The organism is Bacillus inaquosorum (assembly GCF_023238325.1).
Lineage (GTDB): Bacteria > Bacillota > Bacilli > Bacillales > Bacillaceae > Bacillus > Bacillus inaquosorum.
On sequence record NZ_CP096592.1, the window covers coordinates 1,554,767 to 1,670,109 of the forward strand.

Sequence of the window (115,343 nt, forward strand, 5' to 3'; positions counted from 1 at the left end):
GGCTAAACAAATTTCTAATGCAATAGAAGAACTGGATCTAGACGGAGTCAATATCGATATAGAAAACCTTACAGAGATAGATCGGCAGGCATTTACGGAGTTTGTTAGACTGGTGAGAAAAGGTATTCCTAAGCGTAAAGAGGTATCGGTTGCAGTGGCGGCAAATCCTTTTGGCTGGACGAAGGGCTGGCACGGATCATATGATTATGAGAATTTAGCTAAACATGCGGACTATCTAATGGTTATGGCCTATGATGAAAGCCGCCTTGCTGGGCCTACTGCAAGTGTAGGATGGGTGGAAAAGTCCATTCAATATGCTCTAACCCAAAACATCTCTCCCCAAAAACTAGTTTTAGGATTGCCATTCTACGGCCGTTGCTGGATGCAAGGCCAATCAAACTCCCAAGCCATTTCCCTTTATCTTGTTAACTCACTAGTAAAAAGACATAACGGGACAATTATTTTTGACACAAAGAGTCAATCTCCAAAAGCTGTTTTTACGATCAAACACGATAAGAAGGATCCATTACCGCCAGGAGCATATACATTATGGTTTGAAAATGAACAGTCACTCAGAGCAAAAATAAAACTCGTTCAAAAATATAATCTGAAAGGTCTTGGCAGCTGGAGTCTTGGACAAGAGGATTCGTCATTCTGGAATAAAGTGTTTAAAAATATATAGGCAGAGACGATTGATAATCGTTAATATAGTTTCTCCTGCGAAAATGCAGGGGATTATATACATAAAAAAGACGAGTGAATCCGGGGGGAATGCCACTCGCCACCTTCTAATGAAAAGACGGGATGCTGGATGGCAGCTCGTCTGTTTCATTATAAAACATCGAACGTATGTTTGTAAAGGCGTCTTTTTTAAAGAAATGGTTAAAATAACTGCTCCGAACAGATTCATTGTAAACGTTAGCTAAGTTATGTTAAGATGCATGAACTGATAAGGAGTGGTACAGAGTGAAAACATTGCGTTTAAACGATGTAACGTTAGAAATGGCTGCATATCAAGAAGAGAGTGAGCCGAAGAGGAAAATTGCCTTCACCTTACACGTCACAAGTGAGACTTATCATGATATCGCTGTCCTGTTATATGAAAAAACGTTTAAAGTCGAGGTTCCTGACGAGAATCTTGCCTTCCGCGGGGAAATCACAAATTATTCAACGTCATTGACCAACCTGTACGAAGCGGGAGCCGTCAGTGAGTTCCATATCGAAATAACGGAAACAGACGGGAGCGCCGATTCATAATCGGTGTTTTTTTATGTGAAAAAGCTGCCGGGCGGCAGCTTTTGAGAAAGCTAAATTTGATATGTAAGGTGTTTAATTTCTCGTCTTGCAGTTTTTGCGAAAGTGTGTGGATGAAAGGAGGTTTTAATAGGAGTCTCTGATGATCTTGTAATTTTTATGATTGACAACCGTCAGTGAATCTAGCTCAAGATCCCGATAGTTATCCATAATGGTAACATCTACGATAACAGAATTCTCATTTACTTTTTCTACAACACCGGTTAACCCGTTTTTAAATTCAATTACGTTTCCGACCTTAGCGATTTTCACAAGCTTCCTCTCCTTTAAACATAATTATTCCTTTTGAAAGTATTTTGCAGTATTTTCATTGAGAAGTAAAGCGATAAGGAGTTTTATCTCCCTAAGGATTTGTCCTGGCGCTATAAAGATGATATATTGTTTTTCGTCCAAAGAATAAAAAGGGGGAGTTTTGATTGCGTCCCGAAGAAATAACAGAACAGATTGAGCAACTGCGCATTGGCGAAATAAAGGAACTGAGAGTCCAAAAAGAAGACTTTCTTGATTTCAGGGCCGTTTTATCTAAACAAGACGATTTTAAGTATTTCCGCGGCATAGCCCAGCAAGGCGGGGATGTGGTGTTTCAATATTTAGAACAGCCAAGAAGTTAACAAGGTTTCTCATGAGTGAGAAGCCTTGTTATCATATATGACAGAAAAACAGCCTTTTATTACATTGGCTGTAACATTCGTAAATGAAATGTAAATCGGAAAAAATGGATAAATATGCTTTTTGTTGACAAGATTTATAGAAAAACAGCCTGTTTTTTTGCCAGTAACCAGCGCATCACCCGGTATATTCCATCCTGGTACCTGTTTGGGAGAGTTGGAAAATCTTTTTCCGTGAAAATGATTTGTTCTCTTGTTAAGGTTATGAAGTGTTTTTTGAGCACTTTAAGGAGGAAACTGTATGACGACAAAATTTACTGCTCTGGCTGTTTTTCTTCTTTGTTTCATGCCTGCTTCGAAAATTGAACATACACAAGCTTCACTACTGAGCACAAAGAAGACTAAACATGAAGAAGCTAAGCTGCTTACACATATAAATCAAGATACAGACACATCTTTCTCTTCACTGTCTGCTGATAAGGACAAGAAAAAAATAAAACCGATCAAGCTATCAGCGAACACTGAAAAGAAAGAAGAAGAAAAACCAAAGAAAACGAATGATAAGGAAGAAACATATTCACAGTCTGAAAAAGAATTGCTTTCCCGTCTTGTTCACGCAGAGGCTAAGGGAGAATCCTATGAAGGAAAGGTCGCTGTTGCAAGCGTTGTGCTGAACAGGACGGAGAAAAAAGGTTTTCCTGATACAATAAGAGGGGTTATTTATCAGAAAAACGCTTTTGAACCGGTCGCGAACGGAAGCATTAATCAAAAGCCTGATAAAGAATCAATTGCTGCTGCCGAAGAAGCGCTGTCTTCAAAAAATAGAGAAACAGATGCTATATTCTTTTATAATCCGAAAACAGCGTCGGATGATTGGATTCGCTCAAGAAAAATCGTAGAAAGAATCGGCGGGCACGTTTTTGCCATCTAAGCATAGAAGAGACAATTTGTCTCAGCTGTGCTTTTTTTCATATAAAGAGTAAAAATAAAATAATTTTTGAACTTGTCTCATATGATGTTGGTAGTACAAGAGACAAGGGGAGACATCATGAATCGATTTGTGAAAGGGATCATTCTTTTATCCATTGCCGCCTTTTTCGCTGAATGCCTTGAATTTGTGGTGAATATGATTTTGGCACGGGAACTTGGCGAGCATGGGATGGGGCTTTACATGAGTATTTTGCCCACGATTTTTTTAATTATTGTCATCGCAAGCCTGGAACTGCCGATCTCGATTTCTAAATTCATTGCTGAATCAAATCCTAAGCTTCATGAAAGCATGCTGAGGCACGCTTTCAGAATGACAGCCATATTTACAGCGTTTTCTACTGCCGCCGCCAGCATCGCGCTTCCGTTTATTCCGGTATTTGATACATACCACCCGTTTATTAAAGGGATTGTCATCGGCTTAATTCCTGTTGTGGCCTTTACTTCAATCGCCAGGGGTTACTTTATGGGTGTGCAAAAAATGGGGAAGATCGCAATCGCCAATGTGCTGAAAAAAATCATCCAGCTCTTGTGCTTATTCCTCTTTTTTCAATGGTACTCATTTGAATTGGACATGGCTGTGCTGATTTCCTTGTTTGTCCTAGTCGTGAGTGATGTGGTCGTGCTTGTTTATTTATATTCACAATTTATCATGGCGAGGCGGGCTATGTCCGGCCAACAGCACATTCATTTGCGCGGAAAGGATGTAAGAAAAAGACTGCTTGCCGTTTCAATTCCTACAACAGGACTGCGCATTTTTCATGCCGTTGTCAACGCTATAGAACCCTTTTTAGTAAAAGGAGCGCTTTTGGCAGCGGGCGTTGCCGGAACAGCAGCGATCGATCAATACGGAATGCTGGCCGGAGTGGCTGTGACGATAGGATCGTTTCCTGCTTTCATTGCCCACTCGCTAATGGTTGTCATGATTCCGAGTATTTCTGAAGCCTATGCGCTCTCACAATATGACATCGTATTAAAAAGGCTGAAGCAGTCGATTTTCATTACATTTGGTTACGGTATACCGGCTGTTTGGATCATGTTCCAGTTTGCGGAGCCTCTGACCCACCTGTTTTTTCACTCTCCTGAAGCGCAGTATTACTTGCAGCTGTTATGGCCTTACTTTCTCTTTCATCTGTTTGTCATGCCGCTGCAGGCGTGTTTAATCGGGATGGGGTTTGTGAAAGAAGCGTTTTATCACAACGTGTGGAGCCATATCGTTGCCCTAAGTATGATGTATGTGCTGGGATCAATGGAGAATCTGCAAATGCTCGGGATCATCCTGGGGATGAACACCGGCATGATTTTGCTGACGAGCCTTCACTATACACAGATTTGCAAAGCGCTGGGGGTATCAGTTTTCCTTACGGGAGGAAACAGAACGCCGCGAATTGAAGGATGATAAAGAAAAAGCAGGGGCAAGCTAATTGAAAAGCATGAAAGGAAGATTCCATGTTGACGAAGCGCTTGCTTGCTGTATGCCTTATGTTATTGGGGATGATTGCATGGTCTCCTGATGTGGCAGCTGCTGACGATAAACAGCCTGCCGTTCCCGCTGTTTTTCTTATGAAAACGATAGAAGGGGAGGATATCTCGATCCCGAATAAAGGGCAAAAAACCATCCTGCATTTTTGGACATCATGGTGTCCGCCCTGCAAAAAAGAGCTTCCGCAATTTCAATCATTTTATGATGCCCATCAATCTGAGAACGTAAAGCTGGTAACGGTGAATTTAGTGAACTCGGAACAAAATCAGCAAGCCGTTGAAGACTTTATTAAAGCAAACAAGCTGACGTTTCCGATTGTTCTTGACTCAAAAGGGGAATTAATGAAGGAGTATCGCATCATCACGATCCCAACCTCGTTTTTATTGAATGAAAAGGGAGAAATTGAAAAAACAAAAATAGGTCCGATGACGGCGGAACAACTGAAAGAATGGACGGAAGAATAAGCTGAGAGCGTAGCCTTTCAGCTTTTTTGTCATACAATGAAAGGTGAATAGAGATGTTAATGATAATTATTATCAAAAAGAAATTAAAATAATTATAATTGAAATTTTCTTCCCGCATGCTATAATTAAGGAAGACATCATGAAATAACAACGATGAAGCTGCCTTTTGGGCGGCGATTTTGTTTTTTATAAGGGAATTGAAGATGATTTACGTTCTCAATTAGAGGGGAGAATTAAATATGAATGAACAAGTTATCGTTCAACACGATCCGCATAAGCCATTAAAAACAGAACAGAAAGATAAAAACTGGGCACAGCATGCTGAGCTTATCGCAGCACTGGTGTCAGGCGCTCTTATTTTGGCAGGCTGGTTCTTATCCGGACATCAAGTAATATCAGTAACGCTTTACTTGCTGGCTTTTGTGATCGGCGGATTCGCTAAAGCAAAGGAAGGAATCGAAGAAACGCTTGAATCCAAAACGCTGAATGTAGAACTTTTAATGATTTTCGCTGCTATCGGCTCCGCCTTGATCGGATACTGGGCGGAGGGTGCTATTTTAATATTTATTTTTTCTTTAAGCGGCGCTTTAGAAACATACACGATGAATAAAAGCAGCAGAGATTTAACATCTTTAATGCAGCTTGAGCCTGAAGAGGCAACACTGTTGGTCAATGGCGAAACCAAAAGAGTTCCGGTTTCGGACTTGCAGGCCGGTGATATGATTGTGATCAAACCTGGAGAACGCGTAGCGGCTGACGGTGTTATTGAATCGGGCTCAACAAGCCTTGACGAGTCAGCATTAACAGGTGAATCAATGCCTGTAGAAAAAAACACCGGCGACGCTGTATTTACAGGAACTGTAAATCGTAACGGCTCCTTGACCGTTCGTGTCACGAAAGCAAATGAAGATTCGTTATTCAGAAAAATTATCAAACTGGTTGAATCTGCGCAAAGCAGTGTTTCACCCGCACAGGCTTTCATTGAACGATTTGAAAATGCTTATGTAAAAGGTGTGCTGATTGCGGTGGGGCTCTTGTTATTCGTGCCGCACTTTGCGCTAGGCTGGAGCTGGAGTGAAACCTTCTACCGCGCAATGGTGTTTATGGTTGTCGCTTCACCTTGTGCGCTTGTCGCTTCTATTATGCCCGCGGCGCTTTCCTTGATTTCGAATGGCGCCCGCAACGGTATGCTTGTAAAAGGTAGCGTCTTTCTTGAACAGCTCGGTTCTGTGCAAATGATTGCCTTTGATAAAACGGGCACTGTAACAAAAGGCCAGCCTGCCGTCGAGACTGTCAGAATCGCAGAAGGATTCAGTGAAACGGAGGTTCTTGAGGCTGTCTACGCCATCGAAACGCAATCAAGCCATCCGCTCGCTCAAGCTATAACGTCGTACGCTGTAAGCCGCGGCGTGAATCAGTCAGGCTACATATCTATAGAAGAAACATCAGGATTTGGCGTTATGGCAGAAGTCTCTGGCGCGAAATGGAAGATTGGTAAAGCAGGTTTTATCGGCGAGGAAATGGCAGCACAATTTATAAAACAAACAGCATCAGATGTCATTCAAAGCGGCCATACGATTGTATTTGTGAAAAAGGATGATCAAATAGCAGGCTGTATCGCACTGAAAGATCAGATCAGGCCCGAAGCAAAAAAGGTCATGGAAGAATTGAACCGGCTTGGGATTAAAACGGCCATGCTGACAGGAGATCATAAGGACACGGCTCAAGCGATAGCAAAGGAAGCCGGAATGACAACTGTTGCGGCAGAATGCCTGCCTGACCAAAAAGTGAATGAAATCAAACGGTTAAAAGAAGAATTCGGAACGATTGCAATGGTCGGTGACGGAATCAATGATGCACCGGCACTTAAAGCGGCGGATGTCGGCATTGCAATGGGCGGCGGAACAGATGTCGCTCTTGAGACCGCTGATATGGTACTCATGCAAAACGATTTGAAAAAACTCGTAAACATGTGCCGCTTGTCTCGGAAAATGAACAGGATTGTCAAACAAAATATCGTGTTCTCTCTAGCTGTGATCTGCCTGCTGATTTGTGCAAACTTTTTGCAGGTGATGGAATTGCCATTTGGCGTGATCGGTCATGAAGGAAGTACGATCTTGGTAATATTAAACGGGTTAAGGCTTTTAAAATAAAACCAGCAGTCCAATCGGGCTGCTGGTTTTTTATGTATCAAGCTCTCTCTTCTTTTTTGTCTTTATCGGATCTTTTTGTAACCATGATGAGAGCGAGGATGCAGCAAAGGAAGCCCGCTGCACAGCCGATGATAGAGCTGTAATAATAAAAGCCGACCATCTTCATACCGATAAAAGGAGCGGAAATTCCCAAAATCGTTAAGAGCATAACTGCTTTTCGCCTGAAAAAATTCATCAGCAAACGGAACAACTCCCTGCAATTGAACTCTACTGTCAGTATACAGGATGGGGGGCAGGAAATAAAATGAATCTGAAAATGAAGGCGCCGCGAAAGGCAAACACCTGTAAAACCTGTTACAATGGAAGACAGAACAATGCATTGCAAATGGCAGGGAGGAACAAGAAGTGAATAGAATACAACGCGTCTCTTCATGGCTGAAGGAAGCGGGGCATACTGCCGCATTTATTCATACGAAAGAAAATGTTTTTTACTTAACCGGTTTTTACACAGAGCCGCATGAAAGATTAATGGGTTTATTTATTTTTCAAGAAGAGGAGCCTTTCTTTATTTGTCCCGGAATGGAAGCAGGTCAGGCACGGAGCGCAGGCTGGAATCATGAAATCATTGGCTATGCGGATCACGAAAATCCGTGGGAGCTGATAGAGAAAGCCTTGAAGAAGCGAAATGTCAGCATACATACACTCGCGGTAGAAAAGGATTCGATCTCACTATCACGCGCAGAACAGCTGAAGCATTCAGTGGGCGGGGCTCAATTTGTTTCAGCAGAAGAAACACTCAATCAATTTCGCCTAATTAAAGACGACAATGAAATTCGTTTGCTGAAAGAGGCGGCAAAGCTTGCTGATTACGGTGTTGAAGTCGGCACAGCCGCTTTGCGTGAAGGCATCAGTGAAGTGGAAGTGCTCGCTCAAATCGAGTATGAGCTGAAGAAAAAAGGAATTCAGGGCATGTCTTTCTCCACAATGGTTCTATTCGGAGAAAAATCAGGCCAGCCTCATGGAAATCCAGGGCCAGCCACATTGAAGAAAGGTGATTTCGTTTTATTTGATCTCGGTGTTATTCTTGACGGCTACTGCTCTGATATTACAAGAACGTTTGCATACAAGACCATCAATCCGAAGCAAGAGGAGATTTATGAGACCGTGCTTCAAGCGGAAAAAGCTGCAATTGAGGCAAGCAAACCCGGTGTCAGAATCGGAGATCTGGATTTAACTGCCCGCGGGATCATTGAAAAAGCGGGATACGGAGATTATTTTCCTCACCGGCTGGGACACGGACTCGGGATTTCCGTCCATGAGTACCCATCTATGAGCCAAGCCAACGATACACTGCTGCAGGAAGGCATGGTCTACACGATCGAACCGGGTATTTATGTGCCTGGGATCGGCGGCGTGCGCATTGAGGATGACGTTCATGTAACAAAGGACGGAGCGGTTGCTCTAACCCAATATCCGAAGGAATTAATCATACTGCCGTAACAGGAAATAAAAAAGGACTTTGTTCTCGACATCGTCCTTTTTTATCTGCATTAAATAAAAAAATCATCAAATGTTCGAAAGGGTTTAATTTCATGTTTTTGGTTGAGAGGTTTTACAGCAAGACAGCTGCCGCCGAGAACAGTCAGACATAATCCAATTAAAATGAAGAAACCCATGTGATCTTCTCCTTTCAGCTAAAAACACAAAATATGTCTGGTACGCTCATATCATATTGTATGAAACGCATTCCAGATCAAGGGAATTTAGAAAGAAGGGAATCTATGGCTAATATTAAAGACATTGCAGAAAAAGCCGGTGTCTCCGTTACAACGGTTTCCCGAGTCATAAACAATCATCCTTACGTCAGCGAAGACAAAAGAAATAGAGTGCTCGAGGCAATGGAAGCATTAGAGTACACGAGAAATATCCACGCTGTTCATTTGTCGAAAGGGTTTTCAAACATGATTGGTGTTGTCTTGCCGACGATTAATCTGCCTTATTTTGCAGAGCTGATCGCAGGTATAGCTGACGCAGCCGCGGAATCCGGGATTCACCTCTCTTTATTCCAAACAAACTATGATGTGCAGAAAGAAATCTTTGCGCTGTCCCAATTAAAGCAGCGTCAGGTTGACGGGTTGATTTTTTGCTCAAAGGCGCTTGCTGATGAAAAACTCATGGAATGGGAGGGCCCGATATTGCTTTGCCAGAATTCAGATATCAGACGTTTTCCAACCATCAGCATTCCTCACCAACAAGCATTCCGGAAAGGCTTGGACTATTTAATTGCCAAAGGGCACACAAAAATAGCCATCTGTTTGGCAAGAAAAAAGGGCATGAACAGCCATTTCCGAATCAAGGCCTATAAAGAAGCATTGGAAGAGATCGGAGAAGCATTTCGTGAAGACTGGGTGATCGAGAAAGCGATTACAATCAATGATGGCAAGGCGCTTTTTCATAAGTGGCAAAAGTGGAAGGAAAAGCCGACAGCTATTTTTGTTGCCAATGATCAAGTGTCAGCAGGGCTTTTTCTTGAAGCGAAGAACCAGCGGGTATCGGTACCGGGTGAACTTGCAATCTTAAGCGTTGATAACCACGAAATCAGCCAATCGCTTGGTATCACAACGATCGATATTCAGACAAGGGAAATGGGAAAGCAGGCGTTTGCCATGCTGGAAAAAAGAATTCAAGGGCAGCCGATTGAAAGGAAGGTTCTGGATTACCGTCTCATTGAAAGATCGACTGTTTAGTGAAAGCATCGAAAAAAGGTTTGACGTGCATTCCGTTCGTTATGTACGATATGAGGTATTGAATGACAAAAGGAGCTGAGGATCGTGAATGGGTCCTTCACAGTGAAAAAGGTACTGAATAATAACGTATTAATTGCTTCTCATCATAAATACAGCGAAGTCGTTTTAATCGGAAAAGGTATTGGTTTCGGAAAAAAACAAGATGATGTCATTGAAGATAAAGGCTACGATAAAATGTTCATTTTAAAGGACGAGAAGGAACAAAAGCAGTTTAAAAAGCTCCTTGACTATGTTGATGAAAAGCTCGTTGATATTTCAAACGATGTGATCTACCACATCAGCAATAGGACAAACCACTCATTAAATGAGCATATTCACATTGCGCTGACAGACCATATCGCATTTGCGATCAAAAGGCAGCAGCAGGGCTTTGATATGAAAAATCCATTTTTAATGGAGACTCAGTCGCTATATCCGGAGGAATACCAAATTGCCAAAGAAGTTATCGATATGATTAATGAAAAAGCGGGAATTTGCCTTCCGGAAGGAGAAATCGGTTTTATCGCCCTGCATATCCATTCAGCCCTGACAAACCGCCCGCTGTCTGAAGTCAATCAGCACTCGCAGCTGATGGCGCAGCTTGTTGAGGTGATTGAAGACTCATTTCAAATGAAAGTAAATAAGGAAAGTGTCCACTATTTGCGGCTGATCCGGCATATCAGATTTACAATAGAGAGAATCAAAAAAGAAGAACCGACTAAAGAACCAGAAAAATTAATGTTGTTATTGAAAAATGAATATCCGCTATGCTACAATACAGCTTGGAAATTGATTAAAATCTTGCAGCAAACATTGAAGAAACCAGTTCATGAGGCGGAAGCGGTTTACCTAACGCTTCATCTGTACCGATTAACCAATAAAATTTCATAAATTCAGTTTATCCTTATAACGTGTTACTGATCCGATCAGGCATGAGTGATTGAGGGGAAAAAACGGGAAGTCTATTCTCGTTCTTTTGTGCACCCAATTTGCTCATGCCTTTTTTGTTGTGTAAAAGGGCAAATGTAAACGGTTAAACTGGAAGACTTACGCCTAGTGAATTCGTTGTCATGATTTTTAGCTGTAAGGTCAGACTAGTAAAAAGAGGAGGTCAATTCTTATGTTTAAAGCATTATTCGGCGTTCTTCAAAAAATCGGGCGCGCGCTTATGCTTCCAGTTGCGATCCTACCGGCTGCGGGTATTTTGCTTGCGATCGGAAATGCAATGCAAAATAAGGACATGATTCAAGTCCTGCATTTCTTGAGCAATGACAATGTTCAGCTCGTAGCAGGTGTTATGGAAAGCGCTGGGCAGATTGTTTTCGATAACCTTCCGCTTCTTTTCGCAGTAGGTGTAGCCATTGGGCTTGCCAACGGTGATGGAGTTGCAGGGATTGCAGCGATTATCGGTTATCTGGTGATGAACGTGTCTATGAGTGCGGTTCTTCTTGCAAACGGAACAATTCCTTCCGATTCAATCGAAAGAGCCAAGTTCTTCACGGAAAACCATCCCGCATATGTAAACATGCTTGGTATACCTACCTTGGCGACAGGCGTGTTCGGCGGTATTATTGTCGGTGTGTTAGCTGCATTATTGTTCAACAAATTTTACACAATTGAACTGCCGCAATATCTTGGTTTCTTTGCGGGTAAACGTTTTGTTCCAATTGTTACGTCAATTTCTGCACTGATTCTGGGTCTTATTATGTTAGTGATCTGGCCTCCGATCCAGCATGGATTGAATGCCTTTTCAACAGGATTAGTGGAAGCGAATCCAACCCTTGCTGCATTTATCTTCGGGGTGATTGAACGTTCGCTTATCCCATTCGGTTTGCACCACATTTTCTATTCGCCGTTCTGGTATGAATTCTTCAGCTATAAGAGTGCAGCAGGGGAAATCATCCGCGGGGATCAGCGTATCTTTATGGCGCAGATTAAAGACGGCGTACAATTAACAGCAGGTACGTTTATGACAGGTAAATATCCATTTATGATGTTTGGTCTGCCTGCCGCGGCGCTTGCGATTTATCATGAAGCAAAACCGCAAAACAAAAAACTCGTTGCAGGTATTATGGGTTCAGCAGCCTTGACATCCTTCTTAACAGGGATCACAGAGCCATTGGAATTCTCATTCTTATTCGTTGCCCCTATCCTGTTTGCGATTCACTGTGTGTTTGCGGGACTTTCATTCATGGTCATGCAGCTGTTGAATGTTAAGATTGGTATGACATTCTCCGGCGGTTTAATTGACTACTTCCTATTCGGTATTTTGCCGAACCGGACGGCATGGTGGCTTGTGATTCCTGTCGGCTTAGGGCTGGCGGTCATTTACTACTTCGGATTCCGATTTGCCATCCGCAAATTTAATTTGAAAACACCTGGACGCGAGGATGCTACGGAAGAAACAGCAGCATCTGGGAAAACTGGTGAAGCAGGAGATCTTCCTTATGAGATCCTTCAGGCAATGGGTGACCAGGAAAACATCAAACACCTTGATGCTTGTATCACTCGTCTGCGTGTGACTGTAAACGATCAGAAAAAGGTTGATAAAGACCGTCTGAAACAGCTTGGGGCATCCGGGGTACTGGAAGTCGGCAACAACATTCAGGCTATTTTCGGACCGCGTTCTGACGGTTTAAAAACACAAATGCAAGACATCATTGCGGGACGCAAACCAAGACCTGAACCGAAAACATCTGCTCAAGAGGAAGTAGGTCAGCAGGTTGAGGAGGTCATTGCAGAACCGCTGCAAAATGAAATCGGCGAGGAAGTTTTCGTTTCTCCGATTACCGGCGAAATTCACCCGATTACTGATGTTCCTGACCAAGTTTTCTCAGGAAAAATGATGGGTGACGGTTTTGCGATTCTCCCTTCTGAAGGTATTGTCGTATCACCGGTTCGAGGAAAAATTCTAAATGTGTTCCCGACGAAACATGCAATCGGCCTGCAATCAGACGGCGGAAGAGAAATTTTGATCCACTTTGGTATTGATACGGTCAGCCTGAAGGGCGAAGGATTTACGTCTTTCGTATCAGAAGGAGACCGTGTTGAACCTGGACAAAAACTTCTTGAAGTTGATCTGGACGCAGTCAAACCGAATGTACCGTCTCTCATGACACCGATTGTGTTTACGAACCTTGCTGAGGGAGAAACAGTCAGCATTAAAGCAAGCGGCTCAGTTAACAGAGAGCAAGAAGACATTGTGAAGATTGAAAAATAAGGGTGTTAGTACGCTGTGCTTGTCAGATGACAAGTACGGCTGTATGATATAATATTGTGAAGTAATATAGCTTTAAGTTAAAAGGAGAATGATAAAAATGGCACAAAAAACATTTAAAGTAACTGCAGATTCTGGAATCCACGCTCGTCCTGCGACAGTTCTTGTACAAACTGCAAGCAAATACGACGCTGACGTTAATTTAGAATATAACGGCAAAACAGTTAACCTTAAATCTATCATGGGTGTTATGTCTCTAGGTATCGCTAAAGGCGCTGAGATCACAATCTCTGCTACTGGCGCTGACGAAAACGATGCTCTTAACGCTCTAGAAGAAACAATGAAAAGCGAAGGACTCGGCGAGTAATGCAAGAATTAAAAGGGATTGGCGCTTCAGCCGGCATCGCGATTGCCAAAGCGTACCGGCTTGAAGAGCCAGATTTAACGGTTGAAAAGAAAAACATCTCTGATTCTGAAGCGGAAGTAAGCCGTTTTGATGAAGCGATTGCACGTTCAAAAGAAGAGCTCGAAAAAATCAAAGAGCACGCTTTAAAAGAACTTGGTCAGGATAAAGCTGATATTTTTTCTGCTCACCTTTTAGTTCTCAGTGATCCTGAGCTTCTAAACCCTGTGAAAGAAAAAATCAGCACTGATTCAGTGAACGCTGAATTCGCTTTAAAAGAAACGTCTTCTATGTTCGTTTCCATGTTTGAATCAATGGACAACGAATATATGAAAGAGCGTGCGGCAGATATCCGCGATGTAACAAAACGCGTAACCGGCCACCTGCTTGGCGTCGAAATTCCAAACCCAAGCATGATCTCAGAAGAGGTTATTATTATAGCTGAAGACTTAACACCGTCTGATACAGCTCAATTAAACCGTGAGTTCGTAAAAGGATTCACAACTGATATCGGCGGACGCACATCTCACTCTGCCATCATGGCGCGTTCTCTTGAGATTCCTGCAGTTGTTGGTACGAAAGCGGCTACAGGCACGATCCAAAACGGCGTGACTGTTATCGTTGACGGTATTAATGGCGATGTCATTATCGATCCTTCTGCAGAAACTGTAAAAGAGTATGAAGAAAAACATAACGCTTATTTGGCTCAAAAAGCTGAGTGGGCGAAGCTGGTCAATGAACCGACTGTCTCAAAAGACGGTCATCATGTAGAGCTTGCAGCGAATATCGGTACTCCTGATGATGTGAAAGGTGTTCTTGAAAACGGCGGAGAAGCAGTTGGCCTTTACCGTACAGAATTCCTTTACATGGGAAGAGATCAGCTGCCTACAGAAGATGAGCAGTTTGATGCTTACAAAACGGTTCTTGAGCGTATGGAAGGAAAATCAGTTGTCGTGCGGACACTTGATATCGGCGGAGACAAAGAGCTTCCTTACCTGCAGCTTCCTAAAGAAATGAACCCGTTCTTGGGATACAGAGCGATTCGTCTTTGCCTTGAAGAGCAAGAAATCTTCAGAACACAGCTTCGCGCACTGCTTCGTGCAAGTACATACGGAAACCTGAAAATCATGTTCCCTATGATTGCGACAGTTAACGAATTCAAAGAAGCAAAAGCGATCCTTCTTGAAGAGAAAGAAAAGCTTGTAAAAGCGGGACAGGCTGTATCTGACGATATTGAAGTCGGTATGATGGTTGAAATTCCGTCAACTGCAGTCATCGCTGATCAGTTTGCTAAAGAAGTTGATTTCTTCAGTATTGGAACAAATGATTTGATCCAATACACGATGGCAGCTGACCGTATGAATGAACGTGTATCTTACCTGTATCAGCCATACAACCCGGCAATCCTTCGCTTAATTACACTCGTAATTGAAGCAGCGCACAAAGAAGGAAAATGGGTTGGCATGTGCGGAGAAATGGCAGGAGACGAGATTGCGATTCCGATCCTTCTCGGCTTAGGCTTAGATGAGTTCTCAATGAGTGCAACGTCTATCCTTCCGGCAAGAACACAAATCAGCAAATTGTCTAAACAAGAAGCTGAGTCATTCAAAGAGAAAATTTTATCTATGAGCACGACAGAAGAAGTTGTCGCGTTCGTAAAAGAAACATTCAAGTAATGTACAAAAACCAGACGGCCTCCGGCCTGTCTGGTTTTTTTCATAAGTAAGGGTATAGGAGGGCACAATAACATGGCTAGGAGGGATAGTATGTCAAACCAATTTAACGCAGGAGATACAGTTTACGTGATCTACAGAAATCCGCACGCCGCCAATGTTGCCCACATAAAGGAAGCTGAAATTGTGCACCACCCATACCATGAAGGTGAGCTTTCCCTGTTTATTTATGAAACCTATCATCCGTTTGCAGAGGACGATGCTGTGTTTGCAAGCTATGAAGAGGCTAAATCACTTTACAAAGAACTATTTGATATCGATCCGTATGAGTAACAAGGAAATCATTACAACTCATATCCTTTCCGCCTTATGAGAAAAGTAACGTTAGTAAAGGAAAAGGATGTGGCATCATGCAGAACCCATTTGTTCCGCAGCTTGTGTATATAGAACCGAGAGCGCTGGAATATCCGCTGGCTCAAGAATTACAAGATAAATTTGAAAAAATGGGCATTGAAATCAGAGAAACGACATCCCACAATCAGGTGCGTAATATTCCTGGAAAAAATCATCTTCAGCAGTATCGTAATGCGAAGTCAACTTTAGTTATCGGTGTCAGGAAAACATTAAAGTTTGATTCTTCTAAACCCTCGGCTGAATATGCCATTCCGTTTGCAACAGGCTGCATGGGTCACTGCCATTACTGCTACCTGCAAACAACCATGGGATCAAAGCCGTATATCAGAACCTATGTAAACGTCGAAGAGATATTGGACCAGGCAGATAAGTATATGAAGGAGCGCGCACCAGAGTTCACAAGGTTCGAAGCTTCATGTACGTCAGACATTGTAGGAATCGATCATCTGACACACACGCTGAAGCGCGCCATAGAACATTTTGGACAAAGTGAGCTCGGAAAGCTCAGATTTGTAACGAAATTTCACCATGTCGATCACCTACTAGATGCAAAGCATAACGGGAAAACGAGATTCAGATTCAGCATTAATGCCGACTACGTGATTAAAAATTTTGAGCCGGGAACCTCACCTCTTGATAAGCGGATAGAAGCGGCGGTAAAAGTTGCAAAAGCAGGGTATCCGCTAGGCTTTATTGTTGCGCCGATTTATATTCATGAAGGCTGGGAAGAAGGATACAAACATCTGTTTGAAAAACTTGATGCCGCTTTGCCGCAGGATGTCAGACATGATATTACTTTTGAATTAATTCAGCACCGTTTTACAAAACCGGCGAAACGAGTCATTGAGAAGAATTATCCAAAGACAAAGCTCGAATTAGATGAAGAAAAGCGGCGTTATAAATGGGGCCGTTACGGGATCGGAAAATATATTTATCAGAAAGATGAAGAGCATGCACTTCGGGAAGCGCTTGAATCCTATATTGATACTTATTTCCCAAATGCGAAAATCGAATATTTCACTTAAAGGGCTGTTGTGACGAACAGCTCGCTTTTTTATAAAAAGGATTTTTCCATTCCATCAAAACGCCGAAATTCAATGATTCTTCATCCTCTAAATAATTGCTGACTACACGAATCGGTGAACGGCCGCAATGGAGGAGAAAGGACAGCACAGGGTCTTTTTTTCTGCCCTCCATCACATCTTCAACGTATTGTACAGCGCTGATCTCGTGCGAGTATTTATGATAAAAAGGAATGCGCCCGCCGCCGAGCAGGCGCTCCAGTCGCTTGTCAACAGTCAGCTCATACATCGTGTTCATCAGCCATTTTCCGATTCCAAGCTTTCGATAATGAGGAGAAACTGAAATATCCACTACATATAAAGTATTTCCATGAGGATCATGATTTTTAATAGATCCGTTGTCTGTTGCCTGCGCCCATGTATGGTCAGGAGACTCTGGCTTAAAATGTACGATAAGGGCAGTCATAGAACCAACTATTCTGCCATTGACCAGCGCGCATAAAGCCCCTTCCGGAAAGGTTTTGATATGGCTTTCAAGCTGTTCCTCTGACCACAGCAATTCCTGAGAAAACGGAGGGGGGAAACATTCTCTTTGAAGTGAAATCAGCCCCTTTATGTCAGTCTCTGAATAGTTTCGGATGGTCAGAGCCTCAAATTTTCTGCCGTTGTGCATGTACATTTGTTTTAGTATGATCATCGCCCTCCTTATGTGTTTTATTATAAATAAGATTGAATTTTCAGTAAATATATTCCGGTTTTCATATAATTTATTTTTTTATTATTCATTTTTCAAATGAAAGGGCCGATATAGAAATTAGGAGGGGATTGGTTTGTTTAAAAAACTTCACATGAAGATTGCTGTTTTTGTTTCGATCATGTTAATCGTCACAGTTGTTCTTTTAATGCTGTCTTCTTATCTGACGCTAAAACCAATGATTACAGAGGATGGGAAAAATACAACTCAAAACGTGACACAGTCACTTGAACAAAATATTGAATTGCAATTAAAGAGTTATGCCATTTCGTTAACAAGATTGGCTAATGGAGAATTAACTCATACATTTGTAACGAAACCAAGTAAAGAAGCTTCTCGGCTGTTTAATGATGACATTAAACAAATCAAAGATAACGATAATTATGTTGCGATGGCTTACATAGGCACCGCAAAAAAAGAGATGTTTACATATCCGAAAGCCGATTTTGCTGATGATTATGATCCGACATTAAGACCATGGTATAAGCTTGCAGCTGAAACTCCGGATCAAGTCGTTTGGACGGAACCCTATAAAGATGTCGTGACAGGAGACATGATTGTCACTGCATCGAAAGCGGTACTTGACGGGCAGAAAGTGATAGGGGTTGCAAGCTACGATTTGAAACTTTCTGCTATCCAGAGCATGGTCAATAAGCAAAAGGTGCCTTACAATGGATTTGCCTTTTTAGCTGATGCAAGCGGCAATCTTTTAGCCCACCCGTCAAACCAAGGAAAAAATATATCAAAGGATCAATCATTGAAAACCATTGCATCTGAGAAAAAAGGGATACAGGATGAAAATGGGAAAATGGTTGTGTACCAAACGATTGGTGAAACGGGCTGGAAAGTCGGAACACAATTTGATACTGATAAATTAATGTGGATTTCAGATAAAATGAATCGGGCGAACCTTTGGATATCACTGATCGCGCTTGTCGCAACGATAATTCTCAGCTATTTCCTGGCCAAAACGATAACCGGCCCGATACAGCAGCTGATCGCAAAAACGAAGGCAGTCTCCGAAGGCGATTTAACCGTTCATGCTGAATCAAAATCCAAGGATGAAGTCGGTATTTTAACAAGAGACTTTAACCAAATGGTTGAAAATATGAAGGAAATGGTTGAACAAGTAAGACTCTCTTCAGGGAAAGTATCTGATACCTCTGAGCAATTAACGGCTGTCTCTGCGGAAACAAATGAAACAAGCGGACAAATTGCAAAAGCAATTGAAGAAGTAGCCGCAGGAGCATCAGAACAGGCTTCTGAAGTTGAGACCATTAATGAAAAATCAGAAAGCCTGTCAACTAAAATCAGACAAATCGCTGAGGAGGCGGGCGGAATTAAAGAGCGCTCAAAATCATCTGAGGATGCAAGCTATAAAGGACTTGACGCGCTCGGCCAGCTATTGATGAAGTCAAACGAAGCCAACATGGAAACAAAAAAGGTTGAAACGATGCTGCTTGATCTGGAAAATCAAACAAAGAATATTGAAGAAGTGGTTACAGCTATTTCGAATATTTCTGATCAGACCAACTTGCTTGCTCTAAATGCCAGCATTGAGGCAGCCAGAGCCGGAGAAAGCGGACGCGGCTTTGCCGTTGTAGCCGATGAAGTGCGGAAGCTTGCTGAGCAATCAGCACTTTCTACAAAGCATATCAGCGAGACTGTGAAGCTTATCCAGCTTGAGACAAAAGAGGCCTCTCACGCAATGGTTGAGGCAAGCAGAATGAATGATGAACAAAACAGTGCCATTCATGAGACTGGAGAGGTATTAAACACGATAACGGCAGAAATGCAATCACTGGTACAAGGCATTGATCACATTTACGAAGAAATTCAAAGAATGAGTGATGAACAGCTCGCAATTTCTGAAGCGATTCAAAGCATATCAGCCATATCACAGGAATCGGCCGCTGCAGCAGAGGAAGTAAACGCATCAACCGATGAACAGCTGATCACCCTTGATAAAGTCAAACACTCAACGGAAACGTTAAAACATGCAAGCCAAGAGCTTATGAGCACAATTCAGAAATTCAAATTGTAATCCAATCAAATCCCCAAAACATGATTTGTTTTGGGGATTTTTCATTTTAAGAGTCTACTATATGATGAATAGATATGGTAGTCTAGAAAATGAAGGAAAAATGATAAATTTTAACTAAAATCAAACAAAGCATCTGGGAGGAATGACCTTGAAAAAAACAATTGGTTTTATCGGTCTTGGAGTGATGGGAAAAAGCATGGCATCACATATTCTGAAAGACGGCCATCCTGTATTGGTGTACACCCGGACAAAAGAAAAAGCAGACAGCATACTGCAAAAAGGCGCAGTATGGAAAGAAACGGTCAAAGAGCTTTCTAAAGAAGCGGATGTTATCATTACAATGGTCGGCTATCCCAGTGATGTGGAAGAAGTGTATTTCGGAAGCGGCGGAATTATTGAAAATGCAAAAGAAGGCGCATATCTCATTGATATGACGACATCTAAACCTTCGCTTGCGAAGAAGATTGCGGAAGCGGCCAAAGAAAAAGCATTGTTCGCTTTAGACGCCCCTGTTTCCGGCGGAGATATCGGTGCACAAAACGGAACTCTCGCGATTATGGTCGGCGGAGAAAAAGAAGCATTTGAAGCCTGCCAGCCGATTTTCTCTTTAATGGGAGAAAACATTCAGTATCAAGGACCGGCTGGAAGCGGCCAGCATACCAAGATGTGTAATCAGATTGCAATCGCAGCTGGTATGATCGGTGTTGCTGAAGCGATGGCCTATGCTCAAAAATCAGGCCTGCAGCCGGAAAATGTCCTGAAAAGCATCACAACGGGCGCAGCCGGAAGCTGGTCATTGTCAAATCTAGCTCCCCGTATGCTTCAAGGCAACTTTGAACCAGGTTTTTATGTGAAACATTTTATTAAAGATATGGGAATTGCGCTTGAGGAAGCGGAATTAATGGGGGAAGAAATGCCAGGCTTGTCGCTTGCGAAATCCTTGTATGACAAGCTCGCTGCACAAGGCGAAGAAAACAGCGGAACACAAAGTATATATAAGCTATGGGTGAAATAAAAAAGATTGCATGCCTTCAGCCCTGTGAGCCTTATTTGATATTCGTTCTGAGAAGGATTTATCCTTCTCTTTTTTAATTCAATCGTGTTTTTACTCTTTTTAAAACTTAAGGCATACGATTTACAATGCTGCTGTCACTGATCCGCATTATTTTATTTTTGTTCAAAAAGCACCCTTCTTTCGATCATGCGCCTTTTTTGGAGGGAGAAAAATATCATCATCTCCTGCATACATTGTTTTTTTATTTTTAGCAGTTGACAAAACTGAGACAGTATTTTACTGTTGCCTTAACATAAAACGGAAGGGTGAAAATAAGAACATGATTCTATAACCCTAGCTTTAAGAAAGAATCAATAGCTTAATCTATACATTTAACTTCAGTACTATTTTTCCGATGATCTGAATGCTTATTTGTTTTGTTTATTGATTCATTTTCTGAGATAGGATTATGGGGTAATGTTCTTTATTTATACTGACTAAAGCGGCTTTGAAGTGAAGCCTATTTAGGTATGAATGTAAGCATTGCCTCCTATCTCAGAAAAGTGAGTATAGGAGGCTTTTTTTGTAGATTATTATTGATGGGGGAATTGATATGAAGTTTGAACAGCAAGAAATAAATATTCTTCATTCTGATTCAGGTCCCTATGGGATAGCCATTTCACACGAAGGAATGGTATGGTTTACTCAACATAAGGCAAACAAGATAAGTTGTATTGATAAGAAGGGACAAGTTCAAGAGTATACTGTTCCGACACCTGATGCTGGAGTCATGTGTTTAACGGCGTCTTCAAAAGGAGATATTTGGTTTACAGAAAATAGAGCTAATAAGATAGGAAAACTGACAACAAAAGGGCAATTCATAGAATATCCTTTGCCACATCCAAATTCAGCCCCATATGGGATTACGGAAGGTCCAAACGGCGATATCTGGTTTACTGAGATGAATGGAAATCGTATAGGTAAATTGACATCAGAGGGCAAGTTTCATGAATACGAACTGCCTAATGAAGGATCATATCCTTCTTTTATTACGTTGGGTTCGGATCAGTCACTTTGGTTCACTGAAAACCAGAACAATGCTATCGGCAAAATAACCGAATCAGGAGAGTTAACGGAATATCCAATTCCTACACCAGCATCAGGACCAGTAGGGATTACAAAGGGGCATGACGATGCGCTTTGGTTTGTAGAAATCATGGGTAATAAGGTAGGGAAGATTACGGTTTCTGGTGAAATAACTGAATATGACATCCCTACACCAAATGCACGTCCCCACGCTATCGCTGCAGGAGTGAAATCTGATTTATGGTTTACCGAATGGGGGGCAAATAAAATAGGAAGGCTGACAAGTGATCAAACAATTGAAGAATATACAATCAACACACCTAATGCTGAACCTCATGGCATTGGATGCGATAATGATGGAATAGTGTGGTTTGCCTTAGAATGTAACAAATTAGGAAAACTAAAGTTAACAAAATAATGAAAAAGGAGCTATCCTTTGCTCCTTAGGCTGTCGCCGTCGCTTTCGAATCTGATTACGTAATGACTCCCATCTGTAATGGATTATCTGACTGTGATATCTTTGGTGAAAACACTTATAGGCGCTATCATCCTGCCCTGAAGTTTGTTTCCACAATGGAAATTTCATTACGACAGTAAAAAAGACAGGTGCATTTGTCTGAACCAGCACATTTACGCATTCAACAACTGACCGCAAAGGCCATCATGTAAATCACCCCGCATGTATGGAGACAAAATCGTTTGTCTGTTTCAGGGAAAACGGAATGTGAGCGAACAAGTTCTCCTCGCAGCCGCGCACCCGAATATGAAGAAGATTGCCATACACCTAGCCAAGCAGGGTCAGATATGTAGGTGCTTTTTTTCTGTTTCTAGAAACAGATCAATTGGTGTATGAAAATGTATAAATCAAAAAAAGCTTGCAGAAAAAACATGGTTTTTTCTACAAGCTGAAGATTACCTGTATCGTACAGGATATTTTTTATTATTTTCCGATGAATTGCTGTGTCCAGATGCTTCCAGACTCAACGTAGCCTACACCGATGTGAGTAAAGTTAGGGTTTAGAATGTTTTTTCTGTGTCCTTCACTGTTCATCCAAGCTTTTACTACTTCTTCTGGTGTCTTTTGGCCCTTAGCAATGTTTTCACCTGCTGTTTTGTAGCTGATTCCGAAAGATTTCATCATATCAAACGGTGAGCCGTAAGTTGGGCTTTGGTGATCAAAGTAGTTTTTGTCCTTCATGTCCTGAGATTTTGCGCGTGCAGATTTGCTTAACGTTTCATCAATTTGAAGCGGTTTTAAGCCTTGTTTTTGTCTTTCTGCATTAGTAAGCTCAACAACTTTTTTCTCATATGCACTTACAGATGAAGGCGCAGATGTTGTTGTGTTTGTTTTTTCAGCAGCTGCAGGTGCTTTAGAAGCAGCGTTTTGTTCAGTAGCAGCTGGTGCTTTAGAAGCAGTGTTTTTTTCAGCAGCTGTTTTTTCAGCAGTCTTTTGCGCAGGTTTTGCAGTTTCAGTCTTTTGAACATCCTGAATGTTCATGTTAGATTGCTTCGCATATTTTTGAAGAAGCTGCTTGATCTCTTTTTCGTTTGCAGCGTCTAATGTTTTGATATTTGTTTTAATATGCAGTTTTTTCACTGCATCGTTAAGGGGCATGTTTTGCACAGTGTTCCCCGTTTTTACTGTTACCACATGCTGGCAGGAGAGTTCTTTCGCTGATGCTTGCTGTACGCCCCCGAATGTGAATAATCCAACCGCAGCGGCAGCAGATAAAATAAATGCTTTCTTCATTAGTTCATAACCTCCTAGAGTTGTTTGTTTCTACAAAAAAAATCATAACATAGCTTTTTTGTCATAAAGTATCCATCACTTTCCTTTGACAATGAGAGATTGTCATTTTCGTAACCAATATGCGCTGAACCGCTGAGAAGAAGGGAATCAGCTGCATTTCATATTATTATCGTACAGTTACATAGCTTCCTTTTATTTGAATCGTTAGTTATATTTTAATGTGTTTTTATATTGACAGCTTTTTTTATCCCTTTTTGCTGTAACAACTGTTACAAAGGTGTTACAATTAATCTCAGTATATGTAAATATATTGAATGATTTGAGAGGGGTAACCAGAAGTGACTGAAATAGGGCGTGAAACAAAGAAAAAGCGCAAAGGAAACCGGGCAATTAGAATGAACCTTTTTTTCCTTGCTGTCTTTGTTCTATTCACTGCATTAATCTTTAAGCTTGGCGTTGTTCAAATTGTTGAAGGCGAACAGCATGAAGAAGACGCTGAGAAAGCAAATGCAAAAACAGCGTACTATCCCGCGCCGCGAGGAAAGATGTACGACAGAAACCAGAAAGTGGCTGTCGATAACCAAAGTGTGCCTGAAATTGTGTATGTTTCTACATCGAGCACAAAAACAGAAGATAAAATCAAAACAGCGAAGCGTCTGGCTGCTTTAATCCATATTGATACCGAATTTTTAAAGGAAAGAGATTTGCGTGATTACTGGATTGCATCTCATCCGAAAAAAGCCGCCGCTCTGCTTAAGGAATCTGAAAGCAATCTGAAAGGGGCCGAGGCTTACAAGCTTCAAATTGAGCGTGTGCCGAATCAAGAGCTGAAAGCTATTCAGCGAGATGATGAAGAAATGGAAATCGCTGCGATATATACAAGGTTTTCAAGCGGTAATGCTTACGAACCTCAAATCGTAAAGGCGATGAACCCAAATGAAAGCAACAGCAATGGAAAGAACGGAACGCTGCTTGATGAGAAGAAAAGCTCCACGCAACGACCAAAAAATGACTTAACATATGATGAAATTTCAATTGTTTCTGAGCATTTAGAAGAGCTTCCGGGAATCGACATCGTAAACGATTGGACGCGAAAATATCCTTATGACAAAACCCTCTATTCCGTTTTTGGAGGTGTCACGACACCTGATCAGGGCCTGCTGAGCGACCGGAAAGATTTCTACTTAACAAGAGGCTATGCGAATAATGACAGGGTTGGGAAAAGTTATATAGAGTATCAATATGAAGACTACTTAAATTCCCAAAAGGAAAAAGTGCAATATGTAGAAGATAATAAAGGAAATGTCGTCAGCCAAAAAACCATTGATAAAGGCAGCAGGGGATACGATCTTCAGCTTTCTTTTGACATGGAGCTCCAAGCAAAAGTGGAAAAGATCATTGAAGAAGAAGTGAGAAACAGCCGTGCACGTGGGAACTATATGCTTGACAGAGCCTTTGTCGTGATGATGGACCCGAATAACGGCGATATTTTATCGATGGCGGGAAAAAAGATAGATTTAGAAACAAACAAAATTCAAGATTATGCGATAGGGGCATTTACAACCCAATATGAAATGGGTTCAGCAGTAAAGGGTGCCACCGTACTTGCCGGTTATCAGGACGGGATTCCGCATTATAAATATTTTCTCGATGCTCCAATGCTTCTAGGAACAAATCTGATAAAAAAATCTTATACCAATATGGGAACCATTAATGAATTAACCGCTTTGCAAAAAAGTTCTAACGTATATATGTTTAATGTCGCCTTGCATATTGCGGGTGTAACATACAGGCCACATGGGTCTCTCCCGGCTGATCAGCAGGATTTACTGAAAATGAGAAACTATTACAGCCAGTTTGGCCTGGGAGTAAAGACAGGTATTGATCTGCCTCAGGAATCAGCCGGTATGCAAACCACACCTGAAACTGTAGGGGGATTAATTTTAGACTTGTCAATCGGTCAATATGATACATACACACCGCTTCAAATGGCGCAGTACATTTCAGTAATCGCCAATGGAGGCTATCGTGTGCAGCCTAGAATCGTCACTAGTATTCATGAGCCAGGCAGTAAAGACCAGCTTGGTAAGGCAATTGAACATAGAAAACCTAAAGTACTGAATAAGATCAACAATTCAGAGAGTGATTTGAAGCAAGTCCAAACAGGTATGAAATTAGTCACTTCTTCAGGGACAGCTAAAAATACGTTTACAGAAGATGTATCAGGGAAAACGGGAACAGCGGAAACATTTTACTACGGCACGAATCGCAACTGGTGGGGGAAAAAAACATACAATCTGACTTTTGTCGGCTATTACCCGTCGAAAAATCCAAAAGTGGCTTTTAGTGTTGTTGTTCCATCAGTAGATGATGATGATAAGATCAATAAAATTATTGCCAAAAGAGCTATACACGCCTACGCAGAGCTCGAAAAGAAACATAGCAAAAAATAAAAAAGAGGGTGCACATCTGAAAGATTGTGTGCCCTTTCTTTTATTCAAAAATTGACGATCAACATAAGAATAGAAGGAGAATACTCATTTTCTAGCGAATCATACTAGGTAAAAGTCAATCTGTATATATCGAAACACGATGATCATGCAAAGGAGGGATTCTGTGGAACAGGATACGCAGCATGTTAAACCATTTCAAACAAAAACCGATATTCATGCAGTCTTGGCCTCTAATGGACGCATCATTTATATATCTGCCAACTCTAAACTGCATTTGGGCTATCTTCAAGGAGAGATGATTGGATCATTCCTCAAAACGTTTCTGCATGAGGAAGACCAATTTTTAGTTGAAAGCTATTTTTATAATGAACATCATCTGATGCCGTGCACCTTTCGTTTTATTAAAAAAGACCACACGATTGTGTGGGTGGAGGCTGCGGTAGAAATCGTTACGACAAGAGCTGAGCGGACAGAACGGGAAATCATTTTGAAAATGAAGGTTCTTGAAGAAGAAACAGGCCATCAATCCCTAAACTGCGAAAAACATGAAATCGAGCCTGCAAGCCCGGAATCGACTACATATATAACGGATGATTATGAACGGTTAGTTGAAAATCTCCCGAGTCCGCTATGCATCAGTGTCAAAGGCAAGATCGTCTATGTAAACAGCGCGATGCTTTCAATGCTGGGAGCGAAAAGCAAGGATGCTATTATTGGAAAATGGTCCTATGAATTTATTGAAGAAGAATATCATGATATCGTCAGAAACAGGATTATACGAATGCAAAAAGGAATGGAAGTCGGAATGATCGAACAGACGTGGAAAAGGCTTGATGGCACACCTGTTCATTTAGAAGTGAAAGCGTCCCCGACCGTCTACAAAAACCAGCAGGCTGAACTGCTGCTGCTGATCGACATCTCTTCAAGGAAAAAATTCCAAACCATCCTGCAAAAAAGCCGTGAACGATATCAGCTGCTGATTCAAAATTCAATCGATACCATTGCGGTGATTCATAATGGCAAATGGGTATTTATGAATGAGTCGGGAATTTCACTGTTTGAAGCGGCTACCTATGAGGATTTAATTGGCAAAAACATATACGATCAGCTGCATCCTTGCGATCACGAGGATGTAAAAGAGAGAATCCGAAACATCGCCGAGCAAAAAACAGAGTCAGAAATTGTCAAGCAATCCTGGTTCACCTTCCAGAACAGGGTCATCTATACGGAGATGGTCTGCATTCCGACGACCTTTTTTGGTGAAGCGGCTGTCCAAGTCATTCTTCGGGACATTTCAGAGAGAAAACAAACAGAAGAATTGATGCTAAAATCGGAAAAACTATCAATCGCAGGTCAGCTTGCGGCGGGAATCGCCCATGAAATCCGCAACCCGCTGACAGCGATCAAAGGATTTTTGCAGCTGATGAAACCGACGATGGAAGGGAATGACCACTACTTTGAAATTGTATTTTCTGAACTCAGCCGCATCGAATTAATACTCAGTGAACTGCTAATGCTGGCAAAACCCCAGCAAAATGCCGTTAAAGAATATTTGAACTTGAAAAAATTAATTGGTGAGGTATCGGCCCTGTTAGAAACGCAGGCAAATTTGAATGGCATTTTTATCAGAACCAGTTATGAAAAAGACAGCATTTATATAAACGGAGATCAAAACCAATTAAAACAGGTATTCATTAATTTAATTAAAAATGCAGTTGAATCGATGCCTGACGGGGGAACAGTAGACATTATCATAACGGAGGATGAGCATTCTGTTCATGTCACTGTCAAAGATGAAGGGGAAGGCATACCTGAAAAGGTGCTGAACCGGATTGGAGAACCATTTTTAACGACAAAAGAAAAAGGCACGGGGCTTGGACTGATGGTGACATTTAATATTATTGAAAATCATCAGGGAGTCATCCATGTAGACAGCCATCCCGAAAAAGGCACAGCGTTTAAAATTTCATTTCCAAAAAATAAAACAAAGGCTTAAACGCCGTTGTTTATCGTCTGCATTGATTCCCGTTTTTTTAATACAAATAATTCTAAACGGTCCAGGCCTTCTCTTAGCGTGTCCAGCGAGTATGCGAAAGACAGCCTCACATATCCTTCACCATACTTTGAGAACGAGCTGCCCGGCACGAGTGCCACACCAGCATCCTCCAAAAGAGCCATACTAAAATCAAATGAAGACATTCCAAATGATTTAATAGAAGGGAAGATATAAAACGCGCCAGACGGTTTTACAACGTCAAGTCCCATGGAAACAAGACGGTCATACACATAGTCCAGACGTTTTTTGTATTGCTCCCTCATAATCAGGGCGTCATCAAAGCCGTTTGTCACAGCTTCAAGCGCGGCTTTTTGGGAAATCGAAGACGCACATGACACATTGTATTGATGAACCTTTAAAATGTGCTTTGCAATGTCTTTCGGTGCAAATAAAAATCCAATTCTCCATCCGGTCATGCTGTGTGATTTTGACAAGCCGTTAATGACAATCGTTTGATCCCGCAAATGGGTTGCGATAGAGTAATGCGGTCTGTCATATGTTAATTCACTGTATATTTCATCAGACAATACGAATACATTTCTGCCTTTTAAAAGGGCGGCGATGCTTTTCAGCTCTTCTTCAGATAAAGTCACGCCGGTAGGATTTGACGGATAAGGAAGCACCACACACTTGGTGTTAGGAGTCAGAGCATCTTCAATCAGCCGGGCAGTAAGCTTAAAGCCGTGTGACGTAGTATCAACAATGACAGGCTTGGCGCCGCACAAATTGATAATAGGTTCATAGCCTGGATAAATCGGGCCTGGCATAATCACTTCATCACCGGGAGATAAAATTGTCCGGAATGCAGCATCAATGGCTTGGCTTGCGCCTGTTGTGATGATGATTTCAGATTCAGCATCATAGTTGAAATCCGCCTTTTTCTTCATATAAAGCTGCACAGCTTGTCTCAGCTCGAGGTAGCCGGCGTTCGGCGTATATGACGTCACGTTTTCATCAATGGCTTTTTTTGCGGCAGCTTTCACGTGATGCGGCGTGAAAAAATCAGGCTGGCCGATTGTAAGTGAAATGACATCTTCGTGTTGAGCTACAAGATTTGAGAATTTGCGTATTCCTGAAATTTCAATCTCTCTTGCTTTCGGATTCAGCAAATGTTCCATAATTCATCACCTTAACAAATATAATGAGTTTATCCTATTTTACCACTAGCTGATCATTTGTCACCTGTTTAGCCGATATATTTCGATTGTATGCGCCTATTTTCTAAACATACCTTTCTTTTCAGAAAAAAAGAAGACAACCAGCGATTTGATTGTCTTTATTGTATCATGTTCTATTATTGTTTATATGTGCCAATTTCATTAATAACCATAATCAAAATGAAGGTCTTCGTGCCAAATCATATACGGGGGATGCTCTTCTTGAAGGTCAGCTGATTCTTTCTTCATATGCAGATAAGTCTCTTCACTGATATCTTCTAAAACAGTCATTTCATTTTCTTTAAATATTACTAAGGTACCCATTATTTACACCCTTCTTTGGAAAAATCCTTGACTATTTTATCACTGTTAGTTGGAAAGTCAATGGTTATTAGGAAAAAAGTTTCTTTTTTTGAGAATCGCGGCGTAACGCTCCCAGAATCCGATTTTGAAGTGCCATGCCATTCACTTTTTACAATTTACGCCGATATATACAGTACAATACTGAATGCGAATAGCGAGGGATTGAATTGTCGTTACAACAATACGAAATTTTATTGGATTCTGGTACAAATGAATTAGAAATTGTGAAGTTTGGCGTGGGCGATAATGCTTTCGGAATTAACGTCATGAAGGTAAGGGAAATTATTCAGCCAGTCGAGGTGACATCAGTGCCTCACTCCCATCAGCATGTAGAAGGAATGATTAAGCTCAGAGGAGAAATTCTTCCTGTGATCAGCCTCTTCTCATTTTTTGGAGTTGAGCCTGACGGATCAAAAGACGAGAAATATATCGTGACTGAATTTAATAAACGGAAAATTGTTTTTCATGTCGGATCTGTTTCTCAAATTCACCGAGTGTCTTGGGAATCAATTGAAAAGCCGACATCGTTAAATCAAGGAATGGAGCGGCACCTTACCGGAATTATTAAGCTCGAAGACCTGATGATCTTTTTGCCTGACTATGAAAAAATTATTTATGACATCGAATCAGACTCAGGTGTGGAAACGTACAATATGCATACCGAGGGCTTCGATGAAAGAAGAACTGATAAAAAGCTTATCATTGTAGAGGACTCACCGCTCTTGATGCGCCTCTTGCAGGATGAATTAAAAGAAGCAGGGTACAACAATATCTCTTCGTTTGAAAACGGAAAAGAGGCATATGACTACATTATGAACCTTGCTGAAAACGAAACTGATTTATCAAAACAGATTGATATGATCATCACTGATATTGAAATGCCAAAAATGGACGGGCACAGGCTCACAAAGCTCCTGAAGGAAAATCCGAAAAGCTCAGACGTGCCGGTTATGATTTTCTCATCATTAATTACGGATGATTTGCGTCACCGCGGAGAAGTCGTTGGCGCAGATGAGCAAATCAGCAAGCCTGAGATCAGTGATTTGATTAAAAAAGTGGATACGTATGTGATTGAATAAATAAAAACAGCCGGTGCCTGAAGGGGCACGGCTGTTTTTATTTTAAAAGTAACTCTCGCCAAGTTTTTTAAAGACAGGTTTATGATAAGCTGGCTGCTGGCGATTTGGCACAAGCGGCTTTTCTTTCATGCCGACATATTCTTGCAATAGGTGTTTCGCTTTTGTTAAAGACATATGAGCTTTAGGATTTCGGTACGATTGATTAAGTGTACCTAAATGCGGAAGATGTTCGAAGTCTTCTTTAGTTGGAGGCATGTGAAAATAGTAGTCTCCGATTGAGATAAGCACGTCCGATTGCTGTTGGCTGAACCTTGGATTTTTTGAAAAATGAAGCCCTATTTTCTTTCCTTTACCTTCTTTGACAAGCTTTTGCAAAGCCCGTTTTTTCAGCAGATATAGGTATTTAGGGTTGGGGGCGGTTTTTGCATGGCGGTTCACAGTGTAAACTGCTTTTGAAAGATTTTCTACGGTTGGCTGCAGATCTTTCGTATATGCATGGTCGTCCATTATTTCTCTCCTTTGCTCTTATCAAATTCTATATGATTAGATTATACTTTTTTAAAGTTGAAATGCAAATATTGAATGTAAAAATGCGCTTTTTTCTGAGAAAAAAAGCGCATTTTTAACGTATATTATACAGATCTTACTTTCTTCTTCGGCTGCTCTTGAAATGCTTCCTGAACATTCACTTCCGCAGCCTGTGCACTGTATTTTGGCAGTGCAACAAAATAAAAAATAAAAACAAGCAGGATGATAACGCCCATGCCGTAATAAAGATAATCAATGTTTGAAACGAACTTAGGGAATAACAGCGCAACTAAGCCGAGTGTCAAAGACTGTGCAAACATCATAAAAGGGTCCTGCAAGCCGCTTACACGTCCCATCAGCTTTGGATGAACAATCTTTGGCATCCATCCTCCGATTGCAATGTTGATCGGTCCGATGCACATTCCCAGGGCAAAAGCTGCCGCGTAATACACCCATAAAACATTCGTGTAGCCGAGGACGAAAATCAGCAAGCCTGCAATGAAAATCGGTATCGACATTAAAAAGTGCGGCTTCACTTTTTTAGAGATGATCGTGCCGATTACACTTCCAGCCAGCAGCCCAAACCCGAGTGCGATCGTAAATACAGATGTATGCCACTCATAACGGTCAGGCGCCAATCCGTATTTCATTGTAAACATCGGCAATACTGCGAATCCTCCGTTGACAAATCCAAATATGAAGAAACCGAAAATAAGAGATGCCAGCAGTTTGTTTTTTAAAATATAGAGAATGCCTTCCCTAAAATCATTTATTGAATCTTTAACAGAAGCTTTTCTCCAGCTGAATGCACCGTTTGGCTGTCGGGCTTCTTTCGGAATCCGGCAGCTGCGGATCAGCAGCCCGGAAATGATAAAGCTGACAAAATCAAGAATAATGGCGCCTTCAATTCCGATTGTGTTGTACATAACAGCGCCTATTCCGACTCCGAACACCATAAAAATACTAAAAAGCATCTGGTTAAGCCCTGCTGCTTTCGCATAATGCTCCTTCGGCAAGATGGCTTGTACCAAACTGTTCTCTGCCGGAAAGAAAAACTTCGTTACAGCGCTTCTGACAAATAAAATACAGAAAACAAGAGGAATATTGCCGGTAAATAAAGTGAAAAAAAGAACGACAGTCAGGCCGGCTCTGATCCAATCACAGTTTTCCGCGACCTTTTTTCTGTCAAAACGGTCCGCGACGACTCCCACGATCAGAAATACAAATACGGTAGGAAGAGAATACATCAGCTCCGCCAAGGTCGTATATGAAGGCTGGCTGCTGAAGCGGTCCAGCAAGAAAAAAGCAAATGCCATGTTGCCTACTGTCGTGCCCATTTGAGAAGCGAGTGCTGCGAAAAATAGACGAACAAAATTACGATTTTTAAATATATCCATAAAAACGCTCCTTACCCTAAAGGTCCCACTTTATCATATTATAAACCGCCTGTTTTTGAAACAAATAAGAAAACATTACCGGTTAATGGTGACTCTTGTTCCGTTTGGCACAATTGAAGCGAGTTCGATCACGTCTTTGTTATGCATGCGAATGCAGCCTTTAGAAACAGCCTTGCCAATCGAAGCGGGATTATTCGTCCCGTGTATTCCGTAGTGCTGCTTTGAAAGGCTTAGCCAATAAGCGCCAAATGGGCCCCCGGGATTGGGCTGGCGGTTAATAATGTAAAACTCGCCAGTGGGCGTTTGCGTCAGTATTTTACCTACGGCGATGGGATAGGTTTTCATTACCCGATTATTTTGGAACAGCGTAAGGGTCTTCGCTCCGATTGAGACTGAGATATGATACGGAATCGTATTGGGGTCTGGCAGACCGGGTATGACAATGCGTTGTCCCGCAGTGATCCCTGCCTGCAGTGACGGATTAGCCTGTATTAATGCAGCGGTGCTGATTCTGAAATCAGCTGCGATGCTGTTCAGTGTATCACCTTGCTTCACCTGGTACGTAAGCAGTTTCCTCACCCTCTCTTTTTACTTATAAGTATTGATGAGGAGCCCATCCTGCTACATTAATTTGTGCTTTTTAAGGTAAAGACAGTGATTTCAGGTTTGGCCAGAAACCGTAAAGGCAGTCTGGTCATCCCGAGGCCGCGGTTTACGTAAATATGAGTGCTGCCTGTTTGATACATTCCCTCTGTGTAGACATTTCCATATGGAGGCGTAATAATCGGTCCGTAAAAAGGCAGCTGAATCTGGCCGCCGTGTGTATGGCCGGAAAGCTGAAGATTCACCGGATAGCCAGTTGTGTTCAAGGCTGCATCAGGTTCATGGACGAGCAGAATGGAAAAAAGTCTGTCGCTTAGCCTTGATAGGATGCCTTCATAATCTGGGTTTCCGAGCATTAAGTCATCAAGAAATGCAATCTCGATTTCACTGCCATCTGTGAGCGACAATGTTTGATAGCCATTGCGGTGTACCGTAAAACCGCCGGCTGTCATCAGGCTTTTGTATACGGCAGTTCCATAGCCTCCGTGATCATGATTGCCGTAAATACAAAGCTTGCCGAAGGGCGCATTCAGTTTTTTCAATAATGGAATCACTGCCTGGTGTTGCAGATACGTATCAGGATTATCGATGATATCACCGGTAAAAACAATGAGATCAGGTTTACATTCATTAATTGTCAGAATGACAGTTTTTAAGTCTTCAAGAGTAAAATAATCACTCAAGTGCGTATCACTGAACTGCACGATTTTAAAACCGTCAAATCCATGCGGGATGAGAGAGCTTTTTATTGTGTGTTCGGTTGTCTCAATCATATGCGGCTCCAGGTATCTGGCATAGCCGTATCCTCCGCCGGCCGTTAAAGCCCCGGCGGCAAGAGCGCCGAACATTCCTTTTAAAAATTGCCTTCTGGACATCTTTTTCATTTCAAACCAACCTTTAATAGAGTTTTTCTATTATATCATCTGTATCTTAAAAAAATCTCATGTCAGCATGTACTGACAGAAGCAGGCATATAATGATAGAATAATATTGAATGAATACTCATTCATAACAGGAGGGAGAATCATGGAAAAAAAGGCGGTTATCATTACTGGCGGGTCAAGCGGCATGGGAAAAGCAATGGCAAAAAAACAGGCTGAATTAGGCTGGTACGTCATGGTGACAGGGCGGAACCAGGAAGCACTTGAGGAAACGAAAAGAGAAATTGAGACCTTTGAGGGGCAGGTCGCATGTTTTCAAATGGATGTCCGTTCTGATTCGGCCGCTTCAGAAATGATTACAGAAGCGATAAAAGCCTTTGGCCGGCTTGACGCGCTGATTAACAATGCGGCCGGAAACTTTATTTGTCCGGCAGAAAAGCTGACGCCCAATGGATGGAAAGCCGTCATTGAGATTGTTTTAAACGGCACATTCTTTTGCAGCCAAGCCGCGGCAAAGCATTGGATCGAGCAGCAGAAGAAGGGTGTCATTTTAAATATGGCCGCCACATACGCTTGGGGAGCAGGAGCGGGGGTCGTTCATTCCGCTGCGGCTAAAGCAGGGGTATTGTCACTGACAAGAACGCTGGCCGTTGAGTGGGGAAGCCAATACGGAATCCGAACAAACGCCATCGCACCCGGCCCAATTGAACGAACAGGAGGTGCGGAAAAGCTTTTTGAATCGGAAAAAGCGATGGCCCGCACAATGAACAGTGTACCGCTGGGCCGGCTGGGCACGCCGGAGGAAATCGCTTCTTTGGCCGCGTTTTTGCTTTCTGACGAAGCATCCTATATAAACGGGGATTGTATCACAATGGATGGGGGGCAATGGCTGAATCCTTATCCGTTTTAAAGCATATTAATCTATGGATTCAATGTGGTATAATCAGACAAAGATAGAGAAGCAGGTGATAACATGTTGGATCCACTTGATATTTTAACGAACATTGATGATGTCCTTCCATATTACCAGGCGATTTTCAGTGCCGAGGAACAGAAGATCGTCGGATATGAGGTGCTCGGACGAATTTTGGCAGATTCAGAAATCCAAAGTCTCGGGCCTTTCTTTTTAGATGCAGGGATACCCGAAGAATATAAACTAGAGGTTGATAACAGAATTATCCGCCAGGCTCTGGACCGCTTTTTAGAAGCGGATTCTGATCTGCTGATTTTTATGAATCAGGATGCCAATCTCCTAATGCTTGATCATGGTGAAAGCTTTCTGGAGCTTCTGAAAGAATATGAAGCAAAGGGAATCGAACTCCATCGGTTTGTGCTTGAAATTACAGAGCACAATTTTGAAGGGGATATTGAGCAGCTCTACCATATGCTTGCCTACTATCGTACATACGGAATTAAAATCGCAGTTGATAACATCGGAAAAGAAAGCAGCAACTTGGACAGAATCGCACTGCTCTCACCAGATCTGTTGAAAATCGATTTACAGGCGCTGAAAGTATCACAGCCATCACCGTCATATGAGCATGTGCTGTACAGCATATCTTTATTAGCGAGAAAAATCGGTGCGGCGCTGCTGTATGAAGACATTGAGGCGAACTTCCAGCTTCAATACGCTTGGAGAAACGGCGGCCGCTATTTTCAGGGCTATTACTTGGTGTCTCCGTCTGAAACGTTTCTAGAGAGAGATGTATTGAAACAAAGACTTAAAACTGAATTTCATCAATTTATCACACATGAGAAAAAGAAGCTTGAAACCGTCTATGAGCACTCTGAACAGTTTTACAAACGAGTGCATCAGGCTGTGACGTCTTTGCGAAAAAACAATCTATCTTCTGATGATGACTTTATTAAAAAGCTGGCGGAAGAGCTGACAGATTGCAGCTTTAGAATTTACATGTGTGATGAAGAAGGCGATCAGCTGACGGGAAATGTGTTTAAACAAGATGGAGAATGGGTGTACCAGCCGGAATATGCGGAAAAGAACTGGAGCTGGCGACCTTATTTTCTGGAGAACATTATGAGGATGAGAAATCTCAGAAAAGGATTTTTCAGTGATTTGTACAGTGATTTGGAAACAGGTGAAATGATTAGAACGTTTTCGTATCCGATGGATGATCAGATGTATTTATTTATAGACTTGCCTTATTCTTATTTATATGAACAGGATGGACTGATTTAAGCGGCTGAATGGCCGTTTTTTTTATATGAATTGAAAAAAATATCAAAAAACGATTGACATTGATACTGAGAATCATTATCATTTAATTATAGAGAGAAGCTACTCTCTGTTCCCCAACCCCTCTATCAGATCAAGATCCGGAAAAGCTTGGCGCTACCCCCGCCAAGTTTTTTTATTTGCCAAAGCATAAGACAATCTAACGAAACAATAAACCTTACTAGTGGAAAATGTTCTGGGAGGAACAAAAATGTTCTTTCAGCGTGCGAACACCCCGACTCAATGCAGCAGCGGCCGTGCAAGAGCTATTAGGCGGCAAATTCGGCAAGAAGTCCACTCTGATCATTACATATTCCAATCGTTTAATTTACGAAGCAAGAACAACATGAAAACCGCTTTGCGATCTCGTATCCAATATGACTGCTGAGAAGTTTAGCCACGTGGAACTTCACCAGGAATTTCAAAAAAAATTTGCTGAAATTGCAAAAAAGCTTCTTGATTCTGCGGGCATATGAAAAAAAACATAATTGTGTGCATGACATTCCAAAAAAAGCCTCAAACTAATTAAAAATAGTTTTTTCACATTTTTTCTTTTCTTAAATTTCAGCAGTGAAAATGCCATCCTGTACGACTTTATGGTATGATGCTCAATAGAACTTGTATTATAATAAATACTTGTTGATTTGAAGTTGCTTTTTGAAAGGAGTCTTTTTTTAGAATGTCACAATTAATGGGTATCATCACACGGCTGCAAAGTCTGCAAGAAACAGCGGAAGCGGCTAACGAGCCAATGCAGCGTTATTTCGAAGTAAATGGTGAGAAAATATGCAGTGTTAAATATTTCGAAAAAAATCAAACGTTTGAGCTGACGGTTTTCCAAAAAGGTGAAAAACCTAACACATATCCGTTTGATAATATCGACATGGTTTCCATCGAAATCTTTGAACTTCTTCAGTAAGATTCCTGATATAGGGTGAACAAGCTTCCGCTTTTGCAAAAAGTAATCGCAATAAACGATAAGGAACATACTTGTTTCATGGTTGTAAATCCTTGAAAAGGAGTGTCGTCATGGCTGATTCTTTTCTGTTTTATAATCTTTCAGAAGCACAGATGACCTTTCAAGATGTGATGGAACGGCTTAAAGCCTTTGTTCGAAAGGACCCCCGTTCTTCCTATGTGTTATCGATCGGAACCGATTCACAGGTCTACCGCGATTACACAAAGTTTATTACCGCATTGCATTTGCATCGTACAGGCAAGGGAGCTTGGGGCTGCTTGAAAAATCATACAGTCGACAGACCCATACATAGCCTTCGGGAGAAGATTTCGTTAGAAACGGCGTACAGCCAAGAAACGGCCGCTCATATTCTTGATGGGCACTTAATGGATATTACCGATCTGCTCCTGCCCTTTACCGGTGAGGGGGCGGATCTTACCTTTGAGGTTCATTTGGATATTGGGAAAAAAGGACTTACAAAAGAACTGATCCAAGAAATGACAGGACGTATCACTTCCATGGGGATTGAGGCGAAAATAAAGCCGGATTCATACACTGCCTTCAGCTATGCAAATCGTTTCACAAAATAATTCCGGCTGAAAAGCCAAGGGAAATGTCGAATTATGCGGTTGACGTTTGTTTTCTGATTACTTATTCTAGCGGTAGAGCTGAAAGTAAGTTGTCTTGCTTTCAGAGGTATTCAGTATAAAACAGGGGGCCTGATTGCGAATGAGTCTTATCGGTGAACGATTTACAGAAGAAGAACAAAAACTTCTGCTGAATATCCTGATCAACCATGAATATGCCATCGAGCTTTTAAGCAGTGAGATCAACGATATAGAGACAGGAACCAAAAACGTTGACGGAACCACCTACAAAAAACTTGTAACGCTATACGACCGATTTCGATTTGAAAATTAATGGAGCACCCTATAATTGATACTCGCCCAAAGAGTATCTTTTTTATTGAAAGGAAACTTTTCGACAAATACTGATAAAGTTTATATTATTGTAATATAGGGAATGTATTGTTGATGAAAATGAAAAGGGGTCGAAAACATGATAAGCTTACAATCAGACCAGCTTCTTGAGGCAACAGTCGGACAATTTATGATTGAGGCGGACAAAGTAGCGCACGTTCAAGTCGGCAATAACCTTGAGCACGCATTATTAGTGCTGACAAAAACCGGATACACAGCCATTCCAGTTCTTGATGCTTCCTATCGTTTACATGGTTTAATCGGTACAAATATGATCATGAACAGCATTTTCGGGCTTGAGCGAATTGAATTTGAAAAGCTTGACCAGATTACTGTCGAGGAAGTCATGGTCACCGATATTCCGCGTCTTCATATAAATGATCCAATTATGAAGGGGTTCGGCATGGTCATTAATAACGGATTTGTCTGTGTTGAAAATGATGAGCAGGTGTTTGAAGGAATTTTTACGAGAAGAGTGGTTTTAAAGGAATTGAATAAGCACATACGCTCATTAAACAAGTAGGCTTTACGGCCTATTTTTATTATATTGGCAGAGCAACTAAGAAAGCGCATACATAATTTAAACCAGAATAGGGCTTGAATCAGAAACAAAGATTTTATTAGAATGGGAGATAAGAAAAACTTATTGATCATAAAAAGGAGGACGACATGCAGCTTCAAGAGCTTCATATGCTCGTAGTTTTAGCTGAGGAGTTAAATATGAGAAAGGCGGCGGAACGGCTTTTTGTATCTCAGCCGGCTTTATCTCAGCGCTTACAAACAATTGAAAAGGCGTGGGGCACAAAAATCTTTTTAAGATCCCAAAAAGGATTAACGGTAACGCCGGCCGGTGAGAAAATCATCCAGTTTGCGAATGATGTGACGTTAGAGCAGGAAAGAATAAGAGAAAATATTGATGAGCTTGAAGGTGAAATTCACGGCACATTGAAGCTTGCCGTCGCCTCCATAATCGGCCAGCATTGGCTCCCTAAAGTCCTGAAGACGTATGTGGAAAAGTATCCGAATGCAAAGGTCTCGCTTATTACCGGCTGGAGCAGCGAAATGCTGAAAAGCTTATATGAGGATCAGGTTCATATCGGCATTATAAGAGGCAACCCTGAGTGGAAGGGCCGTAAAGATTACTTAATGACAGATCACCTTTATTTAGTGGACACTGAAATTTCCTGCATCGAAGACATTGCCCATACAGAACGGCCGTTTATCCAATTTAAAAGCGACAGCACTTATTTTCAGGAAATTCAGCACTGGTGGCATCAAAAATTTAAAACGTCTCCAAAACAGACAATATTGGTTGATCAGATTGAAACGTGCAAACAGATGGCGTTGCACGGAATTGGTTATGCCATTTTGCCGTCTGTTACCCTGCAAAACGAAGATAAAGTCAACAAAATGCCTCTGTTAGACACGAAGGAGCAACCAATCGGACGGGATACATGGCTATTAGGCTATGAACCTGCCTTTGAGCTGAAGCAAGTTCAAGCTTTTGTACAAGTGATAAAGGATATGCTGGATCAGGAAAATCCATTTTAAAGACAGCGATATGCTGTCTTTTTTTATTTATATATTGACAATGAAAATCATTATCATTTAAAGTGATACATATGATATTGAAAATCATTATCAATTGATGAGGTGATAACATGGCTAAAGCCTTGATTACATATGCCAGCATGTCAGGAAATACAGAAGACATTGCTGCAATTATAAAAGAAACGCTTCAGGAATATGAGTTGGATATCGATTGTGTCGAGATAGATGATGCGGATGTGTCTGTTCTGACATCCTATGATTATGTGCTGATTGGCACGTATACATGGGGCGACGGCGATTTGCCTTACGAAGCGGAGGATTTTTTTGATGAGGTCAAACAGCTTCAGCTTAATGGCTTAAAAACAGCCTGCTTCGGATCTGGTGATTATTCTTATCCAAAGTTTTGTGAAGCGGTCAATTTGTTCAGTGACATGCTGCAAGAGGCGGGAGCTGCTGTTTACCAGGAAACATTAAAAATCGAACTGGCGCCTGAGACAGATGAAGATGTAGATAGCTGCCGAGCGTTTGCGAGAGGTTTTCTTGCATGGGCAGATTATATGAACAAGGAAAAAAGCCATGTTTCATAAAGGAGCGACTGCTGTCACGGCGTCGGCATTTTCTGGTTATTTTGTGGCGGTACAAAGAGAAGGCATTTTTCATTATTCCTTGGAGCAGGGCTGGAGAAAGCTTTTTCGTTTGAAAAGCAAAATTCATTGCATCAGTTACATAGGGCCGTACTTATTTGGCGTAGGTGAAAAGGGAACGGTCATTCGATCGTCTGACGAAGGGAAAACCTGGACGATGTCTAGCTTTCCGACAAATGCAACAGTGTGGGCGATTACCGGGCGAAACGACGGGTTTGTCTGCGCCCACGGCAAGCATTGCATTTATGTATCGGATGATTTTGGGGTTTCGTGGCGTGTAGCCAAGCCTTTTGCGGATTTTGATAACCCGCCTGTTATCCGTTCGTTATGCCTGCACGGCGGCAGCCTTTTCATCGGCACACAAATACACGAATATTTTGGAGGCATTTGGGCTTACGACTTTAAACGTGACACTGTCCAAATCGTTAAGAAAGAGGAAAGCCGGATGACGGCATCCATGCTCGTGTTCAATGAAAATTGGCTGGTGGCGGCGATGGGTTCTGTGAAAGGAAAGCACGGTGCTGTCACTGTTAGGAATATTTTGACTGACGAAGAATTCACCATACAATCCAGCATGATCAGAAAAGAAGAATCATTTCTTGATATTTCAGAGGATGATGGAATCATATATGTTACCACCACGCAAGATGAAAATGGTTATTCGAGAATTTACCAGGCTGATCTCGAAGCCAGGGCGTTAAAATGGTTCGATACCATTAAAGGGCATGGGTGGAGAGTGGCCAATCAGAAAGAGAATTTCTTTTGTGCAGGCTTGTATGAATGTAAATTTGTCCAACCGTACGAAGTTTCAGCAATGATTCATTAGAGGAGGAAAATAGAATTGGGGAAGATATTGCTCGTTTATGCAACAATGTCAGGCAACACTGAAGCAATGGCTGATTTGATTGAAAAGGGGCTTCAGGAGGCGGAAGCGGAAGCAGACCGTTTCGAAGCGATGGATATTGATGATGCACAGCTGTTTAACGACTATGATCATATCATTATGGGAACCTATACGTGGGGTGACGGAGATCTGCCTGATGAATTTTTAGACCTTGCTGAAGACATGGATGAGATTGATTTCTCCGGCAAAACATGCGCTGTATTCGGTTCCGGTGATACAGCATATGAATTTTTCTGCGGAGCGGTTGATACGCTTGAAGCAAAAATAAAAGAACGCGGAGGCGAAATTGTTCTGCCTTCGGTAAAAATCGAAAATAATCCAGAAGGTGAAGAAGAGGAAGAATTAATGGAGTTCGGGAGACAATTCGCAAAGAAAAGCGGATGCGCTGTCTGATCACCCAATGGGAACTGCTAAAGCGGCTGTTCCTTTTTTTCTTGTCTTTGTATCTTTCCTTTGATACAGTAATGAGGTAGAAAATCAGGAGGAGGACTTTACATATGAAAATGATGGACGCAAATGAAATTATTTCATTTATTCAAAATAGTACAAAATCTACACCTGTAAAGGTTTACGTGAAAGGTGAGCTGGAAGGAATCAATTTCGGCGAATCTGCGAAAGCTTTTATCAACGGAAACACTGGTGTCGTTTTCGGTGAATGGAGCGAAATCCAAACAGCAATTGAAGAAAATCAAAGCAAAATCGAAGACTATGTGGTTGAAAATGACCGCCGCAATTCTGCGATTCCAACGCTTGATCTTAAAAATATCAAAGCGCGTATCGAGCCGGGCGCGATCATCCGCGACCAAGTTGAAATCGGTGATAACGCAGTCATCATGATGGGTGCTTCTATCAATATCGGCTCAGTCATCGGCGAAGGTACAATGATTGATATGAACGTTGTACTGGGCGGACGAGCTACTGTTGGTAAAAACTGCCATATCGGCGCGGGTTCTGTACTTGCGGGCGTTATTGAGCCGCCATCCGCTAAACCGGTTGTCATTGAAGACGACGTTGTGATCGGCGCAAATGCCGTTGTACTTGAAGGCGTAACAGTAGGTAAAGGAGCCGTTGTTGCTGCGGGAGCGATCGTAGTAAACGATGTTGAGCCATACACTGTTGTTGCAGGAACACCTGCTAAAAAAATCAAAGAAATTGATGAGAAAACAAAAGGCAAAACTGAAATCAAGCAGGAATTACGCCAGCTGTAAGGAATGATTTGATAAAAAGGGCGTGGATAATATATCCACGCCTTATTCGTATAGGCAGGAGGAATGAAAATGAAGAAAGAGGAGCTCATCGCAATCCGCAGAGATCTGCACCGTATACCGGAGCTTGGATTTCAGGAGTTCAAAACCCAACAGTATTTATTAAATGTCTTGGAACAGTACCCGCAAGACAGAATTGAAATTGAGAAATGGCGAACAGGGCTTTTTGTAAAGGTGAACGGGACGGCGCCGAAAAAAATGCTGGCGTACAGAGCGGATATCGACGCACTTTCCATTGAAGAGCAGACCGGTCTTCCATTCGCATCAGAGCATCACGGCAACATGCACGCCTGCGGACACGATTTGCATATGACGATTGCACTCGGCATTATTGACCATTTTGTTCACCACCCGGTCAAACATGATTTGCTTTTTCTGTTCCAGCCGGCAGAGGAAGGGCCTGGCGGTGCAGAACCAATGCTCGAGAGCGATGTATTAAAAAAGTGGCAGCCTGATTTCATCACTGCGCTGCATATTGCTCCAGAGTTGCCTGTAGGCACCATCTCGACAAAAAGCGGCCTCCTTTTTGCGAATACATCAGAGCTTGTCATCGATCTGGAAGGCAAAGGGGGACATGCAGCCTATCCGCATTTGGCTGAGGACATGGTTGTAGCAGCAAGCACACTTGTCACCCAGCTGCAAACGATCATCTCTAGAAACACAGATCCGCTGGACAGTGCCGTCATTACAGTTGGTACCATTACCGGCGGTTCAGCGCAAAATATCATCGCGCAAACAGCTCACCTGGAAGGCACGATCCGTACGCTTTCTGAAGAATCGATGAAGCAGGTAAAGGAACGGATTGAAGATTTGGTAAAAGGAATCGAAATTGGGTTCCGCTGCAAAGGAAAAGTGACATATCCGTCTGTGTATCACCAAGTTTACAATACGAGCGGACTGACAGAAGAATTTATGTCTTTCGTTGCTGAACATCAACTGGCAACAGTAATTGAAGCAAAAGAAGCAATGACTGGAGAGGATTTTGGCTACATGCTGAAAAAATATCCCGGCTTCATGTTTTGGCTCGGCGCTGATTCTGAACACGGGCTTCATCACGCAAAGCTGAATCCTGATGAAAATGCGATAGAAACAGCGGTTAACGTCATGACAGGTTATTTTTCTGTTTATGCCAATTAAGTACAAATGAAAGAATAAAATTCCATAAAATGAGCACTCTAGTAAACGGAGGTGTTCAATATGGCTAAAAAAATAGGAATTGAACAATCGTTATCAGATGTAGAAGCTGCATTAAAAGAAAAAGGATATGACGTTGTAATGATGAAAAGCCCTGCCGATGCAAAAGGCTGTGACTGCTGTGTCGTAACAGGTCTTGATAATAATGTGCAAGGGATAGCCGATACGGTAACACAAGCACCTGTCATTACAGCTTCCGGGATGACTGCTGAAGAAATTTGCAGCGAAGTTGAAAGCAGAATTCAGTAAAATAAAAACCGAAGCAAAGAGCTTCGGTTCTTTTATTTATTCTGTTTCTTTAGGAAAAGCGCGGTCAAGCGCGTTTTTTATTTCTTTTCTCAGCACTCGCTCGACCTGCCACTGTTCCATATTTTCTGTTTTGGCGATGATTCTGATCACAATTTCAGAGGTTCCCAGTTCTTGAATTCCGATGACATTGGGGCCTTCTTTTATTTGCGGGAGAGCGGCTGCCGTTTCATCACATACTTGCTGTAAAATGTGGATCATTTCATCAATGTTTCTTTCAGTCGGCACTTTAATATCAACCAGAGCCTGCATTGTTCCCCGAGAATGATTGCTCACGTTTGTAATGTTTCTGTTTGGGATGTAATGCAGTGTTCCGTCAAAGCTGCGGACTTGAGTTGTTCTTAAGCCAACCTGCTCGACAATTCCGTTAAAGGTGGAAACGGTAATATAATCTCCGACATCCAATTGTTTTTCAAGCAGAATAAAAAAACCTGTCACGATGTCGCTGACAAGCCCTTGGGCGCCAAATCCGACAGCCAGTCCGACGATTCCTGCTCCCGCTAAAAGGGCGCTTGGATCGTAATGAAACAGATCCAGAACCATGACGAAGAATATAAAAATCAGTATGTAAGCAAATATGTTAAGAGTCAGGCTTCGGAGCGTATGTGCACGTCCGATAGACAAGCTGTTCTGCTCCTCGAATTTTGCAAACAGATGTTTAATGATTTTCATGCCTAATGATCGAACGATAAAATAGAGCAATATCATAATGACGAGTTTAATGAGCAGAACACCTGCATTTGTAATCAGTCCCGCCCAATCGTATTGTTTAATAAAATCCATGTTGGTGCTCCTTTTCTGAATTGATTGCTGCACGTTGAGATTTGTTACCCTATACATGAACATGTTAAACGTTTTATTTGAAAATGTCGAAGCCAAAGACATGCAAGATTTGTTAAAAATTGACTCGGGAAATCTCCTCCTATATAATGGGCATTGTGATGTTATTAACGTAATATGGATAAAAATCCTTTATTTTCATGCGAATCCGGCTTTTAAGCCAAACTATAAATTGGAGGGATACATATGGCGGAACGTATGGTAGGTAAACAAGCTCCTCGTTTTGAAATGGAAGCAGTCCTTGCAAGTAAAGAATTTGGCAAAGTAAGTCTTGAGGAAAACATGAAAAAAGATAAATGGACAGTGCTGTTCTTCTATCCAATGGATTTCACTTTTGTTTGCCCGACAGAAATTACAGCAATGTCTGACCGCTATGACGAATTCGAAGATCTTGATGCAGAAGTAATCGGGGTTTCTACTGATACAATCCATACTCATTTGGCGTGGATTAATACAGACCGAAAAGAAAACGGCCTTGGCCAGCTGAAATATCCGCTTGCTGCTGATACAAACCACGAGGTATCCCGTGAATATGGCGTATTAATCGAAGAAGAAGGTGTGGCCTTGCGGGGATTGTTTATTATCAATCCTGAAGGCGAGCTCCAATATCAAACGGTTTTCCATAATAACATTGGCCGTGATGTTGATGAAACGCTTCGTGTTCTTCAAGCGCTGCAAACTGGCGGACTCTGCCCGGCCAACTGGAAACCAGGCCAAAAAACACTTTAATTCTTTCTAAGAACGAAAAAGGGTCTAACATATTCGTTAGGTCTTTCTGTTTAATAGGAGGGAAAAGCAATGAAATTACGTCAGCCAATGCCTGAATTAACAGGGGAAAAAGCTTGGTTCAATGGTGAAGTAACGAGAGAGCAATTGATCGGGAAAAAGCCGACGCTTATTCATTTCTGGTCCATCAGCTGCCATCTGTGCAAAGAAGTGATGCCGCAAGTGAATGATTTTCGTGATAAATATCAAGATAAACTGAACGTTGTAGCTGTGCATATGCCTCGTTCCGAAGATGACCTTGATCTCGAAAAAATTAAAGATGTAGCTGCTGAACACGACATTACTCAGCCGATTTTTGTCGACAGTGATCATGTTTTAACCGATGCATTTGAAAATGAATATGTGCCTGCATACTATGTGTTTGATCAAACAGGACAGCTCCGTCACTTCCAAGCCGGAGGGAGCGGCATGAAAATGCTTGAAAAACGTGTGAATCGCGTTCTGGCTGAAACAGAACAGGCATCTGAATAGCTCTTCATAAAAAACCTGATCTCTTCAGGTTTTTTTATTTTGTGCAAGAAAGTAATCGGAGAAGAGTAAGAAGCTTATTTTTCCAAATTTGGGCATAGGAAATGGTGATTTGTTTGATTGATACGCTAAAAAAACTGCTAATTTTTTATGTTTTTCCTCAATTTTAGATAAATTTCATATCCCATAACTCGAAAATTGTAGATATTACACTAAATTTCATTAAAGAAGTAAGTAAAATATATATTTTCAACATTATACCAATTGAATTCGAAAGACCCTCAACCCCTTGTGAATAAAGGACTCTTTTGAAAAATAAAACATTTTCAGAAAATAAGGAATTTTTCATAGAGTAAATATAATAGTAAAATGCTAAAATAATAGTTGATAAAATTACTTTTGTAATCTAATATCTTAATTAAAGATGTTAATTTTGATAGGGGGTACATTGAGGAATGTTTAATGAAAGAGAAGCTTTGCGCTTACGATTAGAACAATTAAATGAAGCTGAAGTGAAAGTCATTCGTGAATATCAAATCGAACGTGATAAAATATACGCAAAATTAAGAGAGCTGGACAGAAATGGAAGCCCTTCCGAAGTCAAAAAGGATTTCCGTTCTGAACGAAAAACTGACTCTCTGCCGGTTCTCGCTGAGCTTGCGGCTCAGGAAATCAGAAGCTATCAGCCGCAATCACAACAGCAGTCTGTACAGCCTCAGCTTCAATCTATTTCCTCTCTTCCTGCCGGTATACCTGACGGAACAACACGAAGAAGAAGAGGAACGGCAAGACCGGGATCGAAAGCAGCTAAGCTGCGTGAAGCTGCCATTAAAACATTAAAACGCCACAACGCGGCGATTAAGAGCTCCGAGCTTCAAAAAGAGATTGAAAAAGAAAGTGGTCTTGAAATCCCTAATATGACAACGTTTATGCAAAGCTTAATTAAAATGTACCCGGAAGTGAAAAAACCGTATCGCGGCCAGTACATTTTAGAAGGTGAAATCGAATCAGCTGAATCTGCAGAATCAGCAAATGAATAAACATACAGAAAAACTGCTTGGTGTAGTGCTCAAGCAGTTTTTTATTGAGTTTTTTTCTGTGAAGGTTTGTTTTCTTTTTCAAGATTGAGCTTATATACCCACTTTTGATAAGGTTTTTCCTCAGCGGCTCTGTTTTTCAGCTCTTCGATTGTATGACTCATGGACTGGTCTGATGATTGGGCGCGGACGAGCTGTTTTTGAAGTGCATGTATCTGTTTGGTGACATCTTCAAGTATGGTTTCTACATGATTTGGCTGCGCGTAGACCGCTGGAGCTTCTTCTTCCGTTTTTTCTGTTTGTTTCGTGCCGCCATCAATATCGGCAAAATGAGAAGCAATCCAGGCATCGCTTTCATCAAGCTGCCGTTTATACGATATAATAGTTTCGTGAAATAATTTTTCTTTCGTTTTTTCTATTTCGAGCAGCCTTTCTTTCGTTTCTATGATTCGGTCTTTCATATGATCAACTTCTATTTTGATATGTTTTAGCTGATATTCTTTTTCTACCATTTGCTCTTTTAGACGGCCGTTTTCGGCTTTTATCATTTCGGTTTGCTGTTTTGCTTGAAGCAGTGCGTTCTGTTTCTGCTCAATAGAGGCCTGAAGATGGCTGATTCGTTGATGCAGATGTTTATTTTCTTCTTCAATTTTAATTTTAGCGATATGAAGTTTATGTTTTTCTTGGATTTCGGCTTTGCGTTTGTAGGTTTCAGCAGAAAGTAGCTCCTGCAAAGCAACGATTTTATCAAGCAGTTCAGCTCTTATTTGGTGCAGGGTATGGCTGGTATGGGAGGCGTGTTTTTCTTTCGTTGACATGTTTGTTAATTCGGCAGACAGCTGCTGGAGTTTTTCTTTCATATCGTTATTTTCTTTGAGCAGTTTGTTATTTTTCTGATGGAAGTAGCTTGCTTCAAGTTCGGCAATCAGCTTATGGCACCTTGAAAGCTCTGATTTTAAGTAAAGGTTCTCCTGAGACACGTCGTGGAAAAAAGGACCTGATCTTTTCATTCGAACCATCTCCCTCATGATGTTAACACTACAATATGCAAATACTGAACAGCTATTCCTCTTTAATAAACAGACAAGCAGTGGCGTCGGGGCTTTGCTTTTGCTATGCTTTTAACGAACTAGAGGTGAGATGACATGGAGCATATAAACGTACTGCTGGCAGGGGGAGCCTCACGGCGCTTCGGAGAACCGAAGGCGTTTGTGAAATGGAGGGGCAGGATGTTTTACGAATGGGCCAAAAGGGCGCTTGGAGAACATACGGTTATCATCAGCCGTCCTGAGTTTATTGATAGATTTCAAGAAAACGGTGAAAATGAAGTGTATCAAGATGCTGAGCCTTTTCAAGGCATGGGGCCATTGGCTGGTATATATACCGCTTTTAAAAAGACAAACGGTGATCTTTATACCGTTCTTTCCTGTGACACGCCGCTGATACAAAGAAGGACGATGCTGGAGCTCGAGCGTTTGATGACTGCCGGTACAGACGCGGTTGTCCCGATTTCAGACGGACGGGAGCAGCCATTGATTGCAATGTACCATAAAAGAATCATGCCCATTCTATATGATCAGCTTTCTGAGAAGAGATTAAGAATTTCAGATTTGTTAGATCGAATTTCGGTTTGTTACGTACACGCTGAAGAAATTGGGGCAAATCCGGCTGAGTTTATCAACATTAATACACGCGAGGATTTTAACGGTTTGGAAGAAAAAACGGATTCCTTCAGGTGGGACTGATGGGGCAAAAACATGTTAAGATGACATAAAAGATAAGGAGAACAGGTTTGATGGAGGAGCGTTATTCACGGCAAATCAGATTTAAACAAATAGGGGAAAAGGGCCAGAAAAGACTGGGAGACAGCCATGTCCTGGTTGTCGGAGCGGGGGCGCTTGGCACTGCAGGAGCTGAAGGGCTTGCGAGAGCGGGAGTCGGCACCATTACCATTATTGACCGTGACTATGTGGAGTGGAGCAATCTGCAGAGGCAGCAGCTTTATACAGAAAGCGATGCCAAGCTCCGCATGCCGAAAGCCATGGCTGCCAAAGAGCATCTCTCAGTGATTAACAGCGGAATACATATTGAGGCCCATGTTGCCGAAGGAACGGCCGAAACGCTTGAACCGCTGATTGAAAAAGCAGATGTCGTGATCGACGCGACAGATAATTTTGAAACCCGCATGCTGATAAACGATCTTGCCCAGAAAACAAAGACACCGTGGGTCTATGGCGCTTGTGTAAGCAGCCAAGGGATGTTCATGACGATTATTCCGGGAGAAACCCCTTGTCTATCTTGTTTGTTTGAGCAAATTCCTGTCGGGGGGGCGACGTGTGATACTGCTGGCATCATTCCGCCCGCTGTGCATATCGTTTCTGCCTATCAGCAGGCTGAGGCTTTAAAGCTGCTAACCGGCCAAACAGACGCGATACAGCGCGGTTTTGTGACATTCGATGTCTGGAACAACTCGCATATGAAGATTAACGTTAATCATGTACGCCGTGAGGATTGCCCGTCTTGCGGAACACATGCGGTTTATCCTTATCTCCAAGACTGGAACACACCAAAAGCCGCTGTACTGTGCGGCCGTGATACAGTTCAGATAAGGTCGGAGTCATTAAAAAGAATTCCGAAACAGGAGCTCATCAAGCGGCTGAAAACAATTGGCAAGGTCGAGGCCAATGCGTTTTTGCTGCATATTTTTTACGAGGATTTTAGAATTGTCATATTCAATGACGGACGTGCACTGGTGCATGGAACAAATGATGTGAAAGAAGCCAATTCCGTGTTGGCAAGAGTAATTGGATTGTAACAACAGGAGGGGTCAGAATGCTGGAGAAAAGAACACCGATACCGGTAGACGAGGCAGTTCGGCGTGTCTGCCATTTTCAAAAACAAGGGGAAACAGAATGGGTGACGCTTGAAGACAGCCTTCATCGATTTTTAGCTGAAGACGTAACAGCAGATCACCACGTACCCGCATTTGACCGTTCACCATACGACGGTTTTGCCGTCAGAGCGTGCGATACGGCTGAAGCTTCACGTGAGAACCCGGTTCGGTTTGAAGTCATTGACCATATCGGAGCGGGGGCTGTATCTGAAAAAGAACTTGGCCCGTTTGAGGCCGTGCGGATTATGACTGGCGCGCAAATCCCTGAAGGGGCTGATGCTGTCGTCATGATTGAGCTGACTCAACCCTTTGAGAAGAATGGGAAGGCGTTTATGTCTTTAAAACGCCGTTTTCAGCCAGGGGATAATATTTCAAAAACAGGTGAAGACGCTCAAAAAGGGAGTGTTTTATTGAGAAAGGGCACCCGAGTGACACCAGGAGTGACTGCGCTTTTGGCAACGTTCGGATACGCATCTGTGCCTGTCGTGAGAAAGCCTGTTGTCGGGATTATCGCAACCGGTACCGAATTGCTGAATGTCAGTGATCCGCTGGAGCCGGGGAAAATCCGCAACAGCAATGCCAGTATGGTGTATGCGCAAGTAATAGAAGCAGGCGCATCACCGCTTTATTTAGGGAAAATTTCTGATGATCTGGATAAAAGCTTTGCCGCGGTCAAAGAAGCGATGAAAAAGGTTGATTTTCTGATTACAACTGGCGGTGTGTCGGTTGGTGATTTTGACTTTTTGCCTGCGATCTATGAAAAACTCGGAGCGGACGTGCTCTTTAATAAAGTTGCCATGCGCCCGGGCAGCGTGACGACGGTGGCGCATGCAAACGATATGCTGCTGTTTGGCCTGTCGGGTAATCCGTCGGCATGCTATGTCGGCTTTGAACTGTTTGTCAAACCGATGATCCAGACATGGCTTCTCAATGAAAAACCTCATTCGATTTGTGCGGAAGCTGTTTTGACTAACGATTTTCCAAAGCCGAACCCCTTTACCCGATTTGTTCGTGCTTTCGTATATCATCAGGAAGGAAAGCTGTTGGCGGAACCCGTCGGATTAGATAAGTCCAGCTCCGTCACGTCACTTGCAGAAGCAAATGCGTTTATTATCCTGCCGGGCGGCACGAGAGGATATGAATCAGGCAGAACGGTTCAAGTGCTGCTCATCAGAGAAGAGAATGGAAGTGAATGGCCTTGGTCCGTCCTTTCCCGATCGTCCAAGTTGTAGGATTTCAAAACAGCGGGAAAACAACGTTTATCGAGCGCATCCTTGAAAAAGCCTTTGAACAGGAGCTCAATTTAGGCTGCCTAAAGCACCACGGTCACGGCGGTGAACCGCAAACGTTCACTGAAGGAAAAGACACTGACCGTTATCGAGCGGCAGGTGCTAGTGTGACAGCAGTAGAAGGTGCTGGTGTGTTACAGCTGACAGCCCGCCGCAATTGGGATTTGCCGCGGCTGATTGAGTTATATCGGTTTCTAGAAACAGACTGCCTTCTGATTGAAGGCTTTAAAAAAGCCCCTTATCCTAAAGTGGTTATACTAAGCAAAAAGGAAGATCTAGAAGCGCTGCAGGCAGTAAATACAATCGCCATCATCTATAGAAAAAAAGAGCATATGACAGAGCATCAGGGATTACCCGTTTTTCATGCGGATGATCCGGTTGCTGTGGATTTTGTGCTTTCACAGCTGAAGGGGGAATCTGCATAATGGAACGGTTTGAGATCACGAAAACACCCATTATTACTGAAGACATCATCAAAAAAGTGGAGAAACGGGAAGCAGGGGCAATTACGACATTTATTGGCACGGTTCGGGAATGGACAAACGGAAAAAGAACGGTTCGGCTGGAATATGAGGCATATGAACCGATGGCCGTGCAAATGCTGGCTCAAATCGGCGCTGAAATCGAAGAAAAATGGGAAGGTGCTTCAGCTGCGATCACGCACCGTATAGGTGTGCTGGATATCGGTGAAGCAGCGGTAGTGATCGCTGTATCATCTCCCCATCGGAAAGCTGCTTATGAAGCCAATGAGTATGCGATCGAACGAATTAAACAGATTGTGCCGATTTGGAAAAAAGAAATTTGGGAAGACGGTGAGCAATGGATCGGCGACCAGCTTGAAACAACAGCTTATCCGAACGGAAAACCAGACTTAAGCGGGGGAGAGCAGCATGATTAAAATTCTTTTATTTGCAGGGCTTGCTGAACAGGCCGGCAAACAAGCATTGGAAATAGATATGGAACAAGCAACTACAGACGAAATAAAAGCGAATCTAAAAGAACAATACGGCCTTGCATCCATTGATACAGCTATGATTGCTGTTAACGAAAGCTATGTAAAGGAAAATACTTCTGTATCTTCAGGTGACACGGTAGCCATCATTCCGCCGGTCAGCGGTGGATGAAAACCGGACGGCATTCAGCCATCCGGTTTTTCTGTATTTTTTCGCATATCCCCAAGTATCCTCAGCATACAATGATTTTCTGTAAGCGTTTATTCTACATAAGGGACTCCCTATAAAGTAAGAGACTCACTCCAACATTAGACTGAATTTTTGAAAAACGATAGAAATTTATTTCGGGTATCGATATAGTAAAGAAGATATAAACGAGAAAGGTGCTGGATATGGAGACATTTAAAAGATTAAAAATGTTTTATTGGCCGTACAGAAAGGTGTTTATGTGGTCGCTTCTCGCCATGTTTTTGATGACTGCGATTACTGTCGTTTACCCGATTATCCTGCAAATTACGATTGATGAAATCGTGCTGGGGAGGCAGTATCAGCTTGCAGCATGGGTCAGTTTAGGATTTATTGCGGTAATGGCCCTGAAAGGAACCGCCACTTTTTTTCATCAATATTTAGGTGATATGTTCGGGATCAAATCCGTTTATCGGCTGAGAAATGGCCTCTATGAAAAACTGCAGAGGCTTTCTTTTTCTTATTATGATAACGCGAAAACAGGTGATTTGATGTCCAGGCTGACAGCTGATGTTGAAGGGCTTCGTTTTTTCTTATCATACGGTCTCGCTGAGCTCATTCGATTCGTCCTGCTGGTCGCCATCAGCCTGTCGGTCATGTTTTACTATTCTGTTCCACTTACGCTTGTAACAATAGCTGTTCTGCCATTTCTCGCTGTTGCTGTATATCAGTTTGACAAAAGGGTCCATCCGGCCTTTAGAGGCATCCGCAAATCGTTTGCGACACTCAATACAAAAGTTCAGGAAAATATCAGCGGCATCAATACGGTGAAATCTCTTTCCAGAGAGGATTTTCAGATCAGCACTTTCAATAAAGCCAATGCGGAATACAGGGCACAGTATTTACAAACATCATCCATTTGGTCTGCGTATTTCCCCTTGATGGAATTTATCGGTAATGTTTCTATTGTTGCTCTTCTCTCATACGGCGGCTACTTGGTTATGCAAAATCAGCTCAATCCCGGTGAGCTTGTCGCTTTTTTCAGTCTCGTGAATTATATGATGTGGCCGATTATGAACTTAGGTTTTGTAATCAATATGTTCTCTCAAGCAAAAGCGTCAGGTGAACGCCTGCTGGAAATTCTGGAAAAAGAAGAAGACATCGCAGACCATGCTCATGCTTTGCATAAACAAAAATTAACCGGCAATGTCCATTTCAAAAATGTTTCTCTTGCATACGGAAAAGAACAAACAAACGCGCTGCGCAATGTAAGCTTTGAGGCAAACAGCGGGAAGGTAATCGGCCTATTGGGCCCGACAGGTTCAGGCAAAAGCTCAGTTACACAGCTCCTCACTAGATTTTACAGCCCTGTTGGCGGAATGATTACCATTGATCACAAGCCCCTCACAGATTATTCATTAAAAACCCTTCGCTCCAATATCGGGGTCGTACTTCAAGAATCTTTTCTGTTTTCATCTACGATTCGAGCAAACATTTCGTACGGGAGGCCGGATGCCTCAATGGAAGACATCATCGAAGCCGCAAAAAGGGCGCAGGCTCACGACTTTATTATGGAGCTTCCTGACGGATATGACACCATGCTGGGAGAGAGGGGAATGGGGCTGTCCGGCGGACAGAAACAGCGTATAGCCATTGCGAGAGCCATTTGCTTGAACCCGAGCATTTTAATATTGGATGACGCCACAAGCGCAGTAGATATGCAAACGGAGCACAGCATACAGCTTGCCTTAAAAGAAGTCATGAAAAACCGCACAACCTTTATCATCGCTCACCGCATTTCTTCACTGAAACACGCCGATGAAATTCTCGTTTTTGATAAGGGGCGCATTTGTGAAAGGGGAACACATCAAGAGCTTCTTGAAAAAGGCGGCTATTATAAAAAGATTTACGATTTGCAATACCGTGATGTCAAATTGATCAATGAGCCGCATCAGGTCGGATAGGGAGGGCCATATGAAACAAGCAAAAAAACAGGGGATTTTGGAGCGTTTCTATTATTCTTCAGATGAAATCATTGAAAAGCCGTTTAACTGGGCTCAAATGTGGCGGCTGCTGAGCTATGTCAAACCATATCGAAAAACAATTTTGCCGCTTTCCTTTCTCACCGTATTGATTGGGACTGCTGTAAAGCTTGTGATTCCTATTCTGATCGGCGTTTATGTTCTCGATCAAGCCATTACAGCGAGAAACTCGGGGCTGCTGATCCAGCTCATTTTCATCATTAGCGGTTTATATGTCCTCAATTATGCCGCCAATGTGTTAAGAATCAGGTGGATGAATCAGCTTGGCCAGCATGTGATATACGATTTGCGGCAGCATTTATTTACCCATGTGCAGCGCTTATCCCACCGATTTTTTGATCAGCGGTCGGCCGGGTCGATCTTGGTCAGGGTTATGAATGATATTAACTCTCTTCAGGAGCTCTTTACAAGCGGAGTCATCAACTTATTGACGGACTTGCTGCTTTTGGCCGGCGTTATTATCATTTTGTTTACGCTGAGTCCTGAGCTGACTATCGCCATCATGGTGACACTGCCAATTATGTTTTTTATTTCAACAAGTCTAAGGAAAAAAATACGCCGCTCCTGGCAATCGGTGCGTCTAAAGCAATCGAAGCTAAACTCTCATTTGAATGAAAGCATTCAGGGCATCCGTGTCACACAGGCATTTACGCAGGAAGAAGAAAACATGGCGTATTTTGACGGCGTTAATCAGGAGAACTATCAATCTTGGCAGGAAGCAACAAGAAAAAATGCCATGTTCCGTCCGCTGGTAGAAATGACGAATGCGATTGGAACAGCTGTCTTAATTTGGTATGGCGCCACACTCATCATGAATGAAACCATCACGATTGGCGTCTTCGTTTCTTTTGCCTTCTATTTGGGCATGTTTTGGGAACCTATCTCGAGACTGGGCCAGGTCTATAACCAGCTGTTAATGGGGATGGCATCATCAGAGCGGATTTTTGAGTTTCTGGACGAACAGCCAAATGTCAAGGAGAAGCCGGATGCCATTCATAAGAAAACGATAAATGGAGAGATCAGCTTTGAAGAGGTTGAATTTTCCTATGATGAAAAACGAAAAGCCCTTCACGCTGTTTCCTTCTCTATCCCGGCGGGCTCGACGCTTGCGCTTGTCGGGCATACGGGAAGCGGGAAAACGACGATCGCCAACTTAATCAGCCGTTTTTATGATGCCACGGGAGGCGCGATTAAAATAGACGGTATTCCGATTAAGGATCTTTCTCTTGCCAGTTTGCGCTCTCAAATCAGCATTGTGCTGCAAGATACATTTATTTTCTCCGGGACCATCATGGAAAATATTCGTTTTGGACGGCCGGGTGCTTCAGACGAAGAGGTGATGAAAGCTGCCCAAGCGGTCGGAGCGGATGAGTTTATATCTGGTTTAGCAGAAGGATACAAAACAGAGGTGGAGGAAAGGGGCAGCGTACTGTCTGCCGGACAGCGCCAGCTCATTTCCTTTGCAAGAGCATTGCTTGCCGATCCGGCTATTATCATCCTCGACGAAGCAACGGCAAGTATTGATACAGAGACGGAGGTGAAAATTCAGCAAGCTTTGAAAACGTTGCTGAAAGGGCGTACAGCAGTGATGATCGCCCACAGATTGTCCACGATCCGCGACGCCGACCGTATCATTGTTCTTGATCACGGCAAGAAAATGGAAGAAGGAAACCATGAGCAGCTGCTCGCTAAAGGAGGCATCTATGCCGGGCTTGTGAAAGCGCAATACAGTACAGCGATAGAATAAGAGCAAAAGCCTTCAGTTATATACTGCAGGCTTTTCGAATTTTATTAGAAAAACATGAAACTTTTTGATACTTCTCCCGTATGATCTGTTAGATATTCTCAAGGAGGTTTTGGAATGGAAACAAATGTAGAAAAAAACAGCGGAATGGTGACTGAAAAGCCGTCACTTTTCGGAGTGATCACAAATCCGGCCGTTCAATTTGAAAGAATAAGAGAAAGGCCGGCTGTATGGGGACCGCTTTTTATTGTTGCAGCGATTATCATCGTTGGCGCGGTGTTGCAATCACTCGGTACGGATTATAGTGAGCTTTTGAAAAACGGGGACACTCAAGGGTTATCAGCTGAACAAATTGAAACTGTCGCAACCATAACCAAATTTGGAGGAATGGCAGGGGCTATTTTAGGCGGTATCGCAGCGTTATTTATTGCCCCTCTTATTTATTGGCTCTGTGTGAAAATATCAGGCGGGGTTACGTCATACAAAAAAATGCTTTCTCTCGGTCTATTTGTCTCTTTGATTAGCAGCCTTGGATTATTGATTAATGGAATCGTTGCTTTTACAACTGATGCGAGCTCTCTTTACAGTATGACGTCATTGGCAGGAATTATTCCTTCTGACGGAGCTCTCGCCAGTGTGTTGAACACCTTTGAGATATTCAGCATATGGAGCTATGTATTACTAGCAATCGGACTTCACAAAACAGGCGGCATCTCAAAAAAAGCAGGATGGATTTCAGTGATTGTTCTTTTCGGGATTTTGGTCGCATTTTCGTTCTTTTCAGGTTTAATCAATTCTGTGGCGGGTGCATAAACTCATGAAAAAAGTTTGGATCGGAATTGGAATCGCCGCTTTAGTCGCTCTTTTTATTGGAATAAATATATACCGGTCTGCCGCTCCGACAAGCGGCAGCGCCGGCCAGAATATACAGACGGGAAGACTCGAAGAAAAAGAAATCTCGTCAACGGTTATGGTTCCCGGCACACTTAAATTTTCAAATGAACAGTATGTGTTCTATGAAGCGGATAAAGGGACATTAGAAGACATTAAAGTGAAGGAAGGCGATAAAGTTAAAAAGGACACGCCTTTAGTCACCTATACAAATGAGCAGCTGAGCCTGGAAAAAGAACAGAACCAGTTAACGGCTGAATCGAATCAGCTTCAAATTGACCAAATTCAAGAAAAGATAAAAGCGTTAGACAATAAAGAAAAAGAACTGGCAAAACAGGTTGGAAAGAAAGAAGCAGAAAAACAAATTGAGTCTGAACGGACGGAGCTTCAAATGCAGGAAAAAACAGCTGAGATCGAATTAAAACAAACCGAGCTTCAGCGGCAGTCACTTGCCAGTCGGGTATCAGATCTTGAAGTGAAAAGCGAAATCGAAGGCACTGTTATTTCTGTCAACCAAGAAGCGGCATCCAAAAAATCAGATATTCAAGAGCCTGTCATACATATCGGCAACCCAAAAGACCTTGTCGTCTCAGGGAAATTGTCTGAATACGATACACTGAAAGTCAAAAAAGGCCAGAAGGTCACACTCACTTCAGATGTTATCCAGGATAAAACATGGAAAGGCATAGTTTCCGCTGTCGGACTTGTTCCGGATCAGCAGGAAAGCACTGCGGCACAAGGAACAGAACAAGCAGTCCAATACCCCCTTCAAGTGAAAATAAAAGGGAAGCTTCCAGAAGGAAAGCCAGGCTTTAAATTCATCATGAATATTGAAACAGATAAGCGGAAAGCAAATACGCTTCCTTCAAAGGCAGTTAAAAAAGAAGATGATCAATATTATGTGTATACAGTAAAAGACGGAAAAGCAAAACGAGTTGATGTCAAAATCGGTGAAGTAACAGATGATCTGACAGAAATTAAAGAAGGAATTTCTCAAGATGATCAAGTCATTTTGAATCCTTCTGATCAGGTGACCGATGGAACGGAAGTGAAAGCATAAATGATTCAGCTTTCTAATGTGCGAAAAAGCTATCAGATCGGCAGGGAAACGTTTGATGTTCTCCATTCTATTCATTTGGACATCCATCAAGGGGAATATGTCTCAATTATGGGGCCGTCAGGATCAGGGAAATCGACGATCATGAATATTATCGGCTGCCTTGACCGGCCGACTTCCGGTACGTATAAATTGGACGGCGAAGATATTTCTTCATATAAAGATAAAGAATTGGCGGCAGTCCGTAACCGGTCCATCGGTTTTGTATTTCAGCAATTTCAGCTTCTTCCGCGGCTGAATGCAAAAAAAAACGTCGAGCTGCCGATGATTTATTCCGGGATAGGCAAAAAAGAACGTCAAGAGCGGGCTGAGAGAGCGTTGGAAAAAGTCGGGTTAGCTGATCGAATGCTCCACATGCCCAATGAGCTGTCGGGCGGGCAGAAGCAGCGGGTGGCGATTGCGAGGGCGATCGTGAATGAGCCAAAATTGATTTTAGCTGATGAACCGACCGGCGCGCTTGATACGAAAACAAGCGCGGCGATTATGGATCAATTTACAGCATTAAATGCCGAGGGGACGACAATCGTTCTTGTTACTCACGAGCCGGAGGTTGCAGATTGTACGAATCGGATCATCATGGTGCGTGACGGAAACATTGTTCCTGCCAGCTCCGGGCAAAGGAGCGTGGGAGAATGAGCCTGTTAGAGAACATCAGAATGGCTCTAAGCTCTGTCCTTGCCCATAAAATGCGTTCGATCTTAACGATGCTCGGTATTATCATTGGTGTAGGATCTGTCATTGTCGTCGTTGCGGTAGGGCAGGGCGGCGAGCAAATGCTGAAACAGTCGATCAGCGGTCCGGGAAATACCGTGGAGCTGTACTACATGCCAAGTGATGAGGAGCTTGCAAGCAATCCGAACGCCGCAATTGAATCTACGTTTACAGAAAACGATATTAAAGGTTTAAAAGAGATAGAGGGCATCAAACAAGTCGTTGCTTCCACTTCTGAGAGTATGACAGTGCGTTATCATGAGGAAGAAACGGATGTTACGATTAACGGAATAAACGATGGATACATGAATGTCAATTCTTTAAAAATAGAAAGCGGCAGATCCTTTACCGACAATGATTTTCTCGCGGGGAAAAGAGCCGGAGTCATCTCTCAAAAGATGGCAGAAGAGCTGTTTGATAAAACCTCCCCTCTCGGTGAAGTAGTCTGGGTCAACGGACAGCCTGTTGAAATTATCGGCGTGCTGAAAAAAGAAACAGGCTTGCTTTCTTTCGGTTTAAGTGAAATGTATGTGCCATTTAATATGATGAAATCCTCTTTTGGCACAAGTGATTTCAGTAACGTATCATTGCAAGTCGAATCAGCAGACAACATAAAATCAGCTGGAAAAGAAGCTGCACAGCTGGTAAATGACAATCATGGCACAGAGGATTCTTATCAAGTGATGAACATGGAAGAGATTGCTGCCGGAATTGGCAAAGTAACGGCGATTATGACGACAATTATCGGCTCAATTGCAGGCATCTCTCTTTTGGTCGGCGGAATCGGTGTTATGAATATTATGCTCGTATCAGTCACAGAACGGACGCGAGAAATCGGAATCAGAAAATCACTCGGTGCGACGAGGGGGCAGATTCTGACTCAGTTTTTAATTGAATCAGTCGTATTGACGCTTATCGGCGGACTGATTGGGATTGGAATCGGATACGGAGGGGCCGCGCTTGTTTCTGCCATTGCGGGCTGGCCGTCACTCATATCCTGGCAGGTTGTATGCGGGGGCGTGCTTTTCAGTATGCTCATTGGTGTTATTTTCGGCATGCTTCCTGCAAATAAAGCCGCAAAGCTTGATCCGATTGAAGCTCTGCGTTACGAGTAGCCTCTTGCAACATGCATGAGGCTTTTTTATGTTTAGTGATTTCTACTACGAATATAAAAGACTTTTTTCATTAAAATAAGAAGAAAATGTCGTACAATTGTCCTTATTTTTGTCGAATTTACAGTTTACAAACCCTATAGACATGCGTTAATATGGAGAAACGTGAAAGATTTTGATAGTTATTGAATGAATTTGAATGATTTTAGTTGCCTAAACTGAAAATAGCGTTTACAATGAAATTGTATTCAAAATGAATACGTTTTCATTAGGAGGTGAAGCATGCTAACTCCTGAACGGCATCAATTGATTATTGATCAAATAGAAAAGTATGATGTGGTAAAAATTCAAGAGCTCATAAATCTGACAAATGCTTCTGAATCAACAATCAGAAGAGATTTATCGACACTTGAAGAACGCGGTTTTTTAAAGCGTGTTCATGGGGGAGCTGCCAAGCTTTCCGATATCAGACTTGAACCCGATATGCTTGAAAAATCATCCAAAAACCTTCACGATAAATTGAAGATTGCTGAAAAAGCGGCTTCACTTTTAGAAGAAGGGGATTGCATTTATCTTGATGCAGGCACGACGACTTTGCACATGATTGATTTTATGGATAAAAACAAAGATATTGTCGTTGTCACAAACGGGGTGATGCATATCGAAGCATTAATAAGGAAAGAAATTTCTTTTTATCTGCTTGGAGGATACGTAAAGCACAGAACGGGAGCGGTTATTGGAGGCGCTTCACTGATTGCCATGGATCAGTACAGATTCGATAAGAGTTTTCTGGGGACAAACGGTGTCCATACAGAGGCTGGATTCACAACGCCGGACCCTGATGAGGCCCTTTTAAAACAGAAAGCTGTCAAACAGGCAAAACACGCTTACGTCTTAGCAGACCCTTCGAAATTCGGAGAAATTTCATTTTCGGCATTCGCCGGAATAGGCGACGCAACAATCATTACGACTGACGCTGAAGAGCTTACATTCGATAATTACCAAGAAAAAACTGTCGTAAAGGTAGTGAAACCATGATTTACACTGTAACACTTAATCCATCTGTCGATTATATTGTTCACGTTGAAGATTTTACTGTAGGAGGCCTGAACCGTTCCGTATACGATACAAAGTATCCAGGGGGCAAAGGCATCAACGTATCGAGACTGCTGAAAAGACACCATGTACCGTCTAAAGCGCTCGGATTCGTCGGCGGATTTACCGGAGAATATATCAAAACGTTTTTGCGGGAAGAAAACCTGGAAACAGCTTTTTCTGAAGTAAAAGAAGATACCCGTATCAATGTAAAGCTGAAAACTGGTGATGAAACTGAAATTAACGGGCAGGGACCTACAATTTCGGATGAAGATTTCAAAGCCTTTTTAGAACAGTTCCAATCTTTGCAAGAGGGAGATATCGTCGTTCTTGCAGGAAGCATTCCATCTTCACTGCCTCACGATACTTATGAAAAAATCGCAGAGGCCTGCAAACAGCAGAACGCGCGAGTTGTTCTGGATATCTCAGGCGAGGCGCTTTTAAAAGCGACAGAAATGAAACCGTTTTTGATGAAGCCAAACCATCATGAGCTGGGAGAAATGTTCGGCACGACAATTACATCTGTTGAAGAAGCTGTTCCTTATGGGAAAAAGCTTGTAGAACAAGGTGCTGAACATGTAATCGTATCCATGGCCGGAGACGGAGCGCTTCTGTTTACGAAGGAAGCTGTTTACTTTGCTAACGTGCCAAAGGGGAAATTGGTAAACTCAGTCGGAGCAGGAGATTCAGTCGTTGCAGGTTTTCTTGCCGGTATTTCCAAACAGCTGCCGCTTGAAGAAGCATTCCGCTTAGGAGTGACATCAGGCAGCGCTACCGCGTTCTCTGAAGAACTTGGAACAGAAGAATTTGTCCAGCAGCTTCTTCCTGAAGTTAAGGTCACACGTCTATAGAGGAGGAAACAAAAGTGAAAATAACTGAGCTTTTAACGAAGCATACGATAAAGCTTAATATTGAGAGCAAAGAAAAAGAAAATGTTATTGACGAAATGGTCACTGTTCTTGATAAGGCTGGAAAGTTAAATGACCGACAAGCCTACAAAGAAGCCATTTTAAATCGTGAGAGCCAGAGCTCAACGGGTATTGGTGAAGGAATCGCTATCCCGCATGCGAAAACGGCAAGCGTTATCAACCCAGCGATTGCGTTCGGACGTTCTAAAGACGGTGTCGATTATGAATCATTAGACGGCCAGCCGGCTCACTTGGTGTTCATGATCGCTGCGACTGAAGGCGCAAACAACACTCACCTTGAAGCATTGTCAAGACTTTCAACGCTGCTAATGCGTGAAGAAATCCGAAAGCAGCTCCTTGAAGCTGAGTCAGAAGATGCCATCATCGACATTATTAATCAGCACGATAAAGATGATGACGAAGAGGAAGAGGAAGAAGAAGCGGCACCAGCACCTGCCGGAAAAGGGAAAATCCTAGCGGTTACTGCATGTCCGACAGGTATTGCACACACATTCATGGCTGCTGATGCCCTTAAAGAAAAAGCGAAAGAGCTTGGTGTGGACATTAAGGTCGAAACAAATGGGTCAAGCGGTATTAAGCACAAGCTGACTGCCCAAGAAATTGAAGATGCACCTGCAATCATTGTTGCAGCGGACAAGCAGGTTGAAATGGAGCGCTTTAAAGGCAAGCGCGTGCTTCAAGTACCTGTTACAGCAGGTATCAGACGCCCGCAAGAGCTTATCGAAAAAGCGATGAATCAAGATGCGCCGATTTATCAAGGAAGCGGCGGTGCTTCTTCAGCTTCAAACGATGAAGATGAAGCAAGAGGAAAGTCTGGCAACAGCATCGGAAGCGCGTTTTATAAGCATTTGATGAGCGGTGTCAGCAACATGCTTCCGTTCGTAGTCGGCGGCGGTATCCTCGTTGCCATTTCATTCTTCTGGGGAATTAATTCATCTAAAGTAGAAGATCCTAGCTACAATGTTTTTGCTGCAGCGCTTAAATTTATTGGGGAAAATAATGCTCTTGCATTAATTGTTGCGGTTCTTGCTGGTTTTATTGCAATGAGTATTGCGGACCGTCCGGGGTTTGCCCCTGGTATGGTGGGCGGATTTATGGCCTCACAAGCACATGCAGGGTTTTTAGGAGGTTTAATAGCCGGGTTCCTAGCTGGTTACATTGTCATTCTTTTGAAAAAAGCTTTTGTCTTTGTTCCACAGTCACTTGACGGATTAAAGCCTGTTTTGATTTACCCACTGCTTGGTATTTTCTTAACTGGAATATTGATGCAATTTGTTGTCAATACACCAGTAGCGGCATTTATGGATTTCTTAACAAACTGGCTTCAAAGCCTTGGTACTGGTAATCTTGTATTAATGGGTATTATCTTGGGTGGTATGATGGCGATCGATATGGGCGGCCCGCTTAATAAAGCAGCCTTTACGTTCGGTATCGCGATGATTGATGCAGGCAACTATGCGCCTCATGCAGCGATCATGGCAGGCGGTATGGTTCCTCCGCTTGGTATCGCACTTGCAACAACAATTTTCCGAAACAAGTTCTCTCAGCGTGACCGTGAAGCAGGTATTACATGCTACTTCATGGGTGCTGCTTTCGTAACAGAGGGAGCGATTCCGTTTGCTGCGGCAGATCCGCTTCGCGTCATTCCAGCTGCTGTCGTTGGTGCAGCTGTTGCCGGCGGATTAACAGAATTCTTCCGTGTAACGCTTCCGGCCCCTCACGGAGGAGTATTCGTAGCCTTCATTACAAACCACCCGTGGCTATACCTATTAAGTATCGTGATCGGTGCTGTTGTGATGGCAATCATCCTCGGTATCTTAAAAAAACCTGTTACAGAGAAATAAGAAAAAGCGTCCTTCATTCGAAAGGACGCTTTTTCTTTATCCTGCTGGCGGGAGCGCGGTTAAGTTATGTACTTTATCATCATTTATGATAAAGTAAAAGAAGGGAAACAACTGACATAGCAATCGTCTAGGAGGAAACACTTTGACCGAGGAAAAAAACACGAAAACTGAAAAAACGGCGAAGAAAAAAACCAATACGTACTTGGAATGGGGAAAAGCGATTGTCATCGCTGTTCTGCTGGCTCTCCTGATCCGTCACTTTTTGTTTGAGCCTTATTTAGTTGAAGGTTCATCTATGTATCCCACATTACATGATGGAGAAAGGCTGTTTGTGAATAAAACAGTCAACTATATCGGCGAGCTGCAGCGTGGAGATATCGTCATTATCAACGGTGAGACGTCAAAAATCCATTATGTAAAAAGATTGATCGGAAAGCCTGGAGAAACCGTTCAAATGAAGGATGACACGCTTTATATAAACGGAAAAAAAGTAGCCGAGCCTTACTTGTCTAAAAACAAAAAGGAAGCAGAAAAACTTGGTGTCAGTCTGACAGGCGACTTTGGACCGGTTAAGGTTCCAAAAGGCAAATATTTTGTCATGGGAGATAACCGGCTGAATTCAATGGACAGCCGAAACGGGCTGGGACTAATTGCGGAAGACCGGATTGTCGGTACATCGAAGTTTGTCTTTTTCCCGTTTAACGAAATGCGTCAAACAAAATAAAAACGCCTTGCTGGCCTTTGGACAGCAGGCGTTTTTTAATTTGAAAAAGAAGCGACTAATGCAATGCATAATACCGTGATGAACACTGAACCGATAATGGCCAGCACACTGAAGAAAAGGTGAACCTGTTTGTTCTTTTTTCCGCGCTTTTCTAAAAGTCGCTTAGAGAAAATGTGCGAAAATATGTAAATAAGGGCTATGCCAATATATAAGCCGATATCTTTGGCGGTAAAGCCTGTTACGGCAAGGTAAAAGCCCGTAAAAAAGATTAATAAGCAGTATTCAGTAAGTGTTAAAAGCCTCAACGTGTTCCTCCATGAGAGTGTAATTTTCCAGCCGGATGCATCTCTCTGCTTCATTGTAACATAGCTGGCCGCTTTGAGTGTATAAGTGTTTTCTCTCTGTTTTATCAGGGAATCATTTCTCTTGCCCTGCATTCATGGTATACTTTTATTGATGATAGACATGATGGAGGATAATAAATGATTGCTGTAAATAATGTAAGCTTGCGGTTTGCAGATCGCAAGTTATTTGAAGATGTTAATATTAAATTTACCCCAGGCAACTGCTATGGGTTAATTGGTGCAAATGGTGCCGGTAAATCAACGTTTCTGAAAGTGTTATCAGGCGAAATTGAGCCTCAGACAGGCGACGTTCATATGAGTCCTGGCGAGCGTCTTGCCGTCTTGAAGCAGAACCATTTTGAGTACGAAGAGTATGAAGTGCTGAAAGTGGTCATTATGGGTCACAAACGCCTGTATGAAGTCATGCAGGAGAAAGACGCTATTTACATGAAGCCTGATTTCTCAGATGAGGATGGAATTCGTGCTGCTGAGCTCGAAGGTGAATTTGCAGAGCTGAACGGATGGGAAGCGGAAAGTGAAGCTGCGATCCTTCTAAAAGGCCTTGGAATCTCAGAAGATCTTCATACGAAGAAGATGGAAGACCTTGGCGGTTCAGAGAAAGTAAAAGTGCTCTTGGCCCAGGCATTATTCGGCAAGCCGGATGTTCTGCTGCTTGATGAGCCGACGAACCACTTGGACCTTCAGGCGATTCAGTGGCTGGAAGAGTTTCTGATTAACTTTGAAAACACAGTAATTGTCGTATCCCATGATCGTCACTTCTTAAATAAAGTGTGTACACACATCGCTGACCTTGATTTTAACAAAATCCAAATCTATGTCGGAAACTATGATTTCTGGTACGAATCAAGCCAGCTGGCGTTAAAGCTTTCTCAAGAAGCGAACAAGAAAAAAGAAGAGCAAATTAAACAGCTTCAAGAGTTTGTCGCTAGATTCAGCGCCAATGCGTCTAAATCTAAGCAGGCAACATCAAGAAAGAAACTTCTTGAAAAAATTACGCTGGATGATATTAAACCGTCTTCCCGCCGCTATCCTTACGTTAACTTTACGCCGGAACGGGAAATCGGAAATGATGTTCTTCGGGTGGAAGGCTTAACGAAAACAATCGATGGCGTAAAAGTGCTCGACAATGTCAGCTTCATTATGAATAGAGAAGATAAAATTGCTTTTACTGGCCGCAATGAACTGGCTGTTACTACGCTGTTTAAAATCATTTCCGGGGAAATGGAAGCTGACAGCGGAACGTATAAATGGGGCGTTACAACATCTCAAGCGTTTTTTCCAAAAGACAACAGCGAATATTTCGAAGGCAGTGATCTGAATCTTGTAGACTGGCTTCGCCAATATTCTCCTCACGACCAAAGTGAGAGCTTTTTACGCGGATTCTTAGGTCGCATGCTGTTCTCCGGCGAAGAAGTCCACAAAAAAGCAAATGTACTATCCGGGGGAGAAAAGGTTCGCTGTATGCTTTCGAAAGCGATGCTTTCTGGCGCCAATATTTTAATTTTGGATGAGCCGACCAACCATTTAGACTTAGAATCCATTACAGCGCTCAATAACGGCTTAATCAGCTTTAAAGGCGCTATGCTGTTTACATCCCATGACCATCAGTTTGTACAGACCATTGCCAACAGAATTATAGAAATTACACCTAACGGCATCGTCGATAAGCAAATGAGCTATGATGAGTTCCTTGAAAATGCTGATGTGCAGAAAAAATTGACTGAACTATACGCGTGATAAAAAAAGCAGAGATTCCTCTGCTTTTTTTGCTACATAGATATGAAAGGGGACACGACATGAAATTTTTAGTTGTCGGAGCAGGAGGAGTAGGCGGGTATATTGGCGGACGGCTTGCAGAGAAAGGCAATGATGTGACATTTCTCGTACGCCAAAAGAGAGCTGAGCAGTTAAAAGAAACCGGGCTTGCCATCCATAGTGAAAAGGGGAATGTATCATTTCAGCCCGCATTAATCAGTGCTGGAGAAACAGGGCAGTTTGATGTCGTTATCATCGCTTCTAAAGCATATTCACTTGGTCAAGTGATAAACGATGTCAAACCGTTTATCAATCGCGAATCTATCATTATCCCTTTCTTAAACGGGTACCGACACTACGAGCAGCTGTTTGCGGCATTTTCAAAAGAACAGGTGCTGGGCGGTTTGTGTTTTATAGAAAGTGCCCTAGACAACAAGGGAGAAATTCATCATACGAGCGCATCGCATCGTTTTGTATTCGGAGAATGGAACGGTGAGCGTACGGAACGAATAACAGCGCTTGAAGAGGCGTTTTCAGGCGTGAAGGCAGAAGTCATTATCAGCGGGCATATCGAGAAGGACATTTGGAAAAAGTATCTGTTTATTGCGGCGCAATCGGGGATCACAACGTTATTTCAAAGGCCGCTTGGCCCGATCCTCGAAACAGAAGGCGGACGTCACGCGGCTCAAACTCTTATTGGAGAGATTGGCTCTATTTTGCGAAAAGACGGCGTTCCGGCTGATCCGAATCTTGAGGAAGAGAGCTTCCGGACGATGTCAAGCATGTCTTATCATATGAAGTCCTCCATGCTTCGTGACATGGAAAACGGACAAACGACTGAAGGCCACCATCTGCACGGCTTTTTGCTTGAAAAAGCAAAGCGTTTATCTCTTGCGGCACCTATATTAGAAACGGTTTATGCCAATCTGCAAATGTATGAAGCAGAAAAATAAAAAGGAGGCGAAAGCCTCCTTTTGTTTATTAAAAAGCCCAATTTCCGTTTCTGAAGATAGGCTCTCTTTTACCGTCTGCTGTAATTCCGTCAATATTCATATCCTGAGAACCAACCATAAAGTCCACGTGTGTAATGCTTTCATTTAAGCCTTCTTTGACAAGCTCCTCACGAGACATCTGCTTTCCGCCTTCAATGTTAAAGGCATAGGCATTGCCGATCGCCAAATGATTTGACGCATTTTCATCAAACAATGTGTTATAGAAAAGAATATTTGATTGTGATATAGGCGAATCGTAAGGAACAAGTGCCACTTCACCTAAATAGTGAGAACCCTCATCTGTTTCCACCAGTTCTTTTAAAATGTCCTCGCCTTTTTCGGCTTTAATGTCGACTATACGGCCATTTTCAAAAGTGAGGGTGAAGTTTTCGATAATATTTCCGCCGTAGCTTAACGGTTTTGTGCTCGATACGACTCCGTCGACTCCATCTTTTTGCGGCAGCGTAAATACTTCCTCTGTCGGCATATTGGCCATAAACTCATGGCCGCTTTCATTTACGCTGCCCGCGCCTGCCCAAACATGCTTTTTCGGCAGCTTAATGGTTAAATCAGTTCCTTTTGCTTGATAATGTAAAGTAGCGTAATGTCTCTCGTTCAAATGGTCAACTTTTTCATGAAGATTTTGATCATGCTTGATCCAAGCTTGTACCGGGTCGTCTTCGTTTACGCGCGTTGCTTTAAAAATTTCTTCCCACAGAAGCTGAATCGCTTCCTCTTCTGATTTGCCAGGAAACACTTTCTGAGCCCAGCCTGCTGATGCCGCACCTACGACAGTCCAGCTGACTTTGTCCGATTGAATATATTGTCTGTATGTATGTAATGCTTTGCCTGCTGCTTTTTGGAATGCAGCAATCCGTTTGGAATCTACACCTTTTAGTAAGTCTGGGTTTGACGACACGACAGAGATGAAAGCAGCTCCTTTTTTAGCAAGCTCTTCTCTGCCTTTTGCTTCCCATTCAGGGTATTCTTCAAATGCTTCAAACGGTGCGAGTTCATATTTGAATTTGGCGACTTCGTCATCCTGCCAATTCACCGTTACATTTTTTGCGCCTTTTTCATATGCATGTTTCACAATTAAGCGGACAAAATCCCGTACATCTGTTGAAGCATTTACGACTACATACTGGCCTTTTTGGACGTTTACGCCGACTTCTACCGCCAGCTGTGCATATGTATTTAATTTCTGTGAAAATGAATCCATGAATCATTCCTCCTCAAGCTTTTTTCTCATCATATCAAATATAATCCTATAAAGGAAAGAAAGGAGGCCAAAGTGAAAAACCCAAAACAACATGTCTTGGGTTTTTCAATATTATGGATGATTCAGTTTTACAGTGCCGCCTGCAGGCGAATGGGGCATATTGGCCAAAGAAATGCTCATGCCTCCAAGAATGATTCCGCTTAAAATGGCTGCGATCGCTACTCTTCTTCCTAAATCTCTTAGCATCTGTTTCCTCCTTAACGTTTCTCCATTTCCCACAATATGAAGGAAGTGAGGAAAAAAGAAGCAAGAAATTTGCTGGATGTGAGATTTTTGCAGGAAAAGACTATTTAATCGCCTTTTGAAGCTTATCGATCACTTCTAAAGAACGGCCTGTGCCGATTGCCACAGATTCAAGCGGATTTTGCGCCACGTGTACAGGCACTACAATCTCTTCTGTGAGCCATTCTTTTATCCCGTTAAGAAGTGCGCCGCCGCCCGTTAAAATAACGCCGCGATCAACAATATCTCCGCTCAATTCAGGCGGGCAGTCCTCAAGTGTAGCTCTGATGGCTTCAAGAATATGCAGGAGAGATTCACGCATGGCATCTTGAATTTCGTTAGATTGAAGCATAATGGTTTTTGGAAGGCCTGTCACGAGGTCGCGTCCCCGAATTTCCATTGCTTCTGGCACATGCTCAATCAGGGCATGGCCAATTTCCATTTTCACCTGCTCAGCTGTGCGTTCCCCGATCAGCAAATTGTATTTTTTCCGGACAAAAGAAACGATATCCTCATCAAGCTGGTCTCCGCCGATTCTGATAGAGTGACAGGAAACAACGCCGCCGAAGGAAATGATGGCGACCTCTGTCGTCCCTCCGCCGATGTCTACTACCACATTGGCAACCGGCTCATCAACCGGTAAATCCGCTCCGATTGCGGCTGCTACTGGCTCTTCGATTAAATGGACGTTTTTCGCGCCGCAATTTTTCACTGCATCACTGATGGCGCGGCGTTCTACTGCTGTTGAGCCTGACGGTGTGCAAACGACTACATTCGGTTTTCTGAACGACATGCCAATGCTTTTTGCGGCTTTTTTCATAATGTGCTTTAACAAATCAGTTGTCATATCATAGTCTGCGATAACGCCATCTTTCATCGGTCTGACAGCGACAATTTTTCCCGGCGTTTTGCCGATCATGTTTTTTGCGTCAGCTCCGATAGCAAGTACTGCTTTTGTCGTTGTATCCACGGCAACAACAGATGGTTCATTTAAGATAATTCCTTTATTTTTGCTGTAAACAAGTATATTAGCTGTTCCTAAGTCAATCCCGATTTCAGTTGATTGAAACATGTCTTCACCCAATCTCTATCCTGATTTTATATGATTCTACATTTAAAGTTTCTAAGAAATGAAGCGATTTTTGGGGGTGTGCGTCGGGAAAGAAATGTTTTTGTAAAAAAACGCGGAACTGTGTAACAGAAGTAATACATTTCTCGGTTTTATGGAAAAAATATCTTGTAATTCTTATAGAAAGCGGGAAACTTTTTCTAAGTTTCGTACGTCTACGATATATTGAGGTACATCCTTAAACATTACATGAGAAAAGAAACATTTAAAGGAAGAAGGGTTTTTATGAAATCAATAGGTGTTGTGAGAAAAGTAGATGAATTAGGCCGTATTGTTATGCCGATAGAATTAAGACGGGCACTGGATATTGCCATAAAAGACAGTATTGAATTTTTTGTTGACGGAGATAAAATTATCTTGAAAAAGTACAAACCTCATGGTGTTTGTTTAATGACCGGAGAAATCACTTCAGATAATAAAGAATACGGCAACGGTAAAATTACGTTAAGCCCAGAAGGTGCACAGCTGCTTCTTGAAGAAATTCAAGCCGCTTTAAAAGAATAATATCATGTTGAAAAAAGGCGGAGCGATACAATCTCCGCCTTTTTTTGCGTGCCAATTTCTGTTTACCGCCGCCTAAGATATGACAGCATGAACATCAGGTAATGAATGATTTGGGATACTTTACATATTTTACTCAATTTTTTGTCGAAGAATGGTACAATAAATAGAGAAACACAAGCGGCAGGTGGTCATATGAGAAAATATCAAGCACGTATCATTTCCATTATTTTGGCAATGATTTTTATTATGTTTTGGGATTATTTATTTTATTTTATAGGCAAAAACCCGATTAATTGGCCTGTTGATATTGTGTATACTGCAGTCACGATAGTAAGTGTCTGGATGCTGGCTTATTATATTGATGAGAAACAGCAGCTGGTTAAGAAAATGAAGGATAATGAATGGAAGTATAAACAGCTCTCTGAAGAAAAAAACCGCATCATGGATAATTTGCAGGAAATCGTATTTCAAACGAATGCAAAAGGCGAAATTACATATCTAAACCAAGCGTGGGCATCAATAACCGGCTTTTCAATTCGTGAATGTATGGGAACGATGTATAATGATTACTTCATAAAAGAAAAGCACGTAGCCGACCATATTAACACCCAAATCCAAAACAAAGCGTCTTCTGGCATGTTTACTGCAAAATACGTGACAAAGAACGGCACGATTTTTTGGGGAGAAGTTCATTATAAGCTTTACTACGACCGGGATGACCAATTTACAGGCAGCCTGGGCACAATGTCAGATATCACAGAGCGTAAAGAGGCTGAAGATGAGCTCATTGAGATTAATGAACGGCTGGCGAGAGAATCTCAGAAACTGTCAATCACAAGTGAACTTGCCGCCGGTATTGCACATGAGGTCAGAAACCCTTTAACATCTGTCAGCGGTTTCCTTCAGATTATGAAAACACAATATCCGGACAGAAAAGGCTATTTTGACATCATCTTTTCGGAGATTAAAAGAATCGATTTGGTGCTCAGCGAGCTGTTGCTGCTGGCAAAACCGCAGGCGGTCACATTTAAAACACATCAGCTCAATGAGATCTTGAAACAGGTTACGACACTGCTTGATACCAATGCTATTTTGTCCAATATTGTCATAGAAAAAAATTTCGAAGAGACAGATGGCTGTATCATTAACGGGGACGAAAATCAGCTGAAGCAGGTCTTTATCAATATTATTAAAAACGGGATTGAAGCAATGCCAAAAGGCGGTGTCGTTACCATTTCGACTGCTAAGACAGCCTCTCATGCAGTCATAAGCGTCAAAGATGAAGGGAACGGCATGCCGCAGGAAAAGCTTAAGCAGATTGGCAAACCTTTTTATTCAACAAAAGAAAAGGGCACCGGACTCGGGCTTGCCATTTGTTTGAGAATCTTGAAGGAACATGACGGGGAATTGAAAATCGAAAGTGAAGCTGGAAAAGGCAGCGTCTTTCAAGTGGTTTTGCCTTTAACATCAGACAGCTGAGAGGGGAAAAATAAAATGAACTCGCTTCTGTTTGTATACGGGACATTAAGAAAGCATGAAAAAAATCATCATCTGCTGGCACAATCGGCATGTATTAATGAGCAGGCCAGAACGAAGGGATGTCTGTTTGCTGCAAAAGAGGGGGCCGCAGCCATTTTTGAAGATGAAGGCTATATATGCGGCGAAGTATATGAAGCAGATGAATTGTGTGTACATAAGCTCGATCAGTTTTTTCAAGGCTATGATCAACAAACGGTGCTTGTAGAAACGGATACCGGGATCAAAAAAGCGCTTATTTATTTTATGAACAAAGACAAGTGTGCCGGCTTTCCGAAAATAAGCAGCGGCGACTGGAAAGAACATCAGATGATCAGTAAATTGCAAAATCCTGTTTATTATTTTGCCTATGGGTCCTGCATGGACAATGCCCGCTTTCAAAAGGCGGGAGTCGATCACTATTTTCAAGATCCGGTGGGAAGAGCTGTTTTAAAAGGATACACAACCCGCTTTACGCTAAAAAGAGAGGATGGCTCAAGAGCGGACCTGATGGAAGACGGAGGAACAACAGAAGGCGTTTTATACCGTATCCCTTTTTCTGCGCTCTCCTATCTATATAAAAGGGAGGGCGTTGAATCTCTTACGTATCGGCCGGCATTTGTAGACGTTGAAGCAGGCGGAAGGCGCTACACAGACTGCTTAACCTTTCTCGTCCTCCAAAAAGAAGCGGAAACTGCCCCGCCTCAGCACTATCAGATTGAAATTGAACGCGGAGCAGAGCTGTATTTGTCAACGGGGTTTGCTGACAAGCTTAAGCGGCATATGAATTCGCTGCCAAAAGGTTAACGAAATTAACACTGTTACAAAAGAATATGATAAAATTTGATCAATATGATGTCAGGTAAAGGAGCACCACTATGAAAAAAGAATTTGCGGTAATTGGACTAGGCCGTTTTGGTGGCAGTATTTGCAAAGCATTAAGCGAAGAAGGCGTTGAGGTTATGGCAATGGATATCGATGAAGATAAAGTCAACGAGTATGCCAAGATCGCATCTCACGCCGTTATCGGTGATTCAACAGACGAATCTGTCCTGAAAAATTTAGGTCTGCGAAACTTTGACCACGTCATTGTAGCCATCGGAGAAAATATCCAAGCGAGTATTTTAACGACTCTCATTCTGAAAGAACTGGGCGTTCACACCATTACAGTTAAGGCCCAGAACGATTATCACGAAAAAGTGCTGTCTAAAATCGGTGCAGATCACATCGTCCACCCGGAACGCGATATGGCAAAGCGAATTGCGCATAACATCGTATCCAACAACGTATTGGATTATTTAGAGCTGTCTGAAGAGCATAGTCTTGTTGAAATCGTAGCCAACAGCCGCCTGGCCGGAAATACGCTTCTCGATTTAGATATTCGTGCGAAATACGGTATTAACATCGTAGCCATCAAAAGGGGCAAGGAAGTTATCGTATCGCCGCTTGCAACCGAGGTCATACATCAAGAAGATATTCTCATCGTTATTGGTTCGGTTACAGACATTTCCCGTTTTGAAAAAAGAGTTCTCCATACAAAATAGCAGTAAAACAAAAGCCGTCCCAAAGGGGCGGTTTTTAATGTTATCAGAATATAACAACTTTAATGAAATGAGCGCCAATTTCTTAAAATTTTATTGACTAAGCATAGGCGTTCCGATAGCATATTGTACCATATAATAAAAAAGAGGAGGGGCCTATTTGAATAAAGAAACGCTGGTCAATAGGCTGAATGCTTCAGCCCGAAGACAAAAAGCTGATATCGTCATTAAAAACGGAAAAATCATGGACGTATTTAACCAAGAGTGGATATATGAAGATATTGCGATTACAGATGGAGTCATTGTAGGCCTCGGCGAGTATGAAGGCGAAAAAATCATTGATGCAGAGGGACAAATGGTTGTTCCGGGTTTTATTGATGGACATGTACATATTGAGTCTTCAATGGTTACACCGATTGAGTTCGCTAAAGCGGTATTGCCGCATGGCGTGACGACCGTTGTTACCGACCCGCATGAAATAGCGAATGTGTCAGGTGAAAAAGGGATTGCATTTATGATTGAACAGGCTCGGCAAACACCGCTGAATATCCATTTTATGCTTCCCTCCAGTGTGCCTGCTGCAAGCTTTGAGCGATCAGGCGCAGTACTCAAAGCTGCTGATTTAAAGCCTTTTTACGAAGAGCAAGAAGTATTGGGGCTGGCTGAAGTCATGGATTTTGTGTCGGTTCAGCATGCTGAAGAAGATATGGTTCAGAAACTGCTCGATGCCCGCGTTGCAGGAAAGCGGATTGACGGTCATTTAGCGGGTTTATCAACAGATCTCATTAACATTTATAGAACCGCATTTGTCTTGAACGATCATGAAGTAACGACGAAGGAAGAAGCCCTTGATCGTATTAGAAGGGGAATGTATGTCATGATGCGTGAAGGATCAGTCGCAAAAAACACTCTCAATGTGCTGCCTGCGGTGAATGAAAAGAACGCACGCCGTTTTTTCTTCTGTACGGATGATAAGCATGTGGATGATTTGTTGTCAGAGGGAAGTGTGAATCATCAAGTAAAAATGGCGATTCAAGCCGGACTTGACCCGTTTTTAGCCTATCAATTAGGAAGCCTCAACGCAGCCGAATGCTACGGGTTAGATACAAGGGGAGCGATTGCCCCGGGTTTTGACGCTGATCTGCTCTTTGTTTCTGATCTGGAAAACGTCACAGTCACAATGACGATGGTAAAAGGACAGACTGTAGCTGAAGGCAAAAAAGCAGTCTATCAAGATAGCGCTCCAGCTGCAGCTCCAGAACCGGCACTGCTCGATTCTGTTAAGCTTGCTGCTCCTCTTAAAGAACAGAATTTACATATGCCAATCAATTCAAGTCAGCAAATCAATGTGATTCAAATTATTCCAAACCAGCTTGAAACACGATTGGTATATGTTCCGGCTCCTGATGCACACGTTTTTGAGCCTGACACCGAGCTCGATTTGTTAAAGATTGCAGTCATTGAGCGGCATAAAGGATTAAAAGAAGTCGGACTTGGTGTGGTGAAAGGATTTGGATTCAAGAGCGGAGCGATTGCAACAACCATTTCGCACGATTCCCACAATATTATTGCCGTTGGAACGAATGATGCCGATATCGCGGCTGCAGTTAATAAGCTGCAGGAAATTGGCGGAGGATTAACGATTATAAAAAATGAAGAAGAGCTTCATTCAGTACCGCTGCCGATTGCGGGGTTATTATCCGACCAATCTGCGGAGCAGGTGAATCAAAGCTTGCTGACGCTGCATGATAAATTGTCGTTAGTTGGTTTCACAGGCGGGTTTAATCCATTTTTGACGCTGTCGTTTTTAGCTTTGCCTGTCATTCCCGACATTAAAATGACGACAACGGGATTATTTGATGTGAAGTCATTTCAGCATATTGGATTACAATAAAAAAAGATGCACTCCCAAGTGAGTGCATCTCAGCGTGGCGACAAACCCTCGCATTCGTTGTCAGGCTTGCGCTTCGGTGCTCACGAATTTCAACATTCGCTGTGCTCCGATGCTCGTCCTTCCTAGAATTCAAGGGTTTTCAATCACGCTGAAAAGATGAAAAAATCCTAAAACTAAAAATCGTTTTAGGATTTTTTCAACAATCTAAGATGCACTCTCAAGTGAGTGCATCTTTTTTTAAACCTCCATAATGATCGGAAGGATCATCGGACGGCGTTTCGTTTTTTCGTATAAGAACGGTGCAAGCGTATCTGTAATCTCGTTTTTGATTTCAGACCATTGAGTCGTTTTTCGTTCCATCACTTTTTGTAAGTGGTTTGAAATGAGCTCTTGAGCGTCATTGATCAAGTCGCCAGATTCTCTCATGTACACAAATCCTCTGGAAATCAAATCAGGCCCAGCTGAAATCTTAAAGCCATCCATGTCAATGCTGACAACCACGATGACAAGACCTTCTTCAGAAAGAATTCTGCGGTCACGAAGCACGATATTGCCAATATCACCGATGCCGCTTCCGTCAATGTATACTGAGCCGGACGGGATTTTGCCGGCAACTGAAGCTTCATCACCTTTAAGCGCCAATACTTCACCATTATCCATGATAAAGCAGTTTTCTTCAGGGATGCCGCAATCTGTTGCAAGTTTGACATGCATCTTTTGCATTCTGTACTCACCGTGAATCGGCATGAAGAATTTAGGTTTAATTAAACGTAGCATAAGCTTCTGTTCTTCCTGTCCGCCGTGACCGGATGTATGGATATCATTAAGAGGTCCGTGAATAACCTCGGCACCTGCACGATACAGCTGGTTGATTGTACGGCTCACGCTGATTGTGTTGCCTGGGATAGGGGATGAAGAAAATACGACTGTATCTCCAGGATTGATTGAAATCTGGCGGTGTGTGCCGTTTGCAATCCTTGATAATGCCGCCATCGGTTCCCCTTGGCTTCCTGTACATAAAATCGTTACTTTATTAGCAGGCATACGATTGATTTCGTTATGCTCAATAAACGTATTTTTAGGACAGTTAATATATCCGAGAGTTTGTCCGATTTCGATAGCCGATTCCATACTGCGTCCAAATACGGCAACTTTTCTTCCATTTAATACAGCAGCCTCAATTACCTGCTGCAAGCGGTGAATATTCGACGCAAATGTAGCAAAGATAACTCGGCCGTCTACCTTGCGGAAAATGTCGTGAATGCTTTCTCCGACACGGCGTTCAGACATGGTGAACTCTGGGTTCTCACTGTTTGTGCTGTCTGAAAGGAGGCACAGAACGCCTTCTTTTCCGATTTCGGCCATTTTCGTCAAGTTTGCCGGCTCGCCGACTGGAGTAAAGTCGAATTTGAAATCTCCAGTATGTACGATGTTTCCTGGCGGTGTCTTTACAACAATACCGTAGGAATCCGGAATACTATGTGTTGTTCTGAAGAATGACACAGCCGTTTTGCGGAACTTTACGATATCATCCTCACCGATAATGTTCAGTTTCGTCTGTCTTAATAATCCATGCTCTTCAAGTTTATTCCGAAGTAAGCCGATCGCGAGTTTACCGCCGTAAACAGGAATATTTACTTGTCTGAGCAGGTACGGAATACCGCCGATGTGGTCTTCGTGCCCGTGGGTGATAAAAAGCCCTTTAATTTTATCTTCGTTTTTGACTAAATACGTGTAATCAGGGATAACGTAGTCAATTCCCAGCAGTTCGTCCTCGGGAAACTTGATCCCCGCATCAATCAGCACAATTTCATCCTGAAATTGTACCGCATACGTATTTTTACCGATTTCGCCCAACCCTCCGAGGGCAAAAACAGCAGTCTGATCATTTTTTACAAATTTCATACCGCTCATAACTCCAATACTTTAAAATTTTCGCTCTGTTGTTCATATTCTAAAAATGCACCATTAACAGGTGTGATAAACTCAATATTAAATTTCTTCTCTTTCAGCTTTGTTCTGACGTCACGCTCAGATACGCCTTCAATATAAAGTGAATCTGTCTTTTCCCGAACAGGTACTTCGTCAGCCTTTTCTTGATAAAATACCTTATAAATCATCCAAATCTCTCCTTAAATGCCGTATGTTAGACTCGCTTACTCTATTATATTCGAAAACGGAATATAAGGAAAGCCTTGAGCAAAATAAGGACCTCTCGAAAAGTGAAAGATCCCTTGTCAGGCAATCGCTTTCTTGCGGAGCATTCCGTTCCATTGTCTTCTGAGTTTCTTTCTTAATTTGCGCAGCATTTGTTAGTTCCTCCTTTAATATAAACTTGTCCAGCGTTCTTTTATACAAATAGTATACGGAGATTGAGGAAGACTTTTCGTGGTTATTAATGGAATTTAATATGATTTTTGAACGAAATAGTTTGCTGAATGGCAATCTTTTTGTATGATGAGGGTGGGAATTGCAGATCAAGACGATAAAGGGGAAGTTATAATGGACTCAAAATTAATCTTTTTTGATATTGACGGTACGATATATGATCATGACAAGAATATACCGGAAAGTACGAGAAAAACGGTGGCGGAGCTGCAGCGCCAAGGACATCATGTGTTTATCGCCAGCGGGCGGTCTCCGTTTATGGTTAAGCCGATTTTGGAGGAGCTGGGCATACACTCATTTATCTCCTATAATGGGCAGTATGTTGTCTTTGAAAATCAAGTGATCTATAAAAATCCGCTGCCTGAAGAGGCAATCAGACGATTATTAAAGCAGGCGGGAGAGGGCAAACATCCTGTTGTGTTTATGGCTGAGGACACGATGAAAGCGACTGTTGCGGATCATCCCCATGTTCTGGAGGGAATCGGCAGCCTTAAAACCGATTATCCAGAAACCGATGACCTTTTCTATGAAGGAAAAGAAATTTTTCAGCTGCTTTTATTTTGCCAGGATGAAGAAGAAAAGGCTTATGCCGCTTTTCCTGAATTTGATCTCGTACGCTGGCATGAGTTTTCGACTGATGTTCTGCCGCACGGAGGTTCAAAGGCGGAAGGGATCAAAAAAGTGATTGAGCGTCTTCCGTTTGATATCAGCGATACATATGCTTTCGGCGACGGATTAAACGATCTTCAAATGATTGAATATGTCGGGACAGGCGTAGCTATGGGAAATGCTGTTCCTGAATTGAAAGAAATCGCGGACTTTGTAACAAAGCCGGTAGACGAGGATGGAATCGCGTACGCTGTCAAAGAATTGGGTCTTTTAAAATAAAGAAACGGCTGGCACTGCACTGTGCCAGCCGCTTTTTCTTTTTAGCGCTCAATCGCGATTGCATTTTCAGGTTCTTTGAAAGGATTCTCCTTATCAATATGATCATAGAACATAACGCCATTTAAATGATCGATCTCATGCTGAAACACAATAGCCGGAAATCCTTTTAAACGGATATCAATGTTTTCGCCTTCAAGGGTTATTCCTTTTACTCTGATGCGAGCATAGCGGGGAACATAACCGGGTATCGCTTCATCAACAGACAGACAGCCCTCGCCGCTTGTTAAGTAGCTTTTTTCGACAGAATGGCTGACGATCTTAGGATTAAACAAAGCATAGCTGTATAACTTTCCGGAAGCATCTTCCGCATGAACGGCGATCATTCGTTTTTTGATATTAATTTGAGGAGCTGCGAGTCCTACGCCTGGACGCAGCTTGTATTTTTCGGCTAATTCGGGATTTTGGCTGTTCTTAACAAATTCGATCATGTCGGCCAGCTGCTGTTTGTCTGCATCAGTCGGAGGCAGCTCAACAGGTTCGGCTGTCTCTCTTAGGGCTGGATGGCCGTCACGTACGATGTTTTCCATAGTAATCAAGAAACTTCACTCCTAAAGCTTAATATGTAAATTATATCGGATTTCTTCACAAAGGTGCAACGAACGAATGACCAGCCGTAGATGGCTGGTCAAGTTCATGCTGTGTGATTAGCAACAGCCTCCGCCTAAATAAGCAGCTCCGACAATGATTAACAGAATGAATAAAACAACGATTAGCGCAAATGTGCGGCCGTAGCCATATCCATATCCGTAACCACCATAACCGCAGCAGCTTCCGCCGTAACCATATCCATACATATTACAAAACCTCCTCTTTTAATTACGCCAGAGCCTTTATCAGTAGGCATAGCGTCTACTATAACCTATGTAAAAACAAAAAAGTTGTATGGTCATCTGTCCTGATTTTTCAGTTTTTTGATTTGATTGCAGCGTTGCATTCATACAGTACATCTATTGCCAAATGCCCCCATGGATTCTATAGTAGAAATTGTCAAGATTGGGGGATTTAACGTGAAAGACGCAATAAAACGGCAGCCCGGAATGAAAATCGGAGCTTTTTGTGCTGTGACATTGATATTAACAGGTTGCATGGGACAGGACCCGGTTGATTCACTGCATCACTCATTAGAAAAAGCCGCGGAATCGGAAAAGCCGTTTCAAGAAGAACAGAAAACGCTCGAAGAATTAGAGGCGAAAGAAAATCAGCTTTATGATGATGTCATGAATCTCAATATGGATGATTATAAAAAAATTGTTGCTTTATCTAACGAGGCACTTGAAAATGTCAGCAAGCGAGAAGAACATCTAAAGATTGAAAATGACAGCATCAAACAATCGGAATCGGAATTTGAGGAAGCAAAAACCTCTGCCGAACATATTAAGGATAAACACATAAAAGAAAAGGCAGATGCCGCAGCAAGCCACATGGAGAAAAGATATTCATCATATGGCACTATGTATGAAGAATATAAAAAAGCGCTTCAGCTTGATAAAAATCTGTATAAGCAGCTGAAAGACAAAGACTTGACACGAGACGATCTGGATCAGCAGATCGACAAAGTCAATGCTTCTTATGAAAAAGTCCTTAAATATAGCGGAGAATTTAATGAACAAACAGAAAAATATAATAAAGCCCGGGAAGATCTATATGATGCCGCGGGCTATCATGTGAAAAAGAGCTGACTTTGGACAGCTCTTTTTTAAATAAACACGCCACCGATTTTGTTCAAAATTTTCATTTCTATTGTAGTACAGTGTGGTAGTGTATACTAGTACAGTTTTGGATACAGTCAGCATCTGTTTTTTTATTGAAAATGTAAAGCGAATACATTTATTGAAAATCAGCGATGAAAACGATTGACGGTTCTTCTTTATTTGGTGTAAACTAATCCATGTTAAGCGGTGTTGTATTAGTTTTTTACAACTTCGAAATAATACAGTTCAAAGCAGAGTGTAACTATCCTACATAAAAGGTTTCGGCAAACTGGGGATCGGCTAAAATATATACGACTTACTGCTGATACTTTAGGGTACCCTAAGTTTGTATGTATAAAAGGAATGCACGTCTAATGACTGTTTAAAAGAAAGGAAGAGGTGACTTAGTATGGCTGCAAAAACGAAAAAAGCTATCGTTGACAGTAAGAAGCAATTTGATGCCATTAAAAAGCAGTTCGAAACGTTCCAAATTTTAAATGAAAAGGGAGAAGTCGTGAATGAAGCGGCGATGCCTGATTTAACAGATGATCAATTAAAAGAGCTAATGCGCCGCATGGTATTTACGCGTGTGCTTGATCAGCGCTCTATCTCATTAAACCGTCAAGGACGTCTCGGATTCTACGCTCCTACTGCGGGTCAAGAAGCTTCTCAGATTGCAACGCATTTCGCGCTTGAAAAAGAAGACTTTGTACTTCCTGGATACCGTGATGTGCCTCAGTTAATTTGGCACGGCCTTCCATTATACCAAGCGTTTCTTTTCTCTCGCGGACATTTCAGAGGAAACCAAATGCCTGATGATGTGAATGCCCTTTCTCCACAAATCATTATCGGTGCTCAATACATTCAAACTGCCGGTGTTGCGCTTGGTCTTAAAAAGCGCGGCAAGAAAGCTGTCGCAATCACTTACACTGGTGACGGCGGAGCTTCACAAGGGGACTTCTACGAAGGAATTAACTTTGCCGGCGCTTATAAAGCACCTGCAATCTTCGTAGTACAAAACAACCGCTACGCGATTTCAACTCCGGTTGAAAAACAATCTGCGGCTGAAACAATTGCACAAAAAGCTGTCGCTGCTGGTATTGTCGGCGTACAAGTAGACGGAATGGATCCGCTTGCTGTATACGCTGCAACTGCTGAAGCACGCGAGCGCGCAATCAACGGAGAAGGCCCAACACTGATTGAAACACTTACATTCCGTTACGGCCCGCACACAATGGCTGGTGACGATCCGACTAAATACCGCACAAAAGAAATCGAAAATGAGTGGGAACAAAAAGATCCGCTTGTACGTTTCCGTGCGTTCCTTGAAAACAAAGGCTTATGGTCTGAAGAAGAAGAAGCAAAAGTAATTGAGGATGCGAAAGAAGAAATTAAGCAAGCGATCAAAAAAGCTGATGCTGAGCCTAAGCAAAAAGTAACTGATTTAATGAAAATCATGTACGAAAAAATGCCTCATAACCTTGAGGAGCAATTTGAAATTTATACACAGAAGGAGTCGAAGTAAGCCATGGCGCAAATGACAATGATTCAAGCAATCACGGATGCGTTACGCACAGAACTGAAAAATGACGAAAATGTCTTAGTTTTCGGAGAAGACGTTGGTGTAAACGGCGGCGTATTCCGTGCGACAGAAGGATTGCAAAAAGAATTCGGTGAAGACCGTGTGTTTGACACGCCACTTGCTGAATCTGGTATCGGCGGACTTGCCCTTGGTTTAGGCTTAAACGGCTTCCGTCCGGTAATGGAAATCCAATTCTTCGGATTTGTTTACGAAGTAATGGATTCTGTTTCTGGCCAAATGGCTCGTATGCGCTACCGTTCTGGCGGACGCTGGACTTCACCTGTAACAATTCGTTCTCCATTCGGCGGCGGTGTTCATACTCCTGAACTTCACGCTGACAGCTTAGAAGGTCTTGTTGCACAGCAGCCTGGTATCAAAGTTGTTATTCCATCAACTCCTTACGATGCCAAAGGACTTTTAATTTCTGCAATCAGAGACAATGATCCTGTTGTTTTCTTAGAACACATGAAGCTTTACCGTTCTTTCCGTCAGGAAGTTCCTGAAGAAGAATACACAATTGAGCTTGGCAAAGCTGACGTAAAACGTGAAGGTACTGACCTTTCAATCATCACTTACGGCGCAATGGTTCATGAATCACTAAAAGCTGCCGAAGAGCTTGAAAAAGACGGCATTTCTGCTGAAGTTGTCGACCTTCGCACTGTAAGCCCGCTTGATATCGATACAATCATCGCATCTGTAGAAAAAACAGGACGCGCGATTGTTGTTCAAGAGGCACAAAAACAAGCCGGTATTGCTGCAAACGTAGTAGCAGAAATTAATGACCGTGCGATCTTGAGCTTGGAAGCACCTGTACTTCGCGTGGCTGCGCCTGATACAGTATTTCCTTTCTCTCAAGCGGAGAGTGTATGGCTTCCAAACCATAAAGACGTTCTTGAAACAGCAAGAAAAGTACTTGAATTTTAATCAAACTGCATAATCGAGAGGGAAGATGAACGTTTTCCCTCTATTATATATCTGTTTTCAATGCTTACGATGTAACTTTAAAATTGCTTAATCAAACTAGGAGGTCGAGAACTGTGGCATTTGAATTTAAACTTCCAGATATCGGGGAAGGTATCCACGAAGGCGAAATCGTAAAATGGTTTGTCAAGCCTAACGATGAGGTAGACGAAGATGATGTACTGGCTGAAGTCCAAAATGATAAAGCAGTAGTAGAAATTCCTTCACCTGTTAAAGGAAAAGTATTAGAATTAAAAGTTGAAGAGGGAACGGTTGCAACTGTTGGACAAACGATCATTACGTTTGATGCACCTGGTTACGAAGATCTTCAATTTAAAGGCAGCGATGAGTCTGACGATGCGAAAACTGAAGCACAAGTTCAGTCAACTGCAGAAGCTGGACAAGACGTTGCGAAAGAAGAGCAAGCTCAAGAGCCTGCAAAAGCAACTGGCGCAGGACAGCAGGATCAAGCTGAAGTTGACCCGAACAAACGCGTGATCGCTATGCCTTCTGTACGTAAATATGCTCGTGAAAAAGGCGTAGACATCCGTAAAGTATCTGGTTCAGGCAACAACGGACGTGTTGTAAAAGAAGATATCGACAGCTTTGTAAACGGAGGAGCGCAAGAAGCTGCGCCGCAAAAAACAGCTGCACCACAAGAAACAGCTGCTAAACCGGCTGCTGCACCAGCTCCAGAGGGCGAATTCCCAGAAACACGCGAAAAAATGAGCGGTATCCGTAAAGCAATTGCGAAAGCGATGGTTAACTCTAAACACACTGCTCCTCACGTAACGTTAATGGACGAAGTGGACGTAACAAACCTTGTTGCACATCGTAAACAGTTCAAACAGGTTGCTGCTGATCAAGGAATCAAGCTGACTTACTTGCCTTACGTTGTAAAAGCTCTTACATCTGCACTGAAAAAATTCCCTGTTTTAAACACGTCAATTGACGATAAAACAGATGAAGTAATCCAAAAACATTACTTCAACATCGGTATCGCTGCAGACACTGAAAAAGGTTTGCTTGTACCGGTTGTGAAAAATGCAGATCGTAAATCTGTCTTTGAAATTTCTGATGAGATCAATGGCCTTGCAACAAAAGCTCGTGAAGGCAAGCTTGCTCCAGCTGAAATGAAAGGCGCATCTTGCACAATTACAAACATCGGTTCTGCCGGCGGACAATGGTTCACTCCGGTTATCAATCATCCAGAAGTTGCGATTCTTGGTATCGGACGCATTGCAGAAAAAGCGATTGTTCGTGATGGCGAAATCGTAGCAGCTCCAGTCTTAGCTCTTTCTCTCAGCTTCGACCACCGTATGATCGACGGAGCAACTGCGCAAAATGCATTAAATCACATCAAGCGTTTACTGAACGATCCACAATTAATTTTAATGGAGGCGTAATGTTATGGTAGTAGGAGATTTCCCTATTGAAACAGATACTCTTGTAATTGGTGCGGGACCTGGCGGCTATGTAGCTGCCATCCGCGCTGCACAGCTTGGACAAAAAGTAACAGTCGTTGAAAAAGCAACTCTTGGAGGCGTTTGTCTGAACGTTGGATGTATCCCTTCAAAAGCGCTGATCAATGCAGGCCACCGTTATGAGAATGCAAAGCATTCTGACGACATGGGAATCACTGCTGAAAACGTATCAGTTGATTTCACAAAAGTTCAAGAATGGAAAGCTTCTGTTGTAAACAAGCTTACTGGCGGTGTAGCAGGTCTTCTTAAAGGCAACAAAGTAGATGTTGTAAAAGGTGAAGCTTACTTTGTAGACAGCAATTCAGTTCGTGTTATGGATGAGAACTCTGCTCAAACATACACGTTCAAAAACGCAATCATTGCAACTGGTTCTCGTCCTATCGAATTGCCAAACTTCAAATATACTGAGCGTGTCCTAAATTCAACAGGCGCTTTGGCTCTTAAAGAAATTCCTAAGAAGCTCGTTGTTATCGGCGGCGGCTACATCGGAACTGAGCTTGGAACTGCGTATGCTAACTTCGGAACTGAGCTTGTTATTCTTGAAGGCGGAGATGAAATTCTTCCTGGCTTCGAAAAACAAATGAGCTCTCTCGTTACACGCAGACTGAAGAAAAAAGGCAACGTTGAAATCCATACAAATGCGATGGCTAAAGGCGTTGAAGAAAGACCAGACGGCGTAACAGTTACTTTTGAAGTAAAAGGCGAAGAAAAAACTGTTGATGCTGATTACGTACTGATTACAGTAGGACGCCGTCCAAACACTGACGAGCTTGGTCTTGAGCAAGTCGGTATTGAAATGACGGACCGCGGTGTCGTGAAAACTGACAAACAGTGCCGCACAAACGTACCTAACATTTATGCAATCGGTGATATTATCGAAGGACCGCCGCTTGCTCACAAAGCATCTTACGAAGGTAAAATCGCAGCAGAAGCTATCGCTGGAGAGCCTGCAGAAATCGATTACCTTGGTATTCCTGCGGTTGTCTTCTCTGAGCCTGAACTTGCATCAGTTGGTTACACTGAAGCACAGGCGAAAGAAGAAGGTCTTGATATCGTTGCTGCTAAATTCCCATTTGCAGCAAACGGCCGTGCGCTTTCTCTTAACGAAACAGACGGCTTCATGAAGCTGATCACTCGTAAAGAGGACGGTCTTGTGATCGGTGCGCAAATCGCCGGCGCAAGTGCTTCTGATATGATTTCTGAATTAAGCTTAGCGATCGAAGGCGGCATGACTGCTGAAGATATCGCGATGACAATTCACGCTCACCCAACATTAGGCGAAATCACAATGGAAGCAGCTGAAGTGGCAATCGGAAGTCCGATTCACATCGTAAAATAATGCTCATATCAAAAACAGCCCTCGCTCAAAGCGGGGCTGTTTTTTTATTTTGACAGCACATGCTGTAATGGTTTAATGATGTCTTCTTTCTTTTTCACACCTCCCTCGATTTTTACCACGACATGGCGCTGATCCACAACCATAAGGGTAGGGACGGTTTCAATCTCATCTTCCCAGCCCTCTTTGTTATCATAGACCTTCATTTTATCTATTTGCTCAGGATAATCTTTTTCTAAATCAAGCAGTGCATCATAATATGGCGCTTCCTGGTCAATTTGGTTTTCATCAGAAAAAAACAGGATTTGTGTATGATGAATGTTGTCAATCCGGCTTTTTTTCATCGGATTGATGGTGGAAAGCGTACAGCCCGATAAAGCAAATACTATTATCAGTATGGGGAATACCGCGCGATATCGCATCTATCTTCTCCTCTGTATAAACAATAGTAAACTAGTTTTAGTTTATCATGAGAGGCGGCTTAAACTGCTTCTTGTTACCTAATTGTTATATAATTGAAACCGTTTTTAAAGTGATATTACATATCATATCAATCGTTTCAAATAGCGATCTGGGGGTATATAGGATTTATCGCTGTGTTCTTCAATAAACGTTCAAGAAAACATGAAATCATAAATATGTTTTGGCATATGTATCGATTAAAGCTGTTGCATGAAGAAGATATAGTGTGAAGGAAGACGAAAAAATATGCTATATATAAGGATATAGAAATAAATGTGTTATACAATTTATTGTTGACATTTTAAATGTGACATATTAATATAATAGCAACAAAAGAAATTAAGCGTTTTCAAATTTCAAAGAAATGGGGAATGAGAGATGGGTACGATTGTTTGCCAAGATTGCAACGAAGCCATTCATTACTTTGAAGATGAGAAAGTGACAACATTATACGGAACATGCTGCGGACAATGTCAATGTCCTGTTGATGAAGAGTAAAAAAAGCATGCGGCTAAGGGACTGACCCCCGTTTTTGAGACAGGGATCAAAACACCTTTTAAACAGCCAATTGCCGATAGCTTATCGGTGATTGGCTGTTTAGTTTCGTTTGAATACGAATGTTGTTATAATAATAAATGTATTCTTTGACAGTGCGTTCTACGATGGCGGTCGTGGTTCGATCAATGCTGTTGAGATAGAACGTTTCAGACTTTAGTGAGGAATAAACGAATCGATGGAGGCATTATTAGCGGGCGTCCCTTTGTGGGACATGCTCATGGTAATGCCTTTTGTTTTAACAGCTTTCTGATGCTCATAAGATATGTACACAGAACCTTGGTCACTATGTAACACGCAGTTCTGAGGCAGTGTTGGCAGCTGATCAAGTGTGTTTAAGACAAAGTCTGTGTCCTGCTTATCTCCAATCGTGAAAGCAATCACTTCTCCATTGTATACATCCAATATACTGGAAAGGTACAATTGTTTCTGTCCATAAGGCAAATACGTGATATCCGTTACTAGTTTTTCAAGAGGATGATCAGACTGAAAGTTCCGATCTAATATATTATCGACCACGGCATATGGCTGCCCATTCTTCTTGCGCCTTTTCACCTTAACCCGGCACTGCCACTGATTTTTCTGCATGATACGCTGAACCGTTTTATGGTTAATACGCATTCCCTTTTTTAATATAGCTGTAATTTTTCGATATCCATATCGATACTTGTGCTCTCGGCACAACGTGCCGATTTGTTTTTTCAAATGGCACTTGGGATGATCTTTCGTCAGGTTCTTCTTCCAACGATAATAAGACGCTCGTGAGATACCTAAATGAACACAGATATCCTGTACGGTCATTGTGCTGTGCAATACTTCTACAAGTTCGACTGACGTTTGGCTATCAACTTCCTTTCCAATTCGTTGTACTTTTTTAAAACTTCATTCTGTTGTCTCAGATAACGGTTCTCTGCCTGCAGTTTCTCTAATTCGGAAGCATACTCCGGACCTTTTCCGTAAGTGTATTGCTTACCAACAGGTTGTTCGAATCGATGTGTATCCCCAGCCTTATGCCACCTAACCCATGTCTGAACCTGCGTCTTATTCTTGATATTCAATTCCTGCATGATCTCTTTCATAGGCACGCCTGCCAATCTCATTTCTACAGCCTTCTGTTTGACTTCAATCGGATAACTCACTCTTGTTCCCATACAAAAAACACCTCCAAGTCTTATTTCGGATAACAACTATCCATTTTCAAACTTGAAGGTGTTTTTTATTTGTCTCATCTTATGGGGTCAGTCCCTAAAGCCGCATGCTTTTTATTTATTGAATCGCTTTTTGCTCTTTAATGACCCGGATCATGTTTAGCGACGAGTCCTCAGGCCCTTGAACAGGGAGACCTGCGTCGAGGTTCTTGAAAATGTAGCTGATGTTTTCTTCTGTAATAATCTCACCTGGAATGAAGATTGGAATACCAGGCGGATATACCATGACAAATTCAGCGATAATCCGTCCGGATGCTTCTTTTAATGGGATGACTTCCGTATTTGCATAGAAAGCATCACGCGGTGTCATTGCCAATAAAGGAATTTCCGGAAGCAAAACCTCAGTTTGCTGATGTGTTACATCTTGTTCTGACATTTGATGTGCGATCTCCGTTAAAGCCTCTACAAGCCGGTCTGCATCATTTTGGCTGTCACCAGGGGTGAAAATACACAAAATATTGTACAAATCAGAAAGCTCAACTTCAATATTAAAGGATTCACGAAGCCATTTTTCAACGTCATGACCTGTAAGCCCAAGATTTTTGACAGAGATAATCAATTTTGTCGGGTCATAGCTGTAAGCTGCTTTCGAACCAAGAATCTCAGAACCGACACAATAAATGCCTTCAATCTGATTGAGGCGATCTCTCGTCTGGTTGGCAAGCTTCAGTGTCTCCTCAGCAAGCTGATGGCCTTCTGTTGAAAGGCGTTTTCTGGCAACATCCAGAGAGGCGAGAAGCAAGTAAGATGTTGACGTTGTTGTCAGCATGCTCAGGATGGATTGCACTCTGTCTTTAGATACAAGGCCTTCTCTCATGTTTAAAATAGAGCTTTGGGTCAGTGATCCGCCCAGTTTGTGGACACTTGTCGCTGCTATGTCTGCTCCTGCCTGCATAGCTGAAAGCGGCAATTCGTCGTGAAAATGAATATGAACGCCGTGTGCTTCATCAACAAGCACCGGCACATCGAACGAATGAGCGAGTTCTACAATGCTTTTTAAGTCGGCTGCAACACCGAAATATGTCGGGTTGATGACGAGAAGCCCTTTTGCATCTGGGTGCTCGGTAAGCGCCCGTTTAGCAGATTCAAGTGTAATGCCGTGGGAGATGCCCAATTCATTGTCAATTTCAGGATGAATAAAGATTGGGATCGCTCCGGAAAATACAATAGCTGTCATAATTGATTTGTGCACATTTCTTGGAATAATAATTTTATCTCCAGGTCCGCAAACAGCCATCACCATTGTCATAATGGCGCCGCTTGTTCCTTGAACAGAAAAAAATGTGTGGTCCGCGCCAAATGCTTCAGCCGCCAGATCCTGTGCTTGTTTAATGATGCCTTTTGGCGCGTGCAGGTCATCTAATGGTTCAATATTGATTAAATCTATGCTTAACGCGTTTTCACCGATAAATTGTCTGAATTCTGGGTCCATTCCTGCCCCTTTTTTATGGCCGGGAATGTGGAATTGAACAGGCTGTCTGCTTGCATGCTTTTTCAGTCCTGTGTATAAGGGTGTTTCATGTTGCGACAATTGTTTTCCCACCTTTGTAATCATACCTATGCATAATAGTGTGTATTAAAATCAGTTTCTCAACCGTTTTTTAGACGTAAAACAAATGAATTATATTATGAACTTGAAAGAATGTAAAGAACAATTTATGATCAAATGAAGATGCTTTCTCTTAAGGGAAGTAAATCTATAAGGAGTGAAGAAAATGGAATACCAATATCCGATGAATGAAGATTGGACAACCGAAGAAGCAGTAGATGTGATTGCGTTTTTCCAGCAGGTTGAGCATGCATATGAAAAAGGCGCGGATCGTGAAGAACTGCTTAAAGCTTACCGCCGTTTCAAGGAGATTGTCCCGGGGAAGGCCGAGGAGAAAAAGCTATGCAGCGAGTTTGAAGAACAAAGTACATACTCTCCTTATCGTACGGTCAAACAAGCAAGAGAATCTGATCAGGCGAAGATTAAGATGTAAGAAAAAGAGCCGGGTGATATCCCGGCTCTTTTTTATGCTTGTGATACTTTTTGGGTGAAACGGTACAGAAAAGCAAGCTGCTGGAAGGCATCGTCGATACGCTGAAGGAATTCCTGGTTGTTCATATTCAGCACTTCTTCTTTTTGAAGCTGGATGCCGCATAACAGCTCGGCTTTCTTTATGGTCTGCAAACGCTCAAACAACGTCTTCAGCTGTTCCTTGTCCATTTCAGACTGCTTATGTACTCCCGGTTTTGTGTGATCTGCGGACCAAACGAAGCTGTCTGGAATATTATTGGTAATCGTTTCCTGGTTCGCTTCAAGCAATTTGCCGTATTCTTCTTTGATAGGGGATTCATAAATAATCGCGAACCACACAAATACGTGGCTTTCCCATAAACCAATCTGAAAATGCGGCAGTTTTTTATAGCCTCTTTTGCTGTTTGCGAACGCCACCCAGCTGTCAGCAGGGGGATTGACGGATCTTCTTGCGTGCTTTGCCACATGCGGAAACATTTCATCTCCGGTTAGAGCTGATAAAGTTGGGGCAAAATGTTCGCCTAGAGCTGTAAGCTTCGGACGGACCGTCTCTTTTAATACTTCCATGCGCGCGTCTAAGCCTTCTATTGTAAATGTGTTAAAGTCTTCTTCCGTAAAACGCATTTGTGTCATGATTTTCCTCCTTCATGCTAAGTATACATATTTTATCACAGTTAGGACGAGCGGCAAAAAGATTGAGCGCGTTTGAAGAAAGGGGAAATGTGGTAATAAACGAGTAGGTAAACACACAATTTTCAGAATCATGTTACGCGTAAATAGAACAATCATACGATATAAGAAGTAATCATTGTTGAATGGCAAAATGGGATGCTTTTTTACAAACAAATGATCTCTGGAAGGGGCGAAAGACAATGAGGCAAGTTGTGAAAGAGGGATTTAAGGAAGAGAAAAACAATCGTGTAGCTGTCTGGAGACTAGAGGTTGATTATGAATTGGCAACCCTATATGAAGCAATGCAAAAAGAAAATGAAGAACAGATTGAGCAAAGCAAAAACAAACTTGAGCGACTCAGAAAAGAATGGATTCGTCTTAACGGGTAAAAAAGCGATAGTGAAAACGAACCGCGTGAATGGTTCGTTTTTACATGAGAAGGGATATTTTTCATTTTCCTTGCTTTTTCACCGCCGTTATCAGTATCCTATAAAATAAAGGTCTACATAGAAGAGAGGTACGCACGAATGACAAATTGGACGGAAATTGATGAAATTGCAAAGAAATGGGTAAGAGAAGCAGGCGCGAGAATTAAACAATCCATGCATGAAAGCCTGACAATTGAAACGAAATCAAATCCGAATGATTTAGTCACCAATATTGACAAAGAAACGGAAAAGTTTTTCATTGACCGCATTCAAAAAACGTTTCCGGGACACCGCATACTCGGCGAAGAAGGGCAAGGGGACAAACTCCACTCACTTGAGGGAGTCGTCTGGATTATCGACCCGATTGACGGGACGATGAATTTTGTGCACCAGCAGAGAAATTTCGCAATTTCAATCGGAATTTTTGAAAACGGAGAAGGGAAAATCGGGTTAATTTATGATGTGGTGCATGATGAGCTGTATCACGCATTTAGCGGCAGAGGAGCTTATATGAATGAAACGAAGCTGGCTCCCTTAAAAGAAACCGTCATTGAAGAAGCGATTCTTGCCATTAATGCGACATGGGTAACGGAAAACAGAAGAATTGATTCAAGTGTGCTAGCGCCCCTTGTGAAAAGAGTCAGAGGCACACGATCCTACGGTTCTGCCGCTTTAGAGCTGGCAAATGTCGCGGCAGGAAGAATAGATGCTTACATCACGATGCGGCTTGCGCCATGGGATTATGCAGCCGGCTGTGTGCTGTTAAATGAAGTAGGAGGCATTTATACGACCATTGAGGGAGAGCCGTTTACCTTTTTAGAAAATCACAGTGTGCTGGCCGGAAACCCATCTATACATAAAACGATATTTGAAGAGTATCTTCATGCTGGAAAGTAGGCCTTTTGAACAAGATGACCTCAGCTTGTTAGAGAAGCTCGCGGAGGCTCATCCTGTATGGAAAGAGGAGGAGTTTGGGGAGAAAGATGCAGAAAGCTATATAATCTCCTATTCCATGTACAACGGGTCATGGCTTGTATGGGAAAAAGACGGTCAGCCTGTTGCCGTCAGCTATCATCTCGAGTGGGCGCCTTCCAACGGAAAGCCGTGGCTTGGAACGGTGCTGGTAGACCCGGATGAAGAAAAAAAGGGACATGCGAGGATAATCATTGAACGGATCAGCAAATCGCTTAGAGACAAACATAAAGCGATGTTTGCGGCAGTTCCCATTGACCGCAGTGAATGGATACTGTTTTTGAGCCAATGCGGCTTCGAACAGCTGAAAACGGAAAATGATGAGAAAGGCAAATCATTTTTGATCTTGGTAAAGCCTTTAGCGGAAGCTGCCGTATGATGACGGCAGCTTATTTTTTGTATGCCAGTACCTTAAAAAGCCTCCCAAAATTGAGAGGCATCTGTTGAAAAATTATTTTTTCACTGCATGAATATAATGAATCGTTTCAAACGCTGACAAATAGTCTGTTCGATTGCCAAAGAAAAGGCCATTAATGTCGGCTGGTGATAGATGTTCATAGATCAGCAAACCTGATGAATCTAACATTTTTTCAATTTCATCATAAGTAAAACAAGATTTCATCGGTTCTCCGCTTGCAGCAGCCATCTTCACCAGATGTTCAACTCTATTTGATGTTCCTTTTGCTGTAAAGAGTGTTTCGTCCGCGTAATCAAAAACGATAGAGCTCCCTGATGGGACATGAGAAAATAAATCAAGCTTGCATCTTCTTCTCGTGTTAAATAATAAGACACTCTCAGAAGGCTGAAGAATGTTTATCTTTATCAATGTTGAAAAGCGATGTTCCCTGAATCATATTCTCACTGATGTCGGAAAACTCTTTTTCGTTAATAAGATCTTTTGTAATAAAATCATCAAAAATGAGAGGCGTGTCATATCGGCTGTGATACGCACGGGCAAATGCTGAAATCAAAGACGTTAAGCTGGACTCATTTTTCCTCATGAAATAATCCTCCCATAAAAAATAAGATTCCCCTGGTCAGGAGAATCTTATTATACATACAAATATATAAATGGTAAATTATGGAGTAAATAATTTTTTTGTCAATGTTTTTGTTCTTTTCTTCAGTCGTATGAACTTCCTTTATTTCATATGCTTACGTTCATTCTTTAGATAGCAGTTAAAAAAATCTTTTACAATGTTAAGAGTATGATGCTGGGTAAAACCGGTATGTCCGGCCTCCTTTATTTTATACATAATGGCATCGTGGCCTGCTTTTTTTAGTGCGTGATAAAATTCAGCGCTTTGCTCATACGGAACGACGTCATCCTGATCACCATGCATAATAAGAATTGGCGGCGCCTCGCGATGTACATATTCAATAGGACTGGCTTTTCTGGCTTTTTCCTTATGTTCCTGAATTGCCCCGCCAATAAGCTTGGATTCAGGAGAATGAGGGGAGTCATGGTCAAAAATAGACGGATATCGGCTCATTGTCAGTAAATCGGTCGGCCCAAACCAATCTGTAATGGCCTGCACTCGACTCGATACATGTGCATATTCCCGGTTTCCATCGAATTCTTTTAATCCTTCAGTTAATCCGAGCAGTAGAGCCAAGTGTCCGCCGGAAGAATCTCCCCAAACCCCAATGTTTTGCGGATCAATATTGTATGCTGAAGCGTTGGCTTTTAAAAAACGTACTGCTGTTTTTATATCCTGCAGCTGAGCGGGGAAGACTGCATCGCCGCTTCCTCTGTACTGCACACTTGCGACGGTGTACCCCTCTTTTGCAAATTCAGCAAGCTGAGGCAAAAAGGCGTATGTATCCTGTTTTGTCCAGCCCCAGCCGCATCCTTGTAAATAAATTATTAAAGGGTAGGTTTCTTGGTTGCCTTTTTTGTCAAACAACGCATCCATTGGATCGCGGCGCACCAACAAATTTAATGTAAGAGTAGTATTTTCTACGGTTGAAAATTCAATATCAGGAATAAGTTGTACATATGAATTAACATTTTGCTCCCAATGAAGTTCTTTTATTTCTTTCATCTCATCATCTCCAGTATGAAATAGGGTTTATCTGTTGTAATAAACTTCATTACAACGGTTATAAAAAAAGTATGCTTACTGTGAAGCATTCCTTTTTTGAACGATTAATTCAGTCAGTTCTTTTACGCTTGTTTCCTTCAATATATTCTCCATGGCGTCTTGGGCTTTTAATAAAATGAGCTCGAGAACACGATGAATATTTGCTCCGACCCAGCAGTTTGGGTTGGGGTTTTCATGGGAATGAAAAAGCGCGCCTTCTTCAACAACTTCAGTGGCCTTATAGATGTCGTATAAAGTGATGACGTCTGCATCTTTTAATAAATAAGCCCCACCCGAACCCCTTTTCACATCGATTAGACCTGCTTTTTTTAATAAGCGGCTGATTTGGCGGATAATGACTGGATTGGTATTTACGCTGTCAGCCATTTGTTCTGAGGTGAGGTGATCCGTCCGCACATTTAATAGAGACAACATATGTACGGCTATCGTGAAGCGGGTGCTGATTCTCATGGTATCATCCTTTCGTTGTAATGATTATAATTACAACAGAAACGAAAATCAATACATGTAACGAAAAAAAGCCTGAGAGATCTCAGGCTTTTTCTAATATTACAATCCAACAGCATTCCAGGCTGCTTCAACTTTAGCGGCATCAGTTGAGCCGTACAGATCACGGGCAGACTGAATAAGAGCTGCCTTTGCATCTTTGAACGTGGAAGAAGGCGTGAGGTACGTTGTTAACGCGCGGTAATAGATTTGCTGTGATTTAGATACACCAAGCTTTGTAATGGTATTGTAAGCGGCTTTGTTTGGAATCCCGCTGTTTATGTGTACGCCGCCATAATCGCCTTCATCTGTGTTTGGAAGGTTTTGGTAATTGGCGTAGTTGTCAGGCTGATCGTATTTTGTCGGATTGGACAGGCTGCGGAGAGCAGGCTGGCTGACTGTAATGTCTTCACCAATGTCCCAGTCTTCTGTATCTGTAAAATAACCGAATACGTCAGAGAATGATTCGTTTAATGCCCCCGGCTGATTTTCATAAATCAAGTTGGCCGTTTCTTGAGTGACGCCATGTGTCATTTCATGTGCTGTCACATCTAATGAGCCGGAAAGCGGAGAGAAGAATGATCCGTCGCCGTCACCGTAAATCATTTGATCGCCTGTCCATGCAGCATTGTTATACCGAGTGCCGTAGTGAACGGAAGAAACGATTTTACTGCCTTTGTTATCATAGCTGTTCCGTTTAAATGTCGAATAAAAATAATCGTACACTTTACCAAGGTTATAGTGGGCGTCAACGGCTGCCCGCTGAGATGAAGTTGTAAATGTATTAGTTGTGCTTGAGACAAGCGTTCCCGGAAGGCGGCTTTGTCTGTTTTGCAAGTCATATGTGATGATTTGAGTGCCTGTTGGTTTTGAAAGATCTCTTAGAACGTATTTTCCGCTCTCATAAGAGATGTTCAAAGGAACGGTTGCGCCCTTTAGAGTTGTTCCGCTTCCAGTGGCGGCAGCATGCTCTACTTTATTTTGCTGTTTTAATATGCTGCCTGTTTCGGCATCAACTAAGACTTCCCAGTTTGCAGGTTCAGGCTCGATATAGCGAATCGTCACATCGTAAGCAAGACGATAGCTGCCGTCCTTTGTTTCTACCGCTTTTAACTCGGCTTTATCACTGTTTTTGGCCGTTCCGTTAGAAACAGCGTCCGGTGATTTGCCGATGGCTTTGAAAGCGAGTGCCAGCGCTTTTTCAGAAGAGACTTTTTGGCTGTTTTCTGTTTTGCCAGCAGATTGATTGTGTAATTCACCATTGACCGCATAGACATTATCGGATTTATCGACGTGAACGATCACTTGTGAATCTTTAATAGGCACTCCATTAACCACAGGCGCATATCGAAAGTGCTTGTACCCAAGGGCATCAGTCGTGCTTTCAACTAGCTTCAGCCTTTTAGCAGGGTCACCTTTGAAAATGTTACTGTTCTTTTTCAAAAACTGTTTGACAGCCTTGTCATTTGGTGCAGATAGTTCTGATTGCGCAATTGCGTTTTTGGAGAGGAAATTTGTTTGATTCTCTTTAAGCTGATGACTTTCAGCAGCCTGAACACCAGGAAGGCTGATTGACAAACTCATAAACGAAGCAGCGACAGCAACAGACAATTTCTTACCTAAACCCACAATAAATCCCCCTTTTTGAAAATACTGAAAAATCTTTATATCGTTATATTAAACTAGCATTCTGGAATACTCAACAAAAACTAACATAACTAGACAAAATTGATAGAATTGTCCTGTGTTTATTTTTGCTGAATAATATCAAGATGAGTCATGTGTCATGTGATGGTGCATTGCAAGTGTTATGTCTTTTTACATATCAAAGAGAAGATGAGAGATTTTTTGTTTCTTATTGAAACTTTTTGACAAGCCGGCTGTCTAACCGACTGAGGCCTTAATAAGAAGTAAAGGATTGTTGTTCTTGTTGGAGTTATTCAGTCATTATGTATTACATTTCGAACGTTATTTTATATTAAGCAGACAAAGCACCTTGCTGATTCAATGGTCCATTGTTGTTCTTGCGGGCTTATATCTATTGGTGCATCATCCTAAAATAAACCGGTACCGCACAATGTTCTTGGCAGGTGTCTTATTGCGGATTGTTTTGCTGGCCGGGGTATCTGTTGAACTCATTCATCAGGTGCAAGTAACAAACTTTTCCAGCGCTTACTTGAGGGATGATGGAAATGAACTGCTGCCGCTGTTGCATTTTTTGTTATACGGATACGTGCTGCTGACGGCTTTTCACTATATGCTTGTGCTTCGTGATCATGGCGGAAAAGGCATGTTTTATACGTTTGATCTTGCCGTTGTCAGTTTGCCGATTGTACAAATGATATTCAGTTTCTTTTCGTTTTTGAAGGAATTCCCTGATGGGATCGAGCCGATTGATTTCGTGTTCCTGTTTTTAATCATCATTCTACCTATTGTGTTGAATGTACTGTTTTTCAAACTGTATTGGAGAACAAATAAGATTTTACTGGGTTTATTTTATACGCTGATTATCGGACTGCTTGTCCTGCTGCTTGTGCCATATCCTGAGCATATCTCGATTGACTATGGTGCAGTGATGCCATATACGATTTATTTGACAATGGCGGGATTTTTGATGAGCTATCATCTGTTCCAAAAGTCAGGAAAGGTTTATGTGCGTGTGAATAAGTGGCTGACGATGGCTGTCATTGTGTTTTTTATCTTGCTATTAAATCCGATATATAACATAGGAACGGCTGCTTTCGCTGTATCAAAGCCAGCAAATGTCCACGATTCATTCAATTTTGTAGGAGAGCACATTTCATCAGAAAAAGCGGAACAGATACTAAAGTCATTTTTTCCTACGGATGAGACATTGTATTTGCATGATACAAAGATGGATGTGCATTATTTCTACTCATTTGAAAGCATGAGCTATGAGGCTGAAGTGGATGAGGTGTCACAGCTGATTCTTAATTATCAGTACTTGAAAAAGCCGCGGGGAAAAACGCTTACTGATCAAGAGTACGTCCGGAAATCCGTTGCTTTCCTTGAACGGCATGGCCGTGTGTTAAACAAGGATCATGTCGCAACAGCGGTATCCAAAGAAGACGGCCAGACAGTCGTACATATATTCTTGAAAAATCAATTTCATAAAAAAGATAACGATGATGAAGGCACAGTATTTTATTGGGAAAAGGAAACCTTAATGGGCTTTGGTGAAGATCCTTCTATTTATCAGCTTAATTCTCTTCAGCATGTTCATATCACAGAACAAGACATACACGACAAAGTGAAGGAAATGTTTGCAGTTTTAAACATACCGAAACAGCCTTATCAGATCACAGATATTGAAAGCGACAGCCTGCTTGGAAGTTTAGTGCAAGTTGAAACAAAAGGCGGAATTGTTTTGGACTTTGAAAGTGAATCCGGCAGTTTACAACGTCTTTCGCTTCCAACGAAAAAGAATATCTCATTAACAAACAGTCGGCTGCAACAGCAAATATTATCGGTCTTCGATGCTGATGTATCAGAAATGAAGAAAAAAAGCAGGCAGAGTGATGCGGTGGTGTATCATGACTCTTCTAAAACGTACGAGTTTTTTGAAGATCAAGGGATGCTTAACGTTGATGTTTACAGCGATACACGCGATAAATCATTTCCTTATACGTATCGTGATGGAAAATTGGCTTATGAAAAAGTAGCTGCTGCATATCGGGATGTCATTTATAAAAAGCGCATGCGTCCGATTATCATTCAAAGAGGAAATGAACGCCATTATGCATGGCTGATCATTATTCAGCCGTTCGGGTCAAACCGCCATGATGCTTACGTGGTGGATGGAGAAACACAAGAGGTGAAAAGTCTTTATGAATCATAAAGAAAAAGAGTCTGTTTTTTTAGATTTATACGACCTATATAAAGAGGGTGAGCTAGAGGATGAATCAATGGAATGGATGAAACAGCATGAGCCCTTATATCAAAAGAGCGCGGAAGACTTAAAGAGTGAATCTTGTTTCAAGAGAAGCCCGGGTGCTGAAGAAGAGAACCAAATTAGACATATGAAAGTATACCTGTCTTCCATGTATATCTGTTTCATTTTATTGGCCATCTGGATGACGGTGTGGTTTTACTTTTAATGAAGCATAGGGATTCTATTGAGGACTTGTATCGACAGTATTACCAAGAAATTTTGAATTATTTATTCAGAAGGACTCATCACCTTGAAACAGCCAAGGACTTAGCGCAGGACACATTTGTGAAAGCTCTAAACGGTTTGTCTTCGTTTAGGGGGCATTCTTCCATCAGAACGTGGCTTTATACAATTGCACATCACACCTTTGTTAATTGGTACCGCAGGGATGTCAAATACCAATTTACTGATATCAGCAAAAATGAAGGGTTAACGCAGACAACTTATGAACAGCCTGAACAGTATCTGTCACGGACGGTAAAAAACGAAACACTTCGGCAGGAGCTCCTGCAGTTAAAGGATCAGCATCAATCCGTTTTGATTTTAAGAGAATTCCAAGAGCTTTCTTATGAAGAAATCGCGGAGATATTAGGATGGAGTCTTTCAAAGGTGAAAACCACACTTCACCGGGCCAGATTAGAGCTTAAAAAAAACATGGCGAAAAGAAGAGAGGAGGAGGGGATATGACCTGCTTTCTAGTAAGAGACTTGCTTCCTCTGTATCTTGAAGGTGATTGTAAAAGAGAAACGGAACACGTCATTGAAGAGCATTTAAAAACCTGCAGCAGCTGCAGAGAAATGTTTGACATGATGGCTGAGCCTTTTGAATTGGAAGGTGAACAGGCCGTTGAGGAGAATTTTCTGCCGGAAGAGGAAATACGGTTTAAACAGAGGTACTACGGTTTGCTGATCGTTAAAGCTGCCTGCTGGTTTGGAGCGGCGGTTGCTGTGATGCTGATCATCAAACTGCTGATATAAGGAAAAGCGCTTGCCGGAAAACGGACAAGCGCTTTTTTAGATTAAGCTTGGGGATGAATCATTTCGTAGATTGCGGCAAGCTGTTCTTGTGACAGAGCACCGAAGAGTTTTTCGTAAACGTCAGCTTGCAGAGGTGTCGCGCCTGCTTGTACCGCTGCATCTTTATCATAGCTGTATACACCGTCTTGTAATACAATGGCTGCTTGAAGAATGTGGATCTTTAGGGAAACAGCAGAGAAAAATTGTTCAAGTGCGAGTGCTTCTTTTTCTGTGAAGCCAAGTTCAATTGCTTTTTCTGTATCAAATTTGTAATTTCCATCTTCGACATACACACATTGTGAAACAACATTGAAAAACTCTGATGTCGACTCCCATAATGTTGCGATTACTTGAGCCTCTTCTTTTGTCATTCCTAGCTCGACAGCTTTTTCACTGTCAAAATAATACACACCGTCTTGTTCGTATATACATTGATTTAATACATCAATGAATGTATTGAGATCTTCGTTTGTGATTGTCTGATGCTGAACATGAACAGCAGTGTTATCAGCCAATGTTTTTGCGCTGGCTGCATCAGGGCCGAACGTTAATAGAGCAGCTGAGGTCATTGCGGCAGTCGTTAGCATAGCTTTTTTTACAAATGTTTTCTTCATGTTTCTTCTCTCCCTTTTATGAATTGTGTTACAAATTCCATTATAGGGAGAGATTAGTATGAGAAAAATAGGCTCTATGGTATTTTATGTATGCCGTTGCCGAACTACTTTTGGCCGTCACATGTGTAATCGTTAGAACGATTGTCTATGTATGGATCCTGTTTTGCATCTTCCCGACTAAGAAACAGGGGAGATAAGACTTAATGAAATAAAAAACACCGCTTTCTTTGCGGTGTTTTTTGATTACAATGTCTCCAGTGGGGCAATGCTTTTAATCAAGCAAGCCCTGCTCGCGCATTTTCTTTTTTAATGTAAATCCGCCGCCCATAACGGTGCAAACAAGTACAATGCTGGCTGCAATGCCTATTGCGCTTTTTTCAGCGATAAAGACGCCGATCAGCATAATGCTGAAAACCGCTGCAAATGCAAATAATAGTAAAAGCCAATTCATTTTTTTCATATTTTCCATCCCCTTTTACGTCTTATAATAAGTTTACAGAAAAACGTGACGCTTTTAAAGAGGATGTGTGGTATAATATGAAAGTTATCTAATTTTATTAGGAGATGAAAAAGTGAAACTTCGAAATGATCTTCGCAACATCGCGATTATTGCCCACGTTGACCATGGGAAAACGACTCTAGTCGATCAGCTTTTACATCAGGCTGGTACGTTCCGTGCCAACGAACAGGTTGCTGAACGCGCAATGGACTCTAATGATCTTGAACGCGAACGCGGCATTACAATTTTGGCGAAAAATACTGCGATTAACTATAAAGATACACGCATCAATATTTTGGATACCCCTGGACACGCAGACTTTGGGGGAGAAGTAGAACGGATTATGAAAATGGTTGACGGCGTAGTGCTTGTCGTTGACGCATATGAAGGCTGTATGCCTCAAACTCGTTTCGTTCTGAAAAAAGCTCTTGAGCAAAACCTGAACCCGGTTGTTGTTGTAAACAAAATTGACCGTGACTTTGCTCGTCCTGAGGAAGTTATCGATGAGGTTCTTGATCTGTTCATTGAGCTTGATGCTAATGAGGAGCAGCTCGAGTTCCCAGTAGTATACGCTTCAGCGATTAATGGAACAGCGAGTCTTGATCCGAAACAGCAGGATGAAAACATGGAAGCTTTATATGAAACGATTATTAAGCATGTTCCGGCACCTGTTGATAATGCAGAGGAGCCGCTTCAATTCCAAGTTGCCCTTCTTGACTACAACGACTATGTAGGCCGTATCGGTATCGGACGCGTTTTCCGCGGCACGATGAAAGTCGGCCAGCAGGTTTCTCTTATGAAGCTTGACGGAACGGCTAAATCATTCCGTGTAACAAAAATTTTCGGTTTCCAAGGCTTAAAGCGTGTGGAAATTGAAGAAGCAAAAGCGGGAGACCTCGTTGCGGTTTCCGGTATGGAAGATATCAACGTTGGTGAAACGGTCTGTCCTGTAGACCATCAAGATCCGCTTCCGGTGCTTCGTATTGATGAGCCGACACTTCAAATGACATTTGTCGTAAATAACAGTCCGTTTGCAGGCCGTGAAGGCAAATATGTAACGGCCCGTAAAATCGAAGAGCGTCTTCAGTCACAGCTTCAGACGGATGTGAGCTTGCGTGTCGAGCCTACAGCTTCTCCTGATGCTTGGGTTGTTTCCGGACGCGGTGAGCTGCACTTGTCAATTTTAATTGAAAATATGCGCCGTGAAGGCTATGAGCTTCAGGTGTCAAAACCTGAAGTTATCATCAAAGAAATCGACGGCGTACGCTGTGAGCCTGTTGAGCGTGTGCAAATCGATGTTCCTGAAGAGCATACAGGTTCTGTCATGGAATCAATGGGTGCCCGCAAAGGCGAAATGATTGATATGATCAATAACGGTAACGGCCAAGTCCGTCTCATCTTTACAGTTCCTTCCCGCGGATTGATCGGTTACTCTACAGAGTTCCTGTCATTAACACGCGGATTCGGTATTCTGAACCATACGTTTGACAGCTACCAGCCGATGCAGGCGGGCCAAGTCGGCGGACGCCGTCAAGGTGTGCTTGTGTCAATGGAAAACGGAAAAGCGACATCTTATGGTATTCAAGGAATTGAAGACCGCGGTGTCATCTTCGTTGAGCCGGGTACTGAAGTATACGAAGGAATGATCGTTGGAGAGCATAACCGTGACAACGACCTTGTTGTTAACGTCAGCAAAATGAAACAGCAGACGAACGTCCGCTCTGCGACAAAAGATCAGACAACTACAATCAAAAAAGCGCGTATCATGTCTCTTGAGGAGTCTCTAGAGTACTTAAACGAAGATGAATACTGTGAAGTAACACCTGAATCCATCCGTTTAAGAAAGAAAATCCTCAATAAAAACGAACGTGAAAAAGCAGCTAAAAAGAAAAAAACAGCAGGATTGTCTTAATCTCTTGCAGAATTTGAAAAGATAGAACCCGCACGTTTGCAGGGGAGGGAATCTTTTTGAATGACGTAAATGAACGCCTGTCGTTCTTCGCCGCTCTATATCAAGTAGACCGGCAGCCTGCGGCAGGCATGTGGCTGCTGTACGGCACGATTTTTGTGTTGGCCGTTATTGTGTTTAAGCTTGGCTTTGCTAAACGGCTTCCGGTATTAAAATCAGCAGTGGTGTATGTATTTCTGGCTTTGGGCTGCACTGTTTTGACCTTTTTAGGAGTGTTTTTGCCCGTGGCAGAGGGATTGGTCGTCGCTGCGCTGATTTTAATCATTTACAAAATTCGGCTGTATCAGTCGAAAAAGGGACAGTCTGCAAAATCATAAAAAGACTCAGCTGAGAAGCTGAGTCTTTTTTGTTCTGTATGGTAAAGCGGTTGCTTTATTTTTTGACTTTTTCTTTCTTCTGCTGCCCCGGATGAAAAGTGAATTTTCCCGTTTTCAGCCGTTCTTCTGTTTTTTTGGTAATCCGGTCGTGGCATTCCTGACACATATATGTATGGATTGGGCGGTTTCGAAGCCGTTTCGCGATCAGGGTATCATCATCAATAGTTTCAATTTTATCGCAAATAGAACATTGGACCCTCATCATATCACCTCTTTCACTAACATGTATTATAGCACGGATCAGAAGCTGTCCAAAATAAGAAAAAGCTAAAGCGCGAGGCTATAGCTTAATCATTGGTATTCTTTTTCATATGATGATCAGATTGATCGTTTTGCTCCTGATCCATTTCCTGCTGCTGCTTTCTGTTTAATTGATCATTTTGCTGCTTTGTCTGTGGCTCGTCTTCATTATCAATCACATCGTTAGGCACTTCAGGAAGCACTCGGCCGACAATCGCAGCCAATTCATCTAATATGCCTGTCACCGGACGGCCTTCACTGATTTCTCTGCTCATTTCATTCAGGCGGCTGACCGTATCTGGGTCAGCAATGACAACTGCGTTGGCGCCGTATCGATCATTTTTTAGAGCTTGGGCTACAGAATATTTAATGGTTTCCACTTTGCTTCTGTCCAAAGTATCATCGACGTCAATCCCCACAACGGCATATCCTCCGAGCACAACGGCTGTTGCATCCTTGACATCAGGGATTTTTTCAGCAACGCTGACAAGATGCTTGGCAATATCTGTTCTTGTTCCATTGTCTTTTGTCTCCTGAGTTGTGTCCTTTACGTGAATCGGTTTGGTTTCCTGTTGTCTTGTTGATTCTTCTTCAACATTTTGATCCTGTCTTCCTTGCTGGTAGGCACATGCGGACAGGATAAGCGTCAGCTGTATGATAATGAAAAGAATTCGCACTTGCGGGTTCCCTCCTTGAGATACATTCATTAATTTTATTGTTGAATTAACCTTCTATCTTTATGCACAAAAACATATATTTTAGCAGGCATTCACCTTTTTCATCGTAAGAGAAGCAGGAAGAACTTTGACCCTTATATCAGGAGGCTGAGACTTGAGTAAAATTTATGTGTTAGATACGAATGTGTTATTACAGGATCCTAACGCGATATTTTCTTTTGAAGAAAATGAGGTTGTCATCCCTGCTGTTGTATTAGAAGAGGTTGATTCAAAAAAACGGTATATGGACGAAGTTGGGAGGAATGCAAGGCACGTATCTAAGCTGATCGATGCACTAAGGCAAAAGGGCAGGCTGCATGAGCAGGTCCCGCTCCACACTGGGGGCACACTGAGAATTGAACTGAATCATCGTTCGTTTCACCAGCTGCAAGAGATCTTTATAGAAAAAACGAACGATAATCGTATATTAGCTGTTGCGAAAAACTTAAGCCTTGAGGAAGAAACGAAGGAAGATGGCAGGGCGGTTATCCTTGTCAGCAAGGATGTATTGGTCAGAGTTAAAGCAGACGCAATCGGGCTGCATGCTGAAGATTTCTTAAATGACCGGGTTGTGGATAATGATGAAATGTACAGCGGCTATAAGGATTTATATATCAGCCAGCAGCTGCTCAGCTCTTTTTATGGGAAAAATCAAATTTCAGTAAATGATTTAAAACAGCACGCATTTTATCCGAATCAATTCGCATTAATGAAGGATGAGCTGGGAGGATCATCCTCAGCTGTCGGAATTGCAGATAAAACAGGAAAGGTCTTAAAAAGGCTTGTATTTGATGATGAACATGTATGGGGAATCAGGCCGAAAAATGTACAGCAGACAATGGCATTAGAGCTTTTGCTGCGTGAAGATATTCCGCTCGTCACCCTGATCGGAAAAGCAGGAACCGGCAAAACGCTTTTAGCATTGGCGGCGGGGCTATTGCAGACAGAAGACTTAGGGATATATAAAAAGCTGGTCGTCGCAAGACCGATTGTTCCTGTTGGCAAAGACATCGGATACTTGCCCGGCGAAAAAGAGGAAAAGCTAAAGCCTTGGATGCAGCCGATTTTTGACAACTTAGAGTTTCTGTTTAATGCGAAAAAACCGGGGGAGCTTGAGGCCATTCTGTCGGGTATTGGCTCAATTCAGGTTGAGGCGCTGACTTATATCAGGGGGAGAAGTATTCCGGATCAATTTATTATTATTGATGAAGCGCAAAATTTGACCAGGCATGAAGTGAAAACGCTGCTGACGAGAGTCGGTGAGGGCAGTAAAATTGTCTTAATGGGCGATCCTGAACAAATTGATCACCCATATTTAGACAGTTTGAACAATGGTTTGGCCTATGTGGTTGAGCGATTTAAAGGACAACCCATCTCAGGCAGCGTGAAGCTGTTAAAAGGTGAGAGATCAGGTCTCGCTCAGCTGGCCGCTGACTTGCTGTAATACTAAACGATTTCAATTTCTTTTATATGGGTGATCGGCTGTTCGTGATCAACTGGATCTTCAAAGTAAATATGTACGGGACCGCCTTCTTGAACCGGCTTGCCTGCTTCACTGAAATGGACAATACTGTTCAGAGCGGTTTCAAGAGGAACGGCGGCCTTTCCCGAACTTGTGACGAATACGCATTGTGTCGCGGAGCTGAGCGGCTCGGCATTTTTCAGAACAGTTCCAAGTTTCATTGCGAAACTGCCGTTCATCAGTTTTTGCTTCTCGAATTGTTTTTCCGTCTTTAATGTTGGCGGCGCAATCCGGCCTTCTCTGATCACGCGTTCAGGATCAAGATCCGATTCATCCCCGGCTGATTGTAAATGTATGTCTTGACCGTCCCCTTTGCGGTCAAACGAAAATTTGCGATCATCAAAAATCCATACACTCGGATCAATGGTGATCGGATATGTAACATTGCCTTTTACTTGTATAACACTCATGATATAACCCCCTTCTCTCAAAATTATAAAAGTTTTCGCATGAATTGTCACTTTGTGTACAAATTATGTGTATTGAAATGCTCAGGGAGCGAGGGTGGTTGCATGGTATGCCGGCATAATGACGAGCTTGAAGCCTTAGTAAAAGAGGCAAAAAAGGTGACAGACAAGGGGGAAGTAGCCAGCTATATTCCCGCCTTGGCAAAAGCTGATAAACACGATCTGTCAGTGGCGATTTATTATTCCAATAATGCTTGTCTGTCAGCGGGTGACGTAGAAAAAACATTTACGCTTCAAAGTATATCGAAAGTCCTCTCACTTGCATTGGTGTTAATGGAATACGGCAAAGATAAGGTCTTCAGTTATGTCGGACAGGAGCCGACCGGTGATCCGTTTAATTCAATTATCAAGCTGGAAACAGTGAATCCGAGCAAGCCGTTAAACCCTATGATCAATGCCGGGGCATTGGTCGTGACAAGTTTGATTAAAGGGAAGACGGTGAAAGAGAGACTTGATTATTTGCTTTCTTTTATCAGAAGGCTGACAAACAACCGAGAGATTACATACTGCCGGGAAGTGGCTGAATCCGAATACAGCACGTCAATGATTAATCGGGCAATGTGTTATTATATGAAGCAGTACGGCATTTTTGAAGATGATGTAGAAGCTGTAATGGATTTATACACGAAGCAATGTGCGATTGAGATGAACAGCCTGGACTTGGCGAAAATCGGATCTGTATTCGCGCTGAACGGCAGACACCCTGAGACTGGGGAGCAAGTCATCTCAAAAGATGTGGCGAGAATTTGCAAAACGTTTATGGTGACGTGCGGAATGTATAATGCAAGCGGGGAATTTGCAATTAAGGTCGGAATTCCTGCAAAAAGCGGCGTATCCGGAGGGATTATAGGCATTTCGCCTTACGATTTCGGGATCGGCATTTTCGGCCCGGCATTGGACGAAAAAGGGAACAGCATTGCGGGTGTAAAGCTTTTGAAAATAATGTCTGACATGTACAGGCTGAGTATTTTTTAATTTATGGCATCTGCTTAAATCCTCTTGCATTTTCTGCTCATACCCTTTATGATAAATAGAAGAATTAGGTACTCGCCTGGGGAACGGAGGGATACTTTTGGCTTCAGAGATGATAGTTGACCATCGGCAAAAAGCTTTTGAGCTCTTAAAAGTTGACGCTGAGAAGATTTTGAAGCTGATCCGAGTACAAATGGATAACTTAACGATGCCTCAATGTCCTCTATATGAAGAGGTTTTAGATACTCAAATGTTCGGGCTTTCGAGGGAAATCGATTTTGCTGTCCGCCTGGGATTGGTTGATGAAAAAGACGGTAAAGACCTTTTATACACATTGGAGCGCGAATTGTCTGCTTTACATGACGCGTTTACAGGTAAATAAATGACAAAACTCAAACTTATTAACAGTTTGGGTTTTTTTATAACCGCTAATTTTCTCTCATCTCCTTAAAGACGGTCTTTTTTTACACATTCCTACCGAATCGTATAGAGATTCTTCGTCTCGTTTGATAAATTGTAGTAAAATAAAAAAATAGAAATACATAAAAACCATAGATAATGGAAGTTAGAAGCAGGGAAGAGGATGTTATGTTAAAAAAAATGCTAAAATCTTATGATTACTCACTGATATTCGCAATTGTTTTATTATGCGGATTCGGTTTAGTGATGGTATACAGCTCAAGCATGATTACGGCTGTTTCTCGGTATGGAGTAAGCAGTAATTTTTTCTTCATGCGGCAGCTGTTTGCTTTAATTGCGGGGGGCGCTCTTTTTATTCTCATGGCTTTGTTTCCTTACAAAGCACTGGCTCACCAGAAGTTTCAGAAGGGGATGCTGCTTGTTTCTGTTCTGGCGCTTATCTCGCTTTTCGTATTCGGGCATGTTGCCGGAAACGCACAAAGCTGGTTTAAAATTGGCGGATTGAGTTTACAGCCGGGCGAATTTGTCAAGCTGGTGGTCATATTATATCTTGCAGCCGTATACGCCAAAAAACAAAGCTATATTGATCATCTGTTAACGGGAGTGGCGCCTCCAGTGGTGATGACAATCATTCTTTGCGGATTGATTGCTATGCAGCCTGACATCGGTACAGCGTCGATTATCGCTTTAATTGCAACATGCATGATTTTGTGCTCGGGTTTCAGCGGAAAAACGTTGGTAAAGCTTATTTTGTTGGGCGGGATTGTTTTAATACTGGTCAGCCCGATTATTTATTTAAATAAGGACAAGATCCTAACAGAAAAGCGTTTAGATCGTTTTGAGAGCCTTGAAGACCCGTTTAAATATGCGGATTCATCAGGTTTACAAGTGATCAATTCATATTATGCGATCGGCTCAGGCGGTATTTTCGGTCTGGGACTCGGTGAAAGTATTCAAAAATACGGATATCTGCCTGAATCACATACTGACTTTATCATGGCCGTGATTGCTGAAGAACTAGGTATTTTTGGGGTATTGTTTGTGATTTTCCTATTGGGTTTTATCGTAATAAAAGGCTTTTATATTGCCAGGAAATGCGAGGACCCGTTTGGAAGTCTTCTAGCGATCGGCATTTCGAGCATGATCGCCATACAATCGTTTATTAACCTTGGCGGTGTCAGCGGATTAATTCCGATTACGGGGGTTACGCTGCCATTTATCAGTTACGGGGGCTCTTCTTTAGTGCTGCTGCTGGCGAGTATGGGGATATTAGCGAATATCAGCATGTTTGTGAAATATTCAGAGAATAAGAAAAAGAGAGAGCCCTTGGCGCCGAAGGGAATGAAAAAGAAACAGCTCAAAAAAACTGTTTATCTGTAAAAAACAAGTGTGTACATGGGAAGGATATTTCGCTATGATAGATTATATTCCATTCGGGTAAGGGGGAGAAAAGTTTGTCTCAGCAAACGATACAAAAAGTATTAGTAGCAAACAGGGGAGAAATTGCAATCCGAATATTCCGGGCTTGTACCGAATTAAATATTCGTACTGTTGCGGTCTATTCAAAAGAAGATTCCGGTTCCTACCATCGGTACAAAGCGGATGAAGCATACCTGGTCGGTGAAGGGAAAAAACCGATTGATGCTTACCTGGATATCGAGGGTATCATTGATATTGCGAAAAGAAACAAAGTCGATGCGATTCATCCGGGATACGGTTTCTTATCTGAAAATATCCATTTCGCGAAACGATGTGAAGAAGAAGGCATCGTATTCATTGGTCCAAAATCCGGGCATCTAGATATGTTTGGTGACAAGGTAAAAGCGCGTGAGCAGGCAGAAAAAGCCGGAATCCCTGTGATTCCCGGAAGCGACGGTCCTGCAGAAACGCTTGAAGCAGTCGAACAATTTGGACAAACTAACGGTTATCCGATTATTATTAAAGCTTCGCTTGGCGGCGGCGGCCGCGGTATGCGGATTGTCAGATCTGAAAGTGAAGTCAAAGAAGCATATGAGCGTGCAAAATCAGAAGCAAAAGCAGCCTTTGGCAATGATGAAGTTTATGTAGAAAAATTGATTGAAAATCCGAAACATATTGAGGTTCAGGTGATTGGAGACAAGCAGGGCAATGTCGTCCACCTTTTTGAGAGGGACTGTTCTGTTCAAAGACGCCACCAAAAAGTCATTGAAGTGGCACCGAGTGTCTCGCTGTCACCTGAATTGAGAGATCAGATTTGTGAAGCGGCAGTTGCGCTTGCGAAAAATGTAAACTATATAAACGCAGGTACGGTTGAATTCCTTGTTGCAAACAACGAGTTCTACTTTATTGAAGTAAACCCTCGCGTACAAGTTGAACATACGATTACAGAAATGATTACAGGTGTCGACATTGTTCAAACACAGATCCTTGTTGCCCAAGGGCACAGCCTTCACAGCAAAAAAGTAAATATTCCTGAGCAAAAGGACATTTCTACAAACGGCTATGCCATTCAGTCACGGGTTACGACTGAGGATCCGCAAAATGATTTCATGCCTGATACAGGAAAAATAATGGCTTACCGCTCAGGCGGCGGTTTTGGTGTCCGTCTTGATACCGGAAACAGCTTCCAAGGAGCCGTAATTACGCCGTATTATGATTCACTTCTCGTTAAGCTTTCCACTTGGGCTTTAACGTTTGAACAGGCGGCGGCCAAAATGGTCCGAAACCTTCAGGAGTTTAGAATCAGAGGCATTAAAACAAACATTCCGTTTCTTGAGAACGTTGCAAAGCATGAGAAGTTCCTGACAGGGCAATATGATACATCTTTCATTGATACAACACCTGAATTATTTATTTTCCCTAAACAGAAAGACCGCGGAACGAAAATGCTCACTTACATCGGCAATGTGACAGTGAACGGGTTCCCTGGAATCGGTAAAAAAGAAAAACCGGCGTTTGACAAGCCGTTAAACGTAAAAGTAGACGCTGATCAGCAGCCTGCCAGAGGGACAAAGCAAATTCTCGATGAAAAAGGTGCTGAAGGGCTTGCGAAATGGGTTAAGGAGCAGAAATCTGTCCTTTTAACTGATACGACATTCAGGGATGCCCACCAATCGTTATTGGCGACGAGATTCAGATCTCATGATTTGAAAAAAATCGCGAATCCGACAGCAGCTTTATGGCCTGAGCTATTCAGCATGGAAATGTGGGGAGGCGCGACCTTCGATGTAGCCTACCGATTCCTGAAAGAAGATCCATGGAAGCGTTTGGAAGATCTTCGCAAGGAAGTCCCGAACACCTTATTCCAGATGCTTCTTCGTTCATCAAATGCGGTAGGCTATACGAATTATCCGGACAATGTGATTAAAGAATTTGTGAAGCAATCCGCTCAAGCCGGTATTGATGTGTTCCGTATTTTCGACAGCTTAAACTGGGTAAAAGGGATGACGTTAGCCATTGATGCTGTTCGGGATACCGGCAAAGTGGCAGAAGCAGCGATTTGTTACACGGGAGATATTCTTGACAAGAACCGCACGAAATATGATCTTGCTTACTATACGTCGATGGCGAAGGAGCTTGAGGCTGCCGGAGCCCATATTCTCGGAATTAAAGATATGGCGGGACTGTTAAAACCGCAGGCTGCATATGAACTCGTTTCTGCGTTGAAAGAGACAATCGACATTCCGGTTCACCTTCATACGCATGATACGAGCGGCAACGGTATTTTTATGTATGCGAAAGCTGTTGAAGCCGGCGTTGATATTATAGACGTGGCGGTCAGCTCAATGGCGGGATTAACGTCTCAGCCTAGCGCGAGCGGATTTTATCATGCGATGGAAGGCAACGCCCGCCGTCCGGAAATGAATGTTCAAGACGTTGAATTGCTGTCCCAGTATTGGGAGTCAGTGCGTAAATATTATAGTGAATTTGAAAGCGGAATGAAGTCTCCGCATACTGAAATTTATGAGCACGAAATGCCTGGAGGCCAATACAGCAACCTGCAGCAGCAGGCGAAAGGAGTAGGCCTTGGCGACCGCTGGAATGAAGTTAAGGAAATGTACAGACGCGTCAACGATATGTTCGGTGACATCGTGAAGGTAACGCCTTCCTCTAAAGTAGTCGGAGATATGGCGCTCTACATGGTGCAAAATAATCTCACTGAAAAGGACGTTTACGAAAAAGGCGAATCATTAGATTTCCCTGATTCTGTAGTGGAGCTTTTCAAAGGAAATATTGGCCAACCTCATGGCGGATTCCCGGAAAAACTCCAAAAGCTGATCTTAAAAGGCCAGAAGCCGATTACGGTCAGACCGGGAGAGCTGTTAGAGCCGGTATCCTTTGAAGCAATCAAACAGGATTTTAAAGAGCAGCATAACTTGGAGATTTCAGATCAAGATGCTGTGGCGTATGCCCTTTATCCTAAAGTCTTCTCTGATTATGTGAAAACGGCAGAAAGCTATGGAGACATTTCGGTATTAGATACGCCGACATTCTTCTATGGCATGACCTTAGGTGAAGAAATAGAAGTGGAAATTGAGCGCGGAAAAACATTGATTGTCAAGCTGATTTCAATCGGTGAGCCTCAGCCTGATGCCACTCGCGTCGTTTATTTCGAACTGAACGGACAGCCGCGCGAGGTTGTCATTAAAGACGAAAGCATCAAGTCTTCCGTTCAGGAAAGGCTGAAAGCGGACCGGACAAACCCAAGTCACATCGCAGCTTCTATGCCTGGAACGGTTATTAAGGTATTGACTGAAGCAGGCACAAAAGTCAATAAAGGTGATCATTTGATGATCAATGAAGCGATGAAGATGGAAACAACGGTTCAAGCGCCTTTCTCAGGAACAATCAAGCAGGTTCATGTCAAAAATGGCGAGCCGATCCAAACGGGAGATCTTCTTCTCGAAATTGAAAAAGCATAATAAACCGGAGTGTATATCATTGGATATACACTCTTATTTTTTTAAAAAAGAGCGGAGTGAAACAGTTGAAAGTGTGTGTATGGTTTTAAGGCTTTGAAGACAATTCAGCACTGTCACAAGTCATTTTCTATTCAAAACAAAAAACAGAACTTATCTGCTGCCGATCCTACAGGTAGATCAGTACTTTATAAACGTGAAGTATGATATAAGCCATGAATATCTCTTTAAGACTCAATCTGTTTTTTAAAATGAGGCGCGGCAAAAGGCTTTACCTGCACATTTTTTATCATGAAGCGATACAGATGGACTCATATGAAATTGATGCGTTTTCTATAATCAGGATGATGCAGGTTACGGAGCGCACCGATCCGCTCATTGATTTTCAAGTTCAGCGGAGACTAGCGATGGAAGCGTATGAAGCGGCAAAAAAAAGACCAAAGCGTAGGGCTTTGGTCTAGAGTCGTTATGATTGTCTGGATTCATAACGGAAACGTGCAATTAATAATAAGAAATAGCATAGAACGCCAAACAGGCAGGCTATAAAGAACGAGTGGGCAAGTGCAAAACCCAGAGCCAGTTCAGAGTATACGATCATAATACCGGACAGCGCCTGTAATGTGATAAAAATAAGACATGAGATCCAGCCCCAAAAGATCTGTTTTTGATCTTTATAGGAAGTAATAGCATGAACAGCCGCAACAATAATCCATACAAACAACAGCAAGGCTGCTGCTCTGTGGCCCATTTGCACCCATTCATGGAATTGAGTCGGAAGTCCATTGTTCAGCGGACTGCACAGCGGTACATCAGGACATGCCAAGCTTGACTCGGTATGTCTTACATATGCACCAGTATACACAACGATATAGGAATATATTAAAATCCCTATCATGTGAAATTGCATTGTTTTGCCGATTTGAAGCGGCTTAACCAGTTTTCTAACTGATTTATCAGCTTCAAATATGAGCAATGTCAAAATGAGCACTGAAGCGAAAGAAATCAATGAGATGCCAAAGTGAAGCGCCATAATCAGCGCGTTTGAACCGAATACGACAGCCAATGCGCCAAGCAGTGCCTGTAGAAATAAAAAGATAATAGACATGATCGCGAGAAACGTTGTTTCACGGAAAATAGGCGTAATTTTTCTCCAAGACCAAAACGCAAGGCTTAACACAAGGATAATAGAAATCCCGCTTGCGAATCTGTGGCTCCATTCAATAATTGAAGCCGGATTCAGTTCAGGGAAAAAACGGCCGTGACACAGCGGCCACTGTCTGCCGCATCCTTGGCCGGAACCTGTTTTTGTAACGAGGGCACCCCCGATTAAAACAATAAGCATGACAAATGTTGTCAGAACACCGAGAGCTTTTAATGCTTTATTCATACAATATTCACCTTCTCAACATACTGCTGCAATTTTATATACGTTCCAAGTGTAAGCGAATATGTGTTTTGTGGCAATTCTTAGAGCCTTTTGTTCACAAAAATATAATAGAATGACGGCTTCCGGAAAATGTACACTTGATTATTCCTGCCGGGTCTGATAGAAATAAGGTAAACGCACTGCCGATTTGGCGATTGCCTTCATCTTTGGTAAAATTCATAAAAAGTTCACAAATAAATTCCTGTTTGTCGTTTAATATTTAATAGGATGTTTTTTTACAAGATGTTATCTTGTATGATAGAGTTGCAGGTTTTTTTATTCTCCTGCGTTAGGTTTGTAAGGGAGGTTTACGTTATGGCTAACTCCAGAATCTTAAATGATACAGCTATAGACGGACAAATTGAAGAAACAACGGCATGGAAAGATTTTCTGTCCCTTATTAAAATAGGGATCGTCAATTCTAATCTCATCACGACTTTTACTGGAATGTGGCTTGCTCTGCATATTTCCGGTTTGAGTTTTTTAGGCAATATAAACACCGTTCTTCTTACGTTAATCGGATCTTCTCTGATTATTGCGGGCTCATGCGCGATCAATAACTGGTATGATCGGGATATCGATCATCTTATGGAACGCACGAAAGTAAGACCGACGGTTACGGGTAAAATTCAGCCGAATCAGGCGTTATGGTCTGGAATTTTGCTGGTTGCTTTAGGATTGATCATGCTGCTGATGACAACTGTCATGGCTGCCGTTATCGGTTTTATCGGAGTCTTTACGTATGTTGTATTGTACACAATGTGGACGAAACGCCGTTATACGATTAACACAGTAGTAGGAAGTGTTTCCGGTGCAGTGCCGCCGCTTATTGGATGGACGGCAGTGGAAGGCAATATCGGTGTCGTGGCATGGGTATTATTCATGATTTTATTTATTTGGCAGATTCCTCATTTCTTAGCATTGGCTATTAAGAAAACGGAGGATTACAGAGCTGCAAATATTCCGATGCTTCCTGTCGTATACGGATTTGAAGTGACAAAAAGACAAATTATTGTCTGGGTTGCGTGTCTGATGCCGCTACCGTTTTTCCTTGGAAGCCTTGGCCTTCCGATTGTCATCCTCGGCTTGCTGTTAAATATCGGCTGGCTGATTCTCGGCTTGATGGGCTTCCGCTCCAAGAATATCATGAAGTGGGCAACACAGATGTTCGTTTACTCGCTCAATTACATGACAATCTATTTCGTTGCCATGGTTGTCTTGACTCTTTTCTAAAAAAATAGATACATTGCTTGTTTTATCGCTTCAAAATAAACGATGACAACTAGTAAATGCCGCCTTGACCTTTTGTTTAATCAGGCGGCTTTACTTTTATACATAGATGGCATTTTGAGTAAAAAAACTCATAATTTAAGAGAAGAGGAAATGTAAGTGCT

The 115,343-nt window shown here is 42.3% G+C and carries 115 protein-coding genes and 3 pseudogenes (1 of these 118 cut by a window edge); 84 read left to right on the forward strand and 34 right to left on the reverse strand.

Annotation, left to right across the window (positions count from 1 at the left end; translation table 11 throughout):
• Positions 1-682 carry the 3' portion of a glycosyl hydrolase family 18 protein gene (locus M1M80_RS07670; RefSeq protein ID WP_060398504.1) on the forward strand. Its footprint begins 254 nt before the window's first position, so only the last 682 of its 936 coding nucleotides appear in the window; its start codon lies beyond the left edge, outside the window; it ends in the stop codon at positions 680-682.
• Positions 683-966: 284 nt separating this feature from the next.
• Positions 967-1,257 carry a DUF3219 family protein gene (locus tag M1M80_RS07675; protein ID WP_019258244.1) on the forward strand — a complete coding sequence of 97 codons (291 nt, stop codon included), beginning with the start codon at positions 967-969 and terminating at the stop codon, positions 1,255-1,257.
• A gap of 123 nt (positions 1,258-1,380) precedes the next feature.
• On the opposite strand, the gene M1M80_RS07680 is transcribed toward M1M80_RS07675, so the two are convergent.
• Positions 1,381-1,566, reverse strand: coding sequence for a YkvS family protein (locus tag M1M80_RS07680; protein ID WP_003232446.1), 186 nt, complete (start codon positions 1,564-1,566; stop codon positions 1,381-1,383).
• A 164-nt stretch (positions 1,567-1,730) separates the two neighbouring features.
• Between M1M80_RS07680 and M1M80_RS07685 the strand changes: the two genes are divergently transcribed.
• From M1M80_RS07685 to pfeT, 5 genes are all read left to right on the forward strand, one after another.
• Positions 1,731-1,925, forward strand: a complete 195-nt coding sequence (locus M1M80_RS07685) for a hypothetical protein (protein ID WP_060398505.1) — start codon at positions 1,731-1,733, stop codon at positions 1,923-1,925.
• Positions 1,926-2,223: 298 nt separating this feature from the next.
• A complete protein-coding gene (locus M1M80_RS07690; protein WP_019258246.1) occupies positions 2,224-2,853 on the forward strand; it encodes a cell wall hydrolase in 630 nt (209 codons plus the stop codon).
• A gap of 117 nt (positions 2,854-2,970) precedes the next feature.
• Positions 2,971-4,308 carry a sporulation protein YkvU gene (ykvU, locus tag M1M80_RS07695; RefSeq protein ID WP_003238969.1) on the forward strand — a complete coding sequence of 446 codons (1,338 nt, stop codon included), beginning with the start codon at positions 2,971-2,973 and terminating at the stop codon, positions 4,306-4,308.
• A gap of 50 nt (positions 4,309-4,358) precedes the next feature.
• Positions 4,359-4,856, forward strand: a complete 498-nt coding sequence (gene stoA, locus M1M80_RS07700) for an endospore biogenesis thiol-disulfide oxidoreductase StoA (protein WP_019258248.1) — start codon at positions 4,359-4,361, stop codon at positions 4,854-4,856.
• Positions 4,857-5,095: 239 nt separating this feature from the next.
• Complete coding sequence (gene pfeT / locus M1M80_RS07705) at positions 5,096-7,009, forward strand: metal-transporting ATPase PfeT (RefSeq protein ID WP_060398506.1); 1,914 nt, start codon at positions 5,096-5,098, stop codon at positions 7,007-7,009.
• Positions 7,010-7,046: 37 nt separating this feature from the next.
• Here the strand turns inward: pfeT and M1M80_RS07710 are convergent, their stop codons facing one another.
• Complete coding sequence (locus M1M80_RS07710; RefSeq protein ID WP_060398507.1) at positions 7,047-7,250, reverse strand: hypothetical protein; 204 nt, start codon at positions 7,248-7,250, stop codon at positions 7,047-7,049.
• 164 nt (positions 7,251-7,414) lie between these two features.
• Between M1M80_RS07710 and papB the strand changes: the two genes are divergently transcribed.
• The 8 genes from papB to splB all read left to right on the forward strand — a co-directional run bounded on the left by papB (position 7,415) and on the right by splB (position 16,527).
• Positions 7,415-8,509 (forward strand): di/tri-peptidase, encoded by a 1,095-nt coding sequence (gene papB / locus M1M80_RS07715; RefSeq protein ID WP_060398508.1) that lies wholly within the window; start codon positions 7,415-7,417, stop codon positions 8,507-8,509.
• Between the two features lie 281 nt (positions 8,510-8,790).
• Complete coding sequence (locus M1M80_RS07720) at positions 8,791-9,756, forward strand: LacI family DNA-binding transcriptional regulator (protein ID WP_060398509.1); 966 nt, start codon at positions 8,791-8,793, stop codon at positions 9,754-9,756.
• 84 nt (positions 9,757-9,840) lie between these two features.
• Positions 9,841-10,686, forward strand: coding sequence for a glucose PTS transporter transcription antiterminator GlcT (glcT, locus tag M1M80_RS07725; RefSeq protein ID WP_003238961.1), 846 nt, complete (start codon positions 9,841-9,843; stop codon positions 10,684-10,686).
• 229 nt (positions 10,687-10,915) lie between these two features.
• Positions 10,916-13,015, forward strand: a complete 2,100-nt coding sequence (ptsG, locus tag M1M80_RS07730; RefSeq protein ID WP_003238960.1) for a PTS glucose transporter subunit IIABC — start codon at positions 10,916-10,918, stop codon at positions 13,013-13,015.
• 97 nt (positions 13,016-13,112) lie between these two features.
• Complete coding sequence (locus tag M1M80_RS07735; protein WP_003218637.1) at positions 13,113-13,379, forward strand: phosphocarrier protein HPr; 267 nt, start codon at positions 13,113-13,115, stop codon at positions 13,377-13,379.
• A complete protein-coding gene (gene ptsP, locus M1M80_RS07740; RefSeq protein ID WP_019258254.1) occupies positions 13,379-15,091 on the forward strand; it encodes a phosphoenolpyruvate--protein phosphotransferase in 1,713 nt (570 codons plus the stop codon). Before M1M80_RS07735 ends, ptsP begins: the two co-directional genes overlap by 1 nt.
• Positions 15,092-15,181: 90 nt before the next feature.
• Positions 15,182-15,421 (forward strand): splAB operon transcriptional regulator SplA, encoded by a 240-nt coding sequence (splA, locus tag M1M80_RS07745; protein ID WP_003218644.1) that lies wholly within the window; start codon positions 15,182-15,184, stop codon positions 15,419-15,421.
• A 77-nt stretch (positions 15,422-15,498) separates the two neighbouring features.
• Positions 15,499-16,527: a spore photoproduct lyase gene (gene splB / locus M1M80_RS07750; RefSeq protein WP_003238958.1), complete on the forward strand. Its 1,029-nt coding sequence runs from the start codon at positions 15,499-15,501 to the stop codon at positions 16,525-16,527.
• Here splB and M1M80_RS07755 read toward each other — a convergent pair.
• Positions 16,520-17,221: a GNAT family N-acetyltransferase gene (locus M1M80_RS07755; RefSeq protein WP_060398510.1), complete on the reverse strand. Its 702-nt coding sequence runs from the start codon at positions 17,219-17,221 to the stop codon at positions 16,520-16,522. The genes splB and M1M80_RS07755 overlap by 8 nt on opposite strands.
• Before the next feature lie 133 nt (positions 17,222-17,354).
• Between M1M80_RS07755 and mcpC the strand changes: the two genes are divergently transcribed.
• From mcpC to M1M80_RS07770, 3 genes are all read left to right on the forward strand, one after another.
• Positions 17,355-19,322 (forward strand): methyl-accepting chemotaxis protein McpC, encoded by a 1,968-nt coding sequence (gene mcpC, locus M1M80_RS07760; protein WP_060398511.1) that lies wholly within the window; start codon positions 17,355-17,357, stop codon positions 19,320-19,322.
• Between the two features lie 148 nt (positions 19,323-19,470).
• A complete protein-coding gene (locus tag M1M80_RS07765; RefSeq protein ID WP_060398512.1) occupies positions 19,471-20,337 on the forward strand; it encodes an NAD(P)-dependent oxidoreductase in 867 nt (288 codons plus the stop codon).
• A gap of 592 nt (positions 20,338-20,929) precedes the next feature.
• Positions 20,930-21,820: a Vgb family protein gene (locus M1M80_RS07770; protein ID WP_060398513.1), complete on the forward strand. Its 891-nt coding sequence runs from the start codon at positions 20,930-20,932 to the stop codon at positions 21,818-21,820.
• 522 nt (positions 21,821-22,342) lie between these two features.
• Here M1M80_RS07770 and M1M80_RS07775 read toward each other — a convergent pair.
• Positions 22,343-23,152 (reverse strand): CAP domain-containing protein, encoded by an 810-nt coding sequence (locus M1M80_RS07775; protein WP_060398514.1) that lies wholly within the window; start codon positions 23,150-23,152, stop codon positions 22,343-22,345.
• Positions 23,153-23,490: 338 nt separating this feature from the next.
• Between M1M80_RS07775 and M1M80_RS07780 the strand changes: the two genes are divergently transcribed.
• Positions 23,491-25,605: a peptidoglycan D,D-transpeptidase FtsI family protein gene (locus tag M1M80_RS07780; protein WP_060398515.1), complete on the forward strand. Its 2,115-nt coding sequence runs from the start codon at positions 23,491-23,493 to the stop codon at positions 25,603-25,605.
• Positions 25,606-25,768: 163 nt separating this feature from the next.
• Entirely contained in the window at positions 25,769-27,601 is a 1,833-nt protein-coding gene (gene kinA / locus M1M80_RS07785) for a sporulation histidine kinase KinA (protein WP_104010206.1), read from the forward strand.
• On the opposite strand, the gene M1M80_RS07790 is transcribed toward kinA, so the two are convergent.
• On the reverse strand, positions 27,598-28,779 hold the full coding sequence (locus tag M1M80_RS07790; protein WP_003238945.1) for an aminotransferase A: 1,182 nt from the start codon (positions 28,777-28,779) through the stop codon (positions 27,598-27,600). The two genes, kinA and M1M80_RS07790, sit on opposite strands and share 4 nt — an antisense overlap.
• A gap of 201 nt (positions 28,780-28,980) precedes the next feature.
• Positions 28,981-29,142, reverse strand: a complete 162-nt coding sequence (locus M1M80_RS07795) for a hypothetical protein (protein WP_003238943.1) — start codon at positions 29,140-29,142, stop codon at positions 28,981-28,983.
• A 206-nt stretch (positions 29,143-29,348) separates the two neighbouring features.
• Here M1M80_RS07795 and cheV point away from each other — a divergent pair, with 206 nt between their 5' ends.
• Positions 29,349-30,260, forward strand: a complete 912-nt coding sequence (cheV, locus tag M1M80_RS07800; RefSeq protein ID WP_032732103.1) for a chemotaxis protein CheV — start codon at positions 29,349-29,351, stop codon at positions 30,258-30,260.
• Between the two features lie 42 nt (positions 30,261-30,302).
• On the opposite strand, the gene M1M80_RS07805 is transcribed toward cheV, so the two are convergent.
• From M1M80_RS07805 to M1M80_RS07820, 4 genes are all read right to left on the reverse strand, one after another.
• Complete coding sequence (locus tag M1M80_RS07805; protein WP_003238939.1) at positions 30,303-30,767, reverse strand: YkyB family protein; 465 nt, start codon at positions 30,765-30,767, stop codon at positions 30,303-30,305.
• A gap of 125 nt (positions 30,768-30,892) precedes the next feature.
• Entirely contained in the window at positions 30,893-32,185 is a 1,293-nt protein-coding gene (locus tag M1M80_RS07810) for an MFS transporter (protein WP_060398517.1), read from the reverse strand.
• Between the two features lie 75 nt (positions 32,186-32,260).
• Positions 32,261-32,755, reverse strand: coding sequence for a L,D-transpeptidase family protein (locus M1M80_RS07815; RefSeq protein ID WP_080429098.1), 495 nt, complete (start codon positions 32,753-32,755; stop codon positions 32,261-32,263).
• Positions 32,756-32,811: 56 nt separating this feature from the next.
• The gene (locus M1M80_RS07820; RefSeq protein ID WP_060398519.1) at positions 32,812-33,672 is read right to left on the reverse strand and encodes a metallophosphoesterase; all 861 of its coding nucleotides are present in this window, start codon (positions 33,670-33,672) and stop codon (positions 32,812-32,814) included.
• Between the two features lie 142 nt (positions 33,673-33,814).
• Between M1M80_RS07820 and fadH the strand changes: the two genes are divergently transcribed.
• The 14 genes and pseudogenes from fadH (at position 33,815) to M1M80_RS07890 (ending at position 43,647) form a co-directional block, all read left to right on the forward strand.
• Complete coding sequence (fadH, locus tag M1M80_RS07825; RefSeq protein ID WP_060398520.1) at positions 33,815-34,579, forward strand: 2,4-dienoyl-CoA reductase; 765 nt, start codon at positions 33,815-33,817, stop codon at positions 34,577-34,579.
• A gap of 63 nt (positions 34,580-34,642) precedes the next feature.
• Positions 34,643-35,866 (forward strand): EAL domain-containing protein, encoded by a 1,224-nt coding sequence (locus M1M80_RS07830; RefSeq protein WP_003238927.1) that lies wholly within the window; start codon positions 34,643-34,645, stop codon positions 35,864-35,866.
• A gap of 227 nt (positions 35,867-36,093) precedes the next feature.
• Positions 36,094-36,312 (forward strand): annotated as a pseudogene (locus tag M1M80_RS07835) (manganese catalase family protein); the annotation flags it as partial.
• Between the two features lie 269 nt (positions 36,313-36,581).
• Positions 36,582-36,821, forward strand: a complete 240-nt coding sequence (locus M1M80_RS07840; RefSeq protein WP_003218671.1) for a YkuJ family protein — start codon at positions 36,582-36,584, stop codon at positions 36,819-36,821.
• Positions 36,822-36,931: 110 nt separating this feature from the next.
• A complete protein-coding gene (locus M1M80_RS07845) occupies positions 36,932-37,450 on the forward strand; it encodes a ribonuclease H-like YkuK family protein (protein ID WP_003218672.1) in 519 nt (172 codons plus the stop codon).
• Between the two features lie 133 nt (positions 37,451-37,583).
• The gene (gene abbA / locus M1M80_RS07850) at positions 37,584-37,781 is read left to right on the forward strand and encodes an AbrB antirepressor AbbA (RefSeq protein WP_010886502.1); all 198 of its coding nucleotides are present in this window, start codon (positions 37,584-37,586) and stop codon (positions 37,779-37,781) included.
• Positions 37,782-37,919: 138 nt separating this feature from the next.
• Entirely contained in the window at positions 37,920-38,363 is a 444-nt protein-coding gene (cbpB, locus tag M1M80_RS07855) for a cyclic-di-AMP-binding protein CbpB (RefSeq protein ID WP_003238922.1), read from the forward strand.
• 146 nt (positions 38,364-38,509) lie between these two features.
• A complete protein-coding gene (ccpC, locus tag M1M80_RS07860) occupies positions 38,510-39,391 on the forward strand; it encodes a transcriptional regulator CcpC (RefSeq protein ID WP_003238920.1) in 882 nt (293 codons plus the stop codon).
• A gap of 110 nt (positions 39,392-39,501) precedes the next feature.
• Positions 39,502-39,978 (forward strand): flavodoxin, encoded by a 477-nt coding sequence (locus M1M80_RS07865; RefSeq protein WP_060398521.1) that lies wholly within the window; start codon positions 39,502-39,504, stop codon positions 39,976-39,978.
• Positions 39,968-40,861 carry a WD40/YVTN/BNR-like repeat-containing protein gene (locus M1M80_RS07870; RefSeq protein ID WP_060398522.1) on the forward strand — a complete coding sequence of 298 codons (894 nt, stop codon included), beginning with the start codon at positions 39,968-39,970 and terminating at the stop codon, positions 40,859-40,861. Before M1M80_RS07865 ends, M1M80_RS07870 begins: the two co-directional genes overlap by 11 nt.
• A 15-nt stretch (positions 40,862-40,876) precedes the next feature.
• Positions 40,877-41,332, forward strand: coding sequence for a flavodoxin (locus M1M80_RS07875; RefSeq protein ID WP_003238914.1), 456 nt, complete (start codon positions 40,877-40,879; stop codon positions 41,330-41,332).
• 104 nt (positions 41,333-41,436) lie between these two features.
• Positions 41,437-42,147, forward strand: coding sequence for a 2,3,4,5-tetrahydropyridine-2,6-dicarboxylate N-acetyltransferase (dapD, locus tag M1M80_RS07880; RefSeq protein ID WP_060398523.1), 711 nt, complete (start codon positions 41,437-41,439; stop codon positions 42,145-42,147).
• A 69-nt stretch (positions 42,148-42,216) separates the two neighbouring features.
• Positions 42,217-43,341 carry an N-acetyldiaminopimelate deacetylase gene (locus tag M1M80_RS07885; RefSeq protein WP_060398524.1) on the forward strand — a complete coding sequence of 375 codons (1,125 nt, stop codon included), beginning with the start codon at positions 42,217-42,219 and terminating at the stop codon, positions 43,339-43,341.
• 60 nt (positions 43,342-43,401) lie between these two features.
• Entirely contained in the window at positions 43,402-43,647 is a 246-nt protein-coding gene (locus M1M80_RS07890) for a YkuS family protein (RefSeq protein ID WP_003238909.1), read from the forward strand.
• Between the two features lie 36 nt (positions 43,648-43,683).
• Here M1M80_RS07890 and mscT read toward each other — a convergent pair whose 3' ends face one another.
• Positions 43,684-44,487 (reverse strand): small-conductance mechanosensitive channel protein MscT, encoded by an 804-nt coding sequence (gene mscT, locus M1M80_RS07895; RefSeq protein WP_060400020.1) that lies wholly within the window; start codon positions 44,485-44,487, stop codon positions 43,684-43,686.
• A gap of 243 nt (positions 44,488-44,730) precedes the next feature.
• On the opposite strand from mscT, the gene ahpA reads away from it, so the two are divergent.
• The 3 genes from ahpA (at position 44,731) to rok (ending at position 46,838) form a co-directional block, all read left to right on the forward strand.
• A complete protein-coding gene (ahpA, locus tag M1M80_RS07900; RefSeq protein ID WP_003238905.1) occupies positions 44,731-45,273 on the forward strand; it encodes a biofilm-specific peroxidase AhpA in 543 nt (180 codons plus the stop codon).
• A gap of 69 nt (positions 45,274-45,342) precedes the next feature.
• Entirely contained in the window at positions 45,343-45,801 is a 459-nt protein-coding gene (locus M1M80_RS07905) for a redoxin domain-containing protein (RefSeq protein WP_060398525.1), read from the forward strand.
• 452 nt (positions 45,802-46,253) lie between these two features.
• On the forward strand, positions 46,254-46,838 hold the full coding sequence (rok, locus tag M1M80_RS07910) for a transcriptional regulator Rok (protein WP_003238902.1): 585 nt from the start codon (positions 46,254-46,256) through the stop codon (positions 46,836-46,838).
• A 41-nt stretch (positions 46,839-46,879) separates the two neighbouring features.
• On the opposite strand, the gene M1M80_RS07915 is transcribed toward rok, so the two are convergent.
• Positions 46,880-47,845, reverse strand: a complete 966-nt coding sequence (locus M1M80_RS07915; protein ID WP_060398526.1) for a coiled-coil domain-containing protein — start codon at positions 47,843-47,845, stop codon at positions 46,880-46,882.
• A gap of 135 nt (positions 47,846-47,980) precedes the next feature.
• Between M1M80_RS07915 and M1M80_RS07920 the strand changes: the two genes are divergently transcribed.
• The 16 genes from M1M80_RS07920 (at position 47,981) to sipT (ending at position 64,365) form a co-directional block, all read left to right on the forward strand.
• On the forward strand, positions 47,981-48,580 hold the full coding sequence (locus M1M80_RS07920) for a molybdenum cofactor guanylyltransferase (protein ID WP_060398527.1): 600 nt from the start codon (positions 47,981-47,983) through the stop codon (positions 48,578-48,580).
• A 50-nt stretch (positions 48,581-48,630) separates the two neighbouring features.
• A complete protein-coding gene (locus tag M1M80_RS07925; RefSeq protein WP_060398528.1) occupies positions 48,631-49,650 on the forward strand; it encodes a molybdopterin-synthase adenylyltransferase MoeB in 1,020 nt (339 codons plus the stop codon).
• Positions 49,651-49,667: 17 nt separating this feature from the next.
• Positions 49,668-50,960 (forward strand): molybdopterin molybdotransferase MoeA, encoded by a 1,293-nt coding sequence (locus M1M80_RS07930; protein ID WP_060398529.1) that lies wholly within the window; start codon positions 49,668-49,670, stop codon positions 50,958-50,960.
• Positions 50,921-51,442, forward strand: a complete 522-nt coding sequence (gene mobB / locus M1M80_RS07935; protein WP_060398530.1) for a molybdopterin-guanine dinucleotide biosynthesis protein B — start codon at positions 50,921-50,923, stop codon at positions 51,440-51,442. Before M1M80_RS07930 ends, mobB begins: the two co-directional genes overlap by 40 nt.
• Positions 51,442-51,915 carry a molybdenum cofactor biosynthesis protein MoaE gene (locus M1M80_RS07940; protein WP_003238892.1) on the forward strand — a complete coding sequence of 158 codons (474 nt, stop codon included), beginning with the start codon at positions 51,442-51,444 and terminating at the stop codon, positions 51,913-51,915. The genes mobB and M1M80_RS07940 overlap by 1 nt, the downstream gene beginning before the upstream one ends.
• Positions 51,908-52,141 carry a molybdopterin converting factor subunit 1 gene (gene moaD, locus M1M80_RS07945; protein WP_003238889.1) on the forward strand — a complete coding sequence of 78 codons (234 nt, stop codon included), beginning with the start codon at positions 51,908-51,910 and terminating at the stop codon, positions 52,139-52,141. The genes M1M80_RS07940 and moaD overlap by 8 nt, the downstream gene beginning before the upstream one ends.
• Positions 52,142-52,362: 221 nt before the next feature.
• Positions 52,363-54,120, forward strand: a complete 1,758-nt coding sequence (locus M1M80_RS07950) for an ABC transporter ATP-binding protein (RefSeq protein WP_060398531.1) — start codon at positions 52,363-52,365, stop codon at positions 54,118-54,120.
• Positions 54,121-54,130: 10 nt separating this feature from the next.
• Entirely contained in the window at positions 54,131-55,945 is a 1,815-nt protein-coding gene (locus M1M80_RS07955; protein ID WP_060398532.1) for an ABC transporter ATP-binding protein, read from the forward strand.
• 114 nt (positions 55,946-56,059) lie between these two features.
• Positions 56,060-56,755, forward strand: coding sequence for a YknW family membrane protein (gene yknW, locus M1M80_RS07960; protein ID WP_003238885.1), 696 nt, complete (start codon positions 56,060-56,062; stop codon positions 56,753-56,755).
• 4 nt (positions 56,756-56,759) lie between these two features.
• Positions 56,760-57,893, forward strand: a complete 1,134-nt coding sequence (locus M1M80_RS07965; RefSeq protein WP_060398533.1) for an efflux RND transporter periplasmic adaptor subunit — start codon at positions 56,760-56,762, stop codon at positions 57,891-57,893.
• Positions 57,894-58,586 carry an ABC transporter ATP-binding protein YknY gene (gene yknY / locus M1M80_RS07970; RefSeq protein ID WP_003238881.1) on the forward strand — a complete coding sequence of 231 codons (693 nt, stop codon included), beginning with the start codon at positions 57,894-57,896 and terminating at the stop codon, positions 58,584-58,586. It begins immediately after the preceding gene.
• Entirely contained in the window at positions 58,583-59,776 is a 1,194-nt protein-coding gene (skiZ, locus tag M1M80_RS07975) for a sporulation-delaying-protein transporter subunit SkiZ (RefSeq protein WP_060398534.1), read from the forward strand. Before yknY ends, skiZ begins: the two co-directional genes overlap by 4 nt.
• A 279-nt stretch (positions 59,777-60,055) precedes the next feature.
• Entirely contained in the window at positions 60,056-60,811 is a 756-nt protein-coding gene (locus M1M80_RS07980) for a DeoR/GlpR family DNA-binding transcription regulator (protein WP_060398535.1), read from the forward strand.
• Positions 60,808-61,719: a 1-phosphofructokinase gene (gene pfkB / locus M1M80_RS07985; protein ID WP_060398536.1), complete on the forward strand. Its 912-nt coding sequence runs from the start codon at positions 60,808-60,810 to the stop codon at positions 61,717-61,719. The genes M1M80_RS07980 and pfkB overlap by 4 nt, the downstream gene beginning before the upstream one ends.
• 14 nt (positions 61,720-61,733) lie before the next feature.
• Positions 61,734-63,641, forward strand: coding sequence for a PTS fructose transporter subunit IIABC (locus M1M80_RS07990; protein ID WP_060398537.1), 1,908 nt, complete (start codon positions 61,734-61,736; stop codon positions 63,639-63,641).
• Between the two features lie 142 nt (positions 63,642-63,783).
• Positions 63,784-64,365 carry a signal peptidase I sipT gene (gene sipT, locus M1M80_RS07995; protein ID WP_003238872.1) on the forward strand — a complete coding sequence of 194 codons (582 nt, stop codon included), beginning with the start codon at positions 63,784-63,786 and terminating at the stop codon, positions 64,363-64,365.
• A gap of 35 nt (positions 64,366-64,400) precedes the next feature.
• Here sipT and M1M80_RS08000 read toward each other — a convergent pair whose 3' ends face one another.
• Complete coding sequence (locus M1M80_RS08000; RefSeq protein WP_060400021.1) at positions 64,401-64,670, reverse strand: hypothetical protein; 270 nt, start codon at positions 64,668-64,670, stop codon at positions 64,401-64,403.
• 177 nt (positions 64,671-64,847) lie between these two features.
• On the opposite strand from M1M80_RS08000, the gene M1M80_RS08005 reads away from it, so the two are divergent.
• Both M1M80_RS08005 and M1M80_RS08010 read left to right on the forward strand, forming a co-directional pair.
• Positions 64,848-66,467 carry an ABC-F family ATP-binding cassette domain-containing protein gene (locus tag M1M80_RS08005; RefSeq protein WP_003238870.1) on the forward strand — a complete coding sequence of 540 codons (1,620 nt, stop codon included), beginning with the start codon at positions 64,848-64,850 and terminating at the stop codon, positions 66,465-66,467.
• Positions 66,468-66,526: 59 nt separating this feature from the next.
• A complete protein-coding gene (locus M1M80_RS08010; RefSeq protein WP_060398538.1) occupies positions 66,527-67,438 on the forward strand; it encodes a ketopantoate reductase family protein in 912 nt (303 codons plus the stop codon).
• A 28-nt stretch (positions 67,439-67,466) separates the two neighbouring features.
• On the opposite strand, the gene M1M80_RS08015 is transcribed toward M1M80_RS08010, so the two are convergent.
• The 3 genes from M1M80_RS08015 to mreBH all read right to left on the reverse strand — a co-directional run bounded on the left by M1M80_RS08015 (position 67,467) and on the right by mreBH (position 70,053).
• Positions 67,467-68,699, reverse strand: coding sequence for an aminopeptidase (locus M1M80_RS08015; RefSeq protein WP_060398539.1), 1,233 nt, complete (start codon positions 68,697-68,699; stop codon positions 67,467-67,469).
• Between the two features lie 111 nt (positions 68,700-68,810).
• Positions 68,811-68,945, reverse strand: a complete 135-nt coding sequence (locus tag M1M80_RS08020; protein ID WP_003238865.1) for a protein YkpC — start codon at positions 68,943-68,945, stop codon at positions 68,811-68,813.
• Positions 68,946-69,045: 100 nt separating this feature from the next.
• Positions 69,046-70,053 carry a cell shape-determining protein MreBH gene (gene mreBH, locus M1M80_RS08025; protein WP_029316824.1) on the reverse strand — a complete coding sequence of 336 codons (1,008 nt, stop codon included), beginning with the start codon at positions 70,051-70,053 and terminating at the stop codon, positions 69,046-69,048.
• A gap of 282 nt (positions 70,054-70,335) precedes the next feature.
• Here mreBH and abhA point away from each other — a divergent pair, with 282 nt between their 5' ends.
• The 5 genes from abhA (at position 70,336) to ade (ending at position 75,564) form a co-directional block, all read left to right on the forward strand.
• Positions 70,336-70,614 (forward strand): transcriptional regulator AbhA, encoded by a 279-nt coding sequence (abhA, locus tag M1M80_RS08030; protein ID WP_003238863.1) that lies wholly within the window; start codon positions 70,336-70,338, stop codon positions 70,612-70,614.
• Positions 70,615-70,806: 192 nt separating this feature from the next.
• Positions 70,807-72,093, forward strand: a complete 1,287-nt coding sequence (gene kinC, locus M1M80_RS08035; RefSeq protein WP_060398540.1) for a two-component sensor histidine kinase KinC — start codon at positions 70,807-70,809, stop codon at positions 72,091-72,093.
• 15 nt (positions 72,094-72,108) lie between these two features.
• Complete coding sequence (locus M1M80_RS08040; RefSeq protein ID WP_060398541.1) at positions 72,109-72,936, forward strand: gamma-glutamylcyclotransferase family protein; 828 nt, start codon at positions 72,109-72,111, stop codon at positions 72,934-72,936.
• A 71-nt stretch (positions 72,937-73,007) separates the two neighbouring features.
• Positions 73,008-73,673, forward strand: a complete 666-nt coding sequence (gene ktrC / locus M1M80_RS08045; RefSeq protein WP_003222311.1) for a Ktr system potassium transporter KtrC — start codon at positions 73,008-73,010, stop codon at positions 73,671-73,673.
• Positions 73,674-73,830: 157 nt separating this feature from the next.
• Positions 73,831-75,564 (forward strand): adenine deaminase, encoded by a 1,734-nt coding sequence (gene ade / locus M1M80_RS08050; protein ID WP_060398542.1) that lies wholly within the window; start codon positions 73,831-73,833, stop codon positions 75,562-75,564.
• Between the two features lie 237 nt (positions 75,565-75,801).
• On the opposite strand, the gene rnjA is transcribed toward ade, so the two are convergent.
• Entirely contained in the window at positions 75,802-77,469 is a 1,668-nt protein-coding gene (gene rnjA / locus M1M80_RS08055; protein ID WP_003238841.1) for a ribonuclease J1, read from the reverse strand.
• Positions 77,470-77,474: 5 nt separating this feature from the next.
• Positions 77,475-77,684, reverse strand: a complete 210-nt coding sequence (rnpZA, locus tag M1M80_RS08060) for an RNA polymerase subunit omega 1 (RefSeq protein ID WP_003238840.1) — start codon at positions 77,682-77,684, stop codon at positions 77,475-77,477.
• A 382-nt stretch (positions 77,685-78,066) separates the two neighbouring features.
• Between rnpZA and M1M80_RS08065 the strand changes: the two genes are divergently transcribed.
• On the forward strand, positions 78,067-78,840 hold the full coding sequence (locus M1M80_RS08065; protein ID WP_019258297.1) for a Cof-type HAD-IIB family hydrolase: 774 nt from the start codon (positions 78,067-78,069) through the stop codon (positions 78,838-78,840).
• A gap of 41 nt (positions 78,841-78,881) precedes the next feature.
• Here M1M80_RS08065 and def read toward each other — a convergent pair whose 3' ends face one another.
• Together def and M1M80_RS08075 are read right to left on the reverse strand one after the other, a co-directional pair.
• Positions 78,882-79,436 carry a peptide deformylase gene (gene def, locus M1M80_RS08070; protein ID WP_060398543.1) on the reverse strand — a complete coding sequence of 185 codons (555 nt, stop codon included), beginning with the start codon at positions 79,434-79,436 and terminating at the stop codon, positions 78,882-78,884.
• Between the two features lie 108 nt (positions 79,437-79,544).
• Complete coding sequence (locus tag M1M80_RS08075; protein ID WP_060398544.1) at positions 79,545-79,694, reverse strand: YjcZ family sporulation protein; 150 nt, start codon at positions 79,692-79,694, stop codon at positions 79,545-79,547.
• A 213-nt stretch (positions 79,695-79,907) separates the two neighbouring features.
• Here M1M80_RS08075 and M1M80_RS08080 point away from each other — a divergent pair, with 213 nt between their 5' ends.
• The 5 genes from M1M80_RS08080 (at position 79,908) to lpdA (ending at position 85,956) form a co-directional block, all read left to right on the forward strand.
• Positions 79,908-80,579, forward strand: coding sequence for a YkyA family protein (locus tag M1M80_RS08080; protein WP_060398545.1), 672 nt, complete (start codon positions 79,908-79,910; stop codon positions 80,577-80,579).
• Positions 80,580-81,000: 421 nt separating this feature from the next.
• A complete protein-coding gene (gene pdhA, locus M1M80_RS08085) occupies positions 81,001-82,116 on the forward strand; it encodes a pyruvate dehydrogenase (acetyl-transferring) E1 component subunit alpha (RefSeq protein ID WP_003222294.1) in 1,116 nt (371 codons plus the stop codon).
• Between the two features lie 3 nt (positions 82,117-82,119).
• The gene (gene pdhB, locus M1M80_RS08090) at positions 82,120-83,097 is read left to right on the forward strand and encodes a pyruvate dehydrogenase complex E1 component subunit beta (protein ID WP_014113660.1); all 978 of its coding nucleotides are present in this window, start codon (positions 82,120-82,122) and stop codon (positions 83,095-83,097) included.
• Between the two features lie 113 nt (positions 83,098-83,210).
• Positions 83,211-84,539 (forward strand): pyruvate dehydrogenase complex dihydrolipoyllysine-residue acetyltransferase, encoded by a 1,329-nt coding sequence (pdhC, locus tag M1M80_RS08095; protein ID WP_060398546.1) that lies wholly within the window; start codon positions 83,211-83,213, stop codon positions 84,537-84,539.
• A gap of 4 nt (positions 84,540-84,543) precedes the next feature.
• Positions 84,544-85,956, forward strand: a complete 1,413-nt coding sequence (gene lpdA, locus M1M80_RS08100) for a dihydrolipoyl dehydrogenase (RefSeq protein ID WP_003222288.1) — start codon at positions 84,544-84,546, stop codon at positions 85,954-85,956.
• A gap of 44 nt (positions 85,957-86,000) precedes the next feature.
• Here the strand turns inward: lpdA and slp are convergent, their stop codons facing one another.
• Positions 86,001-86,375, reverse strand: a complete 375-nt coding sequence (slp, locus tag M1M80_RS08105; protein WP_060398547.1) for a peptidoglycan-associated lipoprotein Slp — start codon at positions 86,373-86,375, stop codon at positions 86,001-86,003.
• A 418-nt stretch (positions 86,376-86,793) separates the two neighbouring features.
• On the opposite strand from slp, the gene M1M80_RS08110 reads away from it, so the two are divergent.
• Positions 86,794-86,913 carry a GapA-binding peptide SR1P gene (locus M1M80_RS08110; protein ID WP_003232305.1) on the forward strand — a complete coding sequence of 40 codons (120 nt, stop codon included), beginning with the start codon at positions 86,794-86,796 and terminating at the stop codon, positions 86,911-86,913.
• Positions 86,914-86,971: 58 nt separating this feature from the next.
• Here the strand turns inward: M1M80_RS08110 and M1M80_RS08115 are convergent.
• Together M1M80_RS08115 and speA are read right to left on the reverse strand one after the other, a co-directional pair.
• Positions 86,972-88,121: pseudogene (locus M1M80_RS08115) on the reverse strand (IS3 family transposase).
• 115 nt (positions 88,122-88,236) lie between these two features.
• Positions 88,237-89,709 (reverse strand): arginine decarboxylase, encoded by a 1,473-nt coding sequence (speA, locus tag M1M80_RS08120; protein ID WP_060398548.1) that lies wholly within the window; start codon positions 89,707-89,709, stop codon positions 88,237-88,239.
• A gap of 184 nt (positions 89,710-89,893) precedes the next feature.
• Here speA and M1M80_RS08125 point away from each other — a divergent pair, with 184 nt between their 5' ends.
• Entirely contained in the window at positions 89,894-90,160 is a 267-nt protein-coding gene (locus M1M80_RS08125; protein ID WP_003238797.1) for a UPF0223 family protein, read from the forward strand.
• A 32-nt stretch (positions 90,161-90,192) separates the two neighbouring features.
• Here M1M80_RS08125 and M1M80_RS08130 read toward each other — a convergent pair whose 3' ends face one another.
• Positions 90,193-90,831 (reverse strand): YktB family protein, encoded by a 639-nt coding sequence (locus M1M80_RS08130; protein WP_060398549.1) that lies wholly within the window; start codon positions 90,829-90,831, stop codon positions 90,193-90,195.
• Positions 90,832-91,070: 239 nt separating this feature from the next.
• Here M1M80_RS08130 and M1M80_RS08135 point away from each other — a divergent pair, with 239 nt between their 5' ends.
• From M1M80_RS08135 to M1M80_RS08145, 3 genes are all read left to right on the forward strand, one after another.
• Complete coding sequence (locus M1M80_RS08135; protein ID WP_009967148.1) at positions 91,071-91,259, forward strand: hypothetical protein; 189 nt, start codon at positions 91,071-91,073, stop codon at positions 91,257-91,259.
• Positions 91,260-91,397: 138 nt separating this feature from the next.
• Positions 91,398-92,195 (forward strand): inositol-1-monophosphatase, encoded by a 798-nt coding sequence (gene suhB, locus M1M80_RS08140; protein ID WP_060398550.1) that lies wholly within the window; start codon positions 91,398-91,400, stop codon positions 92,193-92,195.
• Positions 92,196-92,220: 25 nt separating this feature from the next.
• Entirely contained in the window at positions 92,221-92,649 is a 429-nt protein-coding gene (locus tag M1M80_RS08145) for a GNAT family N-acetyltransferase (RefSeq protein WP_080429099.1), read from the forward strand.
• Positions 92,650-92,721: 72 nt separating this feature from the next.
• On the opposite strand, the pseudogene M1M80_RS08150 reads toward M1M80_RS08145, so the two are convergent.
• The 4 genes and pseudogenes from M1M80_RS08150 to nprE form a co-directional block, all read right to left on the reverse strand.
• A pseudogene (locus M1M80_RS08150) lies at positions 92,722-93,271 on the reverse strand (hypothetical protein).
• A 141-nt stretch (positions 93,272-93,412) separates the two neighbouring features.
• Entirely contained in the window at positions 93,413-94,315 is a 903-nt protein-coding gene (locus tag M1M80_RS08155; RefSeq protein ID WP_060398552.1) for a prolyl oligopeptidase family serine peptidase, read from the reverse strand.
• 75 nt (positions 94,316-94,390) lie between these two features.
• The gene (locus tag M1M80_RS08160) at positions 94,391-94,825 is read right to left on the reverse strand and encodes an Rrf2 family transcriptional regulator (protein WP_060398553.1); all 435 of its coding nucleotides are present in this window, start codon (positions 94,823-94,825) and stop codon (positions 94,391-94,393) included.
• A gap of 99 nt (positions 94,826-94,924) precedes the next feature.
• On the reverse strand, positions 94,925-96,490 hold the full coding sequence (nprE, locus tag M1M80_RS08165) for a neutral metalloprotease NprE (RefSeq protein ID WP_060398554.1): 1,566 nt from the start codon (positions 96,488-96,490) through the stop codon (positions 94,925-94,927).
• Between the two features lie 289 nt (positions 96,491-96,779).
• On the opposite strand from nprE, the gene M1M80_RS08170 reads away from it, so the two are divergent.
• The 4 genes from M1M80_RS08170 to M1M80_RS08185 are packed head-to-tail and all read left to right on the forward strand — an operon-like array spanning position 96,780 to position 99,790.
• Entirely contained in the window at positions 96,780-98,720 is a 1,941-nt protein-coding gene (locus M1M80_RS08170) for a hypothetical protein (protein WP_080428999.1), read from the forward strand.
• A complete protein-coding gene (locus M1M80_RS08175) occupies positions 98,710-98,979 on the forward strand; it encodes a hypothetical protein (protein WP_060398556.1) in 270 nt (89 codons plus the stop codon). Before M1M80_RS08170 ends, M1M80_RS08175 begins: the two co-directional genes overlap by 11 nt.
• Positions 98,979-99,500, forward strand: a complete 522-nt coding sequence (gene ylaC / locus M1M80_RS08180) for an RNA polymerase sigma factor YlaC (protein ID WP_060400022.1) — start codon at positions 98,979-98,981, stop codon at positions 99,498-99,500. The genes M1M80_RS08175 and ylaC overlap by 1 nt, the downstream gene beginning before the upstream one ends.
• Entirely contained in the window at positions 99,497-99,790 is a 294-nt protein-coding gene (locus M1M80_RS08185; RefSeq protein WP_003238772.1) for an anti-sigma factor family protein, read from the forward strand. The genes ylaC and M1M80_RS08185 overlap by 4 nt, the downstream gene beginning before the upstream one ends.
• A 41-nt stretch (positions 99,791-99,831) precedes the next feature.
• Here the strand turns inward: M1M80_RS08185 and M1M80_RS08190 are convergent, their stop codons facing one another.
• Both M1M80_RS08190 and M1M80_RS08195 read right to left on the reverse strand, forming a co-directional pair.
• Positions 99,832-100,443, reverse strand: coding sequence for a hypothetical protein (locus M1M80_RS08190; RefSeq protein WP_060398557.1), 612 nt, complete (start codon positions 100,441-100,443; stop codon positions 99,832-99,834).
• Between the two features lie 271 nt (positions 100,444-100,714).
• On the reverse strand, positions 100,715-100,903 hold the full coding sequence (locus M1M80_RS08195) for a YlaF family protein (protein ID WP_060398558.1): 189 nt from the start codon (positions 100,901-100,903) through the stop codon (positions 100,715-100,717).
• Positions 100,904-101,015: 112 nt separating this feature from the next.
• On the opposite strand from M1M80_RS08195, the gene typA reads away from it, so the two are divergent.
• Both typA and M1M80_RS08205 read left to right on the forward strand, forming a co-directional pair.
• Positions 101,016-102,854 (forward strand): translational GTPase TypA, encoded by a 1,839-nt coding sequence (typA, locus tag M1M80_RS08200; protein WP_019258311.1) that lies wholly within the window; start codon positions 101,016-101,018, stop codon positions 102,852-102,854.
• 56 nt (positions 102,855-102,910) lie between these two features.
• Entirely contained in the window at positions 102,911-103,228 is a 318-nt protein-coding gene (locus M1M80_RS08205; protein ID WP_003238765.1) for a YlaH-like family protein, read from the forward strand.
• 55 nt (positions 103,229-103,283) lie between these two features.
• Here the strand turns inward: M1M80_RS08205 and M1M80_RS08210 are convergent, their stop codons facing one another.
• Positions 103,284-103,493, reverse strand: a complete 210-nt coding sequence (locus tag M1M80_RS08210; RefSeq protein ID WP_003238763.1) for a YlaI family protein — start codon at positions 103,491-103,493, stop codon at positions 103,284-103,286.
• A gap of 82 nt (positions 103,494-103,575) precedes the next feature.
• Positions 103,576-104,205 carry a YhcN/YlaJ family sporulation lipoprotein gene (locus M1M80_RS08215; RefSeq protein ID WP_060398559.1) on the reverse strand — a complete coding sequence of 210 codons (630 nt, stop codon included), beginning with the start codon at positions 104,203-104,205 and terminating at the stop codon, positions 103,576-103,578.
• 154 nt (positions 104,206-104,359) lie between these two features.
• On the opposite strand from M1M80_RS08215, the gene M1M80_RS08220 reads away from it, so the two are divergent.
• Positions 104,360-105,688 (forward strand): PhoH family protein, encoded by a 1,329-nt coding sequence (locus M1M80_RS08220; protein ID WP_003238759.1) that lies wholly within the window; start codon positions 104,360-104,362, stop codon positions 105,686-105,688.
• Between the two features lie 2 nt (positions 105,689-105,690).
• Here M1M80_RS08220 and M1M80_RS08225 read toward each other — a convergent pair whose 3' ends face one another.
• Positions 105,691-106,176, reverse strand: a complete 486-nt coding sequence (locus M1M80_RS08225) for a hypothetical protein (RefSeq protein ID WP_060398560.1) — start codon at positions 106,174-106,176, stop codon at positions 105,691-105,693.
• 102 nt (positions 106,177-106,278) lie between these two features.
• Between M1M80_RS08225 and glsA the strand changes: the two genes are divergently transcribed.
• The 4 genes from glsA (at position 106,279) to pyc (ending at position 112,526) form a co-directional block, all read left to right on the forward strand.
• Positions 106,279-107,208: a glutaminase A gene (glsA, locus tag M1M80_RS08230; RefSeq protein WP_060398561.1), complete on the forward strand. Its 930-nt coding sequence runs from the start codon at positions 106,279-106,281 to the stop codon at positions 107,206-107,208.
• A gap of 97 nt (positions 107,209-107,305) precedes the next feature.
• Positions 107,306-107,587: an Fpa/YlaN family protein gene (locus M1M80_RS08235; protein ID WP_003221339.1), complete on the forward strand. Its 282-nt coding sequence runs from the start codon at positions 107,306-107,308 to the stop codon at positions 107,585-107,587.
• A 206-nt stretch (positions 107,588-107,793) separates the two neighbouring features.
• On the forward strand, positions 107,794-109,005 hold the full coding sequence (gene ftsW / locus M1M80_RS08240) for a cell division protein FtsW (protein ID WP_003238755.1): 1,212 nt from the start codon (positions 107,794-107,796) through the stop codon (positions 109,003-109,005).
• 74 nt (positions 109,006-109,079) lie between these two features.
• Positions 109,080-112,526 (forward strand): pyruvate carboxylase, encoded by a 3,447-nt coding sequence (pyc, locus tag M1M80_RS08245; RefSeq protein WP_003238754.1) that lies wholly within the window; start codon positions 109,080-109,082, stop codon positions 112,524-112,526.
• Positions 112,527-112,989: 463 nt separating this feature from the next.
• Here pyc and ctaA read toward each other — a convergent pair whose 3' ends face one another.
• Positions 112,990-113,910, reverse strand: coding sequence for a heme A synthase CtaA (gene ctaA, locus M1M80_RS08250; RefSeq protein ID WP_060398562.1), 921 nt, complete (start codon positions 113,908-113,910; stop codon positions 112,990-112,992).
• 354 nt (positions 113,911-114,264) lie between these two features.
• Here ctaA and cyoE point away from each other — a divergent pair, with 354 nt between their 5' ends.
• On the forward strand, positions 114,265-115,182 hold the full coding sequence (cyoE, locus tag M1M80_RS08255; RefSeq protein WP_003238752.1) for a heme o synthase: 918 nt from the start codon (positions 114,265-114,267) through the stop codon (positions 115,180-115,182).
• Positions 115,183-115,343: the final 161 nt, after the last annotated feature.

What these genes read in the sequence shown, in the direction of transcription:
- M1M80_RS07690 (WP_019258246.1), top strand. Translation starts at nt 2,224, where the DNA reads ATGACGACAAAATTTACTGCTCTGGCTGTTTTTCTTCTTTGTTTCATG.
- ykvU (WP_003238969.1), top strand. Translation starts at nt 2,971, where the DNA reads ATGAATCGATTTGTGAAAGGGATCATTCTTTTATCCATTGCCGCCTTT.
- stoA (WP_019258248.1), top strand. Translation starts at nt 4,359, where the DNA reads ATGTTGACGAAGCGCTTGCTTGCTGTATGCCTTATGTTATTGGGGATG.
- pfeT (WP_060398506.1), top strand. Translation starts at nt 5,096, where the DNA reads ATGAATGAACAAGTTATCGTTCAACACGATCCGCATAAGCCATTAAAA.
- M1M80_RS07720 (WP_060398509.1), top strand. Translation starts at nt 8,791, where the DNA reads ATGGCTAATATTAAAGACATTGCAGAAAAAGCCGGTGTCTCCGTTACA.
- ptsG (WP_003238960.1), top strand. Translation starts at nt 10,916, where the DNA reads ATGTTTAAAGCATTATTCGGCGTTCTTCAAAAAATCGGGCGCGCGCTT.
- M1M80_RS07735 (WP_003218637.1), top strand. Translation starts at nt 13,113, where the DNA reads ATGGCACAAAAAACATTTAAAGTAACTGCAGATTCTGGAATCCACGCT.
- ptsP (WP_019258254.1), top strand. Translation starts at nt 13,379, where the DNA reads ATGCAAGAATTAAAAGGGATTGGCGCTTCAGCCGGCATCGCGATTGCC.
- splA (WP_003218644.1), top strand. Translation starts at nt 15,182, where the DNA reads ATGTCAAACCAATTTAACGCAGGAGATACAGTTTACGTGATCTACAGA.
- splB (WP_003238958.1), top strand. Translation starts at nt 15,499, where the DNA reads ATGCAGAACCCATTTGTTCCGCAGCTTGTGTATATAGAACCGAGAGCG.
- M1M80_RS07755 (WP_060398510.1), bottom strand. Translation starts at nt 17,221, where the DNA reads ATGATCATACTAAAACAAATGTACATGCACAACGGCAGAAAATTTGAG.
- M1M80_RS07770 (WP_060398513.1), top strand. Translation starts at nt 20,930, where the DNA reads ATGAAGTTTGAACAGCAAGAAATAAATATTCTTCATTCTGATTCAGGT.
- M1M80_RS07775 (WP_060398514.1), bottom strand. Translation starts at nt 23,152, where the DNA reads ATGAAGAAAGCATTTATTTTATCTGCTGCCGCTGCGGTTGGATTATTC.
- M1M80_RS07790 (WP_003238945.1), bottom strand. Translation starts at nt 28,779, where the DNA reads ATGGAACATTTGCTGAATCCGAAAGCAAGAGAGATTGAAATTTCAGGA.
- M1M80_RS07795 (WP_003238943.1), bottom strand. Translation starts at nt 29,142, where the DNA reads ATGGGTACCTTAGTAATATTTAAAGAAAATGAAATGACTGTTTTAGAA.
- M1M80_RS07805 (WP_003238939.1), bottom strand. Translation starts at nt 30,767, where the DNA reads ATGGACGACCATGCATATACGAAAGATCTGCAGCCAACCGTAGAAAAT.
- M1M80_RS07810 (WP_060398517.1), bottom strand. Translation starts at nt 32,185, where the DNA reads ATGGATATATTTAAAAATCGTAATTTTGTTCGTCTATTTTTCGCAGCA.
- M1M80_RS07820 (WP_060398519.1), bottom strand. Translation starts at nt 33,672, where the DNA reads ATGAAAAAGATGTCCAGAAGGCAATTTTTAAAAGGAATGTTCGGCGCT.
- fadH (WP_060398520.1), top strand. Translation starts at nt 33,815, where the DNA reads ATGGAAAAAAAGGCGGTTATCATTACTGGCGGGTCAAGCGGCATGGGA.
- M1M80_RS07830 (WP_003238927.1), top strand. Translation starts at nt 34,643, where the DNA reads ATGTTGGATCCACTTGATATTTTAACGAACATTGATGATGTCCTTCCA.
- M1M80_RS07840 (WP_003218671.1), top strand. Translation starts at nt 36,582, where the DNA reads ATGTCACAATTAATGGGTATCATCACACGGCTGCAAAGTCTGCAAGAA.
- M1M80_RS07845 (WP_003218672.1), top strand. Translation starts at nt 36,932, where the DNA reads ATGGCTGATTCTTTTCTGTTTTATAATCTTTCAGAAGCACAGATGACC.
- cbpB (WP_003238922.1), top strand. Translation starts at nt 37,920, where the DNA reads ATGATAAGCTTACAATCAGACCAGCTTCTTGAGGCAACAGTCGGACAA.
- ccpC (WP_003238920.1), top strand. Translation starts at nt 38,510, where the DNA reads ATGCAGCTTCAAGAGCTTCATATGCTCGTAGTTTTAGCTGAGGAGTTA.
- M1M80_RS07865 (WP_060398521.1), top strand. Translation starts at nt 39,502, where the DNA reads ATGGCTAAAGCCTTGATTACATATGCCAGCATGTCAGGAAATACAGAA.
- M1M80_RS07870 (WP_060398522.1), top strand. Translation starts at nt 39,968, where the DNA reads ATGTTTCATAAAGGAGCGACTGCTGTCACGGCGTCGGCATTTTCTGGT.
- dapD (WP_060398523.1), top strand. Translation starts at nt 41,437, where the DNA reads ATGAAAATGATGGACGCAAATGAAATTATTTCATTTATTCAAAATAGT.
- M1M80_RS07885 (WP_060398524.1), top strand. Translation starts at nt 42,217, where the DNA reads ATGAAGAAAGAGGAGCTCATCGCAATCCGCAGAGATCTGCACCGTATA.
- M1M80_RS07890 (WP_003238909.1), top strand. Translation starts at nt 43,402, where the DNA reads ATGGCTAAAAAAATAGGAATTGAACAATCGTTATCAGATGTAGAAGCT.
- mscT (WP_060400020.1), bottom strand. Translation starts at nt 44,487, where the DNA reads ATGGATTTTATTAAACAATACGATTGGGCGGGACTGATTACAAATGCA.
- ahpA (WP_003238905.1), top strand. Translation starts at nt 44,731, where the DNA reads ATGGCGGAACGTATGGTAGGTAAACAAGCTCCTCGTTTTGAAATGGAA.
- M1M80_RS07905 (WP_060398525.1), top strand. Translation starts at nt 45,343, where the DNA reads ATGAAATTACGTCAGCCAATGCCTGAATTAACAGGGGAAAAAGCTTGG.
- rok (WP_003238902.1), top strand. Translation starts at nt 46,254, where the DNA reads ATGTTTAATGAAAGAGAAGCTTTGCGCTTACGATTAGAACAATTAAAT.
- M1M80_RS07915 (WP_060398526.1), bottom strand. Translation starts at nt 47,845, where the DNA reads ATGAAAAGATCAGGTCCTTTTTTCCACGACGTGTCTCAGGAGAACCTT.
- M1M80_RS07920 (WP_060398527.1), top strand. Translation starts at nt 47,981, where the DNA reads ATGGAGCATATAAACGTACTGCTGGCAGGGGGAGCCTCACGGCGCTTC.
- M1M80_RS07925 (WP_060398528.1), top strand. Translation starts at nt 48,631, where the DNA reads ATGGAGGAGCGTTATTCACGGCAAATCAGATTTAAACAAATAGGGGAA.
- M1M80_RS07930 (WP_060398529.1), top strand. Translation starts at nt 49,668, where the DNA reads ATGCTGGAGAAAAGAACACCGATACCGGTAGACGAGGCAGTTCGGCGT.
- mobB (WP_060398530.1), top strand. Translation starts at nt 50,921, where the DNA reads ATGGCCTTGGTCCGTCCTTTCCCGATCGTCCAAGTTGTAGGATTTCAA.
- M1M80_RS07940 (WP_003238892.1), top strand. Translation starts at nt 51,442, where the DNA reads ATGGAACGGTTTGAGATCACGAAAACACCCATTATTACTGAAGACATC.
- moaD (WP_003238889.1), top strand. Translation starts at nt 51,908, where the DNA reads ATGATTAAAATTCTTTTATTTGCAGGGCTTGCTGAACAGGCCGGCAAA.
- M1M80_RS07950 (WP_060398531.1), top strand. Translation starts at nt 52,363, where the DNA reads ATGGAGACATTTAAAAGATTAAAAATGTTTTATTGGCCGTACAGAAAG.
- M1M80_RS07955 (WP_060398532.1), top strand. Translation starts at nt 54,131, where the DNA reads ATGAAACAAGCAAAAAAACAGGGGATTTTGGAGCGTTTCTATTATTCT.
- yknW (WP_003238885.1), top strand. Translation starts at nt 56,060, where the DNA reads ATGGAAACAAATGTAGAAAAAAACAGCGGAATGGTGACTGAAAAGCCG.
- M1M80_RS07965 (WP_060398533.1), top strand. Translation starts at nt 56,760, where the DNA reads ATGAAAAAAGTTTGGATCGGAATTGGAATCGCCGCTTTAGTCGCTCTT.
- yknY (WP_003238881.1), top strand. Translation starts at nt 57,894, where the DNA reads ATGATTCAGCTTTCTAATGTGCGAAAAAGCTATCAGATCGGCAGGGAA.
- skiZ (WP_060398534.1), top strand. Translation starts at nt 58,583, where the DNA reads ATGAGCCTGTTAGAGAACATCAGAATGGCTCTAAGCTCTGTCCTTGCC.
- M1M80_RS07980 (WP_060398535.1), top strand. Translation starts at nt 60,056, where the DNA reads ATGCTAACTCCTGAACGGCATCAATTGATTATTGATCAAATAGAAAAG.
- pfkB (WP_060398536.1), top strand. Translation starts at nt 60,808, where the DNA reads ATGATTTACACTGTAACACTTAATCCATCTGTCGATTATATTGTTCAC.
- M1M80_RS08005 (WP_003238870.1), top strand. Translation starts at nt 64,848, where the DNA reads ATGATTGCTGTAAATAATGTAAGCTTGCGGTTTGCAGATCGCAAGTTA.
- M1M80_RS08010 (WP_060398538.1), top strand. Translation starts at nt 66,527, where the DNA reads ATGAAATTTTTAGTTGTCGGAGCAGGAGGAGTAGGCGGGTATATTGGC.
- M1M80_RS08015 (WP_060398539.1), bottom strand. Translation starts at nt 68,699, where the DNA reads ATGGATTCATTTTCACAGAAATTAAATACATATGCACAGCTGGCGGTA.
- M1M80_RS08020 (WP_003238865.1), bottom strand. Translation starts at nt 68,945, where the DNA reads ATGCTAAGAGATTTAGGAAGAAGAGTAGCGATCGCAGCCATTTTAAGC.
- mreBH (WP_029316824.1), bottom strand. Translation starts at nt 70,053, where the DNA reads ATGTTTCAATCAACTGAAATCGGGATTGACTTAGGAACAGCTAATATA.
- abhA (WP_003238863.1), top strand. Translation starts at nt 70,336, where the DNA reads ATGAAATCAATAGGTGTTGTGAGAAAAGTAGATGAATTAGGCCGTATT.
- kinC (WP_060398540.1), top strand. Translation starts at nt 70,807, where the DNA reads ATGAGAAAATATCAAGCACGTATCATTTCCATTATTTTGGCAATGATT.
- M1M80_RS08040 (WP_060398541.1), top strand. Translation starts at nt 72,109, where the DNA reads ATGAACTCGCTTCTGTTTGTATACGGGACATTAAGAAAGCATGAAAAA.
- ktrC (WP_003222311.1), top strand. Translation starts at nt 73,008, where the DNA reads ATGAAAAAAGAATTTGCGGTAATTGGACTAGGCCGTTTTGGTGGCAGT.
- rnjA (WP_003238841.1), bottom strand. Translation starts at nt 77,469, where the DNA reads ATGAAATTTGTAAAAAATGATCAGACTGCTGTTTTTGCCCTCGGAGGG.
- rnpZA (WP_003238840.1), bottom strand. Translation starts at nt 77,684, where the DNA reads ATGATTTATAAGGTATTTTATCAAGAAAAGGCTGACGAAGTACCTGTT.
- M1M80_RS08065 (WP_019258297.1), top strand. Translation starts at nt 78,067, where the DNA reads ATGGACTCAAAATTAATCTTTTTTGATATTGACGGTACGATATATGAT.
- M1M80_RS08075 (WP_060398544.1), bottom strand. Translation starts at nt 79,694, where the DNA reads ATGTATGGATATGGTTACGGCGGAAGCTGCTGCGGTTATGGTGGTTAC.
- pdhA (WP_003222294.1), top strand. Translation starts at nt 81,001, where the DNA reads ATGGCTGCAAAAACGAAAAAAGCTATCGTTGACAGTAAGAAGCAATTT.
- pdhB (WP_014113660.1), top strand. Translation starts at nt 82,120, where the DNA reads ATGGCGCAAATGACAATGATTCAAGCAATCACGGATGCGTTACGCACA.
- lpdA (WP_003222288.1), top strand. Translation starts at nt 84,544, where the DNA reads ATGGTAGTAGGAGATTTCCCTATTGAAACAGATACTCTTGTAATTGGT.
- slp (WP_060398547.1), bottom strand. Translation starts at nt 86,375, where the DNA reads ATGCGATATCGCGCGGTATTCCCCATACTGATAATAGTATTTGCTTTA.
- M1M80_RS08110 (WP_003232305.1), top strand. Translation starts at nt 86,794, where the DNA reads ATGGGTACGATTGTTTGCCAAGATTGCAACGAAGCCATTCATTACTTT.
- M1M80_RS08125 (WP_003238797.1), top strand. Translation starts at nt 89,894, where the DNA reads ATGGAATACCAATATCCGATGAATGAAGATTGGACAACCGAAGAAGCA.
- M1M80_RS08130 (WP_060398549.1), bottom strand. Translation starts at nt 90,831, where the DNA reads ATGACACAAATGCGTTTTACGGAAGAAGACTTTAACACATTTACAATA.
- M1M80_RS08135 (WP_009967148.1), top strand. Translation starts at nt 91,071, where the DNA reads ATGAGGCAAGTTGTGAAAGAGGGATTTAAGGAAGAGAAAAACAATCGT.
- suhB (WP_060398550.1), top strand. Translation starts at nt 91,398, where the DNA reads ATGACAAATTGGACGGAAATTGATGAAATTGCAAAGAAATGGGTAAGA.
- M1M80_RS08155 (WP_060398552.1), bottom strand. Translation starts at nt 94,315, where the DNA reads ATGAAAGAAATAAAAGAACTTCATTGGGAGCAAAATGTTAATTCATAT.
- M1M80_RS08160 (WP_060398553.1), bottom strand. Translation starts at nt 94,825, where the DNA reads ATGAGAATCAGCACCCGCTTCACGATAGCCGTACATATGTTGTCTCTA.
- M1M80_RS08175 (WP_060398556.1), top strand. Translation starts at nt 98,710, where the DNA reads ATGAATCATAAAGAAAAAGAGTCTGTTTTTTTAGATTTATACGACCTA.
- ylaC (WP_060400022.1), top strand. Translation starts at nt 98,979, where the DNA reads ATGAAGCATAGGGATTCTATTGAGGACTTGTATCGACAGTATTACCAA.
- M1M80_RS08185 (WP_003238772.1), top strand. Translation starts at nt 99,497, where the DNA reads ATGACCTGCTTTCTAGTAAGAGACTTGCTTCCTCTGTATCTTGAAGGT.
- M1M80_RS08190 (WP_060398557.1), bottom strand. Translation starts at nt 100,443, where the DNA reads ATGAAGAAAACATTTGTAAAAAAAGCTATGCTAACGACTGCCGCAATG.
- M1M80_RS08195 (WP_060398558.1), bottom strand. Translation starts at nt 100,903, where the DNA reads ATGAAAAAAATGAATTGGCTTTTACTATTATTTGCATTTGCAGCGGTT.
- M1M80_RS08210 (WP_003238763.1), bottom strand. Translation starts at nt 103,493, where the DNA reads ATGATGAGGGTCCAATGTTCTATTTGCGATAAAATTGAAACTATTGAT.
- M1M80_RS08225 (WP_060398560.1), bottom strand. Translation starts at nt 106,176, where the DNA reads ATGAGTGTTATACAAGTAAAAGGCAATGTTACATATCCGATCACCATT.
- glsA (WP_060398561.1), top strand. Translation starts at nt 106,279, where the DNA reads ATGGTATGCCGGCATAATGACGAGCTTGAAGCCTTAGTAAAAGAGGCA.
- ftsW (WP_003238755.1), top strand. Translation starts at nt 107,794, where the DNA reads ATGTTAAAAAAAATGCTAAAATCTTATGATTACTCACTGATATTCGCA.
- ctaA (WP_060398562.1), bottom strand. Translation starts at nt 113,910, where the DNA reads ATGAATAAAGCATTAAAAGCTCTCGGTGTTCTGACAACATTTGTCATG.
- cyoE (WP_003238752.1), top strand. Translation starts at nt 114,265, where the DNA reads ATGGCTAACTCCAGAATCTTAAATGATACAGCTATAGACGGACAAATT.